Below are 115,343 nucleotides of genomic sequence, written 5' to 3'. Positions count from 1 at the left end.
GCTCGACGCGGGCGTTCTCCAGTGGGCGCAGGCCGAGTTCGCGGACGTGGTCGACCCATTCCTCGGCGCCGGAGAAGTACTCGTGGTTGCCGGTGACGAAGTACGAGCCGTGCCGCGACCGCAGCTGGGCCAGCGGCTCGGCCGCCGGGCCGAGGTCCGCCACCGTGCCGTCCACCAGGTCGCCCACGACGGCGACCAGGTCGGGCTGCTGGGCGTTGATGGTGTCGACGATGCGCTGGGTGTGGGCGCGGCCCAGGACCGGGCCGATGTGGATGTCGCTGACCACCGCGATGCGGTATCCGTGGGCGCGGCGGCCCAGCTTGGCCAGGGGTACGGTCACGTTCTTGACGCTCGGTCCGCGCAGCACGCCGTACGTGCCGTAGCCGACGGTGCCGACGCCTGCGGCGAGGGCCGCGCCCGCGACCACCCGGGAGACGAACAGGCGGCGGGAGGGGTCGGCGAGGGTGGATGGGGCAGCGGGCGCGGGTTCGGGTGCGGGCTCCGATGCGGGTGCGGGCGCGGATGCGGGTGCGTTCTCGCCGCCGCGCGCCGCGACCGGCTGGGCCTCCCGTACCGGCGCGTCCTCCACGGCAGGCTCGGCCTCGGTCACGGCCTCGGCCCTCGCCGCGGCTCGCCGCTCCAGGAACCTCCGCAGCAACGGCCGTACGGCCTCGCCCACCAGCAGCGCCAGCAGTACGTACAGCGCGAGCGCCAGCCACAGGTAGCCGGGCCAGGCCAGCACCTGCTGGAGCCGGAACGGCAGCCCGGCCCGCCCGCCCACCAGCGCGCCGACCATCAGCAGCGGACCGGCCACGAACACCGCCGTACCGGCGCGGCGGCCCAGGCCCCCGGGTGCCGTGGTGTCGCGGACCAGCCTGCGCCAGACGTACCAGTGCAGGCCAGCCAGGACCGAGAGCACGGCAAGCGCGACGAGCACTCCCAGAACGATCACTTGAGTCACTCCCTATGACGTTCGGCGCAGCACTCTCAGCGATCGGAACCCAATGCCCCCGACCACCGTCCCCAAGACAAAGGACGTTACAGCGAGCAGCAGATGCACCCAGAAGTACCCCGTCGGATCACCGGCGTCGTCGAAGGCGAGGCCGCTCGCGTCCTTCCATAGATTCTTGACGAAAGTGACCCAGATGCCCCAGCTCCACACCCCGAAGGCGAGCAGGAACCAGGACAGGGAGCGGCTGAGCTTCATAGGGCCAGTATCGCTACTGTCCGTTCTGTGGAGCCGTCGGGGTGCGCCGGGGCTGGCTTCCTCTGCCACACCCTGTACGTTCTCGACCGTGCACGCCTTCAAGAAGATCGCCACCGTGGCCGCTTCTGCCAGTTTGCTGGCCATGTCCGTCGCCGTTCCCGCACTCGCGGACGAGAAGCCGGACAAGGACCAGGACGACAAGAAGCCGAAACCACCGGCCACCATGTCGACGGTCGGCGGTACCCGGCTGGGTCAGCCCGGCACCCAGGTGGACCTGGGGGGCGGCGAGGCTCCGGTGCTGCCGAAGAAGGAGAAGCTGACAGCACGCTCCTGGATCGTCGCGGACGCCCAGTCGGGCGAGGTGCTCGCCGCGCACAACGCGCACTGGCGGCTGGCTCCGGCGAGCACCATGAAGATGCTTCTCGCGGACACCCTGCTGCCGAAGTTCCCCAAGACCCGGGAGCACAAGGTCGACCCGTCGGACCTGGAGGGCATGGGGTCGGGCAGCAGCCTGGTCGGTATCAAGGAGAACCAGACGTACACCGCGCATGACCTGTGGCTGGGGGCCTTCCTGCGCTCCGGCAACGACGCCGTACACGTCCTGTGCGCCATGAACGGCGGCAAGGAGAAGACCGTACGGGACATGAACAAGCGCGCCCAGGAGCTCCAGGCGCTCGACACCCATGTGGTCAACCCGGACGGTTACGACGCCAAGGGCCAGGTCTCCAGCGCGTACGACCTCACCCTGATCGCCCGCTCCGGGATGCAGAAGAAGGACTTCCGCGAGTACGCCGCCACGGCGACCGCCAAGTTCCCCGGTGTGGAGAAGAAGGGCGGCAAGAAGGGCAAGCCCTTCGAGATCCAGAACACCAACCGGCTGCTGACGGGCGCGAGCGGAGTGACGCCGTACCCGGGCATCGCGGGCATCAAGAACGGCTCCACCACGCACGCCGGTACGACGTTCACGGGCGTCGCCGAACGGGACGGCACGGTGCTCCTGGTCACCGTGATGAACCCGGACTCGGAGGAAAGCGGCGCCGTCTACAAGGAGACGGCGCGGCTGCTTGACTGGGGCTTCGCCGCGTCCGGGAAGGTCACGCCGGTGGGCGAGCTGGTCCCGCCGCAGAACGTGGACACCAAGCAGTCGGACGCCGCCCCGGCACCCGGCCACGACAACGGCCAGGGCAAGGGCAAGGGCGGCGAGCAGGACGAGAAGGACTCGACGGCGGTCGCGGCGACCGGGCAGGGGGGCTCCGGCGGTCTGGGGATCGCGCTCGCGGTCGTCGGCGGGGTGCTCGCGCTGGTCGGGGCCGGGATGTTCCTGGTCAACCGCCGTTGGCCGGTGCCTGCTTTGGCCCGTCGCCGTCGCGGGCTCCGCCTCCGCCTTCGCCGCTGACGTCTGCCTCCGCTTCCGTCTCCGCCTCCGTTTCCTCTCCCTCTCCCTCTTCCTCTTCCGGTTCCTCTTCCGGATTCGTCGCCGTCCACGCGGCGCAGAAGAGCAGCACCTTCGCCATGAAGTTGATCCACAGCAGCAGCGCGATGGGCACCCCGAACGCCCCGTACATCGACTTCGCCGCGACGCCCTTCATATAGCCGCCGAGCAGCGCCTTGAGGAGCTCGAAGCCGACCGCGCCGATCAGCGCGGCGACGACCAGGCGGCGGTGCGGCGGGTGCACGCCGGGCAGCAGGGTCAGCACGTAGAGCAGGATCAGGAAGGCCGCGAGTACGGCGAACCCGAGTACGGCGACCACCAGCAGCCAGCCGACCGGCCCCTCGTCGTCGAGCCCGACCTCCCGTACGAACCAGAACACCGCGGTGTTGCCGATCGCCGACGCGGCGAGCGAGACGAGCCCGGTGAGACCGAGACCGAACAGCACACCCGCGTCCTTGAGCTTGCGCACGAATACGTTCTCGTCCGTGTCCTCCAAGCCCCAGACGGCGCGCAGCGACTCCCGCATCGAGCCGACCCAGCTGATACCGGTGACCAGCAGCAGCAAGGCCGCGACCAGGCCCACCGTCGCGGCGTTCTGCACCAGCGCCTCGATGTCGAGCTGCTCGGAGATGCCCGGCACCTGCTCGGTCAGCTTGTCCTGAAGCTCCTGTTGCTGCTGGGTACTGAGGGTCGCGGCGGCGATGGCGGCGGCGACGGTGAGCAGCGGAAAGAGGGCGACGAAGCTGGTGAAGGTCATCGCGGCGGCCAGCCGCGTCCAGTGGGCGCGGTCCAAGGTCTCGTACGAGCGCCACGCGTGAGTGGTCATCAGCCACGAGACGATCGGCCCGATCACGGGGAGCTTCTTCAGCCAGTCCATGCGCCCAGAATCCCAGCCAGCACAGTCCTGACCACGCGCCGAAGCCCACGTCGGCGCGTCGCGGCACGCCGTACGTCAGTCGGCGGCGCCGCCGCCTTCGGGCGCCTCGCCCGGTAGTTGCTCGGCAACGTAAGTGCCGCGCCCCTGCACCGTCCACACGACCCCGTCGTCGACAAGCACCGCGATCGCCCGTCGCACCGTCGACCGAGCAAGGCCGTACTCCTGCACCAACCGGGTCTCTGACGCGATCGGACGACCCGGCGCCCAATCCCCACGGGCGATGCGGGCGCGCAGGATCTCGGCGAGCTGTCGGTATGGGGTCACCGGGCCGACGTGATCGATCTCGGCGTTCGGATCTGCGGTCATGATCTCGACGTTACGCGGATGACCACAGATCGACCCTTTGAGATACGTATCGACTCGTCTCGACTCAGGGCGAGACAGGGCGATACAAGTTGCCTTACGCTGCGAAACGAGAAGACCCCCGCGACGCGGCGAACGTCCGGGGGCGTGGCCAACAGCCGTAGCCATAGAGGAGCTGTCAGCAATGCGCATTATCCATGCCCTAATCCTGTGGGCGAGCCTGGAGTTCGGCCTGCGGGGGCACGGCCGACACCGCACCCGCCCCGCCGCACTCCCCGCGCCCTCGCGCCCCGCTCCCGCCGCACCCCGACAACACGCAGCCCGCGCCCGCTCCCCGTACGGACTGGACACACCACTCAACGGCGAGGACACCGCACTGGTCCGCCCGTACCTCGCGGCATACGAGGAGCGGCAAGAACGTGCCAGGCGGCGCCGCCGACGCCTCGCCCTCGTACTCGCAGCCGACTTCGGCATCGACCTCGACGACCACCTGATCGGCACGGAGGCAGCGGCGTGAGCGACGAGGCCTACGTCGCGCTGCTCGACCACGCCGCCGCATGCACCGCGTGCCGCACCGCCCCGGACCTGTGCCCGCACGGCCAGCGCCTCGCGAACGCACTACGGAGCCCTTCGGCGATCTGCTGCCGCTGCGACCGGACCATCAAGCCGGACGAGCCGTACGAGCGCCACATCCACGACCGGGGGACGGGCGCACCCCTGGTCAACTACAGCCACCGCGACGGGTGTACCACCCCGGCACCGGCATCACACCCGAAGCGGGGCCGGTAAGCGGGGCCGGTCCTGGGGCGAGGTCAGCCGACTTCCTTCTCGATCGCCTCGAAGATGTACGCGTCGGTCTCCCGCTGATGGGGACTGTTTGGCCCCCGGTGTGGGATTCGGAAGCAACCGGCCGCTACCAGGTAAGAGGTGGGATGGAGCCGGCCGGATTCGAACCGGCGTCCTCCCACATGCGGTGAAGGCGCGACAACCGCTGCGCTACGAGCCCCATCCCGCTCGTGATCATACGAGCCACCCGCACCCTGCCGCTCTCGAATATTCGAAGGCGACGACAGATCACTCAGGGTGTCCGCGTCACGGAAGTTGAGCCAGAACCCAAGTTCAGGCGCCCCGACACAACTTCCCCTACCGTCACGGTCTCCACCGTACGAGGGAGACGCAAAGCGCTGGCCGCCGCACACGACCTCTCCCAGCTGCGATTCCGCCGCACCACCGACCCGGACAGCAACATCACGGTGTGACGCCCCGCCTCCTGCGACGGCGGCGGTGGCACGTAGCATCTGGTGCGTTTGCTCTGGCTTGGCAAGGTCACAAGGGGGAAGTCATGGCTGGCGGCGGGCGGAACCGCCTCAGCGTGGTCGGCGGATTGCTGGCGGGCGCGGTCTTCGCAATTGGTATCGGACTGGCTCCGGCACCTACCGGTCGCCGGAGAAACTGCCGGCCCTGCCCGGGTGGGAGGGCGTGAAGCCGGACACCTTCTGCGGGGTGAAGGGCCTCCAGCTCCCCGCCACATACCGCAAGGACCTGGAGCGTGTCGGCGGCGAGGGCGGGGCGACGGCCCGCACCTGCGCGTCGGGCCGTGACGGCCGCCCGAAGGATACGGATGTCGACGATCGTCGACCCGACTCAGACTTCGTCCGTGTCCTGCTGCCAGCCTACGTCGAGGCGGAGTTCGAACGCATCGGCTGCGGCCCGGGGAAGGCGAAACTCCCGGCTCCCTGAACTCCCTGAACTCCCTGACGAAGCCTCGCTCACCAGCACTCCCTCTGTCGCGTTCCCGAAAGTAGACAAAGTCATGACGCAGTCGCCGCTTCCCCCGCCCAATCAGCCGCCACCCGGTGGCTTCGGCCCCCCGCAGGACCCCCCGCCCGGAGGATTCGGCAACCCTCAAGGCCCCGGGCCCGGTTACGGCTACCCCCAGATGCCGCCGCCCACCCAGTCGCCGCAGCCGCCCGCCCTGCCCCCATCGCAGCAGCCGACGGATGCCGGGGACCAGCCTGTTTACGGTGCCCTGGCGCAACCGCCGCACTACGGGGCATACCAGCAGCAGCCCACCATGCCGATGCAGCCGCCAGGACCGGGACCGGGACCGGCGGGCCCCGGTGGGGGTAGCGGTGGCAAGAGGTTCAACTCAGCGACGACGGTCGTCATCGCCGCGGTGGTGGCGGTGGCCCTGGTCGTCGGCGGCGGCGTGCTGTACGCATCGAAGTCCGGTGACGACCAGGGCAAGACGGATGAGGCCAAGAGTTCGGCGGGCAAGGACGGCGGCAAGGAGGACACCGAGGGCGGCGGTACCGGCGGCAAAGAGGAGGCACCCTCCAACACCAGCGCCAAGGTGCTCCTCCGGGAGGTGACGCCCGAGATCCCCGAGGACATTCTCTGGGACGCCAGGGGCGCCTGGCTCACCGGCGACGTCTACGCCAAGAGCAACGACAAGGGGGTCGCCGGTTATGACCTGGCCACCGGCGAGGAGAAGTGGATCATCGAGCTCCCGGGCCCGGTGTGCGCGGCGAGTCGCCACGTCAACGAGGACGACCTGACGGCGATCGTCCACCAGAACAAGTGGCCGAAGAAGGAGAGCGATTACGCGGACGCGGACACGTTGTGCACCGAGGTCACGGCCATCGACCTCGCGGCGGGCAAGGAGCTGTGGACCCACACGGTCTCCGGCGGCACCAAGAAGGTGGAGTTCGAGGAGATCACCGTCAGCGGGAACATCGCCGCGGCGGGAGGCACGGGCGGCGGTGCGGCGTACGACATCTCCACCGGAAAGAACCTCTGGAAGCCGAAGGTCACGGACAGCTGCGCGGACGCCGGGTACGGCGGCGGCGCGCAGCTCATCGCGATCCGCAAGTGCGGTGAGTACGAGGATACGAGGATCGAGGTCCAGCTCCTCAAGAAGGACGGCAGGCCCGAGTGGAGCTACCGGCTGCCGGCCGGACTCGAGTACGCCTCGGTCGTCTCCACCGATCCGGTCGCCGTCGCCGTGGAGGACCCGCGCGCGGCCATCGGCGAGGCCAGTCCCGTGGACGTCTTTTCCTTCGACGACGAGGGCGAGCTGCTCACCAAGCTGAGCTTGATGGATGACCTGTACGAGTTCCACTGTGAGGGGGCGATCAGCGTGGAGCGCTGCGTAGCCATGACCGTCGGCAACGGCAAGCTCTATGTCGCGACCACCCAGCACTCCGGCAACAGTGAGTCCGGCCAGACCAACGAAATCGTCGGCTTCGACCTGAAGACCGGCAAGCTCTCGGGTCCCAAGGCCGACGCGGGTGAGCGAGGCAAGATCTACCCCCTGCAGATGGACGGGAGCAACGTCATAGCGTACCGGACCCCGTCCTACGAGAAGGGCGGACAGGTCGTGTCCCTCGACTCCCGGACGATGAAGGAGACGCTCCTGCTGGAGAACCCGGCAGAGGGCTCCGTACGCCAGGCGGAGACCAGCTTCAACTTCCCGGACGAGGGGACCGAGTTCCGCTACGGGAACGGACGGCTGTTCATCTCAGACGACCGGATGAGCGACACGGAGACTCTGCCCGGCCGCGAGGACTATCTGGCGATCGGCTTCGCCGTCGACTGACGCCGACTGACAGCCGGCCGCGGGGACCCGCCCCTGACAGAACGCGCCGCCGCGAATGATGACGACCCGTTCCCAGGTCTGGAAGAGCGGATGGCCGGGCGTAGCGTTGAGCAGTTGGTGGCCGAACTCAAAGCGGCCAAGCCGGTAGAGAAGGAGCAGTTCTGCCGCAGGCCCGCGCCATGCGACTGATGTCGAACGGTTCAACTTGCCTGATCCAGCTGCCGCTTGCCGTAGCTGTGGCTCTCGTCCCGGAGGCCTGCTTCATCTCGCGGTAGCGCTGGCGCCGTCCTCGGTCCTGGACCCACGCCGACATCCCCCAGACCTTCCTCGCCCTCAACTGCGCACATCTGCTGGCGGCGCCTCAGAAAGCAGTGCTGAATCTGAGCCCTCAGCCCGAACCGGCGACCAGTGCCTCGCCGAGCGGGGTGCGGCAGTAGAGCACCGACCGTCCGGACCGGGCGCGGACGAGCAGCCCCGCGCCTCGCAGGATGGCGAGGTGGTCTCCTACCGCGCCGGGTGCCATGGCGAGGCTTCGGGCGAGGTGGCTCGTACTGGCCGGGGCGTCCAGAGCTACCAGCAGCCGGGCTCGGGCCCGGCCGACCAGAGCGGTCAGCGCGTCCGGTCGGGGGATGGTCTCCTGTTCTCCCCACAGGGCGGCGGTGCCGCGGGCACGGTAGATCAGGGTTCTGGGCCAGGGGTCTTCCAGGTGGGCGGCGATGTTCCCGACGAAGACCGAAGGGATCAGCAAGAGCCCGTCCCCGGCGAGGCGGACTGTTCCGACTTGGGGGAAGTGGCCGACCTCGATGCCGCCGGCTTGCCAGGCGATGCTCGGGTGCAGGCTCTCGATCGTCGTGGCCCAGCCGTGTTCGCCGATCACCCCCACCTGGTGCACGACATCGCGCTCACAGATCGCGCGCAGTTGCGGCCAGTCCGTGGCGAGCAGCTCGTGCCACGCCTGGTCCATCGCCGCGGCGATCCTGGAGACGGCGTCCGGCGAGTCCAGCACCGCGCGTACGCGGGGATCACGGGCGGACGGACCGGTGGCGGTGGCGGCGGTGGCGAATTCGTGGCGGGCCGCTTCCCGTGGTGTGGCCCTGATCACGGCCAGGTCGTCCGCCCAGGTCTGGTTGAGGCCGCGCGGGGGCGGGGCGATGAAGTTCGGTCCGCCTTGCGGGATCTGCAGAGCGAGGGCGGCGTTCAAGTCGGTCTCGCGGCGCAGCCGTTCAAAGGCCGGCAGGAGCCGGGTGGCCCAGGCTCGCGGCAGCGGCCGGTCCTGGCCGGCGAGCGAGCGCAGCAGGAAGCAGAGGTCCATCGCGGGCGACAGTGCGAAGCGGCTGCGCAGCAGGTCCTCGACGGAGACTTCGAAGCGCAGCACCCTGCCAGGCTACCGCGGGACGTCTGTTCCGATTCGTCCAGCGACGAATCATTGGTGAGTGGCGTGGGCGCACGTCGAGGCTGGGCGCCATGACCCCGACCGCCGGACCCGCGCAGGGCAGCCACCGTGCCACCTACCGGGAGGTGTTGGCCGAGCCGCGTTTCCGGCTGCTCTTCTCGACCCGCATCGTCGCGATCACCGCGGGCTCGCTGCGGATCACCACGTTCTCGGTGCTGGTCTTCGCGGCCACCGGCTCCGCGCTGTTGAGCGCCGTGGCCTTCGGCATCGGCTTTCTCCCGCAGTTGTTCGGCTCGCTGCTGCTGGGCTCACTGGCTGACCGACTGCCGCCCCGCGCGCTCATCACTGGCGGCTACGCGTTGGAGTGCGCCGCCGCCCTGCTGCTCGCCCTGGTGCGGATGCCGATCGCGGCAAGCCTGGGTGTGGTGGCGCTGGTCGCCCTCGCCACACCGGTGTTCGGCGGCGCGTCGAGCCGTCTGGTCGCGCAGTGGCTGGAGGGCGACGCCTATGTGCTGGGCCGTTCACTGAACAACATCGCTGCCTCTGGCGCGCAGTTGTTCGGTCTGGCGCTGGGAGGTGCGGTCGTCGCGGTACTCGGCCCGCGCCGGGCGCTCGCGCTGAGCGCCGCGCTCTACCTCGGCTGCGCGCTCGCTGTCCGCATCCGGCTGCCCCGGCTGCAGCTGGGAGAGTTCGGCGGCATTCCCGGCAGCGCTCGGGGCGATGGCGGGGCCGTCCGGGCAAGCCTGCACGGTGCAGGTCTGCTGCTGCGCGGGCGCACGGTGCGACGACTGATGCTGGCCCAGTGGCTACCGCCCGCGTTCGTAGCGGGCGCGGAAGGCCTGATCGTCGCCTACGCGGGAGGACGCCACTTCGCGCCCGGCTGGTACGCGGTGCTGATGGGCTGCCTGCCGGTCGGCATGCTGGTCGGTGACCTGCTGGTCGGTCGGCTGCTACGGCCGCCCACCCGGGAGCGACTGGTCGTCCCGTTGATTGCGCTGATGGGACTGCCGCTGGTCGGCTTCGCTGCCGAACCCGGAGTGGGCGTCTCGTCCTGTCTGCTGCTGCTCTGCGGCTTCGGATTCGCCTACGGTCTCGGCCTGCAACGGCCGTTCCTGGACGCCCTGCCACAGCATGGCCAGGGCCAGGCCTTCGGCCTGCTCGGCTCCGGCAGCATGACGCTACAGGGCGTCGGGCCAGTCTGCTTCGGCTCGGTGGCCGCAGGCATCGGAACAGGCCGCGCCATCGCCCTGGCAGGCTGCGCGGCGGCGCTCACCGCCAGCTGGATTCTCACCTGGCACCCGCCCACACATCCCGGTCCCCGGTCCCCGTCCCGAACTACCCAACGGGATCTTGAGACCACGAACAACCCATGGAAGGTTCATGCCGCATGACCGATAAATTCGCGAAGGACAACCTGCACGGGAGACTGCGGCGGGACCGCGAGGCGCTGCTCTGGAAACTCGACGGCTTGTCCGAATACGACGCCCGCCGACCTTTGACAGCGACCGGGACCAACCTCCTCGGCCTGGTCAAACACGTGGCCACCGTCGAGGCCAGGTACTTCGGCGAGGTCTTCGACCGCCCCTCCCCGGAACCGCTGCCCCGGTGGCAGGACTCCGACGGCAGCGACCAGTGGGCGGCCGAGGACGAGACCCGCGATCAGATCATCGGGTTCTACCGGCGTACGTGGGAACACTCGGACGCGACGATCAATGAGCTTCCCCTCGACGCCCCCGGCCACGTGCCGTGGTGGCCGGAGCCTTATCCCAACACGAACCTGTTCGCCATCATGGTCCACGTCCTCGGCGAGTCCATCCGGCACGCCGGGCACGCCGACATCCTGCGCGAGGGCCTCGACGGCCGGACCGGGCTGCGCGCCGAACACGAGCAGCAGATCGATGAGGAAGCCCGTGCCGCCTACCGCGCGAAGATCGAGCGGGCCGCCAGGACGGCCGCATCCATAAAGGCTTAGTCGGACATACCAGGCAGCCTCAGGGGCCGAAGGGGCGCGGAGTCAGTTCGCGGGCCGCTTCCGCCAGTGAAGCCATCGCTGCCCGTTGCAGGCCGGGGCCGAACGTGATGCGGGTCGCGCCTGCCTCGCCCAGCGTGCGCACGCTCGAACCGTCGGGGCCCGCGAACGCGTTGAGGGGGCCGTCGATGGCCGCCCGCAGCTCTGGCAGCGCCTCGGGCGGGGCCAGGATCGGGTAGACGCAGTCCGCCCCGGCCGCCACGTACAGGCGTGCCCGGGTGATCGCCGCCGTCACGGGATCGGCCGACCCCCGTACGAACGTGTCCACGCGTGCGTTGAGGAAGAGCCGATCCCCCGCCTCGGCCCTTACCTCCGCCAGCCAGTCCGCGTGGCGCCGCGGGTCCTTGAGGACGCCGTCGACTGAGTCCTCAAGGTTTATGCCGACCGCGCCGGTGTCCAGGACCCGTGCGACCAGCTCCTTGGGAGCGAGGCCGTAGCCGGACTCGATGTCCGCTGAGACCGGTACGGAGACGGCCCGTACGATCCGGGTCACCGCCGCGAACATCTCCTCGGCGGGCGTGGACCCGTCCTCGTAGCCGAGGGAGGCCGCGATTCCGGCGCTGGGCGTCGCGAGGGCCGGGAAACCGGCCTCCTCGAAGACCCGGGCGCTGGCGGCGTCCCAGGGGCCTGGCAGGACCAGCGGGTCGCCGGGGGCGCGGTCGTGGTGCAAGGTCCGGAAGGTGTCCACCGGCACAGCCATAGCTATCTCGCGTCCGTCTCTACTTGAAGTCGCCGGGCTTGTAGTGGCCCGGGACCATACGGGTGCTGACGGCGAAGCGGTTCCAGGCGTTGATCGTGATGATCTGGGCGAGCAGATGGGACAGCTCCTGCTCGTCGAAGTGCTCGGCGGCCTTCGCGTAGACCTCGTCCGGTACGAAGCCGTCGGTGAGGACGGTGACCGCCTCGGTCAGCTCGATCGCCGCGAGCTCCTTGGCCGTGTAGAAGTGCTGGGACTCCTGCCAGGCGCTGAGCTGGATGATCCGCTCGACGGTCTCGCCCTGGTCGAGGGCGTCCTTGGTGTGCATGTCGAGGCAGAACGCGCAGTGGTTGAGCTGCGAGGCGCGGATCTTGACCAGTTCGGCGATGACGGGGTCCACTCCTTTCGCGGCGGTGGCCTCGAACCTCGCCATGGCCCGGTAGACCTCGGGGGCGTTCTTGGCCCAGTCGAATCGTGGGGTGTGCTCGGGTGCGTAATGCGTGGTCATGGGTACGAACTTAGCGGCGGGGCAGCCCAAGGGTATGGTCCATTTCCATGCCGGAAAACTGGGCCAATCTCGGCGTCGATCTGCATCTGGACGTGGGCACTTCAGGCGTACGGAAGGGGCTGACCGACGCCCTGCGCGAAGCCGTACGCGGCGGGCGGCTCGCCCCCGGCACCCGGCTGCCCTCCTCGCGTTCGCTCGCCGTTGACCTGGGCATCGCGCGCAACACGGTGGCTGATGCGTACGCGGACCTGGTGGCCGAGGGGTGGCTGACCGCGCGGCAGGGCTCGGGGACGCGGGTCGCCGAGCGGTCGGTGCCCCGGCCCCTCGCGGCGCCGCTGCCGCCGCGGAGCAGCGGCCCGGTGACGTACAACCTGCTGCCCGGCTCCCCCGACCTCGCCTCGTTCCCGCGCGCCGAGTGGCTCAAGGCCGCCCGGCGCGCGCTGGCCGCGGCGCCCAACGAGGCGCTCGGCTACGGCGATCCGCGCGGGCGCGTCGAGCTGCGTACCGCGCTCGCCGACTATCTGGCGCGGGCCCGTGGCGTCTACGCCGACCCGGACCGGATCGTCGTCTGCTCCGGCTTCGCGCACGGGCTGGCGCTGGTGGCGAAGGTGCTGCGGGAGCGCCGGGTGCGGGAGGTCGCGGTGGATTCGTACGGGCTCGATGTGCACTGGGACGTGCTGAGGTCGGCGGGGTTGCGGCTGCCGCCCTTGGCGTTCGACCTCCTCGGTACCCGTACCGAGGAGCTGGCGGCGATGCGGCCGGGGGCGGTGCTGCTGACGCCCGCGCACCAGTTCCCGATGGGGATGCCGCTGTCGCCGGGGCGGCGGGCGGAGGCCGTGGAGTGGGCGCGGCGCGGCGGCGGGCTGATCCTGGAGGACGACTACGACGGCGAGTTCCGGTACGACGGTCAGTTGGTCGGCGCGTTGCAGAGCCTGGACCCGGACCGGGTGGTCTACATGGGGACGGCCAGCAAGTCCCTGGCGCCGGGACTGCGGCTGGGCTGGATGGTGCTGCCCGGCTCCCTCGCGTCCCCCGTGGCCAAGGCCAAGGGACCCGAGGACTGGGCCTGCGGGACCCTGGACCAGCTGACGCTCGCGGAGTTCCTGACCTCGGGGGCGTACGACCGCCATGTGCGCGGCGCCCGGCTGCGCTACCGCAGGCGGCGCGACCAACTGGTGGCGGCGGTGCGAGAGCGCGCGCCGGAGGTGACGGTGAGCGGGATCGCGGCCGGGTTGCACGCGGTGCTCGAACTCCCGCCGGGCACCGAGCAGTCGGTGCTGCGCGGGGCCGCCTGGCAGCGGCTCGGCGTCCTCGGCCTCAGCCGGTTCCGCCACCCGGACGCCGATCTGCCCGCGCGCGACGCGGTGGTCGTCGGCTATGGGACACCCCCGGACCACGCGTGGGCGGGGGCGCTGGACGCGCTGTGCGGGGTGCTGCCGTAGGGCATGCTGGGCTCGAACACACGCAACCAACCACGGGGGATGGCAGAGATATGACGAGGCGTCAACGCAACCGGCAGCTGAAGACGGGTGGCGTGGTGCTCACCGCGACGGCTGTCCTGATGACCGCACTCGCGGCGTGCGGCTCCAGCACCAAGAAGTACTGCGTGGACGAGGACGACTTCCGCGCGGGCCGCGGCTATCGCGTGATCAACAAGAAGTACTGCTCGGACTCGGACAAGACCAAGGTGTCGGACTCCTCGAGTCTCAAGATCAAGGGCGTCGTCTCGGACCCGGAGTGGTACTACAAGGGCAAGAAGAAGAAGGGCTGGGCCAAGGGCGGCACCTTCAACAAGCCTGGTTAGAGCGCGTCGCGGGACCCGGGGCGGCGACGCGGCGCCCCGGGTCCCGCGCGGACCGTGCGAGCCGCGCGGGCCGTACGGCTCGGTGCGAACCGCGCGGGCCGTACGGCTCGGTGTCAGTCGGCTACGTACTGCCGCAGGTTCGCGGGCTTGAGGCCCGCCGCGTCCGCGGCGTCGAGTGCGCGGGTCAGGTCGGCCTCCAGCGTCGGGCCCATGTGCAGCAGGATGATGTCCCCCGACTCCAGCTCACCGGTGGGCTGCTGGCCCCAGGACAGGTCCTGGCTCCACATCACCAGGGCCTCGGCGCCACAGGCGCGGGCGACCTTCCGGGTGTCCTCGTTGTAGAAGGGCCAGGGGTACGTCGCCCCGCCCGAGGGGCGGAAGAGGCGGGGGCTGTCGCCGAAGGCGGCCAGTTGCCGGTCGCGGGCGTCGCACAGCTCCGCGCGCTGGTCCTGGTAGCTGAGCTTGGTCAGGTCGGGGTGGTTGACGGTGTGGTTCTCGACCCGGGAGGGCCCGCTCGCCAGCAGCGAGCGGTAGTACTCCGGGTACGCCTCATACGCGCCGGGCAGCAGGAAGAGCGAGGCCGGGATCTGGCGGTCCATCAGGAGCTTGCGCGCTCCGGCGGCCTGGTCGGCGCCCCAGCCGTCGTCGATCGTGATGAAGACGACCGGGTCTTCGGTGTCGACCTTGGTGACGACGGGGACGGGCTCCGGCCAGGCCGACCCGCCAGGCACCGACTCGCCTGGCGCCGAAGCGGCACCGGCCGCCGCTGCCGGGCCAGCGAGGCCCAGGAGCATCAGAACGGGTACGAGGACGGCGAGTGTTACTCGGGTTACTCGGGTTCTCCGCATGAGCCGCATCATTGGTCCAGACCAACTCTGCTGTCAACGCCCCGAATTCGGCCTCACACGCCGCCCTCGCCGCCCTCCCCCACCGGTGAGATCAGCCCGCCAGCACCGCCCGCAGCTGGTCGAGCCCCCAGTCCAGGTCCTCCTTGCTGATCACCAGCGGCGGCGCGATCCGGATCGTCGAGCCATGGGTGTCCTTGACCAACACCCCCTTGGCCATCAGCTTCTCGGAGATCTCCCGGCCCGTGCCGTACACCGGGTCGATGTCCACGCCAGCCCACAGCCCGCGCCCGCGCACCTCACGTACCGCCCCGGTGCCGGTGAGCAGCCCCAGCTCGCGGTGCAGATGCTCGCCCAGTTCGGTGGCCCGCTGCTGGAACTCGCCGGTCCGCAGCATCGCGACCACCTCAAGACCCACCGCACAGGCCAGCGGGTTTCCGCCAAAGGTCGAACCATGCTCGCCCGGCCGGAACACCCCGAGCACCTCCGCGCTGGACACCACCGCGGAGACCGGCACCACACCCCCGCCCAGCGCCTTGCCCAGGACGTACATATCGGGCACGACACCCTCATGCTCACAGGCGAAGGTCCGGCCCGTACGCCCCAGACCGGACTGGATCTCGTCCGCGATGAACAGGACGTTCCGCTCCCGCGTCAGCTCACGCACCCCCGCCAGGTAACCGGCCGGGGGCACCAGCACGCCGGCCTCGCCCTGGATGGGTTCGAGCAGTACGGCCACGGTGTTCTCCGAGACCGCCTTCTCCATCGCCGTCAGGTCGCCGTACGGCACGATCTCGAAGCCCGGCGTGTAGGGCCCGAAGTCGAGCCTGGCCTCCCGGTCGGTCGAGAAGCTGATGATCGTGGTCGTCCGGCCATGGAAGTTGTTCCCGGCGACGACGATCTTCGCGGCGCCCTCCTTGACGCCCTTGACGCGATACCCCCACTTCCGGGCGGTCTTCACCGCGGTCTCCACCGCCTCCGCCCCGGTGTTCATCGGCAGCACCATCTCCATGCCGCACAGCTCGGCCAACCGCGTACAGAAGTCCGCGAACCGGTCGTGATGGAAGGCCCGCGAAGTGAGCGTGACCCTCTCCAGCTGGGCCTTGGCCGCGTCGATCAGCCGCGGGTTGCCGTGGCCGAAGTTCAGCGCCGAGTACCCGGCGAGCATGTCGAGATAGCGACGGCCCTCGACATCCGTCAACCACGCGCCGTCGCCCGTCGCGACGACGACGGGCAGCGGGTGGTAGTTGTGCGCGCTGTGGGCCTCGGTCGCGGCGATGGCATTCGCCGTGGCGCTCGCCGTGGCATTCGCCGTGGCGTCCGCCGTCGAGGACGGCTGGCCTGTTGCAGTCGTACGAGACACGGGATCTCCGTTCGTTCTGCGATGTGATGTGGGGCAGGTGGTTCCGCGGTGTGGGGCGGGGGTGGTGCCCACTTTCTATCGTCGCTCGCATGCTGGACGAAGAAACCTCGCCCGGCGTCGCCGGGTAGTCTGCCCCCAGGATCGTGACTGGCGTGCTGGGATGGGATGGACCATCGGGGAGCGGTCCTTGAACTGTGTGCCGCGCGCCTGGGCCGACCCGTGTACGAACGTCACGTCCGGAGGTCCGTCCGTCATGCCAGAGCCCACCCATCCCGCCGCGTCCCCCGCCTTCCGTAACGCCCTCGAAGTGATCCGCGGGGTCGAGCCGCGCGTCGCCGACGCCATCAGCCAGGAGCTCGCCGACCAGCGCGAGATGCTCAAGCTGATCGCCAGCGAGAACTACGCGTCCCCCGCCACGCTGCTCACCATGGGCAACTGGCTGAGCGACAAGTACGCCGAGGGCACCGTCGGCCGCCGCTTTTATGCGGGCTGCCGCAACGTCGACACCGTCGAGGCCCTCGCCGCCGAACACGCCCGCGAACTCTTCGGCGCCCAGCACGCCTACGCCCAGCCGCACTCCGGCATCGACGCCAACCTCGTCGCCTTCTGGGCCGTACTCGCCCAGCGCGTCGAGGCCCCCGCCCTGGAGCGCGCGGGCGCCCGCCAGGTCAACGACCTCTCCGAGCAGGACTGGGCCGAACTCCGCGGCGAGCTCGGCAACCAGCGCATGCTCGGCATGTCCCTGGACGCGGGCGGCCACCTCACCCACGGCTTCCGCCCCAACATCTCAGGCAAGATGTTCGACCAGCGCAGCTACGGCACCGACCCGGCCTCCGGCCTGCTGGACTACGAGGCCCTGCGCAAGACCGCCCGCGAGTTCCGGCCCATGATCATCGTGGCGGGTTACTCGGCCTACCCCCGGCTGGTGAACTTCCGGATCATGCGGGAGATCGCCGACGAGGTGGGCGCGACCCTGATGGTGGACATGGCCCACTTCGCTGGCCTGGTCGCGGGCAAGGTCCTGACCGGCGACTTCGACCCCGTACCGCACGCGCAGATCGTGACCACCACCACCCACAAGTCCCTGCGCGGCCCGCGCGGCGGCATGGTCCTGTGTGACTCCACGCTGGCCGACCAGGTCGACCGTGGCTGCCCGATGGTGCTCGGGGGTCCGCTGCCGCATGTGATGGCGGCCAAGGCCGTGGCGCTCGCCGAGGCCCGTCAGCCCTCCTTCCAGGGCTACGCCCAGCGGGTCGTCGACAACTCCCGCGCGCTGGCCGACGGCCTGATGCGCCGGGGCGCGACCCTCGTCACCGGCGGCACCGACAACCACCTCAACCTGATCGACGTCGCCTCCTCCTACGGCCTCACCGGCCGCCAGGCCGAATCCGCCCTCCTCGACTCGGGCGTGGTCACCAACCGCAACGCCATCCCGGCCGACCCCAACGGCGCCTGGTACACCTCCGGCATCCGCATCGGCACCCCCGCGCTGACCACGCGCGGGCTCGGGGCGCGGGAGATGGACGAGATCGCCGCGCTGATCGACACCGCGCTCACCGTCGCCAAGCCCGGCACCACCAGCAAGGGCGCGCCCTCCAAGGCGCAGTACGTGCTGGACCCGAAGACCGCGGACGAGATCTCCCAGCGAGCCACCGACCTGCTCACGGACTTCCCGCTCTACCCGGGCATCGACCTGAGCTGAGCGGACAGCAGCGGCGGCAGCGGCGGACGGGCGGAGGCGCACCAGTACCAGCGCCCCGCCCGCCCGTCTGCCCGTCAGCCCGTCTGCCCGTCCGCCCGTCCGCCCGCCGCCCGTCCGTGCTCCCCGCGCGCCCCCGCGCGCTCCCCCATGTGTTCCCCGTCTCATTCCCCACGCTCCGCCGCTCGTCGGCGGCCCGGCACCGGCCACCTGAGCCCGAACCGGCCACGGCACCTGAGAGAATGAGCGCATGGCCTCTGATCGTCCCCGCGCGCTCTCCGGTATCCAGCCCACCGCAGGTTCGTTCCACCTCGGGAACTACCTCGGTGCGATCCGTCAGTACGTCGCCCTGCAGGAATCCCATGACGCGTTCTACATGGTCGTCGACCTGCACGCGATCACCATTCCGCAGGATCCGGCCGAGCTGCGCGCCAACACCCGGCTCGCCGCCGCCCAACTGCTGGCGGCCGGTCTCGACCCCGAGCGCTGCACCCTCTTCATCCAGAGCCACGTCCCCGAGCACACGCAGCTCGGCTGGGTGATGAACTGCCTCACCGGTTTCGGCGAGGCCTCCCGGATGACGCAGTTCAAGGACAAGTCCGCCAAGCAGGGCGCGGACCGCGCCACCGTCGGACTGTTCACCTACCCGGTACTCCAGGTCGCCGACATCCTCCTCTACCAGGCCGACCAGGTCCCGGTCGGCGAGGACCAGCGCCAGCACGTCGAGCTCACCCGCGACCTCGCCGAGCGCTTCAACACGCGTTTCGGACAGACCTTCACGGTCCCGGCCCCGCACATCGTCAAGGAGGTCGCCAAGATCTACGACCTCCAGGACCCGGCGGTCAAGATGAGCAAGTCCGCCTCCACGCCCAAGGGCCTGGTCAACCTGCTCGACGAGCCCAAGACCACGGCCAAGAAGATCAAGAGCGCGGTCACCGACACCGGGTCCGAGATCCGCTTCGACGCCGAGCACAAGCCGGGTATCAGCAACCTCCTCACCATCTACTCCACCCTCACGGACACCGGAATTCCGGAACTTGAGCAGAAGTACGAGGGCAAGGGCTACGGTGCGCTGAAGACGGACCTCGCCGAGGTGATGGTGGAGTTCGTCACACCGTTCCGCGCTCGCACCCAGGAGTACCTGGACGACCCGGAGACGCTGGACTCGATCCTCGCCAAGGGCGCGGAAAAGGCCAGGGCCGTCGCCGCGGAGTCCCTCGCCCAGGCGTACGACAAGGTGGGCTTCCTGCCCGCCAAGCACTGACCGGACCAACACCAGCACCAGCACCGCCACCACCACCAGCACGCGACGACCGCACATGGAGGAGAACGACGTGGGGACCGTAACGCTCGGCGTTTCGATCGCGGTCCCGGAGCCCTATGGCAGCCTGCTCCAGGAGCGGCGAGCGGGCTTCGGCGACCCCGCGGCATACGGCATCCCCACCCACGTCACCCTGCTCCCCCCGACCGAGGTAGCGGCCACGTCGGTGCCCGCCATCGAGGCGCATCTCGCGGAGGTGGCGGGCGCGTCCCGCCCCTTCCCGATGCGGCTGTACGGCACCGGCACCTTCCGGCCGCTGTCGCCGGTCGTCTTCGTCCAGGTCGCCGAGGGCGCCGCGGCCTGCACCTGGCTACAGAAGCAGGTCAGGGACGCGTCGGGCCCGGTCGCCCGGGAGCTGCAGTTCCCGTACCACCCGCATGTCACGGTGGCGCACGGCATCGCCGACGAGGCGATGGACCGGGCGTACGACGAGCTCAGCGAGTACGCCGCCGACTGGTCCTGCACCGGGTTCGCCCTGTACGAGCAGGGGCCCGACGGCGTCTGGCGCATGCTCCGCGAGTTCGGCTTCGGCTCCCCGACGGTCCCCGCGCAAGCCGACGCCCCAGAGGCCGAGGCCCCGTCAGCGCCTCGGGGTACGCTCCCCGCCCACTGACACAGCCGTGCCGGGCGCCCCACCACGGGGGCACCCGGCACCGGTCACTGTGCTACCGCGTCACTTCTTCGGGATCCACTGCTCCCAGGTGGACTTGTTCTCCTTGACCCACTTCTCGGCAGCCTTCTCCGGGGTCATCTTGTCCTTGGCCACGTACTTGGCCACCAGGTTCTGGTCGTCCGTCGACCAGTTGAAGTTCTTCAGGAACTCGGCGGCGTCGCCGCCTTCCTTGGCGAAGTCCGCGTTCATCCACTTCTGCAGGGGAACGTCAGGGTAGGCGCACTCGATCTTCTTGGCGTCCTTGTCACAGCCTTCCTTGTACTCAGGAAGCTTGACCTCGACCAGGTCCATGGTCGCGTTCATCCACTGCGGGGTCCACCAGTAGGTGAGGAAGGGCTTCTTGTTCTTGTAGAGCTGCTCAAGCTGCGCCAGGTGGGTGGCCTCGGCTCCGGCCTCGATCGGCTTGTAGTTCAGATCGAGGTTCTTGATCAGCGCGTTGTCGTGCGAGACGTACGACGGGTCGCCCTTGATGAACTGGCCCTTGTCGCCGCTCTCCGGTGTCTTGAAGAGATCGGCGTACTTGTTGAGGTTCTTGTAGTCGGTGATGTCCGGGTTCTTGTCGGCGACGTACTTCGGCACGAACCAGCCGATGTGACCCGTCACGCCAAGCTCACCGGCGGAGACGATGGTCTTGTTGCCCTCGACGTACCGCTTGACCTCCTTGGGGTGGCCCCAGTCCTCAAGGATGGCGTCGATCTTGCCCTGACTCATATCGTCCCAGGCCGGAGTCTCATCCATCTGCTTGGTCTCGACCTTGTAGTCGAGCTCGTTCTCCAGCAGGTACTTGGCGACAGCGGTGTTCACCTCCGCACCGACCCAGGTGGGCGTGTGCAGGCTGACGGTCTTGTCGTCGGAGCCGGTGTCGGCGGCACTGCAGGCGCTCAGGGCGAGCAGGGCCAGTGCGCCGGTGGCGGCGATGCCGGTTCTACGGAGACGGGCGGTGTGGTTCTTGTTCATGACGTACTGACTTCCTTAAATGGGGGGGAACAGCTGGTGAGCGGGGACGCTCACTGGGGTTTGCGCGCAGCGGACGGCTGCGTCAGCTTGTCGAGCATCAGGCCGAGGCAGACGATGCCCACGCCAGCGGTCAGACCCGTGCCGAGCTCGCTGGCTGTGAGGCCCTTGACGACGTCGAAGCCGAGGCCGCCACCGCCCACCAGGCCGCCGATGACGACCACCGCGAGGACCAGGACCACGCCCTGGTTGACAGCGACCAGCAGCGCGGGCCTGGCCAGCGGCCACTGGACCTGGCGGATCTGCTGCCAGGTGGTGGCGCCGAGCGAGCGGGAGGCCTCCAGCGTGGCCGGGGCGACGTTCTTCAGGCCCTGGGTGGTGATCCGGACCACGGCGGGCAGGGCGTAGACGGCCGCCGCGGTCACCGCCGCCACGCGACCCGCGTTGAAGAGCTGCACCACGGGGATGAGGTAGATGAACTGCGGCAGCGTCTGCATGGTGTCGAAGACCGGACGCAGCAGCTTCTCGGCCCAGCCCACTCGGGCGGCCAGGATGCCCAGCGCGAAGCCGAGCAGCAGTGCGATCGCGACAGCGACGAGGACCTGGGACAAGGTGTACATCGACGGGCCCCAGATGCCCAGCATCCCGATGCACGCCAGCGCCAGTACGGCGGTCACCGCACCGCGCCACGTGCCGACCAGCCAGGCCAGGGAGGCCGCGAGAAGCATGACCGACCACCAGGGCAGGGCCTGCAGACCGTCGTTCAGCGGAGCCAGCACCCAGGTCGTCAGGTTCCCTGCCCAGGCGGACGTGCCGCCGAGCACCGGAACATCCTGGTAGAAGTTGTTGACTACCCATTCCATGGCGCTGTTGAGCGGTGCCGTGACATCCACGGTCCAGCTCTCGGGCCAACTCCGGGAGAGGATCTGGCCGAGAGCCAGCGCTACGGCTCCCACCATGGCGGCGATACCGGCGGCCCACCGACCGGTGGCTGCTCCGGATCGCTCACCCGCCGCCGCGGTCGTTCGGTCCAGCCAGACGGCGATCAGCACGATGGCCAGGCCCGCGACGAGTCCCTGCCCGAAGTCCCGGCTCTTCAAGGCCGAGTAGATGCTCTCGCCCAGGCCACCCGCGCCGACGACGGCGGCGATGACCACCATGGACAGCGCCATCATGATCGTCTGGTTGAGGCCGAGGAGCATCTCCTTGCGGGCCAGCGGCAGCCGAGCTGTCCACAGCCGCTGCCACGGAGTCGACCCGAGTGAACGGGAGGCCTCAAGCACCGCGGGGGCACCGCCGCGCAGGCCCAGCGAGGTGAGGCGCACCATCGGCGGAACGGCGTAGATGACCGTGGTGATCAGCGCGGACGGGGTGCCGGTGCCAAAGATCAGGACGAGTGGCAGCAGGTACGCGAAGGAGGGCAGCACCTGCATGGTGTCCAGGACAGGCCGCAAAAGCCGCTGCGCCGTATCGGAGAGCCCGGCGGCGAGCCCGAGCAGCGTGCCCAGCACAGCGGCCGCGGTGACGGCGACCACCATCAGCGCCAGGGTCTCCATCGCCGGGGACCACAGGTCGACCAGGCCGATCGCGGCGAGTGCTCCGACGGCGATGCCCGCCGTCTTCAGCCCCTTACGGCCCGCACCCGCGACGTACCAGGCGAGGGCGGCCGCGATACCCAGCACACCGGCCCAGCCGAGTGACTCGAGCAGGTTGTGTACGCCGTCCACCGAGTCGGTGGCGACATTGGATATGTGCAGCAGGAAGTAGAGGAACAGGGGGTGGGTCTGGCGGTTTTCGATGACCCAGTCGGCGAACGAGTCCAGCGGAGTGACGGCGTCGACGCCCAGGCTGTCCGGCCAGCCGCCACTCCACAGCAGGGCGCTGGTCGGCAGCAGCAGCGCGAGGCCGAGCAGCACGAGCCAGGTCACCGGCAGCGGTCCCCGGGGGGTGGTTCCCTGCCGCTCGTCTTCCGCGCCGCTGCCCGTGTCGGCGCTCCCTCCCTTGGCGGCTGCCTTCTCAGCAGTGGTCGCACTCATGCCTGAACCACGTCTTCCGCGGCCTGTTCCGGTGTGGCGGGCAGCCCGATGCCCGCCACCACGGCGAGCAGCCGCTCGTGATCGACAACGCCGAGCAGCTTCCCGTCCGACACGACCCGCGCCGGGGCGCCTCCACGGGCGACAGCCTCGATTCCCTGGGCGACGGTGGCGTCGGGAGGCAGCGCCGCCCCGGTGTCGGCCTCGCCGTCGTGCGGTGGGCGCATGGCCCTGGCCACCGTGACGACCTGTTCGCGCGGCACATCACGGACGAAGTCCCGCACGTAGTCGTTGGCGGGGCTGTCCACGATCTCCTCGGGCGTGCCCAGCTGCACGATCTCGCCGTCACGCATCAGCGCGATGCGGTCACCCAGCTTGAGCGCCTCGGAGAGGTCGTGGGTGATGAAGACCATGGTGCGGCCCTCGTCGCGGTGCAGGCGGATGACCTCTTCCTGCATATCGCGACGGATCAGGGGGTCGAGGGCGCTGAACGGCTCGTCGAAGAGCAGCACTTCGGGGTCGACGACGAGTGCGCGGGCCAAACCCACGCGTTGCTGCTGCCCGCCGGAGAGCTGGTCGGGGCGGCGCTCGCCCAGACCGTCGAGGCCAACCTTCGCCACCATCGCGGCGGCGCGGTCGCGGCGTTCCTGCTTGGCCATGCCCTGGATCTCCAGGCCGTAGGCAATGTTGTCCAGAACAGTGCGGTGCGGCAGCAGGCCAAAGTGCTGGAAGACCATGGAGACACGGTTTCTCCGCAGCGCGAGGAGTCGCTTCTTGTCCATGGCGCGGACGTCCTCGCCATCCATGGAGAGCGTGCCGCTGGTCGGCTCGATCAGCCGGGTCAGGGTGCGTACCAGCGTGGACTTGCCCGACCCGGACAGGCCCATGACGACGAAGACCTCGCCCTTGCGGACGTCGAAGGAGACATCGCGTACGGCGGCGGTACAGCCGGTGCGCTCGCGCAGTTCGGCCGTGCTCAGGTCGGTGAGTGAGGCGTCGCCGGGGATGCGGTCGGCCTTGGGGCCGAAGACCTTCCACAGGTTGCGGACGGTGAAGACGGTGTCGGCGTCAGCGGGCACGCCCCCGGGTATGGGCTCGGGGGTGGCTTTGTCGAGGATCGCGGTCATCGGTTATCACTTCCGGTCAGCAGGTCCGCGCACTTCTCGCCGACCATCAGCACGCCGATCATGGGGTTCACGGCGGGCATGGTCGGGAAGACGGAGGCGTCGGCGATACGGATGCCGTCGAGGCCGCGGATGGTCAGGTCGGGGGCGACCACGGCGAGTTCGTCGTCGGCCGCGCCCATCTTGCAGGTGCCCGCGGGGTGGTAGACGGTGTGCGCCACCTTGCGCGCGTACGCACTGATCTCTTCGTCAGTGGTGATCTCGGGGCCCGGGCAGACCTCGCGCTTCAGCCAGTGGGCGAGCGGTTCGGTCTTGGCGATCTCGCGGGCGATCTTGATGCCGTCGACGAGGGTGTTGCCGTCGTAGTCGTCCTCGTCCGTGAAGTAACGGAAGTCGAGGGCGGGCTTGACCTCGGGGTCCGCACTCGTGAGGTAGAGGCGGCCGCGGCTCTTGGGCTTGGGGATGTTCGGCGTCATCGACACGCCGTGTTCGGGGCGTTCGTACCCCAGGCGCTCGGGGTTGTCGGTGAACGGGATCTGGTAGAAGTGGAACATCAGGTCGGGGCCCTGGAATTCGGGGTCCCGCTGGACGAACAGTCCGGCGTCGCTGTCCATCGCGGAGTTCTCGGGTATCGGCCCGTCGGTCTCCCAGACGATGACCGACTCGGGGTGGTCGAGCAGGTTCTCGCCGACTCCCGGCAGGTCCACGACGACCGGGATGCCCAGCGCCTCAAGGTCCTTGCGGGGTCCGATGCCGGAGTGCATCAGCAGGCGGGGGGTGTCCACCGCGCCCGCGCAAACCAGCACTTCACGGTGGGCCTGGACGAGGATCTCCGCGCCGTCCTTGGTGCGGACGTGCACGCCCCGCGCGTGGGTGCCGTCGAGCTCCAGCTGGTACGCCCAGGTCTCCAGCTTGATGTGCAGGTTCGGGCGGTCACCGGCCTCGATGTGCGGGTGGAGGTACGCGACAGAGGCGCTGGAGCGCTTGTTGTTCTCGGGGTGGTACGCGAGGTCGAAGAAGCCGACGCCGTCGGCGAAGGGCTTCTTGTTGAAGCCCTCGACGCGCGGCACGCCGAGCGCGGCCTGGGCGGCGTCGACGAAATCCCTGGCTATCGCGTTGCGGTCCTTCTCGTCGACGGCGACGATGTTGTTGCGCAGCTTCGGGAAGTACGGGTCCATGGCCGCGGCGTTCCAGCCGTCGGCGCCGTTCGCCTCCCACTCGTCCCAGTCGGACGGCAGCGGCTTGAACGAGATCAGCGTGTTGTGCGAGGAGCAGCCGCCCAGGACCCGGGCCCGGCTGTGCCGGATGTGCGAGTTGCCGCGAGGCTGCTCGACGGTCGGGTAGTCGTAGTCCAGGTCCCCGCCGAGCAGGCCGAGCCAGCGGCGCAGGGTGAGGACGTCGGGGCGGTCGATGTCGCTGGGACCGCCTTCGATGACCGCGACGGTGACATCCGGGTTCTCGGTGAGGCGCGAGGCGATGACCGAACCGGCGGTGCCGCCACCGATGACCACGTAGTCGTATATCTCGGTGGTCTCGTACTGAGGCATGTTCTGTGCTGCTCCACTCCGTGCGATGCCGCAAAGTGCTGCGCGTGTCAGGGGGTGGTACGGGTCGTACCGCGTCGTACGACCCGTACGGGAACGTGTGAGGGTCTGGGAGAGTCAGGCGCTAACCGGCGAACCAGCGCACCGGCTCCGGCGCGAGGTTCTGGTAGATGTGCTTGCTCTCGCGGTACTCGGCGAGACCGGCCGGACCGAGCTCGCGGCCGACGCCCGACTTGCCGAAGCCGCCCCACTCCGCCTGCGGCAGGTAGGGGTGGAAGTCGTTGATCCAGACCGTGCCGTGGCGCAGCCGGGCGGCCATCCGGCGGGCGCGTCCGGCGTCCGCGGTCCAGACGCCGCCGGCGAGGCCGTACTCGGTGTCGTTGGCCAGGGCCACGGCCTCGTCCTCGGTACGGAAGGTCTCCACGGACAGGACAGGTCCGAAGACCTCCTCGCGGACGACGCGCATCTCGCGGTGGCACTGGTCGAGCACGGTCGGCTCGTAGAAGTAGCCGCCTTCGGGGCGTACGTCGCTGGGCTCGGGGCGCTTGCCGCCCGAGCGCAGAACGGCGCCTTCCTCCAGCGCGGAGGCGACGAAGCCCTCGGTCTTGTCCAGCTGCTGCTGTGAGACGAGCGGGCCGCACTCGACGCCGTCCTCGGTGCCGCGGCCGAGCCTGATCTTGGCGGCGCGGCGGGCGAGTTCGGCGACGAAGCGCTCGCGCGCCGACTCCTCGATGATGAGGCGGCCACCGGCGGAGCAGACCTGGCCGCTGTGGATGAAGGCGGCGTTGAGCGCCTGGTCGACGGCGGTGTCGAAGCCCTCTTCAGTCTCCAGCGCGTCGGCGAACACCACGTTGGGGTTCTTGCCGCCGAGCTCCAGGGCGACCTTCTTGACGCTGACGGCGGCGGCCTGCGCGACCTTGGTGCCGCTGATCAGACCACCGGTGAAGGAGATGAGGTCGACGTCGGGGTGCTCCGAGAAGCGGGCGCCGACGGTGTGACCGGGGCCGGTGACGAGGTTGCCGACACCGTCCGGGAGCCCGGCCTCGACCAGCAGGTCCATCATGGCCACGGTGGTCAGCGGGGTGACCTCGCTGGGCTTGATGACGAAGGTGTTGCCCGCGGCGAGCGCCGGGGCGATCTTCCAGCTGGCCTGGAGGAGCGGGTAGTTCCAGGGGGTGATCATCGCGCAGACGCCGATCGGCTCGTGCACGACGACGCTGTGGATCGTGTCGGAGCCCGCGTCGACCACGCGGCCGGGGCCCTCACCGATGACGAGATCGGCGAAGTAGCGGAAGGCGTCGGCGACGCAGTCGACGTCGACCCGGCCCTCCTCGACGGTCTTGCCCGCGTCCCGGCTCTCCAGGAGGCCGATCTTCTCGCGGTCGCGCACCAGGAGGTCCGCGACGCGGCGCAGCAGCGCGGCGCGCTCAGTGACCGGCGTCTTCGGCCACTCTCCGTGATCGAATGCGCGGCGGGCGGCGTCGATCGCGGCGTCCGCGTCCTCCACGCCGCCCTCGGCCACCGTGGCGAACGGCTTGGCATCCGCGGGGTCGAGGATCTCGCGCGTGGCTCCGTCAGCGGCGTTACGCCACTTACCGTCCACATGAATGGTCTGTTGTCCCGACACGTCGCTTTTGGCCTTCCGTTCCCGTCATGTTCACCGCCGGTCCCCGGCAGCCCAGGGCGTCTGCCCTGCATGCACGAAAGCATGCGCCTCCGCTGCCGAAAGTGGGTCGGGTCACTTCCGGAGGGAGCCAAATATCACACGATCACCCGAGAAATTAGCTATTTGGCCTAGTCAGAGCGGGGATACGGGCCGAGGAACGGGCCATCGTCCCTGGTCACTCTTCGTGTGCGCCTCACCGGCAGACCGTAGCCCGTGAGGTGCTCGGGAGGCAGAAGGAGTCGACCACGGTACTCAGGACCCGCCGCTGGGTCGGCCACTCGGTGGCCGGGCCGCTGCTCAGCACCGCGTAGAGCGTGTCATCGGCCGTGGGGAAGACACGGTCCAGGACGCGGATCCGGGTGTCCCAGGTCTTGCTGGTGTAGGAGTAGTCGAGCTCGGCCGCGGGCCCGCTGACGCCAGGGACGTCGCGGAGGGAGTGGCGCCGGTAGCCGCTGTCCGTTTCCTTACCCTTGGTCTCGTCGGTCACGGAGAGTGCCTTTCGCGGGGTGTAGCCCTCTTCGGTCACCGGGAAGACCTGGACGAAGCGCGGGCCGCCGCCCGGCTCCTCGTAGAAGTAGATCGTGACGCCCTTCTGGCCCCGTTCCGTACGGCGCTCCCAGCCCTCGGGGACGTCGATGACGAAGTCCGACTCGACGAAGGACTGGTATCCGGCGGGCGGGCCGGACGGTGCGCCCTGGGAGGCGGCGGTTTCCTGGGGGTCCTCGGTGCCTTCGGTGAAGGTCGGGCCCTCGGCCGGGCCCTCGGTAGCGCCTTCGGTCGGGTACGTGTACGAGGGGGTGGGCGGGGGCGGCACCGGCTGAGCGTCAGTCGGATCGGTCGGTGTGGACAGGGTGGACGGGGCGGCGGTGTCCGCGGCCCGCTTCGCGTCCGGCGTCCCGTCGTCGGCCGGGCTGAACAGCAGCCAGCCGCCGAACCCCGCGAGCAGTACCGCGGCCGCGACCGGCACGACCACCACACCCCGGCGGTACCAGGGCAGCCGTGGTAACCCGAGGGCGGGCCCCATCCCCACCGACTGCCAGTGCGGCCGCGGCGCCAGCTCGACGCGCGGCTCGGTCGGTGGCTCGGTCGGCGGCTCCGACCCGGGCGGTGGCGGAGGGGGCGGGGTGAACCGGGGCGGCGGGGCGTTGCCGGTCTCCCAGCGTTGCGTGCGCGCGTTCCAGTGCGGCTCGCCAGCGTCGGCCACGCTTCCTCACTCCCCGATCAGCGCGCGCACCGAGTCGGACAGCGCCGTCGCCGAGGCCAGCAGCCCCGTCACCGCCGTCGCCCGCGTGAGCGCCTGCCCGATCCGGCCGAGCAGCCCCGGCTCAGCCCGCCCGGTCCGGCCGATCTCGTCCTCCGCGTCGGCGAGTTCCCCGTCCAGGGCGGCCGTCTCGTCGGTGGTGTTCAGCCGGGCCAGATCGGCACGCAGTTCCCGTACGGCCTTGAGCAGCTCCGCCGCCGCGGGGTCCGGCTGCGCGGCGCCGGGCTGGTTGACGACGCTGTTGTGGTCGCCGATGGCGAACGCGCCCTGTACGTGCTTGATGTGGATGCCGCCCCGGCTGTCATCGCTCGCCATCGTTGTCGCCTCCCAGGCCACTGCGCGCGCCCTGCGCGTTGTTGTTGGTGATCGTGTTGTGGTCGCCGACGGCGAACGCGCCCTGCGCCTTCTCGATGAGCACCCCGCCGCCGCTGACGTGCGTGATCTTCTGGACGAACTCGTCGGTGTGGTACCCCGCTTCGCGCAGCGCCTGCCGCACACCGTTGGCCACCCGGTCCTGGACGGCCTTGAGATAGCGGCGTACGTCCATGTCCTGGAACAGCGAGCAGGCGTCGGCCGCGCCCAGCTCACGGACCGACACGGCGGGCCCGTCGGGCATCGCCCCGCCGTAGCCGCCGGTCATGATCCGCCAGGTCAGTGCCATCCCCTGGGCGAGCGTGGCGACGGCGAGCGGCAGCGAGCGCGGGGTCCTGGCCAGGGCCCAGACGGCCTTGCCCAGCACGCTGTTGTTGCGGTACTGGTGCGCGATCCGGTCGGCCTCCTCGAAGTCCTCTCGTACCGGAAGCAGCACATGCGGGGCGATCTCCAGCATCAGCATCCGGCCCTGCGTGTGCACGCGGACGAAGACGGTCGTGACCAGCTCCTCCTCCCAGCCGCCGACCCTGATCCGCAGGAAGTGCCGCCGGGTCTCGCCGCCCTCCTCGACCGCGTCGGCCCGGTGCGCCTCGAAGACCTGCTGGTCGTACGGGGCGAGTTCACGGCGCGGCAGTCCGGCGACCGGGAGGAACACGCACTCGTCGATCTCCAGCTGGCGCAGCCGGTCCCGTACCGCGTCCCCCGCCTGGGGCGACGGCACCCGCAGCCCGGCGAGCAGCGGCCGCACACGCTCCAGGATCATCCGGTTGCTGACCGGCTCCGGGGGGTGCTTCCGGTCGGCGTCGGGCCGCAGTTCGACCGCGAGGGTCCAGGAGTCGTACGGGCTTCCGGCGCCGCAGAACGGGTGTCCCGCGTGGTACATCACCAGCGGGGCGTGCTGCTCGGTCCTGATGCGCTGCCGCAGCCGCTGGAAGCGCTGGCCCGGCGCCGCCTCGGCGGGGTCGCTGGCCATGTCGGCGAACCGGCCCGGGTGCAGTTCACCGGCGAGCGCCCGGGCGAACTGCCCGCGCTGCCCGGCCAGACACAGCGCCGCCAGCAGCAGGACGACGATCGCGACCCAGGCCTCGAACGGCTTCACCTGGCCGTCGGTGTCGAGCATCGCGAGCACGGGGTCGGGCAGCAGGGCGTCCATGAGCTCCCTGACGTCCGCCGACTCCTCCGCCCCGAAGCCGATCCGCACCATCAGGATCACCATGAACAGCAGCAGCGGCCGCCCCGTCCAGCGCATCCACCAGGCGGGCACCCTGCGGTAGAGCGGCGGACGCGGCTCCCGCCCGCGGATCCGGTCGGCGGCCGTGAGCATCAGACAGGGCAACAGGAGGAGGATCACCGTCTCGACGGCGAGCACCGCCCCCACCAGCCACACCGCCAGGGCCCCGGCCGCCCAGCCGAGTTCGGCGCGGCGGGCGCGCAGGGCGTGGGCCAGTACGCGGGCCGCGTCGAAGCCGAGCGAGGGGGCGGCGATGCGCTCCTCGTGGACGTACAGCTCCTCGATGACGGCGTCACGGTAGGCGCTGTCGAGGTAGCTGCCCGCGCAGAGCAGCCGGGTGGCCTCGCTGGCTCCGGGCGGTGTCACGGGGACCTGCGGGGGTGCGTCCGGCAGGTCCGGCTGCCCTGGCGGCTCCGGCTGCTGCGGCACGTAGGTCTGCGTCAACGCTTCCCCCTGGGACTCCAACTGCCTTACGAGACGCACGTGTTGCCGTGGGCATGTGCGCTGCGTCACATCATAGGGGAGCGCCGGGCGCTCGGGAGCCATCTCGACAGCAGCACACACAGAAGGTCCCGGCCCTTGCGGACCGGGACCTTCTGAGGTGTCTGGCGGGACCAGACGCGAGGATCAGACGACGGGTCAGATGAGGCCGAGACCGCGCACCGCGTCGCGCTCCTCGGTGAGCTCCTTGACCGACGCGTCGATCCGGGCGCGGGAGAAGTCGTTGATCTCCAGGCCCTGGACGATCTCGTACCTGCCGTCCTTGGCGGTGACGGGGAAGGAGGAGATCAGGCCCTCCGGGACGCCGTACGAGCCGTCCGACGGGATACCCATCGAGGTCCAGTCGCCGTCAGCGGTGCCGTTGACCCAGGTGTGTACGTGGTCAATGGCGGCGTTCGCGGCCGACGCGGCCGAGGACGCGCCACGGGCCTCGATGATCGCGGCGCCGCGCTTGGCGACGGTGGGGATGAACGTGTCGGCGAGCCACTGCTCGTCGCTGACGACCTCGGCGGCGTTCTTGCCCGCGATCTCGGCGTGGAAGATGTCCGGGTACTGGGTCGCCGAGTGGTTGCCCCAGATGGTGAGGCGCTTGATGTCGGAGACGGCGGCGCCGGTCTTCTTGGAGAGCTGCGAGAGCGCGCGGTTGTGGTCCAGGCGGGTCATCGCGGTGAAGCGCTCGGCCGGTACGTCCGGGGCGGCGGCCTGCGCGATGAGCGCGTTGGTGTTGGCCGGGTTGCCGACGACCAGGACCTTGATGTCGTCCGCGGCGTGGTCGTTGATGGCCTTGCCCTGCGGCTTGAAGATGCCGCCGTTGGCGGAGAGCAGGTCGCCGCGCTCCATGCCCTTGGTACGGGGGCGGGCGCCGACCAGGAGGGCGACGTTGGCGCCATCGAAGGCGACGTTCGGGTCGTCCGAGATGTCGATGCCCTTGAGCAGCGGGAAGGCGCAGTCGTCCAGCTCCATCGCGGTACCCTCGGCCGCGCCGAGCGCGGGGGTGATCTCGAGGAGGCGGAGCTTGACCGGCACGTCCGGGCCGAGCAGGTGACCGGAGGCGATACGGAACAGCAGCGCGTAGCCGATCTGTCCGGCCGCGCCGGTAACGGTGACATTCACGGGAGTGCGGGTCATGGCGATCTCCGTAAGACAGCTGGCGGTTGGGGTCCTGCCCCGGGGTGCGGGATCTCCCGACGCTCAGCGATCTGACGATCCGGGGACCGAACCAACGATCCGATGATCGATCTTTCCCTCGACGTCAAGAGAGATCCATCGGTCAGGCTATCCGAACCCCGGCACCGTACACCTCCTGGGGCGTGTGGCCCGGCGCACAGCGCGGGGGCGGGCATGCCCCCGCGCTGCTCCGCTTCCCGTCCCCTACTCCGTTTCCGTGCAGCCCTTCTGGCCGGTCACCAGCGTGCCGCATGCCTTGACGTCGGTCGCGCCCTTCGCGGGCACCATCGCGGTGTACGTGTCACCAGGCACGGTCAGCTCGTCGGCCTGCTTGCCCTTGGCGCCCTTGACGGAAGACGTCGAGATCTCGATCGTGTCGCCGACCGCCGCCTGCTGGATGCGCGCCCAGGCGGCGCCGCAGGTCTTGCTGTACCTGACCTCGATCAGGGCCGTACCGACGGTCGCCCTGGCGCTGGTCGTGGCGTGCTCGCCACCGCAGCCCATGTCCTCCGGGTCCTGGCCCGCGCAGTCGGTGCCACTGCACTTGACGCCGGCGGGCAGCGGGGCGGCGCTGGTGGTCGGCGGGGGCGTCGACGGCTGGGCCTGCGGGGTCTTGTCGCCCCGGCCGAAGTCGGTGAAGTAGACGGCCGCCGCGATGACCACGAGGGCGCCGACGACGCCCGCGAGGAACATCGTCAGCTTCCGGCGCTGCCGCTCCTTGTCGGGCGAGCCGCCACCCTGGGGCCCGGCCGTCGGCGGTCCGGGAGGTCCCGGAGGGCCGGAGCGCGCGGCGACGGAGCCGTACGAGCCATCCGGACTGTCAGCGGGACGCGCGGCACCGGCACCGGCACCGGCACCCCGGGGCCCCTGGGGGGCGCCGGACGGGCCGGACGGGCCGCCGGGCGTACGCCCATGGGCGCTGCCGTTCCTGCCCTTCGCCCTCCCCGGGGCGGAACCGACCTCGCCAAGCGCGGCGCGCGCCTGCGAGATCCGGATCGCCTCCATGGTCATGTCGTGCCGCATCTCGGAGCGGCTCCAGGCGCGCTCCGCGAGCTCCCACATGGTGGTGAGGTGCACGGGGTTCGTGTTCGTGACCTCGGCCAGCGCCACGACCGCGCCCTTGGGGGCGAGCAGCCGGCCGTTGAGATACCGCTCCCAGGACGTCTTGCTGTAGCCCGTGCGGTCCGACACCGCGGCGATGCTCAGCCCACTGCGGTCCACAAGCCGCCGCAGCTGGCTCGCGAACTCGCGTACCTGAGGGTCGAGCTCCTCCGGTAGTGCCTTCCAACGAGGCATTACTTCCCCCTTGTCCCCCCATGTACGTGCCTGACAGCCCCCGCGCGCGACGCCCTGCTTGCCTGCGATCCGGCTACCCACAGGGATGCGCGTAGCCAGGGTGTCAGTTCCCGCGAAGGGGGCGCACAGAAGCATCCGGCCATGGGCGTGCCCCGTCGCGCGCCACCTGGTCCGCAGACCAGTGTCCCATCACCCGGGAGCCCGACTCCACGAATCCCCCTGCTTGTGACCTCACAGTTGTGAATCAACGCATTCGTTGCAGGGCTCGGACACGGTCCCGGAATGGTCACTTCCGCGCTACAGAGGCAACCCATCGCTTGTTCACGCTTGGCACGTCCATGACTCTGGTTCCCGGAACGCCCCACTGGCAGACGGTGCCCGTCCTTCCTCGGGGGAGGGGATGGACACCGTTGCCTGGGGCCTCCGGCGGGGGGGCCAGACGGCCCCTAGGACGCCCAGGACGCCCAGGACGTCTAGGACGCCTCGGGTGCGACGCTGGCCCCGCCGTCGAAGCACTCCCGCACCCCGTCCCGTACGAGACAGGCCCTGACCCGGGACAGATCGGCCTGAACCACCGGTGCCATCGGCGTCGACACCGAGCTCTGCGCGTCGAACCGGTCCCGCACCTCGCCGCGCTGAGGCTTCGCCCCGGGGGCGGTGACATCGAACTGGTCGCCCTCCAGCCCCCGGTCGATCCGGGCCCACACCGTGCCGCAGGGCACGGAGCGCCGCACCTTGATCACCGTGCCGCCGTCGAAGCGGTGCGCGACCACCGTGCCCGGCGGGTGGACGGCACTGGCACACCGGGTCGACTCCGGGTTCTTGCCGGTGCAGGCCTCGCCCTCGCAGCTCGGCCCGGGCGCGCTGCCAGTCGGCGGCGACGCGCCCTCGGCGGACTGACCGCTGTCACCGCCCACACCCCAGACGACCAGCAGGACTCCGGCGGTGACCGCGGCCAGACCGGCGACGACACCGGTGAGGAAGCCGAGCTTGCGCCGCTTGTGGAACCCGCGCGCGGGAGCAGCCTCGGGAGCGTCGGCAGGAGCACCAGGTGGTCCCTCTCCCCCGGCCGCCTCCGTACCTCCAGTACCTCCAGTACCTCCAGTACCTCCCGTACCGGCGGCTGTCGTAGGCCCCGCCCTCGTACGCCCGGCTCCCGCGCGGCCGCTCCAGGTGGACTCCGCCAGATCCCAGAACGCCAGCGCCCTGGCCGGGCGTTCGTCCGCCAGCATGCACAGCTGCTCGACGGCGCCACGCGGCGGCAGCGCCTTGCCGTTGAGATAGCGCTCCCACGAGGACTTGCTGTACGGGGTCTTCGCCGCCAGCGCGGCCAGGCTCAGCCCCGTCGCCGCGCGCAACTCACGCAACGCGCGCGCGAGCTGGACGCATTCCACGGACTCTTGTGGACGTCTCACTTGCGTCACTTGCGCAGCACCTTCCAGGTGTCTGGTCCCACCTTCCCGTCCACCGCGATGTGCGCCTCGTCCTGGAGGCGCCTGACCGCGCGCTCGGTGTTGTTGCCGAACGCTCCGTCGACGCCTTCCGGTGAGAACTCATGGTGCTCCAGCAAACACTGGGCCTCCACCACGGACCACCGCGTGGACGACTGCTCGATCAGCTCGGTACGGGTGCGGCTGTAGCCCGCGTAGAGCCTGCCGTCATCGTCCCGCTTGACCTCGCACGCGTACGTCTTGCCCGGCTCGTAGGTGAACTCGCCGAGTTCCGGGTGCGCTTCCCCGGTGAACGGCTTGTCGCGGGCCTCGCTTCCGGAGTTGCCTCCGCCGCCGCTCTCCCAGGGCGCCCAGAGGACGAGCGCGACCAGCATCACCAGCGCTGTCACGGCACTCGATCCGACGATGGCCAGCCACGGAACGACCGCGGTCCGCGTGCCGCGCACGTCGGAGGTCGGGGAGGGGTACGGGTCGGGGTCGGGGTCTGCGTCGGGGGCCGCGTTGGGACCGGCTTCGGGCTCGGGGTCGCCGCCACGCCCGGCGTTCCACGCCTCGGCGGCCACCTCACGCTGGACGAGCAACCGGGCCGGATCGGTGTCACAGGCCCTGGCCAACGCCTCGACCGCCTCGGCCGGTGGCAGTGCCTTCCCGTTGAGATAGCGGTCCCAGGACGAACGGCTGTACCCCGTTCTGGAGGCTAGCGCCGCCAGCCCCAGACCACTGTGGTCCTTGAGCCTGCGCAGTTGTACGACGAGCTGCCGCACTCGCGGGTCCAGCGAGTCGGGCAGCTCCTTCCACCTAGACATGTTCCACCCCACGTCTTGGATTCCTTGGTGCCGATGATGTCCGAACTCCGGCCTCCAGTTCCTCTTCCTCCATCGGACGACGCTGGGGCAAGGCGGTTTCCAGCCGTCCCGCCGTCCCACTCACGCCGCGTCGCGCGGCACATCGCCGCAGGTCACCGCCTGGGACGTCCCAGCCTTGCCTGGAATCCCGTACCCCTCTGGCCGCGGCACGGACTGACCGGCCAAGGTCAGTGGTGCACCAGGGGCGGTGCGGTCCACCCCGCACCGCCCGGCCACGTCACCACCACGGCGGGGAAGCTCCACGGTGGCCCGTCCTGCTCGGGGGAGAGGACGGGCCACCGGGGGCGGGGACTCGGGGGCGGGTCGCGGGGTCGGGTCGCGGGGGCTTAGCGAATCGTGAAGTGCAGCGTGTCGTCCAGGAACGGGATGTTGATCACGGGGTCGGGCTGCGCCATCAGCGCCAGCAGAACGATCACCACACCGAGCACGCCGTACGTCAGGATGTCCGTGAAGCGCGACCGTACGGCCAGCATCCCGACCACGGGCAGCGCCCAGCGCAGCACGGCGCCGAGCAGCAGCGCCACACCGATCAGCAGCGTGCCCGCCCGGAACACGTCGAACGCCGTGAGCAGCAGGCCGAGCCCGGCGGTGCCGAGCACCAGGAGCATGGGCCACTGGCGCGCGGGCGCCGGAGCGTCCCCGGGCGCGACCCGGCCGCCGCCTTCGGGGCGTGCGGTGTCCTGGGTGACGGAGGGGAAGCGGCGAGACTTCCGCAGCAGCCCGGACCGGGTTCCGGGCTCCTTCACGGGCTCGCTCACAGGCTCCTCCATGGGCTCGTTCACCGGCGCGTTCACGGCCTCGTTCGCGGACGCGCTCACGGGCTCGCCGCCCTCCTGGTCAGTCGGCAACGTTCGCCGCGCGCTCGGCCGCCTCGACCACGTTGACGAGCAGCAGGGCCCGCGTCATCGGGCCGACCCCGCCGGGGTTCGGCGAGATCCAGCCCGCGACCTCGGCGACCCCGGGGTGCACATCCCCGACGATCTTGCCGCTCTCGTCCCGGCTGACGCCGACGTCGAGCACGGCGGCGCCGGGACGTACGTCCTCCGGCTTGATCAGGTGCGGGGAGCCCGCGGCCGCCACGATGATGTCCGCCTGCCGTAGCTGCGCGGAGAGGTCGCGGGTGCCGGTGTGGCACTGCGTCACCGTGGAGTTCTCGGACTTGCGGGTGAGCAGCAGCGGCAGCGACCGCCCGATAGTCACGCCCCGGCCGACGACCACCACATGCGCGCCGTTCAGCTCGACGCCGTACTGGCGCAGCAGCTTGATCACGCCGTGCGGGGTGCAGGGCAGCGGCGCGGGCTCGTTCAGTACGAGGCGACCGAGGTTCGCCGGGTGCAGACCGTCCGCGTCCTTGGCCGGGTCCATCAGCTCCAGGATGCGGTTCTCGTCGATGCCCTTGGGGAGCGGCAGCTGCACGATGTACCCGGTGCACTCGGGGTCGTCGTTCAGTTCACGGACGACGGCCTCGATCTCCTCCTGCGTCGCCGTGGCGGGCAGCTCCCGCTGGATCGAGGCGATGCCGACCTGGGCACAGTCGCGGTGCTTGCCCGCGACGTACTTCTGGCTACCGGGGTCCTCACCCACCAGCACGGTGCCGAGTCCGGGCGCGCTGCCCCGCGCCTTGAGTGCGGCCACGCGCTGGGCGAGGTCCGCCTTGATCGCGGCCGCGGTGGCCTTACCGTCGAGAATCTGGGCGCTCATGCCCCCATCCTCGCGGATAAAGCGCCCCTGGCTCCAATTACCCCCGTAGACCACGCGTAGATCGCACGTACATCGCGCGTAGATCCGAACCTCACACCCGTTTTGCCTGGGTTGGCGATGTTGCACTTGCGCAACGCGGGTCCATCTGGCTGGACAAACAGGCCACGCCTTTAGAACCATGAACCGCGCAGTGCCGCGGGCAGTGCCGGGGGGAACGACCAACACACCGCTCAGGCTCCTCCGTACGGAACCGCGCAGTCCCCGCACTTTCAACGGAGGAAGTAACACCATGGCTTACGGCGACCCGAACAACCCCTACGGCCAGCAGCAGCCCCCGCAGGGCCAGCCCGGGTACGGCTACCCGCAGCAGGCTCCCCAGGGCGTACCGCCCCAGCAGGGTTACCCGCAGCAGCCGGGCTACCCCCAGCAGCCGGGCCAGCCGTACGGCGCGTACCCGCAGCAGCCCGGCCAGCCCTACGGCGCGTACCCCGGGGGCCCGCAGGGCGCGGCGCTGATTCCGAACGCGTACGCCGGGTGGGGTTCGCGGTTCATCGCCCGCATCCTCGACACGCTGATCATCAGCATCGTCCCGACGATCCTGATGATCAGCTCGATGGACTTCGAGACCGGCGAGAGGGGCGGCCTGTACTACGTCGGCGTGCTGCTGATCTTCGTCGGCATGATCGGCTTCGCGTACCTGCTGGGCACCACCGGCCAGACCCCCGGCCGCAAGGCGGTGAACATCCAGGTCCTCAAGGAGTCGACCGGCCAGCCGCTCGGCTTCGGCATGGCCGTCGTGCGCTACATCCTGGACTTCCTCAACAGCCTCCCCTGCTACCTCGGCTACCTGTGGCCCGCCTGGGACGCCAAGAAGCAGCACTTCACCGACAAGATCTGCGGCACCGTCGTCGTCCGCAAGAACTGACACGGGCGCTACACACCCCGCACCACCGCTCAGGGCCATGCCCTCCCATACGACGGGAGGGCATGGCCCTTTCGGCGCGCTGGCTGAGCGCGCTACCGCGCGCTGACGAGCGCTCCTGGGGCGACCCTGAATAGTTCTAGGTTCCGCTCGCCACGGCTTTCGGCCAGAGTGGTGACTGCGCCGCAACGGGGGGCAGCGCATATCGGGGGAGCAGGTAGCAGCACCATGGGGCCGTAGAACGCCCCATGTCTGTCCAGCGGCCGCGGGGACCTCAGGGTCTCCGCGGCCGACTGCTTGCCACCCCCGCCATCCCCGCCTACCCCCACCGCCCCGCACCACCTGTCAGGGACCAAACACGCACAAACCAGCCAGACACGGGCCCGGAAAGGTTCGCTCCGCCTCTCGCACTCCCCCTACCCTGACGACCGTATAGGGGTAAAGGGGGCGATCTTGTACACCATCATCGTGGTTCCACCGGCCTGTGCCGGTCCCGAGCAACAGACCCGTCTCGCGCCCGGCGAGAAGCTGACCTTCGGCAGGAGCACGGCAGTTCGCGGCCGTCACCTCGCCCTCGCCCACTCTGGCGTGTCCAGAGCCGCAGGCGAGATCGCCGCACAGGACTCCTTCTGGCTGCTGAGCAATCTCAGCCGCACCCAGACGTACGTGGTGGAGAACCCGGAGGGCGCCGGAGAGCACATCAAGGTGGCGCCGGGCCGACTGGACGCCCCGGTGCCGTTCGAGTTCTCGCGTGTCGTACTGCCCGCGGCGGGCGAACTGCTCGGCCTCGACGTCTGGGCACCGCGCCACGACCACCTGGACACGCGGCCCACCGACCCGGAGTTGATGACCGGCGACCCGACCGCCGTGGCCTTCGCCCTGGACCGTACGAAGCGCTACTTCGCCGTGCTGACCGCCCTGTGTGAGCCCCGGCTGCGCGGCGCACCGCACGCTCCACTGCCCACCGTCGAGCAGGTGGTGGAGCGGCTGCGTCCCAGCTGGCCCGCGGCGAACCGCGCGAACGTGCAGTGGAACATCGACTACCTCTCGATCAAACTCCGCCTGAAGCCCGCCCCGGACGCCGTGGACGCTCCGGAGCCGGGCCACCGCCTCAACGGCAAGAAGGAGTCCCTGGTCTCGCTCGCCCTCCGCTTCGACCTGGTGCGCGAGGAGGACCTCGTACTCCTGACGGCCGACGCGGCAACTCCCGCCGACGCGGCCCGGGAGACGGTGCGATGAGCGCACGCCCCGCAGGCGCGGGACGGCCGTACGCGGTCAGCGTCCCGAAGGGGTACCGGGTGGGCCGCTGGGAGGTACGTGAGGCGCTCGCCTCAGGCGCGTTCGGCAGCGTGTACGCGGCCCGGCGCACCCCCTGTGCCGACGACAAGCTGCCCAAGGGCAAGCTGCCCGAGGACGGACTGTCCGACGATGGCCTCCCCGACACCGCAGCCCTGAAGTTCCTGCCCACCGGCACCCACACCCCGCGCCAACTCCGCCACCTGCGCGAACTCGCCGAACGCGAAGTCGACCTGCTCCGACGCCTCCGCTCACCCCGGCTGATCCGGATGTACGAGACCCTCACCGTCGACGATCCCGGCATACCCGAACTCGACGGCGCCACCGTCCTCGTACTCGAACAAGCCGAGGGCTCCCTGGACACCCTGCTGACCCGCTCCCCCACGCCGGACACCGGGCCCGCCCTGCTGGCCCAGATCTGCGAAGGGCTGCGCCAACTGCACCGCGCGGGCTGGGTACACGGCGACCTCAAGCCCGCCAACGTCCTGCTGATGCGCGACGGCACGGCACGGCTCGCCGACTTCAACCTCGCCGCCGAGCTGGAGGGCACGCACGCCTATACCCCGGCCTTCTCCACCCCCGACTACACCCCGCCCGAACTCCTCTGGTCCGAGATCGGCGAACGCGGCCAGCAGATCCGCCCCACCGCCGACACCTGGGCCTTCGGCGTACTCGCCCACGTCGTGCTAGCCGGTTCGCTGCCGCTGCCCGGCGCCACCACCTCCGCCCGCAGGGACGCGGCGGTGCGCTACGCCCGGGGCACCCTGGAGCTGCGCCTGTCGCCCGAACTCCCGGAAGCCTGGCGGCAGATCATCACCGACTGCCTCGCCCCCACGCACGCCGAACGCACCGCCCGCACCACCGACACCGCCACTCTGCTCCGCCGAGTCGAGCGGGCGGCGGGTACGCCCCCTTCGGCACGGCCACGCCCGGCGCACGTACTCCGACGGCGGCCCTGGGCCACCGCCGCCACCGCTGTGGCGGCGGTCGCCGCGCTCGGGTTCGGGGTGAGCGGCACCCTCACCGACTCCGACTCCCACTCCGGCCCCCGTGCCTCCAAGCCCCAGGCCACGGGCTACGACCGCTGCGCCCGGGGCGACGTCTGCTTCTTCACCCAGCGGGACGGACAGGGCGAGATGTGCGCCTGGGAAGGCGACGACACCGACTGGGTCAGAGGCCCCCACACCTGCGACTGGGCCACCACGCGTCACCCAAGGTCGGTGTTCAACAACGGCTACGACACCGACGAAGGCGAGGAGCTGGTCGCGGTCCTCTACTACGCGGAGAACCGGCTGCGGGAGCAACTGGGCTGCCTAGGGGTGCGGAAGAAGGCGAACTTCGCCAAGCCGGTCGCGGTCCGGTCCCACACCTGGGTGGAGCACTGCTAGACCGGCGGCGCCTCCTCACCCACCTCCTCACCCACACCTCCGCCGTGCTGACGACGGCCGCGACAACGGGCCGGTGGCGCTGACGCGTCACCGGCCCGCCGCGTTGCCGTACGGCTCAGTGGTTGCCGTTCGGCTCAGTGGAAGAAGTGGCGCGTGCCCGTGAAGTACATCGTCACGCCCGCCTTCTTGGCGGCCTCGACGACCAGCTCGTCACGGACCGAACCACCCGGCTGCACCACGGCCCTGACCCCGGCCGCGGTCAGGATCTCCAGCCCGTCCGGGAACGGGAAGAAGGCGTCCGATGCCGCGTACGCGCCGCGGGCGCGCTCCTCGCCCGCCCGCTCGATGGCCAGCTTCGCGGAGTCGACGCGGTTGACCTGGCCCATACCGACGCCGACCGAAGCGGCGTCCTTGGCGAGGAGGATGGCGTTGGACTTGACCGCGCGGCAGGCCTTCCAGGCGAAGGCCAGCTCGCGCAGCTCGTCGGCGTTCAGGGCGTCACCGGTGGCGAGGGTCCAGTTCTCCGGGTCGTCGCCCTCGGCCTGGAGCCGGTCGGTGATCTGGAGCAGCGCACCGCCGTCGATCGCCTTGACCTCGACCGGGTCGGCCGGGGCGTCCGGGCAGCGCAGGACCCGGATGTTCTTCTTACGGGCGAGGACCTCGACCGCGCCGTCCTCGTACGCCGGGGCGACGATGACCTCGGTGAAGATCTCGGCGACCTGCTCGGCGAGCGCGACGGTGACCGGGCGGTTGACGGCGATCACGCCGCCGAACGCGGACAGCGGGTCACAGGCGTGTGCCTTGCGGTGCGCCTCGGCGACGTCCGCGCCGATCGCGATGCCGCACGGGTTGGCGTGCTTGATGATCGCGACGCAGGGCTCGTCGTGGTCGTACGCGGCACGGCGGGCGGCGTCCGTGTCCGTGTAGTTGTTGTACGACATCTCCTTGCCGTGCAGCTGCTCGGCCTCGGCCAGGCCGCCGCCGTTGGCGCCCGTGCCCGCGCCGCTGACGTAGAGGGCGGCGGGCTGGTGCGGGTTCTCGCCGTAGCGCAGGACGTTCGCGCGCTCGTAGGTGGTGCCGAGGAAGTCGGGGAAGCCCGAGTCGTCGGCGGCGGCGTAGTCCGCGGCGAACCAGGAGGCGACCGCCACGTCGTACGCGGCCGTGTGCTGGAACGCCTCGGCGGCGAGCCGCTTGCGGGTGGTGAGGTCGAAGCCGCCGCCCTGGGCGGCGGTCAGGACGTCCGCGTACCGCTCGGAGCTGGTGACCACGGCCACCGACGGGTGGTTCTTGGCGGCGGCGCGGACCATCGAGGGGCCGCCGATGTCGATCTGCTCGACGCACTCGTCGGCGGACGCGCCGGAGGCGACGGTCTCCTTGAACGGGTAGAGGTTCACGACGACCAGGTCGAAGGGCTCGACGCCCAGCTCGGTGAGCTGCTCGCGGTGGGCGTCCAGGCGCAGGTCGGCGAGGATGCCCGCGTGCACCCGGGGGTGCAGGGTCTTGACCCGGCCGTCCAGGCACTCGGGAAAGCCGGTGAGCTCCTCGACCTTGGTGACCGGGACACCAGCGGCGGCGATCTTCGCGGCGGTGGACCCGGTGGAGACGAGCTGGACGCCCGCCTCGTGCAGGCCGCGGGCCAGCTCTTCGAGCCCCGTCTTGTCGTAGACGCTGACCAGGGCGCGGCGGATGGGCCGCTGCTGCTGCGTACCTTCGGCGGACTTCGTACCTTCGGCGGTCACGGGATGGAAACCTTTCGTCCCTCAATGCGGTAGCCGTGCCGGGCCAGACGCCCCACGACCTCGACGAGCAGGCGTCGCTCGACTTCCTTGATGCGCTCATGGAGCGCGGCACCGTCGTCCTCGTGGTCTTCGCTGCGGACCTCGACCACGCCCTGCGCGATGATCGGGCCGGTGTCGACGCCGTCGTCGACGAAGTGGACGGTGCAGCCGGTGACCTTCACGCCGTACGCGAGCGCGTCACGTACGCCATGGGCCCCGGGAAAACTGGGCAGCAGGGCGGGGTGTGTGTTGACCACGCGGCCGCCGAACCGGGCGAGGAAGTGCTTCCCCAGGATCTTCATGAAACCGGCGGACACGACCAGGTCGGGGGCGTAGTCGGCGGTGGCCTCGGTCAGCGCCTGGTCCCAGGCCTCGCGGCTCTCGTAGTCCTTCACCTTGCGGACGAAGGTGGGCAGCCTGGCGCGCTCCGCCCGCCGAAGGCCCTCGATGTCGTCCCGGTCCGCGCCGACGGCCACGATCTCGGCGCCGTAGACGGACGCGCCCTCGGCGGCGATGGTGTCGAGCAGGGCCTGCAGGTTCGTACCGGAACCGGAGACCAGGACGACCAGGCGGGTCCGGGGGGAGGGGGAGGCCACGGCGGGGCCCTTTCATGAATCAGGATCTGACACACTCGGTCGTTTGTATGGTCGTACGAATAGTCCGCGCTCCCTGATACGGGGAACTCTACGAACCGGCCGACCGTCAGCAACGATACCGGCACACCAGCCTGCCCCCACGGCACGGGGGCAGGGCCGGAAGGTAGCGTCTGGGGAGCAAGCGCTACGGAACTTCGACTCAACCTCAACTAGGGGAAGACGCACACCTGATGCCGGACCGACAGCCCTCACCCTTGTCCTCCACTCCGCAGGGCGAGCCCGAATCGGGCGCTCCGAAGGGTTCGCACGACCCTCAGGACCCGCAGGGACAGGCGCAGGGACAGGCGCAGGGAGAGCAGGGCTCGCGGGACCCACAGGACGCGCGTGACGCGGGCGACTCGTCGCGTGAGGACAACCCCTTCGCACCGCCGCCAGAGGGCAGCCCCGACCAGCCTTGGCAGCCCCGGCACCCCGAGAACGGCGCCAGAGGCGGCGACGGCGGCGCGGGTGACTCACGCCGGGGTCGCGGCCGGTGGAGCAACCGCCAGCCCGGCCGTTCCCCTGGCGGCTTCGGCCAGAAGCCCGGCGCGCAGGACGGCCCCGGCGGCTCCGGCGGCCCGGGCGGCTCACGCTGGGACCCCACCGACCCCACGCAACGGCGCGCCAGGTACGCGCTGCTCGCGGGCATGTGGGCGTTCTTCTTCGCCCTGTTCAGCTGGCCGTACGTCGCGCTGCTGCTCGGCGCGCTCGCCGTGCACTGGGGGATCGCCGCCCTACGGGCCAAGCCCGACCCGACGAAGCCGAGCACCTCCGCCACGGCCACGGCCGAACCCAGCACCCCCACCACGCCCGCGACACCCCCCAAGGCGCCCGGCAGGCCCCAGACGACCGCGGCGGTAGCGGGCCTGGTCACAGCGGGCCTCGCGCTCTCGATCGTCGCCGCGACCTTCACGGCGCAGATCGTCTACCGCGACTACTACACCTGCGTAAACGACGCTCTCACCAACGCGGCCAAGGATTCCTGCGAGTCCCTCCTCCCTGAAGAACTCCGCCCCCTCCTAGGCGAGCAGGACTAGGGCTCCTCCACCCCACCCACTACGCGCTTCCCCAGCCTGCCCCGCAAAATCCAGCCCGGTCGGCGTTTGAGGCCATTCTTAAGCTCGGTCGGGACCGGGAGACGGTTGAGCAAGCCTGTCCAGCGCTTGAGGACTCTCGGGAAGGGGCGGGGTGGGGGATGAATCCTTGACCTCAGCCCCCACCTCCAGAAAGTCGTACAGCTCAAAGCCGGAGTCGACATCGGAGCCGGGCCCCGACGCGGCCGCCGGGACAGCGGCGGCCTCCGGGACAGCGGCCGAACCGGAAACAGGCTCACCCCGCCCAAACCACCACCGCCGCCCCAAAGCCACCGGCACCCCCACCACCCCACCCCATCCCAGCGCCGCGCCCCCCACCTGCCACCACACCGGCCCAAACGACGCCAGTCCCCCCACCCCGAGCGGCCCACCCGAGAGACCCGCGAGCGCCCCCACCCCCACCCCGCACAACCCCGCCGCGAAGACCGCCACCAGCGCCGTCTCCCCCACGGACCGGCCCACAGGCCGGACAGCGTCGTCGCCCCGCACGGTGAACCACCCCACCGCCACCCCTGACGCGACCGCCACCCCCACCGCCGCCCAGTTCAACGGCGTACCCGCACCCGCGTCCGGCATCGCCGCCAGCAGCGGAAACGGCGGCAGCGCATCCACGGACGGCCCCGCGAGCGGCCAGACGACACCCCCGCCGCCTTCCCCCGTACCCAGCGCGAAGCCGGGACCAAGCCCATACGCCGCACCCCACACCACCGCGTTCGGCACCAGCGCGAGCGCCACCAACAGCACGGCGAACCGCCCCGACCAGTCCCCCTCCCCCGTGACCTGCGAGAACATCCCCTGCGCCGCCCCCATATGGCACACCAGGGACACCGCGACCAACAGCGCACCACCCCCGAGCAGCACCAGCGCCCCGGCCGCCCCAGCCCGCCCCGCGACCGCGCCCCGGTCCCGTACCAGGAACCACCGCAGCCCACCAGGCAGCACCTCCAGGCCCCGCCGCAGCCCGGGCGGCAGCGGGCCACGCGGCCGCCCGTACCCCGTCCACACCCCGGCCGCCGCCGCGAGCACCGCGACGGCGACCAGGTGCAGCGCGGCGCTCCGCACGTCCGGCCGCAGCGAGCCACCCATGGCGTACGCCGTCGCGGCCGCACCGACCAGCAGATACCCCGCGACCACCCCACACAGCGCGCCCCGCACCTCGGCCGCCGCGTCCACCGCGTCCCGCGCCGCCCGGTGCAGCAGCCAGCCAGGCAGCGCGACCAGCAGCAACGGCGTCACCCCCACCGGCGCGGGCACACCGGACAACGTGTCGGTACGGATCAACTCGGCGCCATGGGCGAGCAGCCACAGCCCCGCCGCGACCCGCAGCGCGCCACCGGGCCCACTGTCCGGATAGGGCGAGCTGATCCACAGCCCCATCACCAGAACCGCGAGCGCGCCAAGCCCAAGGCCCGCGGCGATCACGCCGCCGAGCAGCGACGTGGCCAGGCCGGGCACTCGGCGGCGCTTCGCGAGGCCGGAGAACAGCAGGGACGCGCGACGGGCGTGATCGGTCATCTGCGGCACGCCGCCATGCTCCCAACGACACGCGCTTCGTCCGGGTAACAGGCGAATGCCGGAAGTGTCGCTCAAGATACGTTTATGTACTTTTCCGTACGGCATGGTGCCGCGCTCGGCGCACCAACCTGCGGAAAACGGTCCTAAGGCCCACGGTGTGGAGAGTCCGACATGCCCCAGAACCCCGCCACCTCCCTGCCGCCCCCGAAGGAACGCCGCAGACTGCGGGAGTCGAAGGCGCTGACCCAGGCCCAGGTCGCCGCCGAGGTGGGGGTAACCCGCGCGACCGTACGGTCCTGGGAGACCGGCCGCACCCGCCCCCGGGGCCGCACCCTCGAGGCCTACGCGGAACTGCTCGCCGCGGCGTTGACTGAAGCAGAGGCGGAAGCGGAAGCAGAACCCGCCAGAGCTACCCACACGACAGCTCCCACCAAAACCACCAACACCAACGCCGACGCCAACGCCGACACCAACGCCGACGCCGACACCGACACCGGCACGGGCACCGGCACCGGCACCGGCACGGGCACCGGCACCGAGGGCGGCGTCGCCCCCACCCCCCATCTCCCCCTCACCCCAGCCCAGGCGTTCGACGCCCTCTACGCCTTCAGCGCCCCCGACCTCGTACGCCAGACCTACCTGCTCACCGGGCGGCGCGCGCTGGCCAAGGAATCCGTGGAGCGGGCCTTCCACCAGGCCTGGGAGCGCTGGCCAGAAGTCGCGACCGACCGGGACCCGGTGGGCTGGGTACGGGCCGCGGCGTACGAGTACGCCCTCTCTCCCTGGCACCGCCTCCGCAGCGCGCACCGGCACCCGGACGCGCCACCCGCCGCGCGCGACGACCGCGAGCTGCTCAGCACACTGCTCAGCCTGCCCCCCGCGTACCGGCGCACCCTGGTCCTCTACGACGGCGTGGGACTCGACCTGCCCGAGACCGCGGCCGAAACGGAGGCCACCACTCCGGCCGCCGCGAACCGGCTGCTGCACGCCCGGGAGACCGTCGCCGAGCGGCTACCCGAACTCTCGGCCCCGCCGGAACTGCACCGGCGGCTCACCGAGCTGGCCGCTTCCGAGAAGCTGGCCGCCCCGCCCGCACGCCGGGTCCGTAGCGCGAGCGAGCAGCGGACCCGGTTCTGGACCCGCGCGGCGATCGCGTTCACGGCGCTGATCGTCGGGGCCTCCGCACTGACCCTGGCGACCGCTCCGACCCGCTACGAGCCGCCCCGCGCCCCCGGCGAGACGATCAGCGGGGTGCCGCCGCGGATGGGGCCCGGCCAGCTGTCCGAGCGGGTCAGCGAGCTCCGCGAGAAGCTCAAGGCGGAACCGATGAACGGCCCGGAACGACTGATCCCGCAGGCCCACTAGCACGCGTGTGGGCCCGCACCCCCCGAAAGGGAGTACGGGCCCACACGTACCGGAAGACGCTCAGGCGGTGAGCGCCTCGCGTGCCAGCTTGGCGGTCTCGGTCGGGGTCTTGCCGACCTTGACGCCCGCGGCCTCGAGGGCCTCCTTCTTCGCCTGGGCGGTGCCGGAGGAGCCGGAGACGATGGCGCCGGCGTGGCCCATGGTCTTGCCCTCGGGCGCGGTGAAGCCCGCGACGTAGCCGACGACCGGCTTGGTGACGTTCTTCGCGATGAAGTCCGCCGCACGCTCCTCGGCGTCGCCGCCGATCTCGCCGATCATCACGATCAGGTCGGTGTCGGGGTCGGCCTCGAACGCCGCGAGGGCGTCGATGTGCGTCGTACCGATGACCGGGTCGCCACCGATGCCGACGGCCGAGGAGAAGCCGATGTCACGGAGCTCGTACATCATCTGGTACGTCAGCGTGCCGGACTTCGAGACCAGGCCGATACGGCCCGGCTTGGTGATGTCGCCCGGGATGATGCCCGCGTTCGACTGGCCGGGGGTGATCAGGCCGGGGCAGTTCGGGCCGATGATCCGGGTCTTGTTGCCCTTCTCGACGGCGTACGCGTAGAACGCGGCCGAGTCGTGGACGGCGATGCCCTCGGTGATCACGACGGCCAGCGGGATCTCGGCGTCGATCGCCTCGACGACGGCGGCCTTCGAGAAGGCGGGCGGCACGAAGAGCACGGACACGTCGGCGCCCGTCTTCTCCATCGCCTCGGCGACGGTCCCGAATACGGGGACCTCGGTGCCGTCGAAGTCGACGGACGTACCGGCCTTGCGCGGGTTCACGCCGCCGACGATGTTGGTGCCGTCACCGAGCATGAGCTTGGTGTGCTTCATGCCCGTGGCACCGGTCATGCCCTGGACGATGACCTTGCTGTCCTTGGTGAGGAAGATAGCCATGGTGGTCTGAGTCCTCTTCCTTACTTCGCAGCCGCTGCGGCGAGCTCGGCGGCCTTGTCGGCCGCGCCGTCCATGGTGTCCACGCGCTGCACGAGCGGGTGGTTGGCGTCGCTCAGGATCTTGCGACCGAGCTCCGCGTTGTTGCCGTCCAGGCGCACGACGAGCGGCTTGGTGACGTCCTCGCCCTTGGACTTCAGCAGCTCCAGGGCCTGCACGATGCCGTTGGCGACCTCGTCACAGGCGGTGATGCCACCGAAGACGTTGACGAACACGGACTTGACGTCCGGGTCGCCGAGGATGATCTCCAGGCCGTTCGCCATGACCTCGGCGGAGGCGCCGCCACCGATGTCGAGGAAGTTGGCGGGCTTGACGTTGCTGTGCTTCTCACCGGCGTACGCGACGACGTCGAGGGTGCTCATCACGAGACCCGCGCCGTTGCCGATGATGCCGACCTCGCCGTCCAGCTTGACGTAGTTGAGGTTCTTGGCCTTGGCGGCAGCCTCGAGCGGGTTGGCTGCGGCCTTGTCCTCGAGCGCCTCGTGGTCGGGCTGGCGGAACTCGGCGTTCTCGTCGAGCGAGACCTTGCCGTCGAGGGCGATGACACGGCCGTCGGCGACCTTGGCCAGCGGGTTGACCTCAACGAGGAGCGCGTCCTCCTTGATGAAGGTGTCCCACAGGGTCACCATGATCTCGGCGACCTGCTCGGCGACCTCGGCCGGGAACTTCGCCTGGGCGACGATCTCGCGGGCCTTCTCGATGCTCACGCCTTCGTTGGCGTTCACCGGGACCTTCGCGAGGGCGTCGGGGTTCTCCTCCGCGACGACCTCGATCTCCACGCCGCCCTGAACGGACGCCATGGCGAGGAAGGTGCGGTTCGTGCGGTCGAGGAGGTACGAGACGTAGTACTCCTCGGCGATCTCCGGAGCCGTCTCGGCGATCATCACCTTGTGGACCGTGTGGCCCTTGATGTCCATGCCGAGGATGTCCGTCGCGCGGGCGACGGCCTCGTCCGGTGTGGCGGCCAGCTTCACGCCACCGGCCTTGCCACGGCCACCGACCTTGACCTGGGCCTTGACGACGGACTTGCCGCCAAGACGCTCGGTCACCGCGCGCGCCGCCTCAGGCGTGTCGATGACTTCACCGGCCAGCACCGGTACACCGTGCTTGGCGAAGAGGTCCCTCGCCTGGTACTCGAACAGGTCCACGCGCGTCCATCCCTTTTCAGTGGTCTCGCGAGCGGTGTGCATCGCCTGCATCGCCGCTCTTGCGATTCGTTGTCTGCGTGGGCGTGCCGCGAAGGGCAACGTGACGGGCGCTGTCACAGGGAAGGCGCTCACGGTGTCCGTGGACGCGGCATGTCCGTCTCGCAGATTATCGCCGCAGGCCCTGGGGCCCTAAATCGCAGATCACACTGCGGCGGTGATTACAGTCACAGATCGTGGGCCAGACGGCGGATCGAAACGCTTCCGGGTCCCCTCCGGTGCGCTGACGAGTCCCGCTGTCCGGCCCACGATCAGCTACTTCAGCTAGTCAGGAGCTCAGCTCTGTATGTCTGCCTGTCTCCTCATCGGCTCAGAAGCTGGGCACGTAGCTCGGGGTGACGGACGAGACCGCGCCCTGGGTCCCGGTCGCGATGTTCTCGACGAGCGGCTCGGCGTCGGATGTGACGGTTCCCACGACGCCCTCGGCGACCGGCTCGGCGCCGCCCGTCACGTTCTGCGCCAGATCGGTGGTGTTGCCGCCGACGCCCTTGGCGAGCGGCTTGACCGGGGCCACCACCGTCTCGGCGAAGTCCTTCGCGTCTCCGGTGACGGCACCGGCGTAGGGCTTCACCTCGCCGGTCGCGTCCTGGGCGAAGGGCACGGCGCTGCCCGTCACGTCGCCCGCCACGCCGTCGGCGAGCCCGGTGGCGTCGCCTCCGGCCCGCTCGACGACCGGGAGCACCGCCTGGACCGCGTCGACGGCCAGCGGCGGCAGGACGGCGTACGCGGTCTCGTCGACGATCGGGCCCGCGGTCCGCGCGACGTCGTCGGCGTGGCCCGGCGCCTCGTCGACGAGCTGCGGGGCGAAGTCGGCCAGCGGGCCGAAGAGGTAGTCGACCTCGGCGTCGACCGTGGCCTCGGCGTCAGGCGTGGAGACCTCGGGGGCGCCCGGGATGGCCGGCAGGTCGTACTCCGGGGTGTGCGCCTCGCCGGTCCGACCGGCCGCGTCGGCGGTGTCGGTGGCGTCCGAGGTCTCGGGGGTGTTGGCATCGTCGACGTCCGGCGTGCTGACCGGCACGGAGACGGGGAGCTTGCCGAGGTCCGTGGCGTTCGCGGCGCCCGCGCCCAGCGCGATCATTCCGGTGGCGCCCGCGGCTATCACGATGGAGCGGCGGATGTTCCCGCTGCCCGTGTTCGGCTTGGCGTGCTTGCTGCTGTGCTTGCTCATGCTTGCGTCAGATCCTTCGAATTCGCACTCGGGTGCTTCGGTGGGCAGACCTGTCCCGCCCCCGCGCGGCAGGTCAGACGGCGGGGAAGGCCTGCCCTAACCGGGGAATTCGAGGATGTCGCGGTGCCGGTCGCGGACCGGTGAGTACGTCTCGGGGGCACCGGGTCCCGGGACGAGCTGAACGGACGCGCCGCCGGAGAGGGTGGCGGCAAGGGGCTCACCGTGGTGGCGCTGAGTGCCGCTGTCCACGACCGCGTGGGCACCGACGCCGAACGGCTGCGGCACCAATGGCCGCGGAAGCGGAATTCGAATCGGAAGCGACGCATGCGGCGGTACGGCGACGATCCCGTCAACGACGGCGTGGCCACGGCTCATCACGGAGCCGCCGTCCAAGCCCCGGGTGTCCAGCGGCCTGTACGTAGCCGTCGGCTCCACCACCGGCGAGGAGGCGGCGGCGGAAAGATCGGCAGCGTCGGTGGCAGCGTCCACGCCGCCCCGCTTCACCTGCCCCCGCTCAGCCGCCACCGGGTCACCGTCAGCGCCCGGCCGCACGGCCTCCCCGACCAGCCTCCCAACCCTCCGGTCCACCGGCTGCCGCACCGTCTCAGAAACGGACCGCAGCCCGTCACCAACAGCCTGGACGGACTCACTCAGCCTGTCCCTCACCGGGGCACCCACGGCACCCACCACACCACCAAGGCGCTCGCCACCAGCGGCGCCAGCGCCCTCGACGACGCGGGCAACCTCAGCGCCCCGGTCGATCGGCGCCGCGTCCGAAACCACGTCCGAAACCACGTCCGAAGCCACGTCAGCCACGTCCGAAGCCACGTCCGGCACCTGGGCCGCGTCGGAAACGGCGGCCGCGGCACCGTCAGTCGACCGCTGCGCGGTCTCACGTATGGAGTCCAACGCCTCCGTCTCCTCGGTCGCGTCGGTCAGGGCCTCGGCAGGGGTCGCGGCCTCGGCCTCGGCGGCGGACTCGGCCTCGAGGAGCCGGGACTCGCCCGGAGCGTCAGGCGCGTCAGGCGCGAGTTCAGACGCCTGCGCCTGTGCCGCGCCGATGAGGCCGAGCGCCAGCAGACCGCTGAGGAACAGGGCCACCCGCAGCGCACGCCACCCGACCACCGAGCGCACAAGGCGCCGGGCGGCAGGGCGAAGCGTGGCTGTGGCAGTCAAGGTGAGGTGAACTCCTATCGCGGAATATGCCGCTCCGTACGCGGCGCGCGCCGATCCTTGCATGGAACTCCTGGCTTCGCGCAAGCCCCCTGTTACTGATGAGTCGCCATGTCCGGTATGGGCAGGGGCCGTTTCTCGATCGCCGCCGCCATCACCTCCGGGAAGAGGTCGGGGGTGCAGGCGAACGCCGGTGCGCCGAGCGCACCGAGCGCCGCCGCGTGCTCCCGGTCGTAGGCGGGCGCGCCCTCGTCCGACAGCGCGAGCAGCGTCACGAACTGCACACCCGAGGCCTTCATCGCCGCGACCCGCTTCAGCATCTCGTCGCGTATTCCCCCTTCGTAGAGGTCGGAGATGAGCACGACCACGGTGTCCGCGGGCCGGGTGATCTGCGACTGGCAGTACGCGAGCGCGCGGTTGATGTCGGTGCCGCCGCCGAGTTGGGTGCCGAAGAGGACGTCGACCGGATCGTCAAGCTGGTCGGTGAGATCCACGACGGCCGTGTCGAAGACGACCAGGCGGGTCTGGATGGACCGCATGGAGGCGAGCACGGCGCCGAAGACGGAGGCGTACACGACGGAAGCGGCCATCGAGCCCGACTGGTCGATGCAGAGGACCACTTCCTTCTTCACCGACTGGGACGCCCGGCCGTACCCGACGAGTCGTTCGGGGACGATCGTGCCGTATTCGGGCAGGTAGTTCTTGAGGTTGGCCGCGATGGTGCGGTTCCAGTCGATGTCGCGGTGGCGCGGCCGGTTGATCCGGGCCGAGCGGTCCAGGGCGCCGGTGAGTGTGGCGCGGGTGCGACTGGCGAGGCGCTTCTCCAGGTCGTCGACGACCTTGCGGACCACAGCGCGTGCGGTCTCCTTCGTCGTCTCCGGCATGGCCTTGTTGAGCGAGAGCAGGGTGCCCACGAGGTGCACATCCGCCTCGACCGCTTCGAGCATCTCCGGCTCTAGGAGGAGCGTGGAGAGCCCGAGCCGGTCGATCGCGTCGCGCTGCATCACCTGCACCACGGACGCGGGGAAATACGTCCGGATGTCCCGAAGCCATCGTGCGACGGACGGCGCCGACGCCCCCAGCCCCGCGCCGCGCCGCCGCCCCTGCTCCGGCTGCTCCCCCTGGCCGTAGAGGGCGCTGAGCGCCGCGTCCATAGCCGCGTCCTGGCCAGCTAGCTGGCAACCGGTGCCGTCAGCGGACTCTCCGCCTAGAACCAGGCGCCACCGCCTGATCCGCTCCTCAGTGCTGCTGTCCACGCCCATCAGCCCGCCACCTCCACCACGCCGTTACCCTCCACGGCATCCGCATCCATGACATCTGCATCCATGACATCCGCCAGATTCGCGACATCAGCCCCCGGTACAGACCCCAGCAGCAGCCGAAGCACCGGAAGGACGGCGTCGGCCCGCTCCTGGTCGAGTTCCGGCGCGAACCCCGGGAGCGCCGCGGCCTCCGGGCGCACCCCGGGAGCCTCGGGGCCGCGGCGGACCAGTTCCCCCAAGGTGCGGCGCACCCCGGGCTCGTACGCCGAGAAGGTGCGGCGCAGCAGCGGCAGTACGTCCGTGAAGGCCTCCGCCGACACTCCGCTCAGCCAGGCGTCCACCAGGCCGAGCAGCCGCCCGTCGTGGACCAGTAGCATGCCGCCACCCGAGCCGCCACCGACGAACCCCTCGATCCAGGCGGCCGCGTCGGCCGGTGGCGTACCCGGGGAGAGGGCGAGCCCCATCAGCCGCGCCGCCGCGTCGTCCGCCAACTCGCCATCGTCCAGCAGCAACCGCACGGCCCGCCCCCGGATGACCCCGGGCACGGTGTCCCGCCCGGAGAGCACCCCCAGCACGGCGTGCCAGCGCCCCCGCAGGCCCGTGCCCGTGCCACCCGTACCGCCAGTGCCGCCGCCTTCGGCCGTCGTGGTTTCGCCGAGCAGCCCCACCGCCGTGTGTACGGCGTCCACATGGCCGCGCAGTTCGGCCGCTCCGTCAGCGTCCAGGGCGGCGCACGCCGGAGGCAGGCCGACGAAGACGCGTTCGGCGAGGCCCGCGGCGACCTCGGCCAGGGCGTGCGTCCCGGTGCCGCGGACGTCGCCGTAGCGCAGGGAGCGGACCAGGGCGGGCAGGGCCTGGGCGAGCTGTCCGACGTCCGTGTCCAGGGCCGCCCGGTCGGCCAGGACCTTCATCACCACCGGGAGCGCGTCCGGCAGTTCGGCGAGCAGGCACCGCTCGGCCAGCGCGGTGACGTCGGCGAGCGCCGTCGCGCCGACCGCGTCCGCCTCGGCCTTCGCCGTCGCCGCGGCATCCACCGTGGTGCCCCAGATGCCCGCCTCGGCGATCCGCACCGCCAGCTCGGGCTCCCAGCGCAGCCGCCAGCTCTCCCGGAACGTCCCGGTCGTGCTGCGCGCCGACCGCGCGGGCTCGCCCCAGTCGATGCCGAGCAGCCGCAGCCGGTGCAGCAGTCGGCTGCGCGCGGCGTCGGTCTCCTTGCGCAGGTCGAGGTCCACCTCCCGCTCCAGCGCCTCTGGTTTGAGCCGTAGCGTCCGCTGGAGTCGGGTCAGGTCACGCTGCAACGGCACGGCGGGTGCCGACGCGGGCACCTCACCCAGGACGTCTCCGACGATGAGCCGGTCCCGCACCAGCGCGAGCGGGATGTCGGACCCCTCGCACATCACGGCCCGTACCGCGTCCGTCGTCTCGGACAGGCCCGGCAGTGGCCTGCCGCGCATCGCGGCGAGGGTGTCGGCGAGCCGGACCGCCTCGATGACATGCGCCGACGACACCGGCTGGTCCTCGTCCCGCAGCAGACCGGCGACCTTGGTCATCCAGCGCTCCAACGGCCGGTCGGGTGAGCCGAAGAGGTGCGCGTACCAGCCGGGTGAGTCGATCCCGGCGCCGTAGCCACCGGCGCGGGCGAGGCGGCGGTGGGTCCAGGGCACCCAGGTCAGGTCGACCTTGGCCTTCGGCAGGCCCTTGAGCAGGGCGCGGTCGGCGGCGACGGTGCTCTTCGCCGTGAGCGCGGGGACATGCCAGGCGCCGCAGACGACCGCGATCCGGTCGTCGAACTCACGGCGTGCCGCCCGCACCTGAAGCCGCATATACGCCTCGCGCACCAGGTCCTGTCTCGCCGGTCTCTGCGGAACAGCCTGCGGCGTCAGGTGCGTGCTCTCGGCGTGCCGGGTGCACGCCCTCGTACTGGATGTACTTGGGCTTGTGCCCGGTGCGGCGAGAGTGCGTGCATGGCGCCGCGGGCCCGCAGAGACCGGGGAGACAGGGCCTGGGTCGCGCTGGTGGCCGCCGTCTCCGTACTCCTCGCGCAGGGCCGTCATGGCGTCCCCGAGCGCGTCGAACGGGGCGAGCGGATCGGCGGCGGCTGGCCCGGCGCCCCGGTGCTCGACGGCGTCCTCCCACCAGCGCTCCGGATCGTCGTACCCCGCCGCCTCGGCCAGCGCGGCAAGCGGATCAACCCGCAGCCCCGCGCCCGCACCCGCGTCGCGCTCGTCCGACTCATCCAGCCCATCCGGCTCATCCGGCTTCCGCGCCAGCGTGTGGGCCGCCGGGAGGTCGATGAAGCGGGCCGGAACGCCGTGCTCCAGCGCCCAGCGGATCGCCACCCACTCCGGGGAGAACCCGGCGAACGGCCAGAACGCGGAGCGCCCGGGATCGTCCGTGACATGGGCCAGGAGCGCGACGGGTGGGCTCATCCCGTCGTCGGCGGCCAGCTCTACCAGCGCGTCGGCCTCCGGCGGGCCCTCGATCAGTACGGCCGCGGGCCGCCGCGCCTCGAGCGCGGCACGTACCGCCCGCGCGGAGCCTGGCCCGTGATGCCGTACACCGAGCACCCAGGGCCCACCCCCGTCCGCCGTCGGCGCACGGCCCGCCGTCCCCGCGACACTCACGCCGTCACCTCCCGGCAGGCGCGGTAGAAGTCCTTCCAGCCATCGCGCTCGCGGACGACCGCCTCCAGGTACTCCTGCCAGATGACGCGGTCCGCGGCCGGGTCACGGACGACGGAGCCGAGGATTCCGGCCGCCACGTCGCCGGGACGCAGCACTCCGTCACCGAAGTGCGCCGCCAGGGCGAGTCCGCCGGTGACCACGGAGATGGCCTCGGCGGTGGACAGGGTGCCGCTGGGCGATTTCAGCTTGGTCCGCCCGTCCGCGGTGATGCCGTCGCGCAGCTCGCGGAAGACGGTGACGACGCGGCGGATCTCGTCGATGCCGTCCGGCCCGGCGGGCAGGTCGATCGAACGGCCGATCTGGTCGACGCGGCGGGAGACGATGTCGACCTCGGCCTCAACACTCTCCGGCAGCGGCAGCACGACGGTGTTGAAGCGGCGGCGCAGGGCGCTGGACAGGTCGTTGACCCCGCGGTCGCGATCGTTCGCCGTGGCGATGAGGTTGAACCCGCGGACGGCCTGCGCCTCCTGGCCCAACTCCGGGATGGGCAGCGTCTTCTCGGACAGGATCGTGATCAGGGTGTCCTGGACGTCGGCCGGGATACGGGTGAGCTCCTCGACCCGCGCGGTCATGCCCTCGGTCATGGCCCGCATGACCGGGCTCGGAACCAGCGCGTCCCGGCTGGGGCCGTGCGCGAGCAGCTGCGCGTAGTTCCAGCCGTACCGTATGGCCTCTTCCGGCGTACCGGCCGTGCCCTGCACCAGCAGGGTGGAGTCGCCGCTGATCGCCGCGGCCAGATGCTCCGAGACCCAGGTCTTCGCGGTACCCGGCACTCCGAGCAGCAGCAGTGCGCGGTCGGTGGCGAGTGTGGTGACCGCGACCTCGACGAGGCGACGCGGGCCCACGTACTTGGGTGTGATCACGGTCCCGTCCGGGAGCGTGCCGCCGAGCAGATAGGTCGCCACGGCCCAGGGCGAGAGGCGCCAACGAGCGGGCCGGGGTCGGTCGTCGGCCGCGGCGAGTGCGGTGAGTTCGTGCGCGAACGCGTTCTCGGCGTGCGGCCGCAGGGCGTCGTTGGTCATGAGTCCCCCTCAGGTTCCGACAGCTTTCCGGCTGTGTGACCACCGTGCACCACGCCACTGACAATCGACCGTCTGCGCAGGTCAGAAAGGTACGCACGGCCGTTGTCAGTGGCGGGGCCTACCGTCGCAGACATGACTCAGCAGGGGGTTCGCTGGACGGCTGAGCAGGTGCTGGCATTGGCGCCTGACGCGTCGTCACGCAAGGCGGGAAGCAAACTCGGCGTGGCCGGGCCGTGGTCGGAGACGGGAAGCTCGGGAGAGGGGGCGGTGTGGGGACTGTGCAAGGGCAGCGGCAGCAAGCCGTATCAGACGGTCGTGGATGTCGCGGACACCACGGGCCCGGCGTACAAGTGCAGTTGCCCCAGCCGGAAGTTCCCGTGCAAGCACGCGCTGGGACTACTGCTGCTGTGGGCGGGCGACGACGGCGCGGTACCAGACGCCTCGGCACCAAGCGCGTCGGCACCAGACGCCTCAGCGCCTGAGTGGGCCGAGCAGTGGCTGGCCGGGCGTCGCACGCGGGCGGAGAAGAAGAGCGGAACCGGGGCGGACGCGGCCAGGTCCGCTGATCCGGAGGCGGCCCGACGCAGGGCGGAGCGCCGGGCCGAGCGGATCAGCGCGGGTGCGACGGAGCTGGAGCAGCGGCTGACGGACCTGCTCCGGGGCGGCCTCGCCACGGCGGAGCGGGCGGGGTACGGCATGTGGGAGGAGACGGCCCGGCGCATGGTCGACGCGCAGGCGCCGGGGCTCGCCTCGCGGGTGCGGGAGCTGGGTGCCATCCCGGCATCGGGGCCAGGCTGGCCGATGCGGCTGCTGGAGGAGTGCGCGCTGCTGCATCTGCTGGACCAGGCGTGGCTGCGCCGGGAGCGGCTGCCCGAGCCGCTGGCCGCGACGGTCCGCGCGCGGATCGGGCTGACCACCACACCCGAGGGGCCGCCGGTGCGGGACCGGTGGCTGGTTCTCGCGCAGTACGACACGGCCGACGCCAAGCTCACGACGCGCCGGATATGGCTGTACGGCACCGAGTCCGGGCGTACGGCGCTGCTGCTGTCCTTCGGGGCGGCCGGGCGGGCACCGGAGCTCGCGCTGCCGGTCGGCCTGTCGCTCGACGCCGAGCTGTCCCCACATCCAGGAGGCGGGCAGCCGCGCGCGGGTCTGGGCGAGCGCTTCGCCGCGCCCGAACCCACCTCCGCGCGTCCGCCGGGGCTGGGCCCGTGGGAGGCCGCGGCTGCCTACGGCACCGCGCTGCGGGACGACCCCTGGCTGGATTCCTGGCCGGTCACCCTCCAGGGGGTCATACCGACTCCAGTCGGCGACAGTTGGCAACTGGCCGACGCGGAAGGCAAGTCGGCGCTCCCCCTGACACCGGCGGCCCTGACCCACCCCGGCCGGTGGAAACTCGCCGCGCTCTCGGGCGGATCCCCGGTCACGGTCTTCGGCGAGTGCGGCCACCGAGGCTTCACCCCCCTTACCGCCTGGCCGGACCCCGCAGGAGAGGCGGTCCCCCTGTGCTGACGCACGCGACGCCGTACAGCCCAGACCTCGTCCACCCCGCACGGGAGGCCCGATGACCAGCACCGGCACGGCCACCAGCAGCAACAACAGCGCCAACAGCCCTGCCAGCTGGCAGGAGTGGGAGGAGCTCGTCACCTCAGCCCTGCTCGGGACCGAGCGGCGAACACCACCGGTCGCCGTCCCCGGCAAGGACGCCCCGAGCGCGCTCCTGGACGCGGCGGCCGCGCACACCGTGCGGCGCAGGGCGGGCCTGTGTGCCGCCCCCGCCGCCGCCCCACCGGCGTTGGCCACGCCCGACGCTCGGCCGGTGCTGCCCACCGCCGCCAGGAACCGGCTCGCGATGCTGCTGACCGGCCGCCCCGGGGGCGGCGGAGGCGGGCGGCGCGGTGCGGCACCCGACCTGACAGAGCTGCTGCCGCAGTGGCTGGCCCTGGCGAACGAGCACGGCTATGCCGCACCCCCGGAGGCACTCCCCGCGTTGCTCGACGCGGCCCGTGCGCGTACGGATCTGCGGCCGCAGGCGCTGGCCTTCGCGGGGCCGCGTGCGCTGTGGCTGGCCCGGCTCAACGCCGACTGGAAGTTCGCACTGCGCGCGACCCCGGGCGGTGCCGAGCTACCCGCCCCCGAAGAGACGGCGGAGGTCCAACGGCTCTGGGAGGAGGGCCTGTTCGCGGAGCGAGTGGCGCTGCTCAGCGCCGTACGAGCACATGACGCGGCCACCGCGCGCGACCTGCTCGCCACCACTTGGACGACCGAGCGGGCCGAGGACCGGCTGATGTTCCTTGACTCTCTCCGCGTCGGCCTGGGGGACGCCGACGAGCCGTTTCTGGAGCAGGCGCTCACCGACCGCAGCCGTAACGTCCGGGCGACCGCTGCCGAACTGCTCTCCGCCTTGCCCGGATCGGCCCTGGCAGCACGGATGGCGGCCCGCGCCGCGACCTGTGTCGCGCTGGACCGGACGGACGGCAAGCTGGTGGTGGAGGCGCCGCACGAGTGCGACGCGGCCATGGAGCGGGACGGCGTCACGCCGAATCCACCGTCCGGGCGGGGCCGCCGTGCCTGGTGGCTGGGCCAGGTGGTGGAGGCAACGCCCCTCGCCTCCTGGTCGGCGCGGCTGGGCGACCGTACGCCGGAGCAGATGGTGGCGCTGCCGGTCGCCGACGACTGGCAGAGCGAGCTGCACGGCGCGTGGTGCAGGGCCGCCGTACGCCAGCAGGACGCGCCATGGTCCCGGGCCCTGCTCGGCACACCCGCGGCGCCGGGTGCGAGCGGCCCAGGTGCGGTGTCGCTCGCCGAGCGCGCCAAGCTGCTGGCCGCGCTGCCCGCCGATGAGCGGGCGGACTGGGTCGCCGGTTTCATCGCGGCGCACGGCCTGTCCGAGGCGTTCCAGCTGCTCGGCGGGTGCGCGGTGCCCTGGTCTCAGCCGCTCGGCCACGCGGTGGTCGACGCGCTCAACATCGCGCGGGACGCGGGGAGTTATCCATGGAGCTTCAGCGGGGTGATGGGCCTGGCGGAACGCTGCCTGGACCCGGTCGAGGCCGACCGTCTGGAGTCCCTGGCCGCGATACCGGACGAGCCGGAGGACGGAGCGCCAGGGGCCGTGGGGTACTGGTCGGAGGCGTTCCAGCGACTGGTGAGCACGTTGCGCTTGCGGGCGGCGATGCGAAGGGAGCTCACGGGAACCTAGCAAGGCCCGCAGACCGCATCCGCAGGCCGCGGGTCGTAGGCCGCGGGTCGCAGGCGTCCGCCCACCTCGCCCCTGATCGGGCGGGGCGGGAAGGAAACCCCTACCCCTACCCCTACGCCTCGGCCGGGAGCCGGACGTTCGCGCGAACCCAGTCCACGATCGACTTCGTCGTCGCACCCGGGGTGAAGATCTCCGAGACGCCCTGCGCCTTGAGCGGCGCGATGTCCGCCTCCGGGATGATCCCGCCGCCGAAGACCTTGATGTCCTCCGCGTCGCGCTCCCGCAGCAGCTCGATCACCTTCGCGAACAGCGTGTTGTGCGCACCCGAGAGGATGGAGAGGCCGATCGCGTCAGCGTCCTCCTGGATAGCCGTGTCGACGATCTGCTCGGGCGTCTGGTGCAGACCGGTGTAGATGACCTCCATACCGGCATCGCGCAGCGCACGCGCGATCACCTTGGCCCCGCGATCGTGCCCGTCGAGACCTGGCTTGGCGACCACCACGCGGATCGGGCCGGTTGCCACACCCATCACTGCCTCCATGTACCGACATTTGCCGAGATATACCGAGCGTCACCCAGTGGACACGGCGGGTTACCCCGCAGACACACTGACCGGGCGCAACCCAGGACCATGTGAACGAACGTTATCTCCAGCATCCCCTACCCGGCAGTTTCGCGGTGGAGAGGGAGGGGGAAATCACACGAAGGGACACGTTCGCTAGCGCCTGCTACCGCACGCACCACCCGGCCCAGAGGCCAGGGCCACGACTACAGCCGGGAGCACGCGCCAAGGGGAGCCGCTACGAGGCCTCCTCTGCCCACCGTGCCATCAGCCGCACGGCACGGCGGCAGAGGTGCATCACCGACCTCCGACCGGCGCCCCGTGAGGGCACACGGGGGACAGAGCCGTCCTTCGCGTGCCATTCGGGAGGTCGGCCATGAGGGCCCTACCCTTTCTGCTTCCGCCGTGGCTCCAAGCCGCAGGCCAGGCATCACACGCCCCCCTCAGACTCTCCGCCACGCTGCTCAAGGCGACCGCGCTGGAGCTGACCATCCTCGCCGGGCACCTCCTCCTCTACCCGTCAGGCATCACCCAGGAGAGCCGCCCCGCCTCCAGGCCGACCGGGACACCTCACCTGCCGCCCGCCGACGGCGCCAGGCCCGTCGTCCTGCTGCATGGCTTCATCGACAACCGCTCGGTCTTCGTCCTGCTGCGCCGCTCGCTGGCCCAGCACGGCAGGCACCATGTGGAGTCACTCAACTACTCGGTGCTCACCTGCGATATTCGCACCGCGGCCGACCTGCTCGCCCAGCACATAGAGGAGATCTGCGAGCGCACCGGCCACCGCGAGGTGGACATCGTCGGACACAGTCTCGGTGGCCTGATCGCGCGCTATTACATCCAGCGCCGCGGCGGCGACCACCGCGTCCGTACCCTGGTCACGCTCGGCACCCCGCACGAGGGCACCAGCGTCGTCCCCCTGATGAGCGCGCACCCGATCGTCCGCCAGATGCGCCCCGACTCCGATGTGATCGCCGAGCTCAGGGAGCCCGCCCCCGGCTGCAGCACCAGGTTCGTGAGCTTCTGGAGCGATCTCGACCAGGTGATGACCCCACCGCGGACGGCCCGCGTCGACCACCCGGACCTGCTCACCCACAACGTCCCGGTCACTGGCATCGGACATCTCGCCCTGCCCGTACACCCCGCGGTCGCGGCGGGAATCCGGCAGGCGATCGACTCCGACGACCTGGCGTCCCACGCCGACGGCTCAGCCTCCGTGGCCTGACCCGGCCCCACCCCGACCCCACCCCGAGCCCCCAGGGTCGAACGAAAGTCGAACACAAAGCCAAGGCTGTACCTATGAACTCCCGAAAGGCGGCCGATTGCCCGTTTCCTGAAATCATGAAACCTGCCGAAGATTGTCGCCGTCGCATACCGCCGGGTACAGTCGCCGCACTCGCTCTGCCCCCCGCTGTCGAGGCGAAAGAGAAGTTGGTGAACGACCAGCACGGCTATGCCGCCGGTTACGGCGACAACGCGACCGGTGCCTTCGACGCCACCTTCGCCTCCGACCCGCTGTTCGGCACGATGCCCGGCGCCGCCACACCGTCCGACCCGTACCACGCGTACGACTCCGGACAGAGTGGCCAGTGGGACAGCACCGCATGGTCGACGGGTTCGTACGACACGCTGGGCACCACCGGCGTCGGCGCGCACGCCACGGTCACCTACGACCCGTACGCCGCGCAGTCCACCACCCCGTACGAGACAGGCAGTTACGACACGACCGCCGTCTGGGCGAACGCCGGTTACCAGCAGCTCTCCGACATCCCCGCCCAGCCGGGACCGCAGGCCACCGAGCAGTGGGACGGCACGGGCCAGTGGCAGGCGGGGTCCTACGGGCAGCACCCGCAGACGTACGACTCCGGGGCCTACGACGCCACCGCCTGGAACTCCGACGGCGCGACGACCACCGCGTACGGCACCTACGACGCGTACGGCACCCTCACCACGCCGACGTACGAGCAGCCGTCCACCGGAGCGGACTTCCCCGAAGCCGAGTTCCCCGAAGCCGAGTTCAGCGAGCCGGACGTCATCGGCACCACGGAGCCCGACGACGGCGCCAACGGTTACGAGAGCACCGGGTACGCGTACGACGGCGGTCACGACGGCGACGTCGGCTACGACGACCACGACGCGTACGCCACCGAGGACGACGACCACGGAAGCCTCGCCGCCGACGTCACCCCGGCCCCAGCCCCGGCCGCGTACACCCCGGACACCGCGCGCCCCCGCAACCGCGACCGCGGCGGCAACCGCACCCGCCGCCGCGCCCCCGCCAAACGCTCCGGCCTGCTCACCGTCGCCGTGCCCTCCGTCTGCGCGCTCGGCGTCGCCGGGATCGCCGCCGCCTCGGTGAACACCGGCCTCGGCGACAGCAAGGGCGACACCAAGACCCAGGCCGCACCCGACCCGGCCACCCCCACGGTCAAACCGGCGCAGGTCAACAGGCAACTGGACACCCAACTGGCCAACCTCTCCGCCGAAGCCGACAACTTCGCCGGACGTGCGAGCCGCACCCAGGAACGTATCGACCTCAAGGAACGCCAAGAAGCCGAGCGGAAGCGCAAGATCGAGGAGGCGGAGCGCAAGGAGCGGCTACGCCCCAAGTTCGCCGCGCCCGTGGCACCCAAGGGGCTCAGCGCGCGCTTCGGCCAGGCCGGGATCAACTGGATGTCCGTGCATACGGGCATCGACTTCCCCGTCTCGTACGGCACTCCCGTGATGGCGGCGACCGACGGCACCGTACGCACCCAGTGGAACAGCGCGTACGGCAACATGGCGATAGTGACCGCGCCGGACGGCACCGAGACCTGGTACTGCCACCTCTCCAGCACGAAGATCCGCAGCGGCACGGTCAAGGCCGGTGACGTCATCGCGTACGCCGGTAACTCGGGCAACTCCACCGGCCCGCACCTGCACTTCGAGGTGCGCCCCGGCGGCGGCGCGGCGATCGACCCGCTGGCGTGGTTCCTGAGCCACGGCATCAACCCGGCTTAGGACCGATCACCTCCCCCTCCCCACCGGCGCACCTGCCCATCCTGCCCCTCTCTACAACTTCTCCACCGGCGCGTACCGCAGCAACAGCACCTTCGGCTTCGGGTCGCCGAAGTCGATGCTCGCCCGGGCCTGATCGCCCACGCCCTCCACCGCAACCACCGTTCCCAGCCCGAACTGGTCGTGCGTGACCCGGTCCCCCACCGCCAGCGACACCACCGGCTTGTCCCCCGCCCGACGCGTCGCGAACCCCGACGGCCCGCGCCGCGCACGGGACGAGGACAGCGAAGACGTCAGCGAAGACACCGCGCCCGATCCGCCCGATCCGCCCGACCCGCCGCCCCTGCTGGACGTCGGCGCCGGGACCGAAGGCCCGGTCCGCTTCCACTCCAGGTGCTGGTCCGGAATCTCCTCCAGGAACCGCGACGGCGGGTTGTACGAAGGCTGTCCCCAGGCACTGCGCATCGTCGCGCGCGTCAGATACAGCCGCTCACGCGCCCGCGTGATGCCCACATAGGCCAGCCGCCGCTCCTCCTCAAGCTCCTTGACCTGCCCCAGAGCACGCATGTGCGGGAAGACGCCGTCCTCCATACCCGTCAGGAACACCACAGGAAACTCAAGGCCCTTGGCGGTGTGCAGGGTCATCAGCGTGATGACACCCGAGCCGTCGTCGTCCTCGTCCGGAATCTGGTCGGAGTCCGCGACCAGGGCGACCCGCTCCAGAAACTCCGAAAGCGTCCCGGAAGCCGCCGCGCCCCCGCCTTCGCCACCCGCGCCTTCGCCACCCGCGCTCTCACTCTCGACCGAGGCCGCGGCCTCGGTCTTCTCCTGCTCGAACTCCAGGGCCACAGCCGCCAGTTCCTGGAGGTTCTCGATCCGCGTCTCGTCCTGCGGGTCGGTGGAGGCCTGCAACTCGGCCAGATACCCGGTCCGTTCCAGCACGGCCTCCAGGACCGTGGCCGGTCCCACGCCGGACTCGGCGATCGTACGGAGCTCTTCCATCAGCGTGTTGAAGCGCTTGACGGCGTTCGCCGAGCGCGCCGCCATGCCGTACGCCTCGTCCACCCGCCGCAGTGCCTGCGAGAAGCTGATCCGCTCACGCTGCGCCAGCGCGTCGATCATGGCCTCCGCACGGTCGCCGATGCCGCGCTTGGGGACGTTGAGGATACGGCGCAGCGGTACGGAGTCCTCCGGGTTGGACAGCACCCGCAGGTAGGCCAGTACGTCCCTGACCTCCTTGCGCTCATAGAAGCGCACCCCGCCGACGACCTTGTACTGGAGCCCGACCCGGATGAAGATCTCTTCGAAGACACGGGACTGGGCGTTCGTACGGTAGAAGATCGCGACGTCACCGGCCTTGGCGTCGCCCGCATCCGTCAGCCGGTCGATCTCTTCGGCGACGAACTGCGCCTCGTCGTGCTCGGTGTCGGCGACATAGCCGGTGATCCGGGCACCAGCGCCGGCGTTGGTCCACAGGTTCTTCGGACGGCGGCTTTCGTTACGCTCGATGACGGCGTTCGCCGCGGTCAGGATCGTCTGCGTGGAGCGGTAGTTCTGCTCCAGGAGGATCGTGGTCGCGTCCGGGTAGTCCTCCTCGAACTGGAGGATGTTGCGGATGGTGGCGCCGCGGAAGGCGTAGATGGACTGGTCCGCGTCACCCACGACGCACAGCTCGCCCGGCTCCGGGTCGCCCTCGCCGCCGACCGGGCCGACCAGTTCGCGCACCAGGGCGTACTGGGCGTGGTTGGTGTCCTGGTACTCGTCGACCATGATGTGCCGGAAGCGGCGGCGGTAGTGCTCGGCGACGTCCGGGAACGCCTGCAGCAGATGCACCGTCGTCATGATCAGGTCGTCGAAGTCGAGGGCGTTCGCCTCGCGCAGCCGTGACTGGTACATCGCGTAGGCCTGGGCCACGGTCTTCTCGAAGCCGTCCGCGGCCTGCCCCGCGAAGGTCTCCTCGTCAATCAGCTCGTTCTTCAGGTTCGAGATCTTGGCGCTGAAGGACTTGGGCGGAAAACGCTTGGGGTCCAGGTCCAGATCCCGGCAGACCAGCGCCATCAGCCGCTTGGAGTCGGCGGCGTCGTAGATCGAGAACGAGGACGTGAAGCCGAGCCGCTTGGACTCGCGGCGCAGGATGCGTACGCAGGCGCTGTGGAAGGTCATCACCCACATCGCGGCCGCGCGCGGTCCGACGAGGTCGGCGACGCGCTCCTTCATCTCGCCCGCGGCCTTGTTGGTGAAGGTGATCGCCAGCACCTGCCCGGGGTGCACCCCGCGCTCGGCGAGCAGATACGCGATCCGGTGGGTCAGCACCCGGGTCTTACCCGACCCGGCCCCGGCGACGATGAGCAGCGGGGTGCCGGAGTGCACGACGGCGGCGCGCTGATTGTCGTTCAGCCCGTCCAGCAGGGCAGCCGGGTCCACCGCGGGGCGGGGGGCGCCGTCGCGGTAGTACGCGTCCCGGTCCACGGGTGCGTCGAACCGGCCCCCGAAGAGGTCGTCCGGAAGCGGCTCGGCTTCCGGAGCGTGCTCCTCGGGTGGCGGCGGAGGCTCGTCGCCCGAGTGCTTGAGGTCCGCCAGGAAGCTGTCGTCAAAGAGGCTGCTCATCGTCTACCGAGTCTAGGCGGCCGCACTGACAACCGGTCCCGGGTTCCCCCGGTCACCACATGAACGCACACACTCACAGAGCGCGAAAGTCACGAAAAGGTATCGGACATATCGCGCACCAACCTTCCCAGGCACCTCGGGAGTTGGCTAGCGTGCTCACCGGGCGGTCCGTATCCCCACCGGCGAACCACGCCGGGAACGGGCAGCCCCCGCCGAGTCTGGCGCGCCCGCGAGGGGCCGCCGGAGCCGGGGACCCACGTGCCCCTGGGGTGAATCGGCACCGTACGCACACACCTGCACGCGCATACACGCCCATGCACAAGAGGTCGCGTACGAGACCGTAGGGCAACCTTCCGACACACCGCCCGAACCCGACAGCTAACCCGGTAGGCGGTCTACGGAAGGAGCGCCTCCGTTGGCGTCGCACCGCAAGCCGCGCAACAGTTTCGGCCCCATACGCAGCACCTCCCAGGCCGTCGGGATCACCACGGCCGCCGTCACCTCCGTGGCCCTGTTGTCGCAGACCGCGTACGCCGGGCCGCCCGCATCGCCGTCCACGGCCCCCGAGCCGTCCCTCGAAGAGGTGCGGAAGAAGGTCGACGACCTGTATCAACGGGCGGGCGTCGCCACGCAGAAGTACAACGCGGTCAAGGAGCGCACCGACAAGCAGCGCGGGCAGGTCGACAAACTCCTCGACGAGGCCGCCCAGCGCACCGCCAAGCTGAACGACACCCGACAGGAACTCGGCGCCATCGCGGCAGCCCAGTACCGCAACGGCGGGGCTTCCGACACGGCGACGCTGATGCTCGCGGACGACCCGCAGAGCTACTTCGACCAGCGTCACCTGATGAGCCGCCTGAGCGGCAAGCAGGAGAAGTCCCTCTCGGACTACCAGCAGCTCCAGGCAACGGCGGCCAAGAAGCGCGGCGAGGCGACCAAGAGCATGAAGACCCTGGCCGAAACCCAGGGTGAGCTCAAGTCCTCCAAGCGGGAGGTCCAGCGGAAGCTGTCCGAGGCTCGTGAGCTGCTGTCCACGCTGACCGCTGAGGAGAAGGCGCGGCTGGCGGCGCTGGAGAAGAAGCGGGAGGCCGAGGCCCGCGAGAAGGCGAAGGAGCTGGCCCGCAAGAAGGCCGCGGAGGCGGAGCGCAAGCGGCTGGCGAAAGAGGCGACAGCGAAGGAGCAGAAGCAAGGGCAGGAGCAGAGCTCCAACACCGACGCAGGCACCGACGCGGGTCCGAACGACGACGGCAGCGGCGGCGCAACCGAGACCACCCCACCCCCAGCTGCAACGCCAACCCCAACCCCCTCCCCCGACACGTCGACGGACGGCTCGACAACGGGCGACTCGACGAACGACTCGTACGCCGCCAAGGCCGAGAAGGTCATCGCCTTCGCCGAGGCGCAGATCGGCAAACCGTACGTCTGGGGCGCGCAGGGCCCGGACTCGTACGACTGCTCAGGGCTGACCGGCGCCGCCTGGAAGACCGCCGGTGTCACGCTGCCGCGCACCACCTGGGACCAGGTGAAGTTCGGCACCCAGGTGTCGGTCGACGACGCCAAGCCCGGTGACCTGGTCTTCTTCTACGACGACATCAGCCACGTCGGCATCTACATCGGCGACGGCAAGATGATCCACGCCCCGAAGCCGGGCACCAACGTCAGGACCGAGTCGATCTACTACATGCCGATCCACAGCGTCCGCCGCGTGGCGTAACGCGTGGCATAGCAGTGCAGTACGGCTGGAGGCGCGCTGCCACCCAGATCAGGTCCACCAGATCAGGTCCACAGGACAGCGATAAAGACGTTCGTCGTGGTCAGCGCGCCTACAGCGCCAAACATCGACTTGTCGATGCTTTCCTCGTCCCGCTTCACGTACACCAGCGCCAGGATCACGATCAGCACCGCCATCTTGACGGCGATCTTGACGTTGTTGACCGCATGGTCATCGGCCTGGTTCAGACCGACGAGCGCGACGCCGGTCACCAGCATGGTCAGCGCGCCATGCAGCATCGCGGGCGTGAACCGCGCCGTACCCTCGCCCATCGCCTTCATCTGCGTAAGGAACCCGCCCAGCAGCGAGGCGATACCGATGATGTGCAGACCGACGAAGACATTGATCAGTACGTCCATAACGCCGGAGCCTAACCGGACCCCCACCAGCCCCCCTCAGCCAGGTGTGCCCCACCAGACCCGCCAGACGCACCAGCCCCCCTCCCACACGCGACCCATCACACTCGCGCCGCACACGATCACCTGCGCTCACATACGGTCATCGAGCCACGCATTTCCACCACCTACGGGCAACTCCCCGCCGCCTCCCGGCCCCCAGGCCTAGCGTCCCTCTCCAGGTGACCGGCTCCCCACCGCCGCCCGGGCCGACCCGGGCGGCAGTTCGGTCACCACCGCCGAAAGGACTGGCGGCGGCCCGTTCCCCTGGGCGGGCCGCCGCTGGGACGAACGTAGGGAGTTATCCGGTGGCCGCTCACCGAAAACCCAAGCAGTACCAGTCCCCGCTGACCGGCACGACCGCCCGAACCGCCCTGACCCTCGCCCTGGCCAGCGCCGCTAGCGCCATGGCCCTCGAGGGCACCTCGGTCGCGGAGCCGCGCCTCACCCCGTCCCAGGTGAAGGCCAAGGTCGACCGGCTGTACCAGGAGGCCGAGGTCGCCACCGAGAAGTACAACGACGCCAAGGAGAAGGCCGAGCAGGCTAAACGCGAATTCGGCAACCTCCAGGACGAGGCCGCCCGCAAGACGGAGGACCTGAACGCCGCCCGCAGGTCCCTGGGTTCGGCCGCCACCGCCCAGTACCGCAACGGAGGCATCGACCCCGCGGTCCAACTCGCCCTCAGTTCAGACCCGGACGACTACCTGGAGCGCGCCACCTTCGCCAACCGCGCGGGCCTGCGCCAGGCCGCGACCATCACTCGCGTACAGCGGCAGCTACGCGACGCCGACCGGCTGAGCAAAAAGGCGGACAGCCGCCTCAGCGAACTCCGCGCCCGCCAGGCCGACCTCAAGCGCCACAAGGCCACGGTCACCACCAAGCTCAAAAAGGCCGAACGCCTCCTCAGCAACCTCACCACCGAGGACCGCGCCCGCATAACGAAGCCCCCAGCCACCCCCACCCCAACAACCACACCAAAGAACCCCACCCCAGCCACCCCCACAACCCCCGCAACCCCAACCACCCCACCCCGCAACTCCCCCAACGCCACCCCCACCCCCTCTTCCTCCCGAGCCGCCCAAGCGATCGCCTTCGCCCACAGCGCCATCGGCAAGCCGTACGTCTGGGGCGCGACGGGCCCGAACGCCTTCGACTGCTCCGGCCTCACCCAGGCCGCCTACCGCTCAGCAGGTGTCTCCCTCCCCCGCACCACCTTCACCCAGATCAACGCGGGCCGCCGCGTCTCCCGCTCCGAACTCGCCCCGGGCGACCTGGTCTTCTTCTACTCGGGCCTCAGCCACGTAGGCCTCTACATCGGCAACGGCCAGATGATCCACGCCTCCAACCCAAGCGCCCCGGTCAAGGTGGCCCCCATCAGCTCCATGCCGTTCGCCGCCGCGACGCGGGTGGCCTAGCGGCGGTTCGGGAATCCGGGGGCTTCCAGCCGCGTTGGCCAAACAGCCACTCGTACGTCCCCGCTTCGCCCAGGAGACGTCTCTCATGTCAGACCTCACGTCAGATCTCACGCTCGATCTCACGCCAGAGCCAGAGATCGATGCCGTCGTGTTCGACGTGCTCGGCACGCTGGTCGACGAACCCGCCGGTATCCGCGCGGGCATTCGTGAACTCGACCCATCGCTCGGTCATCCCAGGGTCGAGCAGCTTTTGTCGCTGTGGCAGCAGCACATCGACCGCGAGCAACGTCGCATCCTCGACGGCGTCCGGCCCTACCACCCAAGCGACGTCCTCGACCTGGAAGCGGCCCGGCTCGTCGCCGATGCCGTCGGAGTCGACGACCCGACCGCTGTAGCGACGCTGGCTCTGTCAGGTCGCAGGCTCCCGCCATGGCCCGACACCCTGGCAGGGCTCGCCCGACTTGCCGAACGGTTCCCGCTGATCGGACTCTCCAACGCCAGCCGGACAGCACTGCTGCGACTCAACGCTCACGCCGGGCTGCGCTGGCACCAGGCACTGTCCGCCGAAGACGCCCGGACCTACAAGCCGGACCCAGCAGTCTACCAACTGGCCGTCACCGTCTCCGGACGCCCACCGGAGCGACTCCTGATGGTCGCCGCGCACGCCTGGGACCTGCGTGGAGCACAGGGCCTCGGCCTGCGCACCGCCTACGTCGCCCGCCCCGTCGGCGACCCGCCCACCGCATCGGACGAGTTCGACCTGCACGCCGATGACCTGGTCACCCTGACCGACCAACTCACCCAACTCACCCAACCCACCCAACTCGACCACGCCTAGACGGTGCCGTGGGGGCCTAGCGCGGGTCCCTCCATCACGAGCTGCGCGCAGGACCACACCGACCGAATCGGTCCGCAGCGCACGCACCCTCAGGGCGGCCTGGTCGAACGGCGCCCGGGTCAAGGTCAGCTTGGCAACACAGCGGCCCCGTCCGCCCGTTGGCCGGGGCAGTGTCGGGGGCGCCCAGTGTCCGCAAGGGCACAGGGATGGCCGCCCTCTAGTCGCAATGGTCGCGGGGCCGGGCCGGCCGTCAAGGGCGCTCCCTACGGTCGCGTCGGCTCCGCCGATTCCGCTGTCGCTCCACCCTTGACACCCGCCCCGTCCCCGCTATGCGGGTTGTGGGAGGGCGGCCCGGGGGAGGCGGCGGGCAGCGCTTCGGGAGGGGCGAGCGTTTCGCTGCCGGGTGCGGACCGGTTGTGGTTGCGGGGCGCACGAGGGGGATGGGTGGTCCGACACCGGCTCAGCGGCTGCGGCAGGTGGGGACCGAGGGTGCGCACGAAGGCTGGGTGGGTGGTCGCGCCCCGGCTCAGCGGCTGCGGGCTGGTGGGACCGGGCCGCGAGCGGCGCGTGGGTAGTGACGCCCGGCCTGGCGGCCACCGGCCGGTGGGGCAGGAGGGCACGTCTGGGGCTGGTGGGATCAGGTCGCGGAGTGAAGTGCGACTTTGGGACACTAAAAGCCGGGCAAAAGGGGCGACTTGGTGTCCCAAAGTCTCCTCTTACTCCCGACTGGGGTGGGATGGGATGGGCCCGCCAAGCGCCCCTCAGCCCAGCCCCAACCCCCGGTCCGGGCCTCCTGGCCGGTCCGGGCCTCCTGCCCGGTCCTCGGCCGGGCCACCGGCCTGGCCCTCGCTTAGCCTCGCGCGACGGGTGCGAGTGCGAGTGCGACCGACAGCAAACCAGCCGCCGAGCCGGGGCGGCACCACCCACCCCCTCATGCGCCCCAACAACCAGTCCGCACCCGGCAGCGAAACGCGCGCCCCTCCCCCACCCGCCCCGCTGCCCTGCTTTTTGGGCCGCCCGGTGTACCTCGCCCTCGCGGGTCCGGGACGGGTGTCAAGGGTGGAGCGACAGCGGAATCGGCGCAGCCGACGCGACCAAAGGGAGCGCCCTTGACACCCGGCCCGGCCCCGCCACCATCCGACGAACCGGGCGGCCACCGGCGCCCAACGCGGCACTGGCCCACCACAACGCAGCCCCGCCCCACCCTGGACAGTTCGGCCAGCCCCGATCCTTTGCACCAGCTGAGTCAAACGGCGGGAGGCTGGGCAGACGGCTCACCAACCCCCGACGTGAGCTGGGTAGATGACGGACGCTCACACGTACGGGGACAAAGTGCCTCCAGGAACTCCAAGAGCATGGCATGGAGGAGTTCCGGTCGTTCGAGGTGCAGGTCGTGGCTGGTGCCGGGAACACTCATCGCGACGGTTGTGGGCCGCTGTTGGAGCATCCTGTCAACGTCTGGCTCGGAAAGGACGCTCGACTGGGCGAGCACGACGAGGGTAGGGCAGGTGATCTGCCGCACTCATCCTCGAAGGAGTACTGGGCGCCTTCCGCCAGCGCGGCGACCATGACGTCCCGGTCGAAGCGTGGGTGCCAGGCGCCGTCGCGCTCTTCCAGTCCCGCTGCCCAGCCCGCGCCCACCGGCCCTCCGCCGAAAAACTCGGCCGCCGCTGCACGTGAGGGGAACGGGGTCGGCCATGAGTCGAACCAGTCGCCGATCTCCTTGGGAACGTTCGGATTCGGGCCGTCAGGACCGGCTTCGACGAGCACAAGTCCGCGCACCACTTCGGGGTGAGAGGCGGCGGTGAGCATCGCGGTATGGCCGCCGAGCGACTGGCCGACCAGGACCGGTCGCTCCAGCCCCAACTGCTCGGCAATGGCCACCACGTCGGCGACGTAGGCAGCGCGCGAGACATCTCCCGGATACCGCTCGCTGGCGCCGTGTCCACGCTGATCGACCGCGACCACGCGAAACCGTTCACGCAGGCGACTCGCCAGCACGTCCCATTCACCCGCGTGACCGGCCAGTCCGTGTAGCAGCACGAGCGGGTGGCCCGCCCCTCCCCAGTCACGACAGACCACCCGGACGCCGTCCCGCAGCACGAGCCGCTCGGACACACCCATCTCAACCCTCCCCGCAGACGTCATCCCGATCATGCCCCACGGGGTCTGGCCGCGCCCGACGAGGTGGTGTCCGCGCGGCACCCGGCAGCTTCCGGCTTCCGGCTTCCGGCACTCACGCGAGGAGCGGTGCGCGGACCTTTGCGCGCAGGTGCGCGGCGCGAGCGCGTACGTCCTCCGGGGTCAGCCAGCGCCGCCGCGCTTCGGTCGCGCCTCCATGGCCACGGCAGGCGCGGCAGAGTCCGCCAGGCAAGGCCTCCGGGCGGCCGGGTACGCCGCAGTCGGTGCACTCCATGATCGGCGCGCGAGCGGCCAGGGACAGATGTGCCGGAGCCAGCGCCGGGGCCGGGGCCGGGGCCGCTGGCAGTTCGGGTGGCATCCGGTCGATAAGGCGGCGACGGGTGAAGGCTCCGGGCGCGTGTACGCCCTCGGCGGGGAGCCCAGCCGTGAGGGCGTACGCGAGGGTGTCGGGCGTCGCCCCACGCGCCAGCCAGTCGGCGGCGAGGGGTTCCAGGGCTTCGCAGTCGGCGGCGGAGAGGGCCAGGCGCGGGTCCCTGCGGCCCAGTTGGGCGAGGGCGAAGTAGGCGGGGGACGGCTGGGAGGTGTGCTCTGCCTTAGGGAATTCCTCGGGCGATACGTCGTCGGCCGCGCCCCCGTCACCCTCTGACACTGCGGCGGCCTGCCCGGTCGGGACCACTGGGACGTCACCGTTGAGGTACCGGGCCCACCATTCGCCGGTACGTGCGGTACGGGACCAGTGAGTACGGGAGACCCAACGGGTCACGCCGTCGCCGGTGTCGGCGAGCTGACGTACGCGGCGCAGGTGCCCGGCGCTGGAGAGGGCGTTGAGGGCCGTACGGACGGCCTGCTGGCCGTAGAGCGGGAGCGCCTTGGCGAGGGTCTTGGCATCCATCGCGGCGCCTTCGGGGAGCCGGTCGACGAACGCGGCGATGTAGGCCTCGCGGGCGGGGAGATGGGCGAAGTCGCCGGGGCGGCTGGGCGGCTCGTCAAGCACGGAGCGTTTGCCGTAGCCGGGGTTGGCCATGGGGTGTGCGTGCGCGGGCAGGGCCGCGTTAGAGTTTTCGTAAGCCACGAGATCGCCTTTTCCGATCTTGAGGTGAGACCCCGGCGGGTGTTGTCAGCACCCGACCGGGGTTGTTTATTGCCGCGAACGCTAGACCGTCGCAACTGCCCGTGGCAAGCCGATCACGAAAAGTCATGCGCGCTGGTGAGTGCGGGAGTTGGCGGGGAGGAGGGGAGGTAACCCAACCTCCCATTCCCTGCAAAAGCGGCTCGGACCTCGACGCCCGAAGCTCGGGTCGCGAGCGCCGGGGCTCAGACGCGGGTCGCGTACGCGACGAACGCGGCCCAGGCGGGTGCGGGCACGGCGAACCGGGGGCTTTGGGCTCCGAGCTTCGAGTCTCGGACGTGGATGGTGTGCGGGCAGGCGGCAACTTCGAGGCACGCGCCGCCCTCAGTGCCGCTGTAGCTGGACTTCCGCCAGGCGTAGGCGACTTCGAGGCAGGCACTTCCCGAGTCGTCGCTGTAGCTGGACTTGAACCAAGCCAGTTCGGTGCTCACAGCTCCTCCGCCACCTTCCTGATGAACTGGGCAGACTCCGCAGCGTTGAGCGCCTGCATGCGGATCATGCCATAGCGTTGACCAAGGACACTCAGCTTGTCCCCATCACCGTAAAGGGCGCCCGTCTCCTGCCCGTCGACGAAGGCATAGCGCTCGTGTTCCGCCGTCTCCACCAGCACGATCGGCCCGCTGAGTGCAGCAGCAGGAGCCAGATCGAACGGTAGGACCTGAATCGACAGATGCCGCTGCCCGCCTGCCTCCAGTAGGTGACCAAGCTGTCGCTTCATCACGACCGGACCTCCTACGGCTGAGCGCAACGTCGCCTCGTGGATCACGTAGCTGAAGTGTGTCGGCGGCATGCTGGTCAGCTTCTCTTGCCGTTTGAGCCGGGCGGTGACTCGTTCCCCGACCGTTTCCTCATCCAGAGGAGGACACCTGTCGCTGATCAACGCCTGCATGTACTCCCTGGTCTGCAACAACCCCGGGATCAGCATGGGCTCGTACCACTGGATCGTGATCGCCTCGGCCTCAACCTGCACGTACTCCTGCGCACGCTCGGCAAACGGCTCCGGCTTCAGGTACTCCTGCGCGGCCGTGAGCTTCCCGCCCGCCCCGCACACCTGGTCCGCCACCTGCAACAACCGCAGCGTCGGCCGTCTCCGACCGTTCTCCATCGACTTGACGTACTCGTAGTCGTAGCTCGACTCGTCGGCCAGCGACTGCCGACTGACGCCCGACGCCTCGCGCCACAACTTGATCTGACTCCCGCAGTACCGCCAAGCAATCGGCGGCTGAGAGTTCGTCTCGGACACAGCGCCCACCTCCCCGGGGTCCACGCCGGGTACGCCACCCTCCGTACCCGCGCCGCTACTCCAGAGGCTACGCGCCAACCCTCAACGTGAGCTGGGTGAATGACGGAAACTCACACGCAAGGAACGAGGAACGAGCGCGCATGCCGATGACGCCGCCTGGAGGCTCCGCGTCCCTCAACCAGGAACGGGAAGTCGAGTGGCGCCTGTCGCGGCACGCGCGGAGCGTGGGGCTGGCCCGGGCGCTTCTCCGTGAGCAGGCCAGATCATGGAAGCTCTCGGACGAGGTGACCGATACGGCCGAATTCCTCCTCAGCGAACTACTGACGAACGCCTACCGCCACGGCGCGGTCCCGAAGGGCCGTGAGATCTGGGCGCGCTGCGCGTTGGAGGACGACCGCATCCGCATGGAGGTATCGGACGCGAACCTGACGCTCCCCGAGCCGCAGGAAGCGGCCCCGGACGACACGTCGGGCAGGGGCCTGGCCCTGGTCGCCGCACTCGCGGACGCCTGGGCCGCAGAACCCCGCGTTTGCGGCATCGGCAAGACGGTCTGGTTCGAGCTCCGCCTCAGACCAGACGGCGAGCCGTCGCCCACCGAGTCAGCTCGTGCCGGTTCGACAGCTGCAACTTCCGCAGGACCGCCGAGACATGCGACTCGACCGTCTTGACGGAGATATAGAGCTGCTTGGCGATCTCCTTGTACGCGTACCCGCGCGCGATCAGCCGCAGCACCTCGCGCTCGCGCTGGGTGAGGCGGTCCAAGTCCTCGTCCACGGGCGGAGCATCCGTCGAAGCGAAGGCGTCCAGCACGAACCCAGCAAGCCTCGGCGAGAACACCGCGTCGCCGTCCTGCACGCGGAAGATGGAGTCGACCAGGTCGATGCCGGTGATGGTCTTGGTGACATAGCCGCGCGCGCCGCCCCGGATGACACCGATGACATCTTCTGCCGCGTCGGACACCGACAGAGCCAGGAAGCGCACGGGGTCCTCGGCCGCCGACATCAGGGGGGCGCAGCGGCGCAGGACCTCGACGCCGCCGCCGCCCGGCAGGTGGACGTCGAGGAGGACGACTTCCGGCCTGGTCGCGGTGATGACGGTGACCGCCTGGTCCACGTCGGCCGCCTCGCCGACGACCTCGACACCGGTGCGTTCGGTCTCGCCGATCTCGGCCTGCACGCCGGTGCGGAACATCCGGTGGTCGTCGACCAGTACGACGCGTACCCGGCGCCCGGGCCCGCTCCCGGTCTCGTCCGCACCCGACTGGCCAGCTCCGCTCGCCTCAGTGTGCTCGCTCGCCCCGGTGTGCTCGGTCGCGTCGCTCATGTCGTCGCCGTCCTCTCCATCTCCAGCTCGACTTCCGTACCGCCGCCCTGCGGCGAGCGCAGCCGCGCCGTACCACCGTGCCGCTGCATCCGGCCGATGATCGATTCTCGTACGCCCATCCGGTCGGTGGGAACCGCGTCCAGGTCAAAGCCTGGTCCGCGGTCGCGGATGGATACGAAGACCGTGTTCCCCTCGACCTCAGCGAAGACCTGGACCGCGCCGCCCTCGCCACCGTACTTGGCGGCGTTCACCATGGCTTCCCGCGCGGCCTGCATCTGTGCGGTCAGCTTCTCGTCCAGAGGGCAGTCGCCGACGACCACGACCTCGATCGGGACGCCGTGCTTGTCCTCGACCTCGGCCGCGGAGCCGCGGACCGCGTCGGCGAGGGTTTCGGGCTCGTCCTCCTCGTCCTTGCCGGTGCCCTCCGGCTTGTAGAGCCAGGTGCGCAGGTCGCGTTCCTGGGCGCGGGCGAGGCGGCGGACTTCGTTCGCGTTGTCGGCGTTGCGCTGGATCAGGGTGAGGGTGTGCAGCACCGAGTCGTGGACATGGGCCGCGACTTCCGCACGCTCCTGGGCGCGGATGCGCATCAGGCGCTCCTCGGACAGGTCCTGTGTCATCCGGATGAGATACGGGCCTGCCAGCAGCGCGATGCCGACGAACACGGCGAGCGCGGCCTGCAGTACGGCACCCAGGTCTTCGGCCGAGCCCTGCACGATGAAGATGCTGGAGACACCCGCACCGACCAGCAGCACTCCGGCGGCGGACCGTGCGAGGCTCAGGGTCCTGCGGCGGCGGCCGACCTCGATCCAGCGGGCCCTGCGGGCATTGTCCGCCTGTCGCCAGACGAGAGCGACGCCCGCGCCGACCAGGACAGTGGGCCACAGGTAGGCCTGGGCGTGGCCGCCGACGTCGACGGAGCCGACGAAGACCATCGAGATGATGACCATCGCGAGGAGCGCGACGAACTGGCCCTTGTCGACCTTCCGGACCACCAGCTTGCGGCGGCCGTCGGGGCCCGTCTCGGTGGTGAGCGTGTGCTGGCGCTCGCCGCCGACACCGCCGACACCGAGCGGCACGAAGAACCAGAACGCGGCGTACAGCAGTGCGCCCAGGCCGTTCGCCATAAACAGTCCGACAAAGATGAGCCGCACCCAGATGACGGGCAGCCCGAGGTGTCCGGCGAGTCCGCGCGCGACCCCGCCGAGCCAGCGGCCGTCACCGCTGCGGTAGAGCTTGCGCAGCGGCTGCGGTTCTTCGGTCGGCACGGTGGCGGCTGCGGGCATGACACCGATATTCACACGGGTGCGGGGGCCAGGGCATCAGGGTCGACCCCCGAGACGTCCCGGATCTCTGTCGGCCTCCCTTGTGTCACGTCTCCTTAGGGTCGAAATCAGGGATGCACCAGGGTCGTCCCGCCTGCCGCACCCGGCCCGCGCCCGGCACCATGTACGTATGACGGATCAGCACGCCGCGGCCCCGGAGCCGCACGACGCCGAGCCACCGGGCCAGCCGGGAGGCGCGAGGCGGTCGGCCGCGCCCGGGCACGGGGGCGGCTGGGGTGACAGCTGGCGGAAGCCAGGCGAGCGGGGTACGGGTCGGGGCACGGACGCGGACACGGACTCCGACGCGCCGCCCGGTATCCACCTCAAGCTGCGCCGCGACCGGCGGCACAAAGTGCTGGGCGGTGTGTGCGCGGGGCTCGGGCGGCGCTGTGACATGGACCCGGTGATCTTCCGGATCGGGCTCGCGGTACTCGCGATCACCGGTGGGGTCGGCCTGGTCTTCTACGGCTTCGCCTGGCTCCTCATCCCCTACGAGGACACCGAGGAGAACGAGGCGCGGCGACTGCTCTCCGGCCGGGTCGACGGCCCAGCGGTCACCGCACTGCTGTTCGCCCTCGTCGGCTGCGGCCTCTTCCTCTCGATGCTGAACAACGGCGGAGTGCTCACCTTCGCCGCCGTACTGGCGCTGCTGCTCGCGGGGGCGGGCTACTGGTCAGAGCAGCGATCCACTAACGCCCCGGACCCGGTGACCGCGCAGACGGTCGCTGACGCCCCGCCGGAGGCACAGGCCCCACCCGTCTCCGCCGCCCCCTCCTGGTGGCGGGGCCCCATAGTCAAGGACGGCACCTACGACGGGTACACCGGCTATTTCTGGGGTCCCCCCGAACTGGCCGGAACCGAGATCCGGTACGAGCCCAGGCCCCCGTGGGCACCGCCCGGGCACTACTCCCCCGCGCCGCGCCGTCCCGCGGCCCCGGCCAAGCCGCCGGGGCCGCGCTGGATCGGCGGCTGGACGTTCCTGCTCGCGCTCGTCGCGGGCGGCATCGGCACCAGCCTGGCCTGGGGCAACAACTGGCGCGAGGCCTCACTCGGCACCAGCCTGCAGACCGGCCTCGCCTGCGCCCTGGTCGTCTTCGGCCTGGGCATCGCGGTGAGCGCCCTGTTCGGCCGTACGGGCGTGGGGTCGATGATCCTCGGGGTGATCACCGCGGGCCTGCTGGCCGGGGCCTCGGCCCTCCCGGCCAACATCAGTACGGAGTGGATGCGGACGGACTGGACACCCGCCGCGATAGCCGACGTACGGCCGAACTACGAGCTCGGCACCGGCATCGGCACCCTCGACCTGAGCGGGATCGAGCTGGCCGAGGACCAAACCCTGCAAACCGGTGCCGATGTGGGCGCGGGCCGCGTCAAGGTCATCGTCCCGCACAACGTGACCGTGCAGCTGAACGCCGAGGTCGGCATCGGAGACATCCAGCTGCCCAGTGAGACGCGGGAGGACGTGGACATCCAGGCCGATCAGAAAAGGGAGGTGACGCTCCGGCCACCGGAGCCCCAGGGCGGCGGAAACGACGGCGGGAAGAGCACTGAGAAGGGCGGCACCCTTGCCCTGGACATCGAACTCGGCATCGGACAGGTGGAGGTGACCCGTGCTACGCCATGAGCTACAGCCGGGCAAGCTGGTCGCGGGGCTCACGCTGTTGGCCGCGGGGGTCCTGTACGCGGGCGACGCGGCCGACGCTTGGAGCGTCCCGTGGTACGCGGTGATACCGATCGTCGTCGGGGGACTGGTCCTCGCGGCCGTGGTGGCGGCCGCGAACTACGGCATCCGGCGCCGTCGGCGCTCCCGCAGCATCGCGTCCAAGGAGAACATCGACGCCCCGGCGAGCAGCAACGGCAGCCAGGCCATGAGATAGGCGAGGTCGTTGCCGTAGTAGTACGGCTCGACGGCCCAGCTCACGGTCAGCCACAGGCTCAGCGAGATCAGTACGCCACCGAGCGCGGCGATCCTGGCCAGCAGGCCGATCAGGGTCCCGATGCCGACGGCCAGCTCGCCGAAGGCGATGGCGTAGCCGAAGCCGACGGGACTCTTCAGGGCGAGGTCGACCAGTGCGGGGATCGCCGAGTTGTCCCGTACGCCGTTCATCATCTCGCCGATCGACCCCACGCCGGTCGCGGACATGAAGGCGGAGTCGGTCAGCTTGTCCAGTCCCGCATAGATGAAGGTGACGCCGAGGAAGACGCGCAGCGGCAGCAGCGCGTAGCGGGACGCTGCCTCTCGCCAGCCATCGCCGCCCGAGTGGCCGCCGCCCCCGCCACCCCAGGTGTCGTACCGGTCGGTCCGCATACCGTGCGCCATCGAGCCCGCCGCCTCTCGGTTGATCCCTCACCAGGACCATACGTACGCCTAGAAGACCGCGCTCACCAGACCTGCGGCGGATTCCGCCGAGCGGCGGACCTTCGTCCGCCTCACGCACGGGTCTTCTCCACCGATCACACCCGTGCCATGGTTCCCCCCTGAGCACCCGGCAGAGCCGTCAGGAAGTGGAGGTACCCGAGGTGGCGCAGGACTGGACGCCCATCTATCTCGCGCACCGCAAGACGTACGCCGCCTTCCTCACGGCCACCGACGCCGAAGCGCGGGTGTGCTGGCACCGGTGGCGCGGCGACTACACCGACAAGGAGTGGGCACTCACCGAGACCGACGCGGCGTACACGCGGACGCAGTCCGAGTTCAACATGATCGACCTCGAAGGGCTTGGGCCCATAGAAGAGGCCAGAGCGCTCATCACCTGCATCCGCTCCATGCACACCGAGGACACTGAACCGGATGGCGTCTGGGAGCGCTACACACAGCTGCGCACGGCGTTCGTCGAAGCCGCCCGCCAGCATCTCGCGGACCACCCGTAGCCGACGCGGCCAAGGGCGCCTCGCGTACCCGACAGAAGATGTCTGGTACGCGCGCCAGACTGGACGTATGTCCTCCAACTGGGAAGCATTCGCCGCCGCGGAACCAGCTCTCGCCAAGACGGTCGAGGATCGCTTCGGCGCGTTCACCCACCACGTCCTCGCCACCCTCCGCAAGGACGGCTCACCGCGCACGACCGGCCTGGAAGTCCGCTTCCTCGCGGGCGAGTTGTGGCTCGGCATGATGCCGAACTCGCTCAAGGCCCTCGACCTGCGCCGCGACCCGCGCTTCGCCCTCCAGGCCAACCCCGGTCCCGGCACCGAGATGGGCGGCGGCGATGTCCGCGTGAGCGGCCGTGCGGTCGAGGTCCATGACCCGGAGGTGATCGCCCGCTATGTGGGCGATGACGGGCCACAGGAGCCGTTCCACCTGTTTAGGGCCGAGCTGACCGAGGTGGTCAGGACGTCCGTCGACGGCGACCAGCTCGCCATCCAGACCTGGCAGCCGGGGCGGAGGCTGCGCACGGTACACCGGCAGTAGCCCGCAGTCCGCGCGTGCCCACGCATCCGTCAACGGCCGTCAGCGGCGGCGGTTCATCGCGGTCAGGTCGATGTCGACAGGGAACGGCAGAGACACCTTGAGCCGGTCGTGGTAAATGCCGGTGGGCGCGTACGACTTGAGGGCCGGGTCTAGCTCGAAAACATAGACGACGGGTAGACCCTCGTTCTCCTCGACCCGCCAGTAGTACGGCACGCCTGCCTTGGCGTACTTCCGGGGCTTGACCTCACGGTCACGCTCGACGGAGTCCTTGGAGACGACCTCAACCGCGAGGATGACGTCCTCCGGCTTAAACCAGGTCTGCAGGGGACCGGTGTCCGCACCGACCGGGACGACGAGGATGTCGGGCTCGGGCCGATTCCGCTTGTCCAGCTTGATGGTCATCTCTCGGATGGCTTCGAGGTCGTCGGGCGCCTGTTCGAGTAGCGCGTTCTCCAGTAGCCGCATGGTGCGCGTGTGAAACCGGGTCTGCGGACTCACTAGGACGAGGCTCCCGTCGATCAGCTCCGTGTGCGGGGGAAGGTTCGGAAGCCAGTCGAGATCGTCCGCCGTCCAGCCGCCCTCAGGGGGGCGTGCCCAGACATGATCAGCGTCCAGTCCGTAATCACGCGCGGCGCTCATGATTGCTCCCATGCGACGGAGTCTCGCCTCTCAGGCCAGCGTACCCAGCGGATACGCCACTGCCGCCGCCCAAACGAATGAGCGACGGCAGTGGCGTTGACCCGCTAGGGGTCTAGGTGGAGGTCACTCCCACTCGATGGTCCCCGGGGGCTTGCTGGTCACGTCCAGCACCACACGGTTCACATCCGCGACCTCGTTCGTGATCCGCGTCGAGATCTTCGCCAGCACGTCGTACGGCATCCGCGTCCAGTCCGCCGTCATCGCGTCCTCGGACGAGACCGGCCGCAGCACGATCGGGTGGCCGTACGTACGGCCGTCGCCCTGGACACCTACCGAGCGGACGTCCGCGAGCAGCACCACGGGGCACTGCCAGATCTCGCGGTCGAGCCCGGCCGCGGTGAGCTCCTCGCGGGCGATGGCGTCGGCCTCGCGCAGCAGGTCGAGGCGCTCGCGCGTGACGTCGCCGACGATGCGGATGCCGAGGCCGGGGCCCGGGAAGGGCTGGCGCTGGACGATCTCGTCCGGCAGGCCGAGCTCCTGGCCGACCATCCGGACCTCGTCCTTGAACAGCTTGCGCAGCGGCTCGACGAGCTCGAACTCAAGGTCGTCGGGGAGGCCGCCCACGTTGTGGTGGGACTTGATGTTGGCCGTGCCGGTGCCGCCGCCGGACTCGACGACGTCCGGGTAGAGGGTGCCCTGCACCAGGAAGGAGACCGACTCGCCGCCCGCCGCCTCGGCGACGATCTCGGCCTGGGCCTGCTCGAAGACCCGGATGAACTCCCGGCCGATGATCTTCCGCTTCTCCTCGGGGTCCGAGACGCCCGCCAGCGCGTCCAGGAAGCGCTGCTCGGCGTCCACGACCTTGAGCTGGACACCCGTCGCGGCGACGAAGTCCTTCTCGACCTGCTCGGTCTCGCCCTTACGCATCAGCCCGTGGTCGACGTACACGCAGGTCAGCTGCGAGCCGATGGCCTTCTGCACGAGGGCGGCGGCGACCGCGGAGTCCACGCCGCCGGACAGCCCGCAGATGGCGCGCCTGGAGCCGACCTGCTCGCGGATGAGCGCGACCTGCTCCTCCACCACGTTGGTGGTGGTCCAGGAGGGGGTGAGGCCCGCGCCGCGGTACAGGAAGTGCTCGAGTACCTGCTGGCCGTGCGTGGAGTGCATCACCTCGGGGTGGTACTGCACGCCGTACAGCTTCTTCTCGTCGTTCTCGAAGGCGGCGACCGGCACGACGTCCGTGGACGCGGTGACCGTGAAGCCCTCGGGGGCGGCGGAGCAGGCGTCGCCGTGCGACATCCAGACAGGCTGCTCGTCCGGGGTGCCCTCGAAGAGGGTCGAGCCGGACTTGGAGACGTGCAGGGGGGTACGTCCGTACTCCCGCGCGCCCGTGTTGTCGACGGTGCCGCCGAGCGTGGTGGCCATGAGCTGGAAGCCGTAGCACATGCCGAAGACGGGGACCCCGGCCTCGAAGAGTGCGCGGTCCAGGCGCGGGGCGCTCTCCGCGTATACGGAGGAGGGGCCTCCGGAGAGGATGATCGCGGCGGGGTTCTTGGCGAGCATCTCGGCGACCGGCATGGTGCTCGGCACGATCTCGCTGTAGACCCGGGCCTCACGCACGCGTCGGGCGATGAGCTGGGCGTACTGTGCGCCGAAGTCGACGACCAGCACGGTGTCGGGGGCGGCAGCTGGGGAACCTGATGACACTGCTGGCACTGCGTGGCCTTCCGGCGGTGGATGAGGGAGGAGGGGGTCTCTCTTGTCGATTCTAACGGGGCGTGGGAGTGGTCCCTCGTCTCACCATCCGAACCTTCGGCCTCTCCCGTTGACCGGCCCGGCGCAGGTGGGGGCATACTGTCCCCGTGACCAAGCACCTGCGCCGCGAGATCTTCGCGTTTACCTATGGCAACCGGCCCACCGGCTGCCATGGTCGTGCTGCTTGATCCACTGACAAGCGACTTCCCAGGCGCCCCGGGCCGACAAGGCCCGGGGCGCCTGTCGTTTCCCTCCCGGGTCTGGCCGCTCCGGGGCATCCACCGGACCCACCACGCAGGAGGAGCCCCACCATGACCGCGACGAAGACCCACACCAGCACCCGCACCACCGCCACCGCCACCGAGCAGACGGGCGCCCGCACCGAGGACGCCGCGTCCCTGATCACCGACGCCCGCGACCGCATCGACGCGCTCGACGACCGGATCATCGGTCTCGTCCAGGAACGGATGGCCGTCTCGGCGGTGATCCAGCAGTCCAGGATCGCGTCCGGCGGCCGACGTGTGAACCTCTCCCGCGAGATGGACGTCCTCAGCCACTACAGCGACGCACTCGGCAAGCCGGGCACCGCACTCGCGATGACCCTGCTCGAACTCTGCCGCGGCCGCGTCTGAGCCCTGAGGTATAGGGCTCAGGGCGTACGGCTCGGGCGTACGGCTTGCGGCGTGCGACTTGGGGCGTACGGACCTCCCCCGCACCCACGTTCGCCCCCTTCTCACCCGTACGGCACCGTGACCGCGCGCCAAGGGGCTTCGTTGGTCCGGGTGTCCGTGTCATCCAGGGGCGGGCCCGAAAGAACCACGCGTGGCTTCGCTGGGGCGATGAGACGTGCGGCCCGAGCTCATGGCTCGTACCGAACGTCGTGGGACCTCGCTCCAGAGCGTGACCGGACGGCAGGGGACAGCAGCCCGGTCACCTTGAGAAAGACGGTCGGTTCCGGGGACGCCCGGGGCCGACCGGCGGTCACATTCCCAAGACCTCCCAGGACTGGCACAGTCCGGCCAAGGCTGGCTGAAACGGTTGCGCAGTCCGCGGATCGTCCAGCACGATGCCCAAGAGAGACCTGCCATGGGTCGAAACCACCGACGCGCCCCCAGCGCGCCGGGGCGGCGCCGACCAGCGACCCACCACACCAGCGGCGCTCCCCCTCCCCCCTCCAGCGCCGCTTCGCAGCACCGACGCTGCCCTGACGTCGGTGCGCAGCGAAGGGCCCCGCGATCCACTCGCGGGGCCCTTCGCTCGCTCTACGCACCCAGGTCGGCCTGAACAACCAGAGCAACCAGAATGATCAGCCCGCGACCTTCTCCAGCTTGGCCATCTGCGCCTCAACGATCGCGGCGGGCGTCTCGGTCTTCCCCTTGCCCGTCACGTTCATGCTCGAGAAGACCACCAGCGTCGAGCCGCTGCGTACAACGGTGAACGACCTGGGCACCTCCTCGCCATCGTTGTCCTCGATGAGGTGGTACGCGAGGGACTCGTCCCCCAGCTTGGGGTCGGGCTGGGTCTTCACGCCGACGAACGCGCCCTCCGCCTGGTCGAACTTCTCGCACTTGTCCAGCGAAGTGCGCAGCCCGTCAAGCCCCTTCTTGGCGTCGGCCTGCTCCTGCGCGAGCAGCGCGACGAAGTTGAAGGCGGTGAGCTTCTTGTCGCCGAAGGTCCGTGCGATCCTCGCCTTCGGCTTCGTTCCCGTGGAGAACATCACCATGTCGGCCAGCGGCTGACAGGCGTCGTCGCTCGCGGGAACGGACTTCGTGGGCCACTCCTCGTCGGGCATGTCCTCTACCTCGTAGCCCTTGACGTCACCCGCGCCGATGATGGCCTGCTTCAACTGAGCGGCGCTCAGCACCTTCGCCGGCGGCGAGTCGTCCCCTCCCTCGCCGTTACTACCACCACACGCGGCAGTGAGTCCCAGCGCGGCAACGACAGATGCGGCCAACACGGCACGCGAAACAGCTGACTTCAACGCTTCACACCCTCAAGGTCCGGGCGCACTCCCCGTGCGCCGCATCTCATCCAAGGCCGCGACCAACCCACTTGGCCAGTGACACCAGATAACGATCAAGCTCTCGCGGCGGCGCGGTCACACACGCAGCCGAGAGGCGTGCGCGTACGCACACACGTACACGTACGCCTCTCAACTCAGCCGAATCAGCCCGCGACCTTCTCCAGCTTGGCGAGCTGCGCCTTGATGATCGCGTCCGGCACCTTCAGGTTCTCGACGTCGAGCATGTCCATCGCGCGGAAGCCGACCACGGTCGAGCCACTGCGCACGACGGTGTAGGACGTCCCCATCTTGTCGCCCTCGATGTCACCGACCATCTGGAACGAGACCGACTCGTCGCCCAGCTTGGGGTCCGGCAGCGCCTTCACATCGGAGTACTGGTACTCGACGTGCTCGTACTTGGTGCAGTCCTCGGTCGCCGTGCGCAGATCGCCGATGACCTTCTCGGCGTCGGACTGCTTGTACGCCATCAGCGCGACCGTGTTGGCCGTGGTGTTCATCAGGCCGTCAGGAAGCAGCGTCCGCCCGACGCGCGCATCGGCCCCGGGCCGCGTGGCGAAGAAGAACAGGTTCGCCAGCGGCTGGCACTTCTTGTCCGACGCCGGAATGAAGATCACCGGCATCTCGTCCTTCGGCGTCTTGACGACCTTGCTGAAGCCCTTCACGTCCCCCTTGGCGAGGGCAGCCTCCTCCAGCTCATCAGCGCTCAGCGCTTCCGCCTGGGGCTGAGGCTTGGGCTTCGCCGCCTCAGTCGTCTTCTCCGCCGAGGGCTTGTCCTTGCCCTCGCTACCACTGTCACTACCACCGCACGCCGCGGTGAACCCGAGCGCGGCCACCACGGATGCGGCCATGACAACGCGCGACACAGATACCTTCAACGTTCCCACTCTCCTGCTTGCCCCTCGGCTAACCCAAGGGCCCAGCCAAGAGAAAAGCAGATCCCACCCTCCTGACCAGCGATTTCACGTAACGATCAGGGTTCGTCGGAAGGTTGCCCCGCGATGATCACAACCGCACAACAGATGAATCGCGGACGCATCAACACCCCAGAGGCGCCAGCCACAGCCGGAGCCCCCCCCTCTTCCACCCCATTGCACCGTGGTGCAAAATCCGAGGTGGCGAGGAGGAACCAGAACATGCGCAGGGCGCGAAAGCGAAATAAGGGGATCAAGGCGCACAGACCGCCCTCCCCCACCCAGCAGCCCTCTACCCTCCATCACGCCACCTCACCCCCCGCACACCCCTCGCACCACCCCCAGCACCACCTGCGCACCCGCCTGAAGCGCCACCTCTGGGGGCCCGCGGAGTACACCGGCAGCCCACCCCGCTGGCTGTCCAGGGAAGGCGTCGTGGTGTCCGCACTGTCTACAGCCGCGATCATCACAGCCGGGGCCGCCGGAGCGCTCACGGGCACCCCTGTGCTGTTCTCGGGAATGATCGGCGTACTTCTCACCCTCAGCCTCGCGATCTACCTGATCACCACCAGGGCGGGCCACCTGCTGGTAGCCGCGGTCACCATCCTGGGCGTCACCCTCGCACTACAGTCACCAGAGGTGGCAGCCGAAGCGGTACTGGCCAACCGGGGCGAACCCCAGACGGCCACGGTCACTTCGATCGCATTCGGCACGGCAGCACACTGCTCGGTGGCGGCCCAGGACGGCAGAATCGTCCGGACCACCATCACCCGCGGCTGCAGCCAGACCACCCGGCCCGGAGACGCCATCGGCATCATCTCCGACCCCAAGGGCCACCTACGCCCAAGAGGCGCGGGCTTCTCCGAATCCCTGAACCGCTCCCTCGCCAAAACCACCGGCCTGGCCCTGGCCCTAGCCTCCCTCTGCTACCTCACGGTCATCCGCTCCTACCGCCTCCCACGCCCACGCCCGCCCCGCTAAGCGGGCTCGGACCTTGAGCCTGCCGCACCGGCTAACTCCCCGTCGTAGCTAGGCATCCGACTGATGCGCTCGCTGCGGCCGACAGCCCCGTCGGCGACTACCTCACGTACTGACTGAACAACGTCGCCGTCCACCAGTTGCGCTAGAACACGCACACCCGCTACACCGACTATGTCCGCCTCCACCTCGTCCCCGGCCTTGGCAAGAAGAAGCTCGCGCGGCTCACCGCACGCGACGTACACGCCTTCCTCGACGAGCTCCGCACCACCTACCAGTGCTGCACGCTTCCGGCTCCTCGTGGCAACTGAGGCCCGCCAGTTCCTTCAGGCAGCCAGCGGTGACCGGCTACACGCGCTATACGAACTCGCCCTGCGCACCGGACTCCGCAAGGGCGAACTCCTCGGCCTGCGCTGGGAAGACCGCGACCTCGACGGCGGCACCGCCACCATCCATCGCTCGCTCCAGCGGACCCGCAGCCAGGGTCTGACTGTCTTGAACACCAAGACCCTGGCCTCCGAGCGCCGCATCGCCCTCCCCACCGAGTGCCTCAGCTCCCTCAAGATCCATCAGGAACGGCAGCAGGAAGAGCGCCAGGCGGCCGGAACGGGCTAGACGGACAACGGGCTCGTCTTCACCACCTCGAAGGGCAGGCCGCTCGACCCCACCAACCTCACCCGCCGCTTCCGCCGCCTCCTCCACAGCGCAGGGCTCCGGGCGATCCGCTTCCACGCCCTCCGCCACTCGACTGCCACCCTGCTCCTGGAACAGGGCGTCGATCTCGTCGTCATCAAAGAACTCCTCGGCCACGCCCACATCGGCGTCACCGCCGGCGTCTACGCGCACGTACGCCTCCGCTTCCAACGCCAGGCCATCGACACCCTCGGCAGCATTCTCGGCCCGACCGACACCCCGGACGATCCGCCCACTGCAGCCGTCGTCCGCTGACGTTGCCGTCACCGTTGCCGTCAAAAGGCTGAAGAGCCCCACCGAAATAGGAATTCGGTGGGGCTCTTCAGTCGCATGCGGGCCTGACCTCGATATCAAAGATCAGTTATCGAGATTCACCTTCACTGACGGGGCGCAACACAGACCGCAAGCGGTCAATCGCAGCCTGGGCCTCAGATCTCTCCTCAGCATCAACCCAGCTTCGCCAGAACCAACCGTCTGCGGGCAATGCCACTTCCAGCGCTTGGACAGCAGATGACGCCAGGGCCTGCGCGATTGGTTTCGCTAGCCATTCTGTGATTCCCGGATATTCCTCGTTCCAAGCCAGAGAGTGCCCAGCAGGGATATTTGCCGCAACCACCGCCGCAGCAGCCATCACCTCCTCTGGCAGTACCGAGGAAGAGGAGCTCCCACCCCCCTCAACAGCGGAACGGAACGTGCTCTGCACGACCGCTAGCCGCTGCGGAGCCGACTGTTCTTCCAGCTCATCGAGGAAGTCCTCAGCTGTGTCGCTGTCGAACGGACCTGAACCCCAGGTTCCCATCACTAACTCCAGTTAGAGGCTTACGGTAGGTACCCGCCGCTAGGAACTTCGATTTCTGGGTCTCTTCGGTTAAGGAGAGTTCCACCTCTCGCCTTAACGCCCTCCATCATAGTCTGCTCCATACGACGGATAGCCGTCTTGCTTGTACCAGCAGGCAGAGTGAAGTAGGTGACATTAACTACGTCATCCGACGTGTATCCAGCCTTGCGGACCGCATGCTTGGATCGCATCGACTTGTTCACTCGTTCTCTAATACTTGACGTTGAGCTTCCTACGTACTTCGTTCCGTCATTGAGATGAATGGTGTAGATGCCTGGCCCGGTAGGCACATCGAATTTCGTACCCGGCCCGCAATTTGAGTTGTGCACGAGGACCGGCGTCTCGCCTGCCAGCACATAGTACGTGTGGACGCCCTCAATGGTGAGGTTGTAGGTGCGCTGATCGTCTTTGTATTGGCGCGTGGCGGTCACGGTGACGGTGTGGCCGTCGTCCGTGCGAAGGGTCATGCCGGGTTGGAGGTCTCCGGCTTCGATCCAGTCCTGTTCGGAGACTGCCCAGAAGGGGTGTTCGTGGGTGGCGACGAGGGATTCCGGCCCGTCGGGTGTGGTGATGGTGAGATCAGTGAAGTACTTGTCGTCGTTGGTGACGATGGTGGCGGTGACGTCGCGTTCGCTGGTCTCGCCCGTTTCGGGGTCAGTGGCCAGGACTGTGTCGCCGAGTTCGATGTCCTCGATGTTCTTGGTGGTGCCATCGGCCAGGAGGACGTCGGTTCCGGCGAGGAAGCACATGCAGCCGCCGGACTTCTTCCCCTTCTTCGCTTTATCTGCCCCCTTTCCTAGCTTGAGGGCTTTCGCGCCCTTGGCGGGGGTCGGCAGGTCCAGTGCCGCCCATCCGCAATCTGACAAGTCCCCTTCGCCGAAGCACCCCTTCCACGCCTCGGTGTCCACCACGAATGGCTTGACGTGCTTGTTCAGCAAATCAAAGAGATCCGGGGTCGGTTCGTAGTAAGTCATCTTCGAATCGAGATGCCTGTCTACGCTTGGGCCGTAGCCAGACTGCGAGCAGCCCCCGCCACACCTATATTGCTTGCGCGCCTCTGCGCCAGCCGCCTGCGTAGCTGCCGCCTGCGCGCGGTTAGCGGCTCTAATTATCGCCGTAGTTGCCTGCATTTTGACTACAGCTTTGCTGTAGCCGGGTTCGTTGCCGCCGTGGGCCCTGCCCTTACTGGAGCGGGCGCCGCTGGAGTCGGTGACAACACCGCTGCCGCAGCCCTCCATGGCGCCGCCGCGTCCGCCGCAAGCGAGGCCGAGGCCGGTGGGATCGGTGTAGGTGAGGGGGTTCTGGGCGGCGTAGGTGTAGCCGTTGAGGGTTTGGGAGTGGTCGAGCTCGAGGAGGGGGTCGACGGAGAGGAAGCGGGCGGTGGTGGGGTCGTACTCGCGGGCGCCGAGGTGGGTCAGGCCGGTGCTGGCCGTGTCGTCGGTGCCGCCGATGAAGCCCTTGGTACCGGGCCAGGCCTCCGGGGTCTCGCCTCGGGGGGCGCCGAAGGGGAGGGTGCGGCGTTGGGTGAGGGCCAGGTCGGTGGCCGTGATGGCGAGTTGGCCGGTGCCGTTGGGGTCGGCGGTCGTGAAGCTGACCGTGCCGTCGTCGGCCTTGATGGCCTGGTGGCCGCCGCCTAGCGGGGTGTAGCGGGTGGCCTTGGCCTTCGTGGCGCCCTTGGGTAGGACGACCTCGGTGTGGCCGAGGTAGAGGGTCGTTTCGGTGGGGGTACGGCCGATGAGGCGGTTGCCTTCAGCGTCGTACAGGTACTCGGTGATCTTGTCCGGCTTGCTCTCGACCGGCTGCGTGGCCTTGGCGAGGTGGCCTTCGGCGTCCCAGGCCAGGGTCTGGGTGGTGCCGTTCAGGGTGCGAGCGGTCGTGTTGCCCGCCTTGTCGTAGGTGTAGGAGTCGCGGGTGCTGGTGCCGCCGGGGAGCTGGCTGGTGACCGAGGTCAGGGTGTGCGGCTGGGCCTGGCCGGAGCCTGGGTAGGCGTAGGTGCGCCGGACGTTCTTGGTGGTGTCGCCGCTGGTGTCGTGGAGGGTTTCGGTGAGGCGGTTGCCGACCTTGTCGTAGGTGTAGGAGTGGTGGTATGGGGCTGGGCCGTCGATGGTTGCGGTGCTACCGGTGGCTGCGCAGGTCTTGCTCCCCTGGGTCCAGGCTTCACTCAGGCGGCGCAGATGGTCGTAGGTGAAGCACTGAGTGTCGGTACCGCTACGAGACACGTCCGACGCGGACAGGATGTTGCCCACCTGGTCGTAGCCGTAGGTCGCGTACTGGTCGACACCTGCCTGGTCCTGGCGGTCGACCCGGGCGGTCTTCAGACGCTGGGTGCCCCACTCGTAGGTGTTAGTGGCCCAGGTCTTCTTCCCGTCGGTGGCACCCAGTTCGTACTGAAGCGGCTTGCCGGTCAGCGAGTGGGTCACGTCCGCGCGGATACCGCCGCCGAACACGGCGGTCGGGCGCAGAGTCTCGTCTTCGTAGGAGTAGTTGTAGCTGCCGCCCGGCAGAGACCCGGCCGCCGAGTAGGAGACCGCGCCTACCAGGCCGGAGGTCCGGTAGGCGGTGCCGGTCTGGTACGTGCCCGCCAGGGCGCCTTCGGCCTCGGGGATCACCACCGCGGTCTTGACCGGCCGGTACAGGCGGTCGTACTGGGTGACCTTTGAGGTGTAGGCGTTGCCGCCGTCGTAGCGGGTGGCCTCGGCGAGCTGGCCCTTGGCGCCGGTGATCGTGTCATACACCCACTTCGCCCGCAGGGGGCCCGTCTTGCTGTCCCTACGAAGCTCGGTCTGACGGCCCAGGTCGTCGTAGACGCTGGCCAGGGTGATGCCGCGGGCGTCAGTGGTGGTGAGGACCTGGCTGCGGTCGTCGTAGGTGCTGGTGGTGGTGCCCTTGTCCGGGTCGGTGGCCTTGGTCTGCCGTCCGAGTTGGTCGTAGGCGTAGGTCCAGGCGCTGCCCTCCTGATCGGTGACCTTGGCCAGCTCGCCGCGCGGCGTGTAGGCGCGCTTGACGGTGTCGAAGGCGGCGGTCACGTTACGGGAGTGGTGCTGGCGGACCTCGGTGGTCTGGCCCCGGGCGTCGACCAGGGTGGTGGTGGCGATGCCGCCCTCGGGCGGGATGACGGTAGTGCGGTCCCCGCCGTGGACGGTCCTGGTGACGCCGAGTACGGTGCCGCCGTCGCCGTTTCCGGCGATCAGCTTCTCCTCCACCGGGCGGCCGAGGCCGTCGTAGCTGGTGCGGGTCTGGGACTCCACACTCAGCGCGTCAGCTGGCGTGAACAGGCTCCGGCTGGGTGCGCCCTGGGTGTAGTACGGGGCGAACGTCTTGGTGACCTGGCCGCGCTCGTCGTAGAAGACGTCGGTCAGGAGACGGCCGCCGTCCGGCCCCGGGCTCTGGCTCTGGCGCTCGCGCAGGAACCCGTCATAGAGGGTGTAGGAGGCGAGCTGGCCGCCGGTGTTGTTCAGTGTCTGGGTACGGACGCTGACCGGTTCACCCTCGTTGACGTAGTACGTGAACTGGTAGCTGGGGGTCTGGCTGGTGCGGCGGTCGGCCAGCCACACCTTGTCCGAGCGTCCCAGCGCGTCATAGGTGAACGTGGTCCGCTTGCTGTTGCTGTCGACCGTCACGGTGGGCTGGCCGCGCAGCGGGTCCAGTTCGGTGACCGTGGTCTGGGCCGTTGTGCTGTCGCCTGCCTTGGCGGGCGGGGTGGCCTCGGTGAGCTCGGTGGGGAAGCCGGTCTTTGGGCTGTAGGCGGTGGTCGCCGTGCGGCCGTCGGTGCGGGCGGTGCGGACCGGCGTGCCGGTGTTCGTGGCCGTGACGTTCGCCGTCAGGTCGGTGGTGGTCAGCGTCCGGCCGTAGCCGTCGAAGGTGGCGCCGGACTCCAGGTAGGTGCCAGTGGTCCCGTCATGCTTCTTCAACGTCGCGGCCGCGGTGGCGTCGCCCTTGGTCGGGGCGACGTTGTAGGCGGCGCCGTCATAGGCGGTGCGGACGTCGGACAGGACGTGCTTGGACCGGTCGGGGGTGACGGAGCACCGGACAGCGACGGTCTCCACCCGTGAGGGCAGGGTGAGGATGTTCTTGGTGGTGTTGGTGGCGTAGGTGGTGCGGGTGCACCGATTGTCGGCGGAGGTGGTGTTGTCGGCGAAGTCGTCGACCTGGATGACGCGGCCCGCGACCGTGTCGTACTTCGTCGAGGTGGAGGTGACCCGCCAGTTGGTGCCCGCGCCGTTGTCCAGGGAGGTCCAGGACTTGGAGTGGGAGGTGCCGGTGAGGTTCGCGGTGAGAGTGCCCCAGTCGCGGACCTTCTTGCCGGTCTCGTGGTACCAGGGGCGGCTGACCGTCTTGCCCAGGACCTTGCCGTCGGGCTTGTCGAAGGACACGGTCCGGTACGTGAATCCGGCCGCCGACTCGTGGTCGGTGATCGGGTCTCCCTCGGCGGCATCCAGTGAGACGGTCACGGTCTTGGTGCCGCCGCTGGTGTCCTTGCGGTCGCCGTGCATGCCGCGCAGGAAGTAGGAGTCCTGCTGCGACTTGAGGGCGGTCGCGCCGCCCTGGCCGCCCGTCTTGACGCGGACGTGGCCGTAGCCGCGCCACTGGGACCAGGTCTTGAACTTCTCCTTGGTTAGGCCGTCGTCATCGTCGTAGTGCCAGGCGGCGCCGCCCTTGTACTCGTAGACAGTCTTGTTGTCCGGGGCGCCGCCGGTGCGGTCGGTGGTGACCGTGGAGGTGACGACGTACTTGTTGAACCACTGCCTCTCCTTGTCCGCGGTGTCCGAACCGCCGATGTACTGCGGGAAGCAGCGAGTGGTGTTCGACTCCGGGGCCGGCAGGGCGTCCCAGGTACAGGCCGGGGGCGAGTAGTTGACGTCGACCTGGCCACCGGACTCGTCCGCGATGGTGGACAGGCGGGCCTTGATGAACGGGGCGTAGCCGTCGCCGGTCTTGTCCAGGCGGTTGGCGAGCTGGGTGTAGGCGAAGGTGGTCTTCGGCAGGGTCACCGTAGGTTCGGCGGTGTGGCCGGTGCGCTGCACCGAGTCCAGCAGCAGCTGGTAGTCGATGTCGGCCTGGCCCCAGCGGTGGCCGAGCTTGAAGGAGTCGACCTTCGCGTACGTGTCACCGTCTCGGACCTGAGTGGTGACGCCCGTGAGGCGCTTACTCGTGAAGAACACCGGGGACATCCGGCCCTGGTCGCAGTCCTCGGTCGCCTTGCAGTTCAGGTCCCAGGGAGTGTCGTACCAGTAGAACGCGTCGTTCTCGATGGATGTGCAGTCGGTGCTGGCGTTGGGCAGGCAGCGCTCGGCAGTGGTGAAGTCGACCTTGGCCAGCGGCTTGGTGCCGTACATGGACGAGGACTTCAGGCCGTACTCGATACGATCCAGGGAACCTCCGCGGGTGTAGCGGGTGTTGTCCTTGGCCTCCAGGTTGCGGCCGTAGGAGTTCTTCTCCTGGTCGTAGTAGTAGGCCACCGCGTTGGCGCGGGGGTCGACCACGTAGTCCAGGTTCCAGCGCCAGGCCTGCTGGCACCAGGAGTCCTTGAAGCCTGAAGTGGCGTGGCAGGGCTCGCCGGAGTTGTTGCCGAAGACCGGGACGGCCCAGGTGGAGTTAGTGGTCGCCTTGCCGTCGGCCCAGCCGGGCAGGCGGTTGTAGCCGAAGTAGTAGCGCACGCCGTTCGGGTCGGTGAGGCGCCAGTACTCGCCGTTGTTGTCGCCGTTGCCGCGGTTGGTGGACTTCAGGCGCTTGATGCGGCTGCCGTCGTCCTGCTGGAACTTGAACTCGTCGCCTCCGGCCGGGACGAGCTCGCCGCCCTTGCCGTTGAAGGTGATGAACGCATTGTCGTAGTCCCAGCACAGGTCGCCGGGCTTGTTGCCGTCGGCGCTCTCCTCGCCGTCGTCGGCGCACGGCTTGTAGCGGCGCTCGATGTAGCCGGGCCACAGGTCGAAGCCGTCACCGACCCAGGAGGACTGGTTGTTGGTGGTGCCGGTGCGGCCGTCGATTGCCCCGGAGGAGTAGGACAGACCCACGTTCGGTTGCAGACCGCCGGGCACGCCGGGCACCGGGATGTCGTAGGACCAGGCGAAGTCACCGGTGTTGAGGTTGGTGTTCCACGTCGCGGAAGGGGACAGCGAGGTCGCGGTGTAGTCGCTGTTCTCGCCCTCCTCCGCCGCGACGGCCGCCAGCACCGTCGGTGCCGAGGCTCGCAGCGCCACCCCGTCCGTGGTCAGGGTCTGCTTCTCCGTGTCATTGACCGTCGGCACCGGCTCACTGGTACGGCACTCAGGCTTGCTCGGCTCGTCCAGGACACAACCCGGAAGCTCGACCAGGGTGAGCCGACGGGCGTAGCCGCCGCCAAAGGCTTCGGCGAAGGAAGAGTAGTCGACCATCGCCTGTGCCCTACCCGGCTTGTCGCCCTTCCTTTCCCCCGGCTCCAGGGCGAACAGCACACCGTTCACTCCGGCGCGCTCGGCCGCCTTTCGGCCCAGGACCCGTGCGGAGACCTTGCCCCGCACTGGCGTCTTGGCCGCCTTGACGTCCTCCGGCGCCCCCAGCGCCAGGGGCAGCCCCTTCGCCTTGCGCGGCGTCGGCGCGTCAGCGGCCTTGGACGAGGCCGCCGGGACCGTCACGACCGCCGAACCGGCCTTGGGCCACTTCGCCTTCGGCTTCTCCGTAGGCGCCTTAGGCCCCTTGGCCAGCTTGCGCGGCTCGGCCTTGACGCCGTCCCGGCCCTTGACCGGATTCTCCGCCGAGGGCAGGTCGGGGCGGCTGTTGCCCGTGGGCTCCGCCGTCGCTGTTGGTGTCACGATGGCCTGCAGCAGGGTGCCGACCATCACCGCCGATACGCCCAGGGCGACCCGGCGCCGCAGCGCGGAGTACCGCCGGGGTCTGGATATGCCGTTCATCGTGGAGATCAATCTCTCGGTGGAGGGCGCCGGAGCAGCGCCGAGGCAGGAGAAGGGGGGTGCCCGCGGCGGGGTGCGCGGTCTATCAACCGCACACCCCGCCGCGCGGGCCTCAGCCCCGGGGTACTTCGGTGGGGAGGCCGAACAAGGCCCCGGCCAGTTCCTCAATCTGGTTGTCGGTCAGGGCGCCTTGGAAGGTCCAGACGTCATCGACCGCGCCGGGGAAGTACTCGCCCCAGGCGCCGTTGGTCTTGGCCCGGCCGACTTGGAGGGACTTGGTGGCTTTGAAGGACAGGACGTTCTCGCCCCAGGACAGCTGGTCCTCGCAGCCTGCCTCGTCCGCGCTGCCGTCGCCGTCGGCGTCGGTGCAGGCGATCTCCTGGAGCGCCCCGTTGACGTAGAGGCGGGTCTGCTTGGCGAAGCCGTCGTAGACCATCGTCAGGTGGTTCCACTCCCGTGCGTCGAAGAACTCGCTGTTGGTGACCCGTGCGACGGCGGGGGAGGCGGTGTCCTGGTCCGGCATCGCCAGCTCCCAGTGGCCCAGCCCCTCAGGGTCCTTCGCGTCCGGTACGAAGCGGACGTTGAACGCGCTCTGGCTCGCGCCCTCCGCGCTCACCAGCGACACTCCGTCTTCGGGGATGGCGGCCGCCTGGGCCCAGGCGGTGACGGTGAAGCTCGTGCCGGTGTTCACTGGTGCGCCCGCGGTGGCGGCGTAGCTGTCGGTGCCGTCGAGGACCAGGCCGTTGTCGCCCATGAACGCGCCCTCGAAGCCGACCTCCGCGCCGCCGTGCAGGGTCATGTCCTTGTCCCAGGCGGAGGCGTCCGGTGAGGTTCCGGTGGTGCCCGCGCTGGCCTGGTCGAACTTCCAGCGGCCCTTGACCAGCGGGCGCTGCTGGAACAGCTGGTGGGCTTCCTCGGCCGAGACGGGCCGGTCGAAGATCCGGACGTCGTCGATGCTGCCGGGGAAGTGCTGCTTGAGCTGGCCGCTGTGTACGGTCGCGCCGATGAACATCGACTGGTTGGCGTAGAACGACCCGTCCGTCTGTGTGGAACCGGCCTCCTGGCCGTTCACGTACAGGGTGAGGGTGTCGGTGACCGTGTCATGCACGCCGGTCAGGTGCACCCACTCCTTGGCGTGTGCGGTGGTGCCGGTCGGCTGCATCGCCCGGATGATCTTCGCGTCGCTGCTGTCGCTGGCCCACTGGTTGAAGATCCACCGGTCGAAGTAGGCGGAGTAGTAGAGCTGGAAGCCGGGCCGCTCCTTGCCCTCCTGGGCGACAAGCACCGCCGGGCTTTCCGGCTTCTCGTCGAGCTTGGCCCAGGCGGAGACGGTGAAGCTACGGGAGGTGTTCACATGCGGTCCGCTGGTCTGACCGATCTTCGCGTAGCCGTCGGTGCCGTTGAACCTGGCGGCCTTGCCCGCCACGCCCGGCTGCCCCGGGGTGACCCCGCCGTGGAACTTCGCGGGCAGCACCCCACCATGGCCGGTGATCTCGGTCGTGTCCGCGGCCTCGTCCAGCGGGAAGATCGCCACAGCGGGGCGGCCTGGGTCGCCCACCGTCTGGTGAACGCCGAGCTTGTCGACCTCGTCTTGGGCCAGCGGCTTGTCGAACAGCTGCACCTCGTCGATGGTGCCCGGGAAGAAGCTCTTCATCTCACCGCTGTAGGTTCCGGCGCCGAACTGCAGGCCCCGCCGTGCCTGCCAGGGTGTGGCATACGGGGTCTGGCCGACCAGCTTGCCGTCGACGAACAACTCCAGCACATCGCGGCCCGAGGAATAGGAGCCCACCAGGTGGGTCCACTCATCCGCGCTCGCCCCGCCGGGAGCATCGGCCATCGCCCGGATGATCTTCGCGCCGGGCTCGTCAGCGGCGTACTGGTTGAACACCCACCGGTCGAAGTACGCCGAGTAGTACAGCTCGAATCCCGGGCTGTGGTTGCCCGGCTGCGCGGCGATGATCGCGGCCTCGTCGGGCATCTGAGACAGCTTCACCCACGCGGAGACCGCGAACCCGCCACTGGTGTTCACGGCCGGGATGTCGGTGGCCGCATAGCCACTGGTGCCGTCCAGGTGCAGGGCGGTGCCCTTCTTGCCCGCCGCGCCCATCGTGGCCCCGCCGCGCAGGGTAGCGGTGCGCGCCGGAGTCGAGCCCTGCGCCTCCGTGGCGCCCGCGCCCTCGTCCAACTGCCAGGTAGCCCGCTCGGGCTGACCGGCCTTGACCCGGAACTGGTAGGTGCGGATCTCGCTGCCGTTACCCGCGGTGTCGAAGGCCTGCGCGGTGACGAAGTTCAGGCCCGGCTTGCCCGGCAGCACATTGACCGCCTTGGCCGCACCACCCGAGGTGGTGATCTGGTTCTTGGAGCTCGGGTCGGTGTTGATGCCGTACCGGTAGCGGTTCACGTCCGACGAGGACGAGTTCAGCGTGAACGTGCCGTACTGGCCCACCCCGTCCAGCCACGGGTCGTCCGGGTTCTCCGGATCGGAGGCCGGATACTCGCCCGAGGAGATCGCCGGAGCCTTCGGCACACTCGTGTCGTACACGAAGTAGCAGCCGGTCGGATCGCCCGCGTACGACCACGGGGAGTACTGCGCCCCGTCATGGGACCGGACGTACCAGTGCACGGTCTTGTTCGCCGGGATCGACGACGGCAAGCTGATCGCGAAGTCGGAGCCGGACTTCTTCGCCGAGGTCCGGGACGGCTTCCAGCGTGAGATCAGGCCCTTGCCGTCACCGGAGTCCCACTTCGCCTGGAACTGCACCGACACCCCGTCCTTGTCCGGGTCGGTGACGTTGTTCGCGTAGATCTTGCCCAGCGTGCGCACCCGCGCCTTGTCGGCGGGCTTCTTGCACACCCCGCCGTACTCCATCGTCAGCTGCGACATCTTCACCTGCGGCGGCGGGCGATTGTACTGCACCCGCAGAAACGCCTCGTCCGAGAACCGCTTCCAGCCGTACTTGTCGGACTCGGTCGTCGCCCGCAGCCCGAACGTCATCGTCGACCACTTGCCGTCCGCGGCCTCCTGCACCGCCGACTTCACATTGAACTCCGCGTCCTTGGCCGCACAGCCGCTGTAGCCATGGGCGAACGACTCGGTGGCCAGCTTCTTGACCCAGAACCCGGACGCGTTCTGCGAGTTCCACGTCGTCTTGTCCGAGATGCCCTTGGTACGCCACAACTGCACCTCACGCTTGGTGCACGAGGCCGAGTGCACGTTGCGCACCACGAACTCCGCCGACAGGATCGACCGGCCCGCGAACTTCGACGTCGGAATCCGGTAGAACAACCGCTTCGTGTCATGCGGCGCACAGTAGCTCCAGCCGCAGAAGCCAAGACCCGCGTCCGACTTGCCGTTGAACTTCCACTGCGGCGACGACGCCCAGTACTTCGACGCCATCGTCCACGCCGACGCCCCCGGCGCATGCCACTGCGGATCGATGAACACCGGATACTCGGTATCCTTACCTGTCAGCAACTCTCGGTCCGGCCTCAGCACCAGCTCCCCACCATCGGCGGGCAGTTCCACACCCACCGGCGCCAGCTTCCCGGACTCACCCGCACCCGGCTCACCGCCGCCCTCAACCTCAGCCTCACCGCTGCCGTCGGCAGCCGCAGGAGTGCCGACAGCCGTGCGCAAGCTCTTACTCGTGGGCACGACAGCCGTGCGGACCTGCGGCACGCCATCGGAGTCACTCGCGTCCGCCACGGTGCGGCTGGAGTCCCACATCACCGGCTTCAGCGCCTCGAACACCACACCCTGAGCACCCTTGTCGACCGCCTCCAGACCGCCCCCAACACCTTCACGGACGTCCATGCCGTCCGCCTTCAGCTTCAGTCGCAGCTCCCTGAGCTCCGAACTCGCCGCGGCTTTAGCTGTTTTGACGACCAGCAGTTGCGTGAAGCCGTCCTCCTGGGCCCCCATCCGCAGATCGACGCCCGGCAGCACATCGGCATAGGTGGCCGTCGCACCGTCCGTCTTCGGCGCGGGCAGCCTGCCCGGCCACGACAGCGCCAGCTCCCGGCCGGCCTTCGTCATCCGTACCAGCGGACTGTCCCCGCCACCGGAGAACTCCAGCCCTACCGTGGTCGCCTTCGGCGCGACCGTCCCGCCAGGCGACTTCACCAGGTCCGTGTCGACCGGCTTCCACTCACCGCCAACTCGCGCCCACACCGGACGGAGGTACTCCCGCGCCTCCAGGTCCCCCTCGGGCGTGACGAACACCTCGCTGCTCTCCCCACGCAGCGACGCCACCTCCACCGGCTCCCCGGTCCGCTTCGCCTTCGCCCGCGCCGCATCCTCCGACAACGGACCATCCGGCCCATCCGCAGCCGTCGGCTTCGCGGCATCCCGGCCCGCCGGTGGCTGTACCGCCGACGCCCCCTCGGCCCCCGACAACAGGCTCGCAGCCATTGCAGCACTCAACGCGAAAGCAAAAGCTCCCCCGACGCCACGCATACGCGCATGCGTCCCCATCCGTTACACCCCGCCCACAACATGAAGATTTTCTAAAGAAACGGAACGCCCACCCCAACACGAGAGAAACCCGCGGTCCAGGCCAACTAAGCGGACATCCCGGACTAGTTCCCTCCGCGCTGTATGACCATCGACACGTTTAAGGGTGGTTGTACGAGATTCGGACGCGATCACATAACCCTGAGGTCACGCAGCGATCACGCGAGGAAGGGGGCTCCCGCCAGCCCCAGCCACCCTCCTAATCTCGGACAGCGCCCAACGTGACCTCGATTACGGTCGCCACGCGTCGCACAACCCTCGACACGCACGTTGGTCTTCACTTACCCAGCGCCGCCCCCCATTGAGATCTGTCACTGGGCGAAACGTCCACCATTGACAGAACCTCACAGGTCATGACTTCATTGCCGAGCCTTCCAGGCTGTGCGATTGGGAAGCAGCGCGATGACCGGCGCTGCTCGGAGCCACGCAAGCAGTGGTCTGCGACGCCGCCAGCGGTGAGCGGCACGGCCACTGGTGGGGCGCTCGGCGTCCGTGATGCACCCGGGCCGGAACGGCGAACCAACTCGTAGCACCACCAGAAGGGCTCAGTAGGACATGCGGGCGCGTTTGAAGATCCACGGGGAGCGTCTGCTTCCGACTGCCGTCAGGGAGCGCCGGGAGGCGGAGCGGCAGGAGGCCGAGGCGAAGCTGCGCGAGGCCGAAGACGCAGCGGCGGCTCGGCAACGGGAAGCCGAGGCCGAAGCGGCAGCCCAGAAGCGTGCCGAGCAGATCGCCAAGCGTCGGCGGGCGATGCTCGAATCGGACAGCGCACTGCGCGAGTTCACGGTGGACGGTACGGCCTACTACGGCCGGGTCGTCGACACCTTCACCGCCAGTGCGGCGTCCGCCCACAATCTCGGCCTTGTCGTCAGCGCCCTTGAGGCCGCCGGAATCGACTACTTCGTCGTCCCCGGGCTCTCCCACTCGCAGCACGTACTGGGTGTGCGCTTCGACGACCGCAAGCGTTTCCTGGTATCCCTGCGGGAGCTTTACGGCGGCTCGCCCCTCTACATAGCTAAGCCCAGCCCCGAGGGACTGCCCGCCGAAGGCACGCTGTACGCGGACGGCTCCCTGCCGACCGAGATCAAGCGATCGCACACGGTCAGGCTCGGGGAGATCCTGCTGGGACCGGCGGGACAGGTCCTCGCGGATCTGGAGTTCGGCTGCGATGTCGAGTTCTGGCGCGACGGCGAGAAGCTGCTGGATCTCGCGCCGGAGAAGGCCACCGAGCGGATCAAGCTGCTGCTGCGCCAGAATCCCGCGGAGGTCATGACCGACGCGCTGGTCGCGCCACGCCGCAACGCCGTGGCCGAGGTGCTGCCCGCCCCGGCACGGACTCCGGCGACTCTCACGGTGCGAGAGCGGACGCTGCCCTCGTTCCCCGATTTCCTGGCCCCCCGTGTCGACACCGTCGATTTCCCCGTGGACGTCGTCTACACCTGGGTCGACGGCAACGACGCGGAGCTCACCGCGAAGCGTGACTCGTACCGCACCGGTCTCGCCCCCACCGCCTCCGCAAGGGAAACCGGAGCCTCCCGCTACGTCAGCCGGGATGAGCTGAAGTACTCGCTGCGCTCCCTCCAGATGTATGGGGAGTTCATCCGGCACGTCTACATCGTCACCGACGGGCAAACGCCGTCGTGGCTCGACCCGGACGCCGCCGGAATCACCGTGGTCGACCACAAGGAGATCTTCGCGGACCCGTCGGCCCTGCCGGTCTTCAACTCCCATGCGATCGGCTCCCAACTGCACCGCATACCGGGCCTGTCAGAGCACTACCTGTACTTCAACGACGACGTCTTCCTCGGCCGACCCGTGACAGCTGAGCACTTCTTCCACGGCAACGGCATCGCCCGGCTCCCCTTCTCACCCTCCCAGTTCGGCACCGGCGACCCACACCCCGACGAACCCGCGCCGAGCTCTGCGGGCAAGAACGTGCGACGCCTCATACTGGACTCACACAGCCGCTTCATCACCAACAAGTTCATGCACACCCCGCACCCCCAGGTCCGCTCGGTGATGCAAGAGATCGAGGAGCGGTACGCCGACGAGGTCGACCGCACCAGCCGGTCCCGGTTCCGCGCGCCCACCGACATCGCCATGGCGTCCTCCCTGCACCACCACTACGCCTACCTGACAGGCCGCGCGGTCCCCGGCACATACCACTTCCGCTATGTCCACCTCGGCAAGGACGACATGGAGCAGCGGCTGGCGGAACTGCTGCGGACCCGGCGCTTCGACTTCTTCTGCCTCAACGACGTCGACCTGCCGGCGGAGGACCGCCAGCGCGTCGACGAACAGGCCCAGGAGTTCATGGAGAGCTACTTCCCCTATCCCAGCTCGTTCGAGCGCTCGGCGTAGACGCGCGCGGGGCGACAGTGATCCACCTCACATAAACTTTCTGTGAAGTTCAGGGCAACCATTCACAGGGGTCACGGGTCATGCATGCGTAACAACGGCCACGCCTGCGTCCCCACAACGCGGCAGCGGCCTCTACAAACTTTTGCGCTGCGATATCGCAGCACACCGGAATTCTGAGGTCTTGATGAAGCTTCGCCGTGCCGTGGCGGTTGCCGCCGCGACCGCTGTTATCGCCCCTGCCGCTCTGCTGGCCGCCCCGATGGCCTACGCCGATGACACCAAGCCCGCCACCTCCGAGTCGACCGAAGAGACGACCGGAGGCACCGGCTCCGAGGGCTCGAACGAGACCGAGACGGAGACCGAGGAGGGCGCCGGGTCCGAGGAGTCCACCGAGGGCGAGGGCTCCGAGGAGGAGACCACCGAGGACGAGGACTCCACCGAGGGCGAGGGCTCCAAGGACGGGTCCACCGAGGAGGAGACGGCCGAGGGCGAGGGCTCCGAGGAGGAGACCACCGAGGACGAGGACTCCACCGAGGGCGAGGAGTCGGACGACGAGAACTCCGAGGACGCCGAGGGCGAGGACAAGGGCGAGGACGAGGACTCGGATTCCGACAAGGACAAGGACTCCGACAAGGACGAGGACTCGGACTCCGACGAGGACGAGGACGAGGACTGGGACGAGGACCTCCTCGAGGAGTGCACCGACACCAAGGTCGACCTCGACATCAAGGGTCTGCCCGGCAAGATCGCTGCGGGTAGCGGCTGGCACAAGTTCAACCTGACGGTGGCCAACAACTCGGACGCCACCCTGACGGACCTCGTCTACGTCGCCGGCGCATCCGCCGACAAGGACGGCGTCGACATCTTCAAGAACAACCAGGTCCAGGTCCAGGCCTACAACAACGACTCGAACGCCTGGGAGACGCTCGGCGCCGAGTACGGCTACGCCGTCGACGTCGTCGGCTTCACCGACCAGCTCAAGCCGAACCACTACGTCGACATCGCGATGCGCCTGAACGTCAAGGCCAGCGCCCCGGTTGGCGCGGGCTTCTCCCTCGGCGGCAGCGCGTACAGCGACTCCGACGCCCGGTGCGAGGGCTGGGGCGAGACCGCGTACAAGTTCCAGATCGTCGCCTCAGGTACGGACACGGACGGCACCAAGCCGCAGACCGGTGGCACCGTGCCGGTCCCGGACAAGAAGCCCGACACGAACAACGCCCCCAAGGCGACCGGTGAGCTCGCCGAGACCGGTTCCAGCTCGATGCTGCCGACCATCGGTCTCATCGGCGGTATCACCATCGTCGCCGGTGCCGGTGTCATGTTCGCCGTGAAGCGTCGTCGTGGCGAGGACTCGGGCGCCGTCGCGTAAGGCACAGCCTTAAAGGCACAGTCTTAGCGGACCGCCGCTGAAGTAGCACAAGAGGACCTGCGCTCGGAGGGGGGCGCAGGTCCTCTTGTGTGTGGCTACCTCTTCGGCTTCTTCGGCGGGACCGTCGGCATCCCCAGGAACGGCAGCCGCAGCGCCCCGAAAGCGTCCGCCGGGACGGCCGGTGCCTTCGGTGCCACCGGTGCGAGCCGAACGTACCCCGTGCCCTGGGCCGGACGCGGGTCCTGCTCGCCCTTGTTGGGCCACAGGGACATCGCGCGTTCGGCCTGTGCGGTGATCGTCAGGGAGGGGTTGACGCCCAGGTTGGCCGTCACCGCCGCGCCGTCGACCACCGAGATGCCCGGGTGGCCGTACAGCCGGTGGTACGCGTCGATCACCCCGGTGTCGGCCGAGTCGCCGATCGGACAGCCGCCCAGGAAGTGCGCGGTGAGCGGAGTGCCCATCAGCTCACCGATGTTGGAGCCGGGGAAGCCGTTGATCTCCTCGGCGAGCAGGCTCGCCGCCTGGGTCGCCTCGCGGATCTGCGTCGGGTTGGGCGCGCCGTGACCCTGGCGGGCCGTCAGCAGCCCCTTGCCCAGCCCCTTCGGCTTGCGGTACGTGGTCAGGGAGTTGTCCAGCGACTGCATCACCAGGCCGATCATGGACCGCTCCGACCAACGGCGGTTGGACAGCGACCTGAGCGTGAGCACGGGGTGGCGGGCGCAGTTGCCCAGCCAGCCCAGGACCCGGTGCGGGCCGTAGGGCACCTGGAGGATCGTCAGACCACCCATGGAGTTCGAGCCCTTGCCGTAACGCACCGGCTCGATATGGGTGTTGGCGTTCGGGTGGACGGAGGACGTGATCGCCACTCCGCGCGTGAAGTCGACCTTCGCACCGCTCTTGGCGCTCGCGCCGCCGTGCTTCTTGCGGTAGCGGCGGTCAGTTGTCTGCGCGCCCACCAGTCCCTCAGAGTTGGTACGGGTCAGGTCGCCGAGCCGGGCGGACAGGCGCGGCAGCAGACCCGCGTCCTTCATACGGTGCAGGAGCGTCTGGGTGCCGTAGGTGCCCGCGGCGATCACGACCCGCCGCGCCTTGTACGTACGGCCTTTGCCCTTGCGCTTGTTGTCGGTCGGGAGGGTCGCCACCGCGAAGCCGCCCCGGGAGTCCTCGGTGACGGCGACGACCGGCGTCATGGCGTGGACGATCGCGCCCGCTCGTTGTGCGAGGTACAGGTAGTTCTCGTTCAGGGTGTTCTTGGCGCCGTGGCGGCAGCCGGTCATACACTCGCCGCACTCGGTGCAGGCCCTGCGGGCCGGACCCGCCCCGCCGAAGTACGGGTCGGGGACCTCGGTACCAGGACCCACCTTCGTAGCCTCCCCCGTGGCGTCGGCGTCGGCGTCGGCGTCCGCACCGTCACCGAAGAACACCCCGACCGGGGCCATATGGAAGGTGTCGCCGACGCCCATCGCCTGGGCGACCGCCTTCAGATGGACGTCCGACGCGGTCACGGTCGGGTTCAGGCGGACGCCCAACATCCGCTGTGCCTGGTCGTAGTACGGCTTCAGCTCGTCCTGCCAGTCCGTGATGTCCTTCCACTGCGGGTCGTTGAAGAACGCCGCGGGCGGTACGTAGAGGGTGTTGGCGTAGTTGAGGGAGCCACCGCCGACCCCCGCGCCCGCCAACACCATGACGTTGCCCAGCAGATGGATGCGCTGGATGCCGAACAGGCCCAGCGCCGGGGCCCACAGGAAGTTCTTCAGGTCCCAGGAGTTGCGCGGCAGCGAGTCACGCGTGAAGCGCCGCCCGGCCTCCAGGACGCCGACCCGGTAGCCCTTCTCCGTCAACCGGAGTGCGGACACCGCGCCGCCGAAGCCGGAGCCGACCACGATCACGTCGTAGTCGTAGCCCTCGTAGCCGTCGCCCTCGTAGTCATAGCCCGTGTTTTGGGCAGACTCGTCCTGTGACACCGGTACCTCCCGAGAAAAGTGCAGGTCAGCGGGTTGAGCTGAGCACGGTCCGTCAGCGCAGGCGTAGCGCCTTCATCGCACGCAGGCTCCGGGTCATCAGCCGCGCGTACTGCTCGTCGTCCATGCCGAACGACGGCGCCAGCGGCATCACCCGCTGGTGCGCCACAGTCTGCGCCTCGGTGTACTTGAGGATGCCCTCGGAGCCGTGCCGACGGCCGAGGCCCGAGTCCTTCATGCCACCCATGGGCGACTGCACACTGCCGTACGCGGGCCCGTAGCCCTCGTTGACGTTCACCGTGCCGGTACGCAGCCGGGCGGCCACCGCGCGGCCGCGTCGCCCGTCCTTCGTCCACACCGACGAGTTCAGCCCGTACGGGGTGGCGTTGGCCCGCTCGATGACCTCGTCCTCGTCCGTGAAGCGGTAGATCGAGACGACCGGGCCGAAGGTCTCCTCGGTGCAGACCGCCATCGGCGCCTCGACGCCGTCCAGGATCGTCGGCTCATAGAAGTACGGACCCACATCCGGGCGGGCCACCCCGCCCGCGACCAGCGTGGCGCCCTTCGCGACGGCCTCGTCGACATGCCGCCGTACGGTCTCCAACTGGCGCTCGCCGACCAGCGACCCCATCTCGGCGCCGTAGGCCAGGGACCTGCCGAGCCGCATCGCCTTCGTACGAGCCGCGAAGCGCTCCACGAAGGTGTCGGCGATCGACTCGTGGACGTACAGCCGCTCGATGGAGATGCACAGCTGGCCCGCGGAGGAGAAGCACGCGCGCACCGCGCCCGCCGCGGCCTTCTCGATGTCCGCGTCCTGGAGCACCAGCATGGCGTTCTTGCCGCCGAGTTCGAGTGAGACGCCGACGAGCCGGGCCGCGGCCCCCTGGGCGACCTCCCGGCCGGTGCGGGTCGAGCCGGTGAAGGACACGTAGTCGGCACGCTTGACGAGTTCGGGGCCGACCACCGGGCCCTCCCCCAGCACCACCTGGAAGACCTCGGCGGGCAGTCCGGCCTCGATCAGCAGGTCGCGCGCCCACAGCGCGGTCAGGCAGGTCTCCGTGTCGGGCTTCATCACGACGGCGTTGCCCGCGACGAAGGCGGGCAGGGCGTCGCCGACGGAGAGCTCCAGAGGATAGTTCCATGGCGCGATCTGGCCGACGACGCCGCGCGGAACGCGGTTCTCGACGACCTTAGTGAGCATCGGTACGACGCCGGTGTGGCCGCGCGAGTGCAGATAGGCGGGCGCCTTGCGGCCGTAGTGGCGGGCGGCAACGGCGACCGCCTGGACCTCTTCGTGCGCGTGCAACCGGGCCTTGCCGGTCTCCAGCTGGATGAGGTCGAGCACCTCGGCCTGACGGGCCAGGACCAGGTCATGGAAGCGGAGCAGGACGGCGGCCCGCTTCCGTACGGGGGTCGCGGCCCACACCCGCTGGGCGGCCCGGGCCCGTTCGAAGGCCCGGTCGACGTCATCCGGTGTGGACTCGGGCAGGTCCGCCAGCTTCTCCCCGGTGAACGGCGTGTGGTTGGCGGTACGGCCCGAGCCCACGACGTCCCGGGTGAGCTGGGCGATCAGCTCGGGGGTGACCACGTCGGGCGCCGTGCGGGCGCCTTCGGGTGCGGGCGCGAGCGGGTTCGTACCGACCGAGTTCGTACCGAGCGGGTTCGTGTCGAGCCGGTTCGTACCAAGGGCCGGGGAGGGGGCCTGGGAGTCCGTCATGAGCGTGAGCGTACGGGGAGGCCAGGCGTTTGGGTACCCGTCGGTAACGGGCTTTCACCACGCGCACACCACGCGCACACATCGCGCCAGCGATCACTGGCACAAAGCCCCTGATCAGGGGCTTGTCCCCAGCAGCCGTGCGCTAGCTCACTCCTTGCCGATCTCCAGTTTGTCGAGGACCGACTGCGCCACCTCGCGGCCGCGCTCGGCGAAATCGCCCTTGCCCGGGTAGTCGATCCGCACGCGGTACATGTCGCCCTCGTCGCTCCGGTAGTAGAAGAAGCGCGTCTCGCGGGGGGCTGGCTTGTCCGGGTCGAGGCTGATCCTGCTGTTCGCGTACGTGACGAGGTTCTCGGCGGCCTTCTCCTCGCCCTGGAACGGCACGTTCGGCGTGTACTCACCATCCGGGGCGGGGTCCTTGACCGCGTTGATCAGGCTGGTACTGCCGCTCTTGATGTCCTCCAGGTCCTTGCTCGCTTGAGCGGACGCGGTGCTGGCAATCCGGTCGAACTTGTCGTCCGCCTTCCGGTTGACGTCCAGCTCAACCACGATCGCCCCGCTGGGGTCGGCATAGTTGACCCGCTGCTCGTCACTTGAGGAGCTGCTACGTGGCAGCTCCTGGTAGTGCTCGGGAAGCGCCAGCGTCGCACCGAAGCCCTTGGGCGAGCGCTCCTTCCAGGAGTCGGCCTCGGACGTCGAGGACGCGAACGGATCGGTGATGACCAGCACCACGGCCACCGCCACCGCGACCACGGCCGCGCCGACCGCCAGCAGGGTCTTCCGCCCGACCCAGATGCCGCTGCGGCCACCGTCGCCACGGCCGCCCGGGGCGCGGACGGTCTGGGTGGCGGGCTGGGGGACGGGCTGCGGGGGGTTCGCCGCCGCTTCGAGCAGCTGGCGGACCTGCGCGGCGTTCGGCCGCTGGCTGGGGTCCTTGGCAAGGAGCTGGTTGATCGCGTCGGCCAGCGGCCCCTGCGCGGCGGCGGGGGCCGCCGGGGTCGCGTTGAGTACCGCCTGCAGCGTCGCGGGCGGGTTGCTGCGGCGGAACGGCGAGACGCCCTCGGTGGCCGCGTACAGCACCACACCCAGGGCCCACAGGTCACTCGCGGGCCCAGGCCGCTGGCCCAGGACCCGCTCCGGGGAGATGAACTCGGGCGAGCCGATGAACGACCCGGTGTCCGTGAGGTTGGTCTCGCCCGCGATCTGGGCGATACCGAAGTCGGTGAGGACGACGCGGTCGTGACGGCCGAGCATGACGTTGTCGGGCTTGACGTCGCGGTGCAGGACGCCCGCCTGGTGCGCGGCGTCCAGCGCGTTCAGCACCTCAAGGCCGATCCGGGCGGCCTCGCGGACGCCGAGGGTGCCCTCCTGGAGGGCCGCGCCCATCGAGCGGCCCTGGACGAACTCCATGACGATCCACGGCTGGCCGTCCTCGACCGCGACATCGTGGACGCTGACCACGGCCGGGTGGTCGAGCCTGGCGGCGGCACGGGCCTCGCGACGCATGCGCTCGAACGCGGTGGCGCGTTCGCGTTCGGGAAGGTGGTCCGGGATGCGGGGTTCCTTGACCGCGACCTCGCGGTCCACCGTCTCGTCCTTCGCGCGCCATACGGTACCCATGCCGCCGTGTCCCAGCTTGGACAGCAGGCGGTAGCGGCCCGCGATCAGACGCCCGGCTCCGGGGTCCTGCGGGGCTGCGGGTGACTGAGCGGGGGACGACTGAGCGGGGGGCTGAGGGGCTACGGGCGCCTGCTGAGCCACCTGGGTGGGAACGGCGTGCGGCGCGGGGTGCCCTGGCTGGGGATCAACGGGCTGGGGACCAGCGGGCTGCTGCGCGTACGGGTGGTTGCCGCCCGGCGGCTGGGGCGGCCGCAAAGTGAAGCTGGTGGGCTCGTTGGGGCCGTAGGGAGATCCCCCGTCATTGCTCATGCGCCCATCTTTATCGCGCGGGGCGCCACCAGTTCCAGTCCGGTCACTGACCCGTGACCCCGGACGCCGCTTTTGCCGCGGTTCGCCTCTTTCCTCAGCTGCGCGACGGGGCCTCGCGCGTACGTTTCGGGACCGCCCCGCGCGTACGTCAACGGGGCCGGGGGTGCGGCGCTGCGGGTCCGCTCGCCGGGGCCGGGGTCCTCGCCCCGGTCGCGGCCACGGTCGATGAGCAGGGCCACGGCGGAGATCCCCGCGGCGGCCACGACGGCCACCAGGACGGCGATCAGGACCGTACGACGGCGGGTCAGCCGCACGGGCGGCCACCCTGGCGTCCGGGCGAGTGGGGCGAGTAACCGGAGCGGCGACCACCGCCGCGCCGGGGCGGCGGCCGGGGCCCGGCCGCCGGGCGGGGCTGAGCGGCTGGACAGGGCGGAGCGACTCGGCGCCGGGGCCCCGCCCCGTCCAGCCATCACCGCCCCGGCCACCGCCCCCGCCACCACCCCCTTCGCCGTCGTCACGTACGCCCGCAGCAGCCGCTCCGCCTGCGCCGTATCGATCCTGCGGTCCGGGTCGCGCTCAAGCAGCCCCCGTACGACAGGCAGCAGCGGCCCCGCCTCGGGCGGCGGCCGTACGTCGTCCATCAGAACGGCGTGCACCACCGCGCCCAACGAGTCCCGGCGAAAGGGCGACTGCCCACTCAGCGCGGTGCACAGCAGCACCCCGAGCGACCACAGGTCGGACGCGGGTCCGGCCCGCCCGCCTGAGATCCGCTCCGGCGCGGTGTACTCGGGCGACCCGACGAACGACCCGCTCTCGGTGAGCGTGCTGAATCCGGCGACCTGCGCGATCCCGAAGTCCGAGAGCACCACGCGGCCAGTACCCGCCTCCAGCAGTACATTGCTGGGCTTGAGGTCGCGATGCAGCACCCCGCTGGCATGCGCCTCCCGTAACGCGCCCAGCAGGGCCAGACACAGTTCCGCCGCGTCCACGGCGGTGAGCGGTCCATGCCGGGCAAGCCGGTCGGCCAGCGAACCGCCCTCGATCAACTCCATGACGATGAACGGATGTCCGTCGTCGACCACGACATCGTGCAGGACCACCACGTGCGGGTGTCTGACCTGGGCGACGGTGCGGGCCTCGCGCAGGGTGCGCTCGCGGTGCTGCCGGGCGTCGTCGGCCGGAACCGTCTCCTCTATGTGCAGTTCCTTGACGGCCACCTCACGGCCGAGGAGTTCGTCCGTCGCACGCCAGACAACACCCATCCCGCCCCGGCCGAGTGGGGCCGCCAGGCGGTAGCGCCCCGCGATCAGGCGGCCATGGACGCCATGACTGGTCATGCACTCATCATGCCCATTGCTGCGTACCGTCCAGCCAGCGCCCTCATCCCGTGGACCCACGCCCCCATCCGGTGGACCCACGCCCTCATCCCGTGGACCCGCGCGCTCATCCCGATCCGTGCGCTCATCCCGTCGGACGGTAGGTATCCGACGCCTGCTCGAAGAGCCGCGTCACCTCGTCGCGCTCGGACTCCGGACCCTTGACCATGACGATGTGGTAGCGGCCGTCGACGATCATCGCGCGGTTGCGTACGTACACGTCGTCGCCCGACTCCCGCCAGGTGAACTGCCCCTCGGCCATCACCCGGTCACCGATGTTGATCTTGCGCAGTCCGGTCGCGGTGGACCAGGTCGAGTCCCGGAAGGGCTGTAGCTCGCGCTCCGTCTCCCGCTGGTACCGCAGCGGGTCGCTGCCGTCGCCGCTGGTGCTGTCCCGGCCCGGTACGACCGTCAGCTCGAAGTCACCACCGGTGTATCTGACCTGGCTGTCGCCGTTCTTGCCCTGCCGGGACCAGCCGCTGGCCACGGCGACCTCGAAGCCCTCCGGGTCCTTACGGAGCACGAAGCCGTCGGCGACCTGAGGGACGCTGCTCTGCGGGTCCGGCGTCGCGCTGTCCGTCGCACTGTCCGTGGGGCTGTTTCCGTCCGTGGCGTTGCCCGTCTCGGCTGGCTCGCCTGACTGCCCCGGGGACTCCGGGGCCGGATCGGACGGTGGCGCCGACGTGGCCCCGCCTGGCTGCCCGGCGCCCGCGTTCCGCGCGTCACCCGAGCCCTGGGACTCCGCCTTCGGCATGAAGAGCATGGCGTACGCGATCGCCGCGGCCATTCCGAGCAGGACCAGCAGGAGCAAGGTGCGGCCCAGCCGCCGCGAACTCCGCGGGCCCTGCGGGCCCCGCTGCCCCGGGGTCCGCTGACCTCGCGGCCGCTCGTCGAGCCGCTCCCTCTTCTCCCTCTTGCCCGGCTTCTCCTTGAGCCTGCCCCTCTTGTGGCGGCCGTGCGCGTCACCGTTTCGGCGCCTGCGGACCAGCTCGCCACGACGGCGTACGACGGGCAGCTTGCTGGCCTCGACCGCCGGGAGCGGCACCACGTTCGTCCCGGCCTCCGGCTCCGGCGCGGACCTGACCAGGGAACGCAGCCAGCCGCGCAACTCCTCGAAGTCCGGCCGCTCGGTGGGGTCCTGGCGCAGCAACGACTCCACGACCGGCCGCAGCGGGCCGCACTCCTCGGCGAAGGCGGGCGGCTCCGCGCAGACCAGCTGGACGAGTTCGTACGTACTGTCCTCGGGGTACGGGGCATGGCCCTGCAACGCCCGGAACAGCAGCGCGCCCAGCGCCCAGAGGTCGGTGGCGGGTCCGACCGGCGCGGCCAGCTGCCAGTTCTCGTGTACGGGACCGGCCTGCTCGGGCGCCCACCGCTCGGTGACGGCGCCGACGACGGTCATCCGCGCCTGCCGCGCCCGCTCCAGCGCCAACGGCGTCGCGGGGCCGCGCCGCGCCTGCCCGTTCCCCACCAACGCGTCCCAGCCCTGCGTGTCTTGCCCCTCGCTCCGGCCCTGACCCTGGCCCTGCTCTTGGACCTGGGCTTCGTAGGCCTCGTGGGCCCCGTAGGCCTCGTGGGCCTCCTCGGTCTCGCGCTGGGCATCCGCCTCGGGCGCCGCCGCCTCCACGGACGTCCCGCCGCGCGCCGTCGCCGCTCCGCGCGGCACCGCCCCGTGCCACCCGGGCCCGGCTCCCGTGGCTGGGCTGTCGCCCGGCAGGCGGCCTACGCGGAAGTCCCTGATGTCACCCGGCTGCTGACCCGACTGCTGCCCCGGCGCGGTGGCGGCATTCGACGGACCACCGCCGACTCCGTACGGGTCGGAGATCCGCCCCGAGGGCTGCCGCGCCGCCGCGGCCGCCTTCGCTCCGGCGCGGTACGCCGCGATCGCCCCGGCCCGGGCCGCCCGTACATCCCCCGCGGGCAGCTCCGCGCGGCCCCCGGAGTCGGGCTCCGTACGGGATATGCCCTGGTCCGCAGGCGCGGCCGCCACACGACTGGGCGACGGCGGCCGCGCCTGCGGACCCACTCCCGCACCCAGTCCCGGCCGCCCCGGCCCCGACCCCAACCCCAGTCCCGAACCCGGACCCGCCTCCGGAGGGGCCGCATCGTCGAACTGCGGCTCCGGCACCGGGTCGTAGCCACACAGCGCCTCCTCCGCCGCGCCCGCGGCCAGCCCCGTGAGCATCACCCGGCCGTCGTCGCAGACCAGGACCGTACGCACGGTGATGTTCCGGTGTACCCAGCCGTGCGCGTGCAGCGCGCGCAGCGCGGTCAGCACATCGGAAGCGACCTCCGCCGCCCGATACGGCGACAGCGGCTTCTCCGCGAGCAACGCGGCCAACGGCCGCGCCGCCACCACCTCGCTCACGATCCACAGCGAACCGCCCTCGGCGAACACATCGAAGACCTGGTCAAGGCGCGGGTGATCGGGAATCTGCGCGGCGGCCTGCGCGGCCTCGATCGCGCGCCGCACGGCGGGGTCGGTCGGCCTGCGCGTCGTACGCCCGGAGGCCCGCCGCGGCGCCGGAGCCGCGCGAGGCACCCCGGAGTCCCCCGGGTCCCCGTCGAGCACCTCCGCGTCCACGACCTCGGGCAACGGCACCTGCCGGACCAGGACTTCCTGGCCGCTGTAGGTGTCGAAGGCGCGGGTCTCGGCGAACTCGTACGCGTCGGACGGCGGCAGCGGCAGGCGGTAGCGGTCGGCAAGTACCCGTCCCGCGTAGTCGTCCACGACGCCTCCCCGTCAGCGCGCGCAGCCAGAACCAGTCACGGCCCTGACATCCCAGGCCCAGCTCCCCGCACCGCCATCAATCCGTCAAGTCCGGTCGATTCCCGGCACATTGCGGCTGCGTACGGTCCGCGAGCTCTCACGATACGTGTCCTCGACCCGCCGTGGAGCCGGGTCTTGGCAAACCGCCCCGCTCAGTTCGCGGGCCGGAACGTGTCGAACGACGTCTTGCGCAGCGTGCCGCACTCATCGCCGTCCCACTCCGACACCTTGCAACTGATCATGATCGAGTAGCCGCGGCCGGCGTCGACCTTGAAGCCCCGGTTGAGGACCCGTACCCGCTCGCCGTTCTGCTCACGCTCGAACTGCCAATCGGCCACGGTCGGATAGCCGTTGTAGTCGTCGACCTTGTGGATGCCGAGCAGCTTGAAGTTGGTGCTGCTGCTGGCGACGGCGGGCACCAGCCCCCTCCAGGCGGCGACGGCGTCGTCACCCGGGCTGGAGGTGAAGTCGACCTGGACGCGCGGGAACCCGCCGGACTCGCTGTATATCCGGCCGGAGTTCTGTCCCGCTATGGCCGTCGGGCGGAAGCTCTCGGGCATCGCCATGGAGAAGCGGAACTCGGCGTCAGACACCTGCTTGTACCCGTCGGGCAGGCCATCGTCCCCGGCGTCCTTGCCGCCGTCATCGCCGTCGCCCTTCCCGGCGTCGTCCTGCCCCTTGTCCGTATCCTCGTCGCCCTCGCCCTGGTCGCCCTGGTTGTCCTTGCCGTCCTGGTCGCTCCTGTCCTTCTCGCTGCCCTGGCCGTCGCCCTTGTTGCCGTCCTTGCCCTGGCTCTGGCCGTCGTCGGTTCCGGCGGCGGCGCCGCTCGACACGGACTGGTCGCCGCCCTGGCCCTTGTTGTCCTGCTGGCCGCCGTCGTTCCCGGTGAGCGCGACGCCGAGTACGACCCCGATCAGGGCGAGCGCGGCGAAGGCCGCCACGAGCACCAGCGTCCGTCGCGGCACCTGTCTGACGCGGGCCAGCGCCCCCGACCCGGACGCCGCGCCGGTCCCCGGACGCCCAGGCTCCGAGCGGTTCGTCACCGCAGGACCGGCGCCCGCCGCCGCCATCGCACCCCCGCGCGCGGACTCCGACGGCAGCGGCACCGCCTTCGTCGCGTCCTGCGGCGCCTCGGCCGCCGACTCCTCGGGGGCCGGGTCCGGCGCGTCCAGCACTTCGTTCAGCAGCGCCCGCGCGCCCACCTCGTCGAGCCGCTGCGCCGGGTCCTTGACGAGGAGCCCGTAGATGACCTTCTCCAGCCGGGGGCCCGCGTTCTTCGGCGGGTCCAGCGGCTCGGTCATCACGGCGGTGAGCGTGGCGATCGCCGAGCCCTTGTCGTACGGCGGGCAGCCCTCGACCGAGGCGTACAACAGACCGCCCAGTGACCACAGGTCGGCGGCGGGCCCCGGCTTGTGGCCGCGCGCCCGCTCCGGCGAGATGTACGAGGGCGCGCCGACCAGCATGCCGGTCGAGGTGATAGACGGATCGCCCTCGACCTGCGCGATGCCGAAGTCGGTGAGGACGACCCGCCCGTCTTCGGCGATCAGTACGTTCGACGGCTTCACATCGCGGTGCAGGATCCCCTCGCGGTGCGCGGCGCGCAGGACGTCCAGGATGGCGAGGCCGACTTCGGCCGCGCGCTTCGGCGTCAGCAGGCCGTCCTCACGTACGGCTTCGGCGAGCGACTTGCCCTCGACGAGCTCCATCACGATCCACGGCCGGTCGTCCTCGTCCACGACGTCGAAGACGGTGATCGCGGCGTTGTTGCGGATCCGGGCGATCG

General features: G+C 70.0%; 87 protein-coding genes, 1 tRNA gene, 2 pseudogenes and 2 riboswitches (2 of these 92 only partly in view). Of the genes and pseudogenes, 33 read left to right on the top strand and 57 right to left on the bottom strand.

Going from position 1 to position 115,343, the window contains the following annotated elements; all coding sequences use genetic code 11:
- On the bottom strand, positions 1–952 hold the 5' portion of the coding sequence (locus tag GCN81_RS08065; RefSeq protein WP_156723138.1) for a metallophosphoesterase. The gene continues 371 nt to the left of window position 1, outside the view; the window shows 952 of its 1,323 coding nt (coding positions 1–952); it begins with the start codon at positions 950–952; its stop codon lies off the left edge, out of view.
- Positions 953–964: 12 nt separating this feature from the next.
- Entirely contained in the window at positions 965–1,207 is a 243-nt protein-coding gene (locus GCN81_RS32255; RefSeq protein WP_231626484.1) for an SCO4848 family membrane protein, read from the bottom strand.
- Between the two features lie 88 nt (positions 1,208–1,295).
- Between GCN81_RS32255 and GCN81_RS08060 the strand changes: the two genes are divergently transcribed.
- Positions 1,296–2,603: a D-alanyl-D-alanine carboxypeptidase family protein gene (locus tag GCN81_RS08060; RefSeq protein ID WP_231626480.1), complete on the top strand. Its 1,308-nt coding sequence runs from the start codon at positions 1,296–1,298 to the stop codon at positions 2,601–2,603.
- Here GCN81_RS08060 and GCN81_RS08055 read toward each other — a convergent pair.
- Both GCN81_RS08055 and GCN81_RS08050 read right to left on the bottom strand, forming a co-directional pair.
- Positions 2,533–3,516, bottom strand: coding sequence for a YihY/virulence factor BrkB family protein (locus tag GCN81_RS08055; protein WP_156723135.1), 984 nt, complete (start codon positions 3,514–3,516; stop codon positions 2,533–2,535). The genes GCN81_RS08060 and GCN81_RS08055 overlap by 71 nt on opposite strands.
- A 75-nt stretch (positions 3,517–3,591) precedes the next feature.
- The gene (locus tag GCN81_RS08050) at positions 3,592–3,882 is read right to left on the bottom strand and encodes a GntR family transcriptional regulator (RefSeq protein WP_156723133.1); all 291 of its coding nucleotides are present in this window, start codon (positions 3,880–3,882) and stop codon (positions 3,592–3,594) included.
- A 181-nt stretch (positions 3,883–4,063) separates the two neighbouring features.
- On the opposite strand from GCN81_RS08050, the gene GCN81_RS08045 reads away from it, so the two are divergent.
- Positions 4,064–4,396, top strand: a complete 333-nt coding sequence (locus tag GCN81_RS08045) for a hypothetical protein (protein WP_156723131.1) — start codon at positions 4,064–4,066, stop codon at positions 4,394–4,396.
- Positions 4,393–4,668 carry a hypothetical protein gene (locus tag GCN81_RS08040; RefSeq protein ID WP_156723129.1) on the top strand — a complete coding sequence of 92 codons (276 nt, stop codon included), beginning with the start codon at positions 4,393–4,395 and terminating at the stop codon, positions 4,666–4,668. Before GCN81_RS08045 ends, GCN81_RS08040 begins: the two co-directional genes overlap by 4 nt.
- 144 nt (positions 4,669–4,812) lie before the next feature.
- Here GCN81_RS08040 and GCN81_RS08035 read toward each other — a convergent pair.
- Positions 4,813–4,886, bottom strand: a tRNA-Ala gene (locus tag GCN81_RS08035).
- A gap of 472 nt (positions 4,887–5,358) precedes the next feature.
- On the opposite strand from GCN81_RS08035, the gene GCN81_RS31775 reads away from it, so the two are divergent.
- Positions 5,359–5,619, top strand: a complete 261-nt coding sequence (locus GCN81_RS31775; RefSeq protein ID WP_197287524.1) for a hypothetical protein — start codon at positions 5,359–5,361, stop codon at positions 5,617–5,619.
- A gap of 334 nt (positions 5,620–5,953) precedes the next feature.
- A complete protein-coding gene (locus GCN81_RS08030) occupies positions 5,954–7,477 on the top strand; it encodes an outer membrane protein assembly factor BamB family protein (RefSeq protein ID WP_197287523.1) in 1,524 nt (507 codons plus the stop codon).
- 388 nt (positions 7,478–7,865) lie between these two features.
- On the opposite strand, the gene GCN81_RS08025 is transcribed toward GCN81_RS08030, so the two are convergent.
- Complete coding sequence (locus tag GCN81_RS08025; RefSeq protein ID WP_156723126.1) at positions 7,866–8,852, bottom strand: ArsR/SmtB family transcription factor; 987 nt, start codon at positions 8,850–8,852, stop codon at positions 7,866–7,868.
- Positions 8,853–8,941: 89 nt separating this feature from the next.
- Here GCN81_RS08025 and GCN81_RS08020 point away from each other — a divergent pair, with 89 nt between their 5' ends.
- Positions 8,942–10,261 carry an MFS transporter gene (locus GCN81_RS08020; RefSeq protein ID WP_156723124.1) on the top strand — a complete coding sequence of 440 codons (1,320 nt, stop codon included), beginning with the start codon at positions 8,942–8,944 and terminating at the stop codon, positions 10,259–10,261.
- A complete protein-coding gene (locus GCN81_RS08015) occupies positions 10,258–10,842 on the top strand; it encodes a DinB family protein (protein WP_156723122.1) in 585 nt (194 codons plus the stop codon). Before GCN81_RS08020 ends, GCN81_RS08015 begins: the two co-directional genes overlap by 4 nt.
- Positions 10,843–10,861: 19 nt before the next feature.
- Here GCN81_RS08015 and GCN81_RS08010 read toward each other — a convergent pair whose 3' ends face one another.
- Together GCN81_RS08010 and GCN81_RS08005 are read right to left on the bottom strand one after the other, a co-directional pair.
- On the bottom strand, positions 10,862–11,599 hold the full coding sequence (locus GCN81_RS08010; protein ID WP_156723120.1) for an isocitrate lyase/PEP mutase family protein: 738 nt from the start codon (positions 11,597–11,599) through the stop codon (positions 10,862–10,864).
- Positions 11,600–11,618: 19 nt separating this feature from the next.
- Positions 11,619–12,104 (bottom strand): carboxymuconolactone decarboxylase family protein, encoded by a 486-nt coding sequence (locus GCN81_RS08005; protein WP_156723118.1) that lies wholly within the window; start codon positions 12,102–12,104, stop codon positions 11,619–11,621.
- Between the two features lie 47 nt (positions 12,105–12,151).
- Between GCN81_RS08005 and pdxR the strand changes: the two genes are divergently transcribed.
- Entirely contained in the window at positions 12,152–13,546 is a 1,395-nt protein-coding gene (pdxR, locus tag GCN81_RS08000; RefSeq protein WP_156723116.1) for a MocR-like pyridoxine biosynthesis transcription factor PdxR, read from the top strand.
- Positions 13,547–13,596: 50 nt separating this feature from the next.
- Entirely contained in the window at positions 13,597–13,908 is a 312-nt protein-coding gene (locus tag GCN81_RS07995) for a hypothetical protein (protein WP_156723115.1), read from the top strand.
- Between the two features lie 113 nt (positions 13,909–14,021).
- On the opposite strand, the gene GCN81_RS07990 is transcribed toward GCN81_RS07995, so the two are convergent.
- Together GCN81_RS07990 and rocD are read right to left on the bottom strand one after the other, a co-directional pair.
- Complete coding sequence (locus GCN81_RS07990) at positions 14,022–14,756, bottom strand: polysaccharide deacetylase family protein (RefSeq protein ID WP_156723113.1); 735 nt, start codon at positions 14,754–14,756, stop codon at positions 14,022–14,024.
- A 91-nt stretch (positions 14,757–14,847) separates the two neighbouring features.
- Positions 14,848–16,032 carry an ornithine--oxo-acid transaminase gene (gene rocD, locus GCN81_RS07985; RefSeq protein ID WP_156723423.1) on the bottom strand — a complete coding sequence of 395 codons (1,185 nt, stop codon included), beginning with the start codon at positions 16,030–16,032 and terminating at the stop codon, positions 14,848–14,850.
- Positions 16,033–16,249: 217 nt separating this feature from the next.
- A riboswitch (ZMP/ZTP riboswitch) is annotated at positions 16,250–16,336 on the top strand.
- A 33-nt stretch (positions 16,337–16,369) separates the two neighbouring features.
- Here rocD and GCN81_RS07980 point away from each other — a divergent pair.
- The 3 genes from GCN81_RS07980 to GCN81_RS07970 all read left to right on the top strand — a co-directional run bounded on the left by GCN81_RS07980 (position 16,370) and on the right by GCN81_RS07970 (position 19,749).
- Complete coding sequence (locus GCN81_RS07980; protein ID WP_156723111.1) at positions 16,370–17,818, top strand: glycine hydroxymethyltransferase; 1,449 nt, start codon at positions 16,370–16,372, stop codon at positions 17,816–17,818.
- 247 nt (positions 17,819–18,065) lie between these two features.
- Positions 18,066–19,079: a tryptophan--tRNA ligase gene (trpS, locus tag GCN81_RS07975; RefSeq protein ID WP_156723109.1), complete on the top strand. Its 1,014-nt coding sequence runs from the start codon at positions 18,066–18,068 to the stop codon at positions 19,077–19,079.
- Between the two features lie 70 nt (positions 19,080–19,149).
- Positions 19,150–19,749 (top strand): 2'-5' RNA ligase family protein, encoded by a 600-nt coding sequence (locus GCN81_RS07970; RefSeq protein WP_156723107.1) that lies wholly within the window; start codon positions 19,150–19,152, stop codon positions 19,747–19,749.
- 60 nt (positions 19,750–19,809) lie between these two features.
- Here the strand turns inward: GCN81_RS07970 and GCN81_RS07965 are convergent, their stop codons facing one another.
- The 14 genes from GCN81_RS07965 to GCN81_RS07900 form a co-directional block, all read right to left on the bottom strand.
- A complete protein-coding gene (locus GCN81_RS07965) occupies positions 19,810–20,766 on the bottom strand; it encodes an ABC transporter substrate-binding protein (protein ID WP_156723105.1) in 957 nt (318 codons plus the stop codon).
- Between the two features lie 50 nt (positions 20,767–20,816).
- Complete coding sequence (locus GCN81_RS07960; RefSeq protein WP_156723103.1) at positions 20,817–22,799, bottom strand: ABC transporter permease; 1,983 nt, start codon at positions 22,797–22,799, stop codon at positions 20,817–20,819.
- Positions 22,796–23,923 (bottom strand): quaternary amine ABC transporter ATP-binding protein, encoded by a 1,128-nt coding sequence (locus GCN81_RS07955; protein ID WP_156723101.1) that lies wholly within the window; start codon positions 23,921–23,923, stop codon positions 22,796–22,798. Before GCN81_RS07955 ends, GCN81_RS07960 begins: the two co-directional genes overlap by 4 nt.
- Positions 23,920–25,467, bottom strand: coding sequence for a GMC family oxidoreductase (locus GCN81_RS07950; RefSeq protein ID WP_156723098.1), 1,548 nt, complete (start codon positions 25,465–25,467; stop codon positions 23,920–23,922). Before GCN81_RS07950 ends, GCN81_RS07955 begins: the two co-directional genes overlap by 4 nt.
- A 121-nt stretch (positions 25,468–25,588) precedes the next feature.
- Entirely contained in the window at positions 25,589–27,067 is a 1,479-nt protein-coding gene (locus tag GCN81_RS07945; RefSeq protein ID WP_197287522.1) for an aldehyde dehydrogenase family protein, read from the bottom strand.
- A 256-nt stretch (positions 27,068–27,323) separates the two neighbouring features.
- Positions 27,324–28,334 carry a hypothetical protein gene (locus GCN81_RS07940; protein ID WP_156723094.1) on the bottom strand — a complete coding sequence of 337 codons (1,011 nt, stop codon included), beginning with the start codon at positions 28,332–28,334 and terminating at the stop codon, positions 27,324–27,326.
- Positions 28,335–28,340: 6 nt separating this feature from the next.
- Positions 28,341–28,706 (bottom strand): hypothetical protein, encoded by a 366-nt coding sequence (locus tag GCN81_RS07935; protein ID WP_156723093.1) that lies wholly within the window; start codon positions 28,704–28,706, stop codon positions 28,341–28,343.
- Entirely contained in the window at positions 28,693–30,438 is a 1,746-nt protein-coding gene (locus tag GCN81_RS07930) for a hypothetical protein (protein ID WP_156723091.1), read from the bottom strand. Before GCN81_RS07930 ends, GCN81_RS07935 begins: the two co-directional genes overlap by 14 nt.
- Before the next feature lie 195 nt (positions 30,439–30,633).
- Positions 30,634–31,623 (bottom strand): malate dehydrogenase, encoded by a 990-nt coding sequence (locus tag GCN81_RS07925; RefSeq protein WP_156723089.1) that lies wholly within the window; start codon positions 31,621–31,623, stop codon positions 30,634–30,636.
- Positions 31,624–31,866: 243 nt separating this feature from the next.
- Positions 31,867–32,958, bottom strand: coding sequence for a helix-turn-helix domain-containing protein (locus GCN81_RS07920; protein ID WP_156723088.1), 1,092 nt, complete (start codon positions 32,956–32,958; stop codon positions 31,867–31,869).
- Positions 32,959–33,431: 473 nt separating this feature from the next.
- Positions 33,432–34,373, bottom strand: coding sequence for a helix-turn-helix domain-containing protein (locus GCN81_RS07915; protein ID WP_231626477.1), 942 nt, complete (start codon positions 34,371–34,373; stop codon positions 33,432–33,434).
- A gap of 5 nt (positions 34,374–34,378) precedes the next feature.
- The gene (locus GCN81_RS07910) at positions 34,379–35,215 is read right to left on the bottom strand and encodes a helix-turn-helix domain-containing protein (protein WP_197287521.1); all 837 of its coding nucleotides are present in this window, start codon (positions 35,213–35,215) and stop codon (positions 34,379–34,381) included.
- A gap of 386 nt (positions 35,216–35,601) precedes the next feature.
- Positions 35,602–36,045, bottom strand: a complete 444-nt coding sequence (locus GCN81_RS07905; RefSeq protein ID WP_156723421.1) for a DUF3017 domain-containing protein — start codon at positions 36,043–36,045, stop codon at positions 35,602–35,604.
- A 67-nt stretch (positions 36,046–36,112) separates the two neighbouring features.
- Positions 36,113–36,976, bottom strand: a complete 864-nt coding sequence (locus GCN81_RS07900; RefSeq protein WP_156723082.1) for a bifunctional methylenetetrahydrofolate dehydrogenase/methenyltetrahydrofolate cyclohydrolase — start codon at positions 36,974–36,976, stop codon at positions 36,113–36,115.
- A 289-nt stretch (positions 36,977–37,265) separates the two neighbouring features.
- Between GCN81_RS07900 and GCN81_RS07895 the strand changes: the two genes are divergently transcribed.
- From GCN81_RS07895 to GCN81_RS07885, 3 genes are all read left to right on the top strand, one after another.
- Complete coding sequence (locus tag GCN81_RS07895) at positions 37,266–37,901, top strand: RDD family protein (protein WP_156723080.1); 636 nt, start codon at positions 37,266–37,268, stop codon at positions 37,899–37,901.
- 450 nt (positions 37,902–38,351) lie between these two features.
- Complete coding sequence (locus tag GCN81_RS07890) at positions 38,352–39,137, top strand: FHA domain-containing protein (protein WP_197287520.1); 786 nt, start codon at positions 38,352–38,354, stop codon at positions 39,135–39,137.
- Positions 39,134–40,582 carry a protein kinase domain-containing protein gene (locus GCN81_RS07885; RefSeq protein WP_156723078.1) on the top strand — a complete coding sequence of 483 codons (1,449 nt, stop codon included), beginning with the start codon at positions 39,134–39,136 and terminating at the stop codon, positions 40,580–40,582. Before GCN81_RS07890 ends, GCN81_RS07885 begins: the two co-directional genes overlap by 4 nt.
- Positions 40,583–40,716: 134 nt before the next feature.
- Here GCN81_RS07885 and purH read toward each other — a convergent pair whose 3' ends face one another.
- Positions 40,717–42,321, bottom strand: coding sequence for a bifunctional phosphoribosylaminoimidazolecarboxamide formyltransferase/IMP cyclohydrolase (gene purH / locus GCN81_RS07880; RefSeq protein WP_156723077.1), 1,605 nt, complete (start codon positions 42,319–42,321; stop codon positions 40,717–40,719).
- Positions 42,318–42,956 (bottom strand): phosphoribosylglycinamide formyltransferase, encoded by a 639-nt coding sequence (purN, locus tag GCN81_RS07875; protein WP_156723075.1) that lies wholly within the window; start codon positions 42,954–42,956, stop codon positions 42,318–42,320. The genes purH and purN overlap by 4 nt, the downstream gene beginning before the upstream one ends.
- Positions 42,957–43,186: 230 nt before the next feature.
- Here purN and GCN81_RS07870 point away from each other — a divergent pair, with 230 nt between their 5' ends.
- Positions 43,187–44,032, top strand: coding sequence for a hypothetical protein (locus tag GCN81_RS07870; RefSeq protein ID WP_407697950.1), 846 nt, complete (start codon positions 43,187–43,189; stop codon positions 44,030–44,032).
- Positions 44,033–44,110: 78 nt separating this feature from the next.
- Here the strand turns inward: GCN81_RS07870 and GCN81_RS07865 are convergent, their stop codons facing one another.
- Entirely contained in the window at positions 44,111–45,604 is a 1,494-nt protein-coding gene (locus GCN81_RS07865; RefSeq protein ID WP_156723073.1) for a cell division protein PerM, read from the bottom strand.
- A 171-nt stretch (positions 45,605–45,775) separates the two neighbouring features.
- Between GCN81_RS07865 and GCN81_RS07860 the strand changes: the two genes are divergently transcribed.
- Entirely contained in the window at positions 45,776–46,969 is a 1,194-nt protein-coding gene (locus GCN81_RS07860; protein WP_156723071.1) for a helix-turn-helix domain-containing protein, read from the top strand.
- A 60-nt stretch (positions 46,970–47,029) separates the two neighbouring features.
- Here the strand turns inward: GCN81_RS07860 and sucD are convergent, their stop codons facing one another.
- The 7 genes from sucD to GCN81_RS07825 all read right to left on the bottom strand — a co-directional run bounded on the left by sucD (position 47,030) and on the right by GCN81_RS07825 (position 56,485).
- Positions 47,030–47,914: a succinate--CoA ligase subunit alpha gene (gene sucD, locus GCN81_RS07855; RefSeq protein ID WP_156723069.1), complete on the bottom strand. Its 885-nt coding sequence runs from the start codon at positions 47,912–47,914 to the stop codon at positions 47,030–47,032.
- A gap of 20 nt (positions 47,915–47,934) precedes the next feature.
- Positions 47,935–49,119, bottom strand: coding sequence for an ADP-forming succinate--CoA ligase subunit beta (gene sucC / locus GCN81_RS07850; protein ID WP_156723067.1), 1,185 nt, complete (start codon positions 49,117–49,119; stop codon positions 47,935–47,937).
- Between the two features lie 367 nt (positions 49,120–49,486).
- Complete coding sequence (locus tag GCN81_RS07845) at positions 49,487–50,344, bottom strand: hypothetical protein (RefSeq protein ID WP_156723065.1); 858 nt, start codon at positions 50,342–50,344, stop codon at positions 49,487–49,489.
- Between the two features lie 96 nt (positions 50,345–50,440).
- Positions 50,441–51,520: a hypothetical protein gene (locus GCN81_RS07840; RefSeq protein ID WP_156723063.1), complete on the bottom strand. Its 1,080-nt coding sequence runs from the start codon at positions 51,518–51,520 to the stop codon at positions 50,441–50,443.
- A 92-nt stretch (positions 51,521–51,612) separates the two neighbouring features.
- Positions 51,613–52,773: a VWA domain-containing protein gene (locus tag GCN81_RS07835; RefSeq protein WP_231626472.1), complete on the bottom strand. Its 1,161-nt coding sequence runs from the start codon at positions 52,771–52,773 to the stop codon at positions 51,613–51,615.
- 5 nt (positions 52,774–52,778) lie between these two features.
- On the bottom strand, positions 52,779–55,403 hold the full coding sequence (locus GCN81_RS07830; protein ID WP_231626468.1) for a DUF5682 family protein: 2,625 nt from the start codon (positions 55,401–55,403) through the stop codon (positions 52,779–52,781).
- Positions 55,400–56,485 (bottom strand): ATP-binding protein, encoded by a 1,086-nt coding sequence (locus tag GCN81_RS07825; protein ID WP_156723059.1) that lies wholly within the window; start codon positions 56,483–56,485, stop codon positions 55,400–55,402. The genes GCN81_RS07830 and GCN81_RS07825 overlap by 4 nt, the downstream gene beginning before the upstream one ends.
- Positions 56,486–56,617: 132 nt before the next feature.
- Here GCN81_RS07825 and GCN81_RS07820 point away from each other — a divergent pair, with 132 nt between their 5' ends.
- Positions 56,618–57,997 (top strand): SWIM zinc finger family protein, encoded by a 1,380-nt coding sequence (locus GCN81_RS07820; RefSeq protein ID WP_156723057.1) that lies wholly within the window; start codon positions 56,618–56,620, stop codon positions 57,995–57,997.
- A 52-nt stretch (positions 57,998–58,049) separates the two neighbouring features.
- A complete protein-coding gene (locus tag GCN81_RS07815) occupies positions 58,050–59,684 on the top strand; it encodes a DUF5691 domain-containing protein (RefSeq protein ID WP_156723055.1) in 1,635 nt (544 codons plus the stop codon).
- 112 nt (positions 59,685–59,796) lie between these two features.
- Here the strand turns inward: GCN81_RS07815 and GCN81_RS07810 are convergent, their stop codons facing one another.
- The gene (locus tag GCN81_RS07810; RefSeq protein ID WP_156723054.1) at positions 59,797–60,213 is read right to left on the bottom strand and encodes a cobalamin B12-binding domain-containing protein; all 417 of its coding nucleotides are present in this window, start codon (positions 60,211–60,213) and stop codon (positions 59,797–59,799) included.
- A 409-nt stretch (positions 60,214–60,622) separates the two neighbouring features.
- Between GCN81_RS07810 and GCN81_RS07805 the strand changes: the two genes are divergently transcribed.
- Positions 60,623–61,471: an esterase/lipase family protein gene (locus tag GCN81_RS07805; protein WP_156723052.1), complete on the top strand. Its 849-nt coding sequence runs from the start codon at positions 60,623–60,625 to the stop codon at positions 61,469–61,471.
- 209 nt (positions 61,472–61,680) lie between these two features.
- Positions 61,681–63,246, top strand: coding sequence for a M23 family metallopeptidase (locus tag GCN81_RS07800; protein WP_156723050.1), 1,566 nt, complete (start codon positions 61,681–61,683; stop codon positions 63,244–63,246).
- Positions 63,247–63,297: 51 nt separating this feature from the next.
- Here GCN81_RS07800 and pcrA read toward each other — a convergent pair whose 3' ends face one another.
- Positions 63,298–65,850 carry a DNA helicase PcrA gene (gene pcrA / locus GCN81_RS07795; RefSeq protein WP_156723048.1) on the bottom strand — a complete coding sequence of 851 codons (2,553 nt, stop codon included), beginning with the start codon at positions 65,848–65,850 and terminating at the stop codon, positions 63,298–63,300.
- A gap of 228 nt (positions 65,851–66,078) precedes the next feature.
- Positions 66,079–66,259: riboswitch (cyclic di-AMP (ydaO/yuaA leader) on the top strand.
- A 6-nt stretch (positions 66,260–66,265) separates the two neighbouring features.
- Here pcrA and GCN81_RS07790 point away from each other — a divergent pair.
- Positions 66,266–67,564, top strand: a complete 1,299-nt coding sequence (locus GCN81_RS07790) for a C40 family peptidase (RefSeq protein WP_156723047.1) — start codon at positions 66,266–66,268, stop codon at positions 67,562–67,564.
- A gap of 62 nt (positions 67,565–67,626) precedes the next feature.
- On the opposite strand, the gene GCN81_RS07785 is transcribed toward GCN81_RS07790, so the two are convergent.
- Positions 67,627–67,980 (bottom strand): hypothetical protein, encoded by a 354-nt coding sequence (locus GCN81_RS07785; RefSeq protein WP_156723045.1) that lies wholly within the window; start codon positions 67,978–67,980, stop codon positions 67,627–67,629.
- Positions 67,981–68,324: 344 nt separating this feature from the next.
- Between GCN81_RS07785 and GCN81_RS07780 the strand changes: the two genes are divergently transcribed.
- Together GCN81_RS07780 and GCN81_RS07775 are read left to right on the top strand one after the other, a co-directional pair.
- Positions 68,325–69,431: a C40 family peptidase gene (locus GCN81_RS07780; protein ID WP_156723043.1), complete on the top strand. Its 1,107-nt coding sequence runs from the start codon at positions 68,325–68,327 to the stop codon at positions 69,429–69,431.
- Between the two features lie 85 nt (positions 69,432–69,516).
- A complete protein-coding gene (locus GCN81_RS07775) occupies positions 69,517–70,269 on the top strand; it encodes a haloacid dehalogenase type II (protein WP_156723041.1) in 753 nt (250 codons plus the stop codon).
- 1,246 nt (positions 70,270–71,515) lie between these two features.
- Here the strand turns inward: GCN81_RS07775 and GCN81_RS07770 are convergent.
- From GCN81_RS07770 to GCN81_RS07755, 4 genes and pseudogenes are all read right to left on the bottom strand, one after another.
- A pseudogene (locus GCN81_RS07770) lies at positions 71,516–72,393 on the bottom strand (alpha/beta fold hydrolase).
- 112 nt (positions 72,394–72,505) lie between these two features.
- Positions 72,506–73,483, bottom strand: a complete 978-nt coding sequence (locus tag GCN81_RS07765; protein ID WP_231626465.1) for a hypothetical protein — start codon at positions 73,481–73,483, stop codon at positions 72,506–72,508.
- Positions 73,484–73,725: 242 nt separating this feature from the next.
- Positions 73,726–73,971: a DUF397 domain-containing protein gene (locus GCN81_RS07760; protein WP_156723039.1), complete on the bottom strand. Its 246-nt coding sequence runs from the start codon at positions 73,969–73,971 to the stop codon at positions 73,726–73,728.
- Entirely contained in the window at positions 73,968–74,783 is an 816-nt protein-coding gene (locus GCN81_RS07755) for a helix-turn-helix domain-containing protein (RefSeq protein ID WP_156723037.1), read from the bottom strand. The genes GCN81_RS07760 and GCN81_RS07755 overlap by 4 nt, the downstream gene beginning before the upstream one ends.
- A gap of 140 nt (positions 74,784–74,923) precedes the next feature.
- Between GCN81_RS07755 and GCN81_RS07750 the strand changes: the two genes are divergently transcribed.
- Entirely contained in the window at positions 74,924–75,451 is a 528-nt protein-coding gene (locus GCN81_RS07750; RefSeq protein WP_325065094.1) for an ATP-binding protein, read from the top strand.
- Here GCN81_RS07750 and GCN81_RS07745 read toward each other — a convergent pair.
- Positions 75,351–76,106 carry a LuxR C-terminal-related transcriptional regulator gene (locus tag GCN81_RS07745; RefSeq protein WP_156723035.1) on the bottom strand — a complete coding sequence of 252 codons (756 nt, stop codon included), beginning with the start codon at positions 76,104–76,106 and terminating at the stop codon, positions 75,351–75,353. The two genes, GCN81_RS07750 and GCN81_RS07745, sit on opposite strands and share 101 nt — an antisense overlap.
- Entirely contained in the window at positions 76,103–77,389 is a 1,287-nt protein-coding gene (locus GCN81_RS07740) for an ATP-binding protein (RefSeq protein ID WP_156723033.1), read from the bottom strand. Before GCN81_RS07740 ends, GCN81_RS07745 begins: the two co-directional genes overlap by 4 nt.
- A 169-nt stretch (positions 77,390–77,558) precedes the next feature.
- On the opposite strand from GCN81_RS07740, the gene GCN81_RS07735 reads away from it, so the two are divergent.
- A complete protein-coding gene (locus GCN81_RS07735; protein ID WP_156723031.1) occupies positions 77,559–79,052 on the top strand; it encodes a PspC domain-containing protein in 1,494 nt (497 codons plus the stop codon).
- Positions 79,053–79,208: 156 nt separating this feature from the next.
- Here GCN81_RS07735 and GCN81_RS07730 read toward each other — a convergent pair whose 3' ends face one another.
- Positions 79,209–79,748: a DoxX family protein gene (locus tag GCN81_RS07730; RefSeq protein ID WP_156723030.1), complete on the bottom strand. Its 540-nt coding sequence runs from the start codon at positions 79,746–79,748 to the stop codon at positions 79,209–79,211.
- 185 nt (positions 79,749–79,933) lie between these two features.
- Between GCN81_RS07730 and GCN81_RS07725 the strand changes: the two genes are divergently transcribed.
- Entirely contained in the window at positions 79,934–80,299 is a 366-nt protein-coding gene (locus GCN81_RS07725; protein ID WP_156723028.1) for a hypothetical protein, read from the top strand.
- Between the two features lie 67 nt (positions 80,300–80,366).
- On the top strand, positions 80,367–80,837 hold the full coding sequence (locus GCN81_RS07720) for a pyridoxamine 5'-phosphate oxidase family protein (RefSeq protein ID WP_156723026.1): 471 nt from the start codon (positions 80,367–80,369) through the stop codon (positions 80,835–80,837).
- 39 nt (positions 80,838–80,876) lie between these two features.
- Here GCN81_RS07720 and GCN81_RS07715 read toward each other — a convergent pair whose 3' ends face one another.
- Complete coding sequence (locus GCN81_RS07715) at positions 80,877–81,476, bottom strand: Uma2 family endonuclease (RefSeq protein ID WP_156723025.1); 600 nt, start codon at positions 81,474–81,476, stop codon at positions 80,877–80,879.
- Positions 81,477–81,599: 123 nt separating this feature from the next.
- Positions 81,600–83,183, bottom strand: a complete 1,584-nt coding sequence (guaA, locus tag GCN81_RS07710; RefSeq protein ID WP_156723023.1) for a glutamine-hydrolyzing GMP synthase — start codon at positions 83,181–83,183, stop codon at positions 81,600–81,602.
- Between the two features lie 359 nt (positions 83,184–83,542).
- Between guaA and GCN81_RS07705 the strand changes: the two genes are divergently transcribed.
- Positions 83,543–83,863 (top strand): chorismate mutase, encoded by a 321-nt coding sequence (locus tag GCN81_RS07705; RefSeq protein WP_156723021.1) that lies wholly within the window; start codon positions 83,543–83,545, stop codon positions 83,861–83,863.
- A 674-nt stretch (positions 83,864–84,537) separates the two neighbouring features.
- Here GCN81_RS07705 and GCN81_RS07700 read toward each other — a convergent pair.
- Both GCN81_RS07700 and GCN81_RS07695 read right to left on the bottom strand, forming a co-directional pair.
- On the bottom strand, positions 84,538–85,077 hold the full coding sequence (locus tag GCN81_RS07700) for a hypothetical protein (RefSeq protein WP_156723019.1): 540 nt from the start codon (positions 85,075–85,077) through the stop codon (positions 84,538–84,540).
- A 320-nt stretch (positions 85,078–85,397) separates the two neighbouring features.
- Complete coding sequence (locus GCN81_RS07695; RefSeq protein WP_231626460.1) at positions 85,398–86,117, bottom strand: hypothetical protein; 720 nt, start codon at positions 86,115–86,117, stop codon at positions 85,398–85,400.
- A gap of 270 nt (positions 86,118–86,387) precedes the next feature.
- Here GCN81_RS07695 and GCN81_RS07690 point away from each other — a divergent pair, with 270 nt between their 5' ends.
- Together GCN81_RS07690 and GCN81_RS32245 are read left to right on the top strand one after the other, a co-directional pair.
- Complete coding sequence (locus GCN81_RS07690; protein WP_156723015.1) at positions 86,388–87,146, top strand: hypothetical protein; 759 nt, start codon at positions 86,388–86,390, stop codon at positions 87,144–87,146.
- Between the two features lie 68 nt (positions 87,147–87,214).
- Positions 87,215–88,091 (top strand): annotated as a pseudogene (locus GCN81_RS32245) (tyrosine-type recombinase/integrase); the annotation flags it as partial.
- Positions 88,092–88,197: 106 nt separating this feature from the next.
- Here GCN81_RS32245 and GCN81_RS32950 read toward each other — a convergent pair.
- The 3 genes from GCN81_RS32950 to GCN81_RS07665 form a co-directional block, all read right to left on the bottom strand.
- The gene (locus tag GCN81_RS32950; protein WP_156723013.1) at positions 88,198–88,635 is read right to left on the bottom strand and encodes a DUF4259 domain-containing protein; all 438 of its coding nucleotides are present in this window, start codon (positions 88,633–88,635) and stop codon (positions 88,198–88,200) included.
- Positions 88,636–88,655: 20 nt separating this feature from the next.
- A complete protein-coding gene (locus tag GCN81_RS07670; protein WP_231626457.1) occupies positions 88,656–95,564 on the bottom strand; it encodes a polymorphic toxin-type HINT domain-containing protein in 6,909 nt (2,302 codons plus the stop codon).
- 112 nt (positions 95,565–95,676) lie between these two features.
- Positions 95,677–100,038 carry a LamG-like jellyroll fold domain-containing protein gene (locus tag GCN81_RS07665; RefSeq protein ID WP_407697949.1) on the bottom strand — a complete coding sequence of 1,454 codons (4,362 nt, stop codon included), beginning with the start codon at positions 100,036–100,038 and terminating at the stop codon, positions 95,677–95,679.
- 594 nt (positions 100,039–100,632) lie between these two features.
- Between GCN81_RS07665 and GCN81_RS07660 the strand changes: the two genes are divergently transcribed.
- Together GCN81_RS07660 and GCN81_RS32240 are read left to right on the top strand one after the other, a co-directional pair.
- A complete protein-coding gene (locus GCN81_RS07660) occupies positions 100,633–102,438 on the top strand; it encodes a stealth family protein (RefSeq protein ID WP_156723009.1) in 1,806 nt (601 codons plus the stop codon).
- Between the two features lie 184 nt (positions 102,439–102,622).
- Positions 102,623–103,807 (top strand): hypothetical protein, encoded by a 1,185-nt coding sequence (locus GCN81_RS32240; RefSeq protein ID WP_231626450.1) that lies wholly within the window; start codon positions 102,623–102,625, stop codon positions 103,805–103,807.
- 95 nt (positions 103,808–103,902) lie between these two features.
- Here GCN81_RS32240 and GCN81_RS07650 read toward each other — a convergent pair whose 3' ends face one another.
- From GCN81_RS07650 to GCN81_RS07625, 6 genes are all read right to left on the bottom strand, one after another.
- On the bottom strand, positions 103,903–105,771 hold the full coding sequence (locus GCN81_RS07650) for a GMC oxidoreductase (RefSeq protein WP_156723008.1): 1,869 nt from the start codon (positions 105,769–105,771) through the stop codon (positions 103,903–103,905).
- A 52-nt stretch (positions 105,772–105,823) separates the two neighbouring features.
- Entirely contained in the window at positions 105,824–107,485 is a 1,662-nt protein-coding gene (locus GCN81_RS07645) for a succinic semialdehyde dehydrogenase (RefSeq protein WP_156723006.1), read from the bottom strand.
- 147 nt (positions 107,486–107,632) lie between these two features.
- Entirely contained in the window at positions 107,633–109,414 is a 1,782-nt protein-coding gene (locus GCN81_RS07640) for a serine/threonine-protein kinase (RefSeq protein WP_156723004.1), read from the bottom strand.
- Positions 109,411–110,751 (bottom strand): serine/threonine-protein kinase, encoded by a 1,341-nt coding sequence (locus tag GCN81_RS07635; RefSeq protein WP_156723002.1) that lies wholly within the window; start codon positions 110,749–110,751, stop codon positions 109,411–109,413. The genes GCN81_RS07640 and GCN81_RS07635 overlap by 4 nt, the downstream gene beginning before the upstream one ends.
- A 124-nt stretch (positions 110,752–110,875) precedes the next feature.
- Positions 110,876–113,521: a protein kinase gene (locus GCN81_RS07630; RefSeq protein WP_156723001.1), complete on the bottom strand. Its 2,646-nt coding sequence runs from the start codon at positions 113,519–113,521 to the stop codon at positions 110,876–110,878.
- 191 nt (positions 113,522–113,712) lie between these two features.
- Positions 113,713–115,343 carry the 3' portion of a serine/threonine-protein kinase gene (locus GCN81_RS07625; RefSeq protein WP_156722999.1) on the bottom strand. Its footprint extends 232 nt past the window's final position, so 1,631 of the gene's 1,863 nt are visible here — the last part of the coding sequence; the start codon falls outside the window, past its right edge; the stop codon is at positions 113,713–113,715.

Source organism: Streptomyces apocyni (assembly GCF_009739465.1).
In the GTDB taxonomy this organism is placed as follows: domain Bacteria; phylum Actinomycetota; class Actinomycetes; order Streptomycetales; family Streptomycetaceae; genus Streptomyces; species Streptomyces apocyni.
Note: the sequence above shows the minus strand (reverse complement) of the source record. Positions and strands in the feature narration are given on the sequence as shown.

Bases quoted from the DNA above. Each gene is read 5' to 3' on its own strand.
- GCN81_RS32255 (WP_231626484.1), bottom strand. From the start codon at position 1,207: ATGAAGCTCAGCCGCTCCCTGTCCTGGTTCCTGCTCGCCTTCGGGGTG.
- GCN81_RS08055 (WP_156723135.1), bottom strand. From the start codon at position 3,516: ATGGACTGGCTGAAGAAGCTCCCCGTGATCGGGCCGATCGTCTCGTGG.
- GCN81_RS08050 (WP_156723133.1), bottom strand. From the start codon at position 3,882: ATGACCGCAGATCCGAACGCCGAGATCGATCACGTCGGCCCGGTGACC.
- GCN81_RS08045 (WP_156723131.1), top strand. From the start codon at position 4,064: ATGCGCATTATCCATGCCCTAATCCTGTGGGCGAGCCTGGAGTTCGGC.
- GCN81_RS08030 (WP_197287523.1), top strand. From the start codon at position 5,954: ATGCCGATGCAGCCGCCAGGACCGGGACCGGGACCGGCGGGCCCCGGT.
- GCN81_RS08020 (WP_156723124.1), top strand. From the start codon at position 8,942: ATGACCCCGACCGCCGGACCCGCGCAGGGCAGCCACCGTGCCACCTAC.
- GCN81_RS08015 (WP_156723122.1), top strand. From the start codon at position 10,258: ATGACCGATAAATTCGCGAAGGACAACCTGCACGGGAGACTGCGGCGG.
- GCN81_RS08010 (WP_156723120.1), bottom strand. From the start codon at position 11,599: ATGGCTGTGCCGGTGGACACCTTCCGGACCTTGCACCACGACCGCGCC.
- GCN81_RS08005 (WP_156723118.1), bottom strand. From the start codon at position 12,104: ATGACCACGCATTACGCACCCGAGCACACCCCACGATTCGACTGGGCC.
- pdxR (WP_156723116.1), top strand. From the start codon at position 12,152: ATGCCGGAAAACTGGGCCAATCTCGGCGTCGATCTGCATCTGGACGTG.
- GCN81_RS07995 (WP_156723115.1), top strand. From the start codon at position 13,597: ATGACGAGGCGTCAACGCAACCGGCAGCTGAAGACGGGTGGCGTGGTG.
- GCN81_RS07990 (WP_156723113.1), bottom strand. From the start codon at position 14,756: ATGCGGAGAACCCGAGTAACCCGAGTAACACTCGCCGTCCTCGTACCC.
- GCN81_RS07980 (WP_156723111.1), top strand. From the start codon at position 16,370: ATGCCAGAGCCCACCCATCCCGCCGCGTCCCCCGCCTTCCGTAACGCC.
- trpS (WP_156723109.1), top strand. From the start codon at position 18,066: ATGGCCTCTGATCGTCCCCGCGCGCTCTCCGGTATCCAGCCCACCGCA.
- GCN81_RS07965 (WP_156723105.1), bottom strand. From the start codon at position 20,766: ATGAACAAGAACCACACCGCCCGTCTCCGTAGAACCGGCATCGCCGCC.
- GCN81_RS07960 (WP_156723103.1), bottom strand. From the start codon at position 22,799: ATGAGTGCGACCACTGCTGAGAAGGCAGCCGCCAAGGGAGGGAGCGCC.
- GCN81_RS07955 (WP_156723101.1), bottom strand. From the start codon at position 23,923: ATGACCGCGATCCTCGACAAAGCCACCCCCGAGCCCATACCCGGGGGC.
- GCN81_RS07950 (WP_156723098.1), bottom strand. From the start codon at position 25,467: ATGCCTCAGTACGAGACCACCGAGATATACGACTACGTGGTCATCGGT.
- GCN81_RS07935 (WP_156723093.1), bottom strand. From the start codon at position 28,706: ATGGCGAGCGATGACAGCCGGGGCGGCATCCACATCAAGCACGTACAG.
- GCN81_RS07925 (WP_156723089.1), bottom strand. From the start codon at position 31,623: ATGACCCGCACTCCCGTGAATGTCACCGTTACCGGCGCGGCCGGACAG.
- GCN81_RS07920 (WP_156723088.1), bottom strand. From the start codon at position 32,958: ATGCCTCGTTGGAAGGCACTACCGGAGGAGCTCGACCCTCAGGTACGC.
- GCN81_RS07910 (WP_197287521.1), bottom strand. From the start codon at position 35,215: ATGTCTAGGTGGAAGGAGCTGCCCGACTCGCTGGACCCGCGAGTGCGG.
- GCN81_RS07905 (WP_156723421.1), bottom strand. From the start codon at position 36,045: ATGGAGGAGCCTGTGAGCGAGCCCGTGAAGGAGCCCGGAACCCGGTCC.
- GCN81_RS07900 (WP_156723082.1), bottom strand. From the start codon at position 36,976: ATGAGCGCCCAGATTCTCGACGGTAAGGCCACCGCGGCCGCGATCAAG.
- GCN81_RS07895 (WP_156723080.1), top strand. From the start codon at position 37,266: ATGGCTTACGGCGACCCGAACAACCCCTACGGCCAGCAGCAGCCCCCG.
- GCN81_RS07885 (WP_156723078.1), top strand. From the start codon at position 39,134: ATGAGCGCACGCCCCGCAGGCGCGGGACGGCCGTACGCGGTCAGCGTC.
- GCN81_RS07870 (WP_407697950.1), top strand. From the start codon at position 43,187: ATGCCGGACCGACAGCCCTCACCCTTGTCCTCCACTCCGCAGGGCGAG.
- GCN81_RS07865 (WP_156723073.1), bottom strand. From the start codon at position 45,604: ATGACCGATCACGCCCGTCGCGCGTCCCTGCTGTTCTCCGGCCTCGCG.
- GCN81_RS07860 (WP_156723071.1), top strand. From the start codon at position 45,776: ATGCCCCAGAACCCCGCCACCTCCCTGCCGCCCCCGAAGGAACGCCGC.
- sucD (WP_156723069.1), bottom strand. From the start codon at position 47,914: ATGGCTATCTTCCTCACCAAGGACAGCAAGGTCATCGTCCAGGGCATG.
- GCN81_RS07845 (WP_156723065.1), bottom strand. From the start codon at position 50,344: ATGAGCAAGCACAGCAGCAAGCACGCCAAGCCGAACACGGGCAGCGGG.
- GCN81_RS07825 (WP_156723059.1), bottom strand. From the start codon at position 56,485: ATGACCAACGACGCCCTGCGGCCGCACGCCGAGAACGCGTTCGCGCAC.
- GCN81_RS07820 (WP_156723057.1), top strand. From the start codon at position 56,618: ATGACTCAGCAGGGGGTTCGCTGGACGGCTGAGCAGGTGCTGGCATTG.
- GCN81_RS07815 (WP_156723055.1), top strand. From the start codon at position 58,050: ATGACCAGCACCGGCACGGCCACCAGCAGCAACAACAGCGCCAACAGC.
- GCN81_RS07810 (WP_156723054.1), bottom strand. From the start codon at position 60,213: ATGGGTGTGGCAACCGGCCCGATCCGCGTGGTGGTCGCCAAGCCAGGT.
- GCN81_RS07805 (WP_156723052.1), top strand. From the start codon at position 60,623: ATGAGGGCCCTACCCTTTCTGCTTCCGCCGTGGCTCCAAGCCGCAGGC.
- pcrA (WP_156723048.1), bottom strand. From the start codon at position 65,850: ATGAGCAGCCTCTTTGACGACAGCTTCCTGGCGGACCTCAAGCACTCG.
- GCN81_RS07785 (WP_156723045.1), bottom strand. From the start codon at position 67,980: ATGGACGTACTGATCAATGTCTTCGTCGGTCTGCACATCATCGGTATC.
- GCN81_RS07775 (WP_156723041.1), top strand. From the start codon at position 69,517: ATGTCAGACCTCACGTCAGATCTCACGCTCGATCTCACGCCAGAGCCA.
- GCN81_RS07750 (WP_325065094.1), top strand. From the start codon at position 74,924: ATGCCGATGACGCCGCCTGGAGGCTCCGCGTCCCTCAACCAGGAACGG.
- GCN81_RS07745 (WP_156723035.1), bottom strand. From the start codon at position 76,106: ATGAGCGACGCGACCGAGCACACCGGGGCGAGCGAGCACACTGAGGCG.
- GCN81_RS07740 (WP_156723033.1), bottom strand. From the start codon at position 77,389: ATGCCCGCAGCCGCCACCGTGCCGACCGAAGAACCGCAGCCGCTGCGC.
- GCN81_RS07735 (WP_156723031.1), top strand. From the start codon at position 77,559: ATGACGGATCAGCACGCCGCGGCCCCGGAGCCGCACGACGCCGAGCCA.
- GCN81_RS07730 (WP_156723030.1), bottom strand. From the start codon at position 79,748: ATGGCGCACGGTATGCGGACCGACCGGTACGACACCTGGGGTGGCGGG.
- GCN81_RS07720 (WP_156723026.1), top strand. From the start codon at position 80,367: ATGTCCTCCAACTGGGAAGCATTCGCCGCCGCGGAACCAGCTCTCGCC.
- GCN81_RS07715 (WP_156723025.1), bottom strand. From the start codon at position 81,476: ATGAGCGCCGCGCGTGATTACGGACTGGACGCTGATCATGTCTGGGCA.
- GCN81_RS07705 (WP_156723021.1), top strand. From the start codon at position 83,543: ATGACCGCGACGAAGACCCACACCAGCACCCGCACCACCGCCACCGCC.
- GCN81_RS07690 (WP_156723015.1), top strand. From the start codon at position 86,388: ATGCGCAGGGCGCGAAAGCGAAATAAGGGGATCAAGGCGCACAGACCG.
- GCN81_RS32950 (WP_156723013.1), bottom strand. From the start codon at position 88,635: ATGGGAACCTGGGGTTCAGGTCCGTTCGACAGCGACACAGCTGAGGAC.
- GCN81_RS07670 (WP_231626457.1), bottom strand. From the start codon at position 95,564: ATGAACGGCATATCCAGACCCCGGCGGTACTCCGCGCTGCGGCGCCGG.
- GCN81_RS07665 (WP_407697949.1), bottom strand. From the start codon at position 100,038: ATGGGGACGCATGCGCGTATGCGTGGCGTCGGGGGAGCTTTTGCTTTC.
- GCN81_RS07660 (WP_156723009.1), top strand. From the start codon at position 100,633: ATGCGGGCGCGTTTGAAGATCCACGGGGAGCGTCTGCTTCCGACTGCC.
- GCN81_RS32240 (WP_231626450.1), top strand. From the start codon at position 102,623: ATGAAGCTTCGCCGTGCCGTGGCGGTTGCCGCCGCGACCGCTGTTATC.
- GCN81_RS07645 (WP_156723006.1), bottom strand. From the start codon at position 107,485: ATGACGGACTCCCAGGCCCCCTCCCCGGCCCTTGGTACGAACCGGCTC.
- GCN81_RS07640 (WP_156723004.1), bottom strand. From the start codon at position 109,414: ATGAGCAATGACGGGGGATCTCCCTACGGCCCCAACGAGCCCACCAGC.
- GCN81_RS07635 (WP_156723002.1), bottom strand. From the start codon at position 110,751: ATGACCAGTCATGGCGTCCATGGCCGCCTGATCGCGGGGCGCTACCGC.